General features: G+C 69.5%; 79 protein-coding genes, 1 other RNA gene and 2 pseudogenes. 35 read left to right on the top strand and 47 right to left on the bottom strand.

What is annotated here, in order from left to right:
• Positions 1–322 precede the first annotated feature (322 nt).
• Positions 323–1501 carry a hypothetical protein gene (locus tag ABT254_RS35980; protein WP_351479841.1) on the bottom strand — a complete coding sequence of 393 codons (1179 nt, stop codon included), beginning with the start codon at positions 1499–1501 and terminating at the stop codon, positions 323–325.
• A 276-nt stretch (positions 1502–1777) separates the two neighbouring features.
• Here ABT254_RS35980 and ABT254_RS35975 point away from each other — a divergent pair, with 276 nt between their 5' ends.
• Genes ABT254_RS35975 through ABT254_RS35965 form a run of 3 tightly spaced genes read left to right on the top strand, consistent with a single transcriptional unit; the run spans position 1778 to position 4572 of the window.
• Entirely contained in the window at positions 1778–2629 is an 852-nt protein-coding gene (locus tag ABT254_RS35975; protein WP_351479838.1) for a Nif3-like dinuclear metal center hexameric protein, read from the top strand.
• Positions 2626–3369 (top strand): zinc ribbon domain-containing protein, encoded by a 744-nt coding sequence (locus ABT254_RS35970; RefSeq protein WP_351480012.1) that lies wholly within the window; start codon positions 2626–2628, stop codon positions 3367–3369. Before ABT254_RS35975 ends, ABT254_RS35970 begins: the two co-directional genes overlap by 4 nt.
• A gap of 12 nt (positions 3370–3381) precedes the next feature.
• A complete protein-coding gene (locus ABT254_RS35965; protein ID WP_351479835.1) occupies positions 3382–4572 on the top strand; it encodes a bifunctional RNase H/acid phosphatase in 1191 nt (396 codons plus the stop codon).
• Here ABT254_RS35965 and eda read toward each other — a convergent pair.
• Together eda and yaaA are read right to left on the bottom strand one after the other, a co-directional pair.
• Positions 4547–5185: a bifunctional 4-hydroxy-2-oxoglutarate aldolase/2-dehydro-3-deoxy-phosphogluconate aldolase gene (gene eda / locus ABT254_RS35960; RefSeq protein ID WP_351479832.1), complete on the bottom strand. Its 639-nt coding sequence runs from the start codon at positions 5183–5185 to the stop codon at positions 4547–4549. The two genes, ABT254_RS35965 and eda, sit on opposite strands and share 26 nt — an antisense overlap.
• A gap of 69 nt (positions 5186–5254) precedes the next feature.
• Complete coding sequence (gene yaaA / locus ABT254_RS35955) at positions 5255–6037, bottom strand: peroxide stress protein YaaA (protein ID WP_351479830.1); 783 nt, start codon at positions 6035–6037, stop codon at positions 5255–5257.
• Positions 6038–6103: 66 nt separating this feature from the next.
• Here yaaA and ABT254_RS35950 point away from each other — a divergent pair, with 66 nt between their 5' ends.
• The gene (locus tag ABT254_RS35950) at positions 6104–7537 is read left to right on the top strand and encodes an RNB domain-containing ribonuclease (protein WP_351479827.1); all 1434 of its coding nucleotides are present in this window, start codon (positions 6104–6106) and stop codon (positions 7535–7537) included.
• Here the strand turns inward: ABT254_RS35950 and ABT254_RS35945 are convergent.
• Positions 7488–8045, bottom strand: coding sequence for a hypothetical protein (locus ABT254_RS35945; protein ID WP_351480009.1), 558 nt, complete (start codon positions 8043–8045; stop codon positions 7488–7490). The genes ABT254_RS35950 and ABT254_RS35945 overlap by 50 nt on opposite strands.
• Positions 8046–8101: 56 nt before the next feature.
• Positions 8102–8857 (bottom strand): MerR family transcriptional regulator, encoded by a 756-nt coding sequence (locus tag ABT254_RS35940; protein ID WP_351479824.1) that lies wholly within the window; start codon positions 8855–8857, stop codon positions 8102–8104.
• Positions 8858–9020: 163 nt separating this feature from the next.
• On the opposite strand from ABT254_RS35940, the gene ABT254_RS35935 reads away from it, so the two are divergent.
• On the top strand, positions 9021–9599 hold the full coding sequence (locus ABT254_RS35935; protein ID WP_351479821.1) for a Uma2 family endonuclease: 579 nt from the start codon (positions 9021–9023) through the stop codon (positions 9597–9599).
• 82 nt (positions 9600–9681) lie between these two features.
• Here the strand turns inward: ABT254_RS35935 and ABT254_RS35930 are convergent, their stop codons facing one another.
• The gene (locus ABT254_RS35930; protein ID WP_351479819.1) at positions 9682–11286 is read right to left on the bottom strand and encodes an FAD-dependent monooxygenase; all 1605 of its coding nucleotides are present in this window, start codon (positions 11284–11286) and stop codon (positions 9682–9684) included.
• A 47-nt stretch (positions 11287–11333) separates the two neighbouring features.
• Here ABT254_RS35930 and ABT254_RS35925 point away from each other — a divergent pair, with 47 nt between their 5' ends.
• The 4 genes and pseudogenes from ABT254_RS35925 (at position 11334) to rnpB (ending at position 14236) form a co-directional block, all read left to right on the top strand.
• Entirely contained in the window at positions 11334–11993 is a 660-nt protein-coding gene (locus ABT254_RS35925) for a TetR/AcrR family transcriptional regulator (RefSeq protein ID WP_351479816.1), read from the top strand.
• A gap of 93 nt (positions 11994–12086) precedes the next feature.
• Entirely contained in the window at positions 12087–12908 is an 822-nt protein-coding gene (locus ABT254_RS35920; protein WP_351479813.1) for an AraC family transcriptional regulator, read from the top strand.
• Between the two features lie 22 nt (positions 12909–12930).
• Positions 12931–13713: pseudogene (locus tag ABT254_RS35915) on the top strand (DMT family transporter); the annotation flags it as partial.
• A gap of 118 nt (positions 13714–13831) precedes the next feature.
• Positions 13832–14236: RNase P RNA component class A (gene rnpB / locus ABT254_RS35910), an RNA gene on the top strand.
• 50 nt (positions 14237–14286) lie between these two features.
• Here rnpB and ABT254_RS46600 read toward each other — a convergent pair.
• Positions 14287–14816: pseudogene (locus tag ABT254_RS46600) on the bottom strand (winged helix-turn-helix domain-containing protein); the annotation flags it as partial.
• A gap of 858 nt (positions 14817–15674) precedes the next feature.
• On the opposite strand from ABT254_RS46600, the gene ABT254_RS35895 reads away from it, so the two are divergent.
• Positions 15675–17951, top strand: coding sequence for a GmrSD restriction endonuclease domain-containing protein (locus tag ABT254_RS35895; protein ID WP_351480004.1), 2277 nt, complete (start codon positions 15675–15677; stop codon positions 17949–17951).
• Between the two features lie 431 nt (positions 17952–18382).
• Complete coding sequence (locus ABT254_RS35890; RefSeq protein ID WP_351479807.1) at positions 18383–18544, top strand: hypothetical protein; 162 nt, start codon at positions 18383–18385, stop codon at positions 18542–18544.
• A gap of 103 nt (positions 18545–18647) precedes the next feature.
• Here ABT254_RS35890 and ABT254_RS35885 read toward each other — a convergent pair whose 3' ends face one another.
• The 3 genes from ABT254_RS35885 to ABT254_RS35875 form a co-directional block, all read right to left on the bottom strand.
• Positions 18648–19568, bottom strand: coding sequence for a hypothetical protein (locus tag ABT254_RS35885; RefSeq protein ID WP_351479804.1), 921 nt, complete (start codon positions 19566–19568; stop codon positions 18648–18650).
• A 380-nt stretch (positions 19569–19948) separates the two neighbouring features.
• The gene (locus ABT254_RS35880; RefSeq protein WP_351479801.1) at positions 19949–20149 is read right to left on the bottom strand and encodes a hypothetical protein; all 201 of its coding nucleotides are present in this window, start codon (positions 20147–20149) and stop codon (positions 19949–19951) included.
• A 124-nt stretch (positions 20150–20273) separates the two neighbouring features.
• Positions 20274–20588: a hypothetical protein gene (locus tag ABT254_RS35875; protein WP_351479798.1), complete on the bottom strand. Its 315-nt coding sequence runs from the start codon at positions 20586–20588 to the stop codon at positions 20274–20276.
• Positions 20589–21224: 636 nt separating this feature from the next.
• Here ABT254_RS35875 and ABT254_RS35870 point away from each other — a divergent pair.
• From ABT254_RS35870 to ABT254_RS35860, 3 genes are all read left to right on the top strand, one after another.
• Positions 21225–21683 (top strand): peptidoglycan-binding domain-containing protein, encoded by a 459-nt coding sequence (locus tag ABT254_RS35870; RefSeq protein ID WP_351479795.1) that lies wholly within the window; start codon positions 21225–21227, stop codon positions 21681–21683.
• 1551 nt (positions 21684–23234) lie between these two features.
• The gene (locus ABT254_RS35865; protein WP_351479792.1) at positions 23235–24917 is read left to right on the top strand and encodes an SWIM zinc finger family protein; all 1683 of its coding nucleotides are present in this window, start codon (positions 23235–23237) and stop codon (positions 24915–24917) included.
• Positions 24918–25387: 470 nt separating this feature from the next.
• On the top strand, positions 25388–27274 hold the full coding sequence (locus tag ABT254_RS35860) for a DNA/RNA helicase domain-containing protein (RefSeq protein ID WP_351479790.1): 1887 nt from the start codon (positions 25388–25390) through the stop codon (positions 27272–27274).
• 378 nt (positions 27275–27652) lie between these two features.
• On the opposite strand, the gene ABT254_RS35855 is transcribed toward ABT254_RS35860, so the two are convergent.
• Entirely contained in the window at positions 27653–32080 is a 4428-nt protein-coding gene (locus tag ABT254_RS35855; RefSeq protein ID WP_351479787.1) for a LamG-like jellyroll fold domain-containing protein, read from the bottom strand.
• A 299-nt stretch (positions 32081–32379) separates the two neighbouring features.
• On the opposite strand from ABT254_RS35855, the gene ABT254_RS35850 reads away from it, so the two are divergent.
• The 7 genes from ABT254_RS35850 to ABT254_RS35820 all read left to right on the top strand — a co-directional run bounded on the left by ABT254_RS35850 (position 32380) and on the right by ABT254_RS35820 (position 44153).
• Positions 32380–40653 carry a polymorphic toxin-type HINT domain-containing protein gene (locus tag ABT254_RS35850; RefSeq protein ID WP_351479784.1) on the top strand — a complete coding sequence of 2758 codons (8274 nt, stop codon included), beginning with the start codon at positions 32380–32382 and terminating at the stop codon, positions 40651–40653.
• 122 nt (positions 40654–40775) lie between these two features.
• The gene (locus tag ABT254_RS35845; protein ID WP_351479781.1) at positions 40776–41612 is read left to right on the top strand and encodes a hypothetical protein; all 837 of its coding nucleotides are present in this window, start codon (positions 40776–40778) and stop codon (positions 41610–41612) included.
• 161 nt (positions 41613–41773) lie between these two features.
• On the top strand, positions 41774–42262 hold the full coding sequence (locus ABT254_RS35840; protein ID WP_351479778.1) for a hypothetical protein: 489 nt from the start codon (positions 41774–41776) through the stop codon (positions 42260–42262).
• 14 nt (positions 42263–42276) lie between these two features.
• Positions 42277–42744: a hypothetical protein gene (locus ABT254_RS35835; protein WP_351479776.1), complete on the top strand. Its 468-nt coding sequence runs from the start codon at positions 42277–42279 to the stop codon at positions 42742–42744.
• Entirely contained in the window at positions 42741–43244 is a 504-nt protein-coding gene (locus ABT254_RS35830) for a hypothetical protein (protein ID WP_351479773.1), read from the top strand. Before ABT254_RS35835 ends, ABT254_RS35830 begins: the two co-directional genes overlap by 4 nt.
• The gene (locus tag ABT254_RS35825) at positions 43234–43758 is read left to right on the top strand and encodes a hypothetical protein (RefSeq protein ID WP_351479771.1); all 525 of its coding nucleotides are present in this window, start codon (positions 43234–43236) and stop codon (positions 43756–43758) included. The genes ABT254_RS35830 and ABT254_RS35825 overlap by 11 nt, the downstream gene beginning before the upstream one ends.
• On the top strand, positions 43740–44153 hold the full coding sequence (locus ABT254_RS35820; protein ID WP_351479768.1) for a toxin-antitoxin system YwqK family antitoxin: 414 nt from the start codon (positions 43740–43742) through the stop codon (positions 44151–44153). Before ABT254_RS35825 ends, ABT254_RS35820 begins: the two co-directional genes overlap by 19 nt.
• Here ABT254_RS35820 and ABT254_RS35815 read toward each other — a convergent pair.
• Complete coding sequence (locus ABT254_RS35815; protein WP_351479765.1) at positions 44143–44544, bottom strand: hypothetical protein; 402 nt, start codon at positions 44542–44544, stop codon at positions 44143–44145. The genes ABT254_RS35820 and ABT254_RS35815 overlap by 11 nt on opposite strands.
• On the bottom strand, positions 44522–44779 hold the full coding sequence (locus tag ABT254_RS35810) for a hypothetical protein (protein WP_351479762.1): 258 nt from the start codon (positions 44777–44779) through the stop codon (positions 44522–44524). Before ABT254_RS35810 ends, ABT254_RS35815 begins: the two co-directional genes overlap by 23 nt.
• Positions 44780–45979: 1200 nt before the next feature.
• On the opposite strand from ABT254_RS35810, the gene ABT254_RS35805 reads away from it, so the two are divergent.
• Together ABT254_RS35805 and ABT254_RS35800 are read left to right on the top strand one after the other, a co-directional pair.
• Positions 45980–46459, top strand: coding sequence for a hypothetical protein (locus tag ABT254_RS35805; RefSeq protein WP_351479760.1), 480 nt, complete (start codon positions 45980–45982; stop codon positions 46457–46459).
• Entirely contained in the window at positions 46459–49002 is a 2544-nt protein-coding gene (locus ABT254_RS35800; RefSeq protein ID WP_351479757.1) for an NACHT domain-containing protein, read from the top strand. The genes ABT254_RS35805 and ABT254_RS35800 overlap by 1 nt, the downstream gene beginning before the upstream one ends.
• 576 nt (positions 49003–49578) lie before the next feature.
• Here the strand turns inward: ABT254_RS35800 and ABT254_RS35795 are convergent.
• The 5 genes from ABT254_RS35795 to ABT254_RS35775 all read right to left on the bottom strand — a co-directional run bounded on the left by ABT254_RS35795 (position 49579) and on the right by ABT254_RS35775 (position 59394).
• Positions 49579–50478 (bottom strand): replication-relaxation family protein, encoded by a 900-nt coding sequence (locus ABT254_RS35795; RefSeq protein ID WP_351479754.1) that lies wholly within the window; start codon positions 50476–50478, stop codon positions 49579–49581.
• 541 nt (positions 50479–51019) lie between these two features.
• Positions 51020–52300, bottom strand: a complete 1281-nt coding sequence (locus tag ABT254_RS35790) for a TIGR02679 family protein (protein ID WP_351479751.1) — start codon at positions 52298–52300, stop codon at positions 51020–51022.
• 67 nt (positions 52301–52367) lie between these two features.
• Positions 52368–56576, bottom strand: coding sequence for a TIGR02680 family protein (locus ABT254_RS35785; protein ID WP_351479748.1), 4209 nt, complete (start codon positions 56574–56576; stop codon positions 52368–52370).
• Positions 56577–56581: 5 nt separating this feature from the next.
• The gene (locus tag ABT254_RS35780; protein ID WP_351479745.1) at positions 56582–57811 is read right to left on the bottom strand and encodes a TIGR02678 family protein; all 1230 of its coding nucleotides are present in this window, start codon (positions 57809–57811) and stop codon (positions 56582–56584) included.
• Positions 57808–59394: a TIGR02677 family protein gene (locus ABT254_RS35775; protein WP_450752229.1), complete on the bottom strand. Its 1587-nt coding sequence runs from the start codon at positions 59392–59394 to the stop codon at positions 57808–57810. The genes ABT254_RS35780 and ABT254_RS35775 overlap by 4 nt, the downstream gene beginning before the upstream one ends.
• Before the next feature lie 383 nt (positions 59395–59777).
• Between ABT254_RS35775 and ABT254_RS35770 the strand changes: the two genes are divergently transcribed.
• Both ABT254_RS35770 and ABT254_RS35765 read left to right on the top strand, forming a co-directional pair.
• The gene (locus ABT254_RS35770) at positions 59778–59981 is read left to right on the top strand and encodes a hypothetical protein (protein WP_351479739.1); all 204 of its coding nucleotides are present in this window, start codon (positions 59778–59780) and stop codon (positions 59979–59981) included.
• Positions 59982–60361: 380 nt separating this feature from the next.
• Positions 60362–60874: a hypothetical protein gene (locus ABT254_RS35765; protein ID WP_351479737.1), complete on the top strand. Its 513-nt coding sequence runs from the start codon at positions 60362–60364 to the stop codon at positions 60872–60874.
• Between the two features lie 209 nt (positions 60875–61083).
• Here ABT254_RS35765 and ABT254_RS35760 read toward each other — a convergent pair whose 3' ends face one another.
• The 16 genes from ABT254_RS35760 to ABT254_RS35685 all read right to left on the bottom strand — a co-directional run bounded on the left by ABT254_RS35760 (position 61084) and on the right by ABT254_RS35685 (position 79797).
• Positions 61084–61602, bottom strand: a complete 519-nt coding sequence (locus ABT254_RS35760; protein ID WP_351479734.1) for a hypothetical protein — start codon at positions 61600–61602, stop codon at positions 61084–61086.
• Between the two features lie 195 nt (positions 61603–61797).
• The gene (locus ABT254_RS35755; RefSeq protein ID WP_351479731.1) at positions 61798–63219 is read right to left on the bottom strand and encodes a DUF6177 family protein; all 1422 of its coding nucleotides are present in this window, start codon (positions 63217–63219) and stop codon (positions 61798–61800) included.
• Positions 63216–67223: a type VII secretion protein EccCa gene (eccCa, locus tag ABT254_RS35750; RefSeq protein WP_351479728.1), complete on the bottom strand. Its 4008-nt coding sequence runs from the start codon at positions 67221–67223 to the stop codon at positions 63216–63218. The genes ABT254_RS35755 and eccCa overlap by 4 nt, the downstream gene beginning before the upstream one ends.
• Positions 67220–68065, bottom strand: a complete 846-nt coding sequence (locus ABT254_RS35745) for a MinD/ParA family ATP-binding protein (protein ID WP_351479725.1) — start codon at positions 68063–68065, stop codon at positions 67220–67222. The genes eccCa and ABT254_RS35745 overlap by 4 nt, the downstream gene beginning before the upstream one ends.
• 748 nt (positions 68066–68813) lie before the next feature.
• Complete coding sequence (locus ABT254_RS35740) at positions 68814–70163, bottom strand: EsaB/YukD family protein (RefSeq protein WP_351479722.1); 1350 nt, start codon at positions 70161–70163, stop codon at positions 68814–68816.
• A 13-nt stretch (positions 70164–70176) separates the two neighbouring features.
• Positions 70177–70470 carry a hypothetical protein gene (locus tag ABT254_RS35735; protein WP_351479719.1) on the bottom strand — a complete coding sequence of 98 codons (294 nt, stop codon included), beginning with the start codon at positions 70468–70470 and terminating at the stop codon, positions 70177–70179.
• 122 nt (positions 70471–70592) lie between these two features.
• Complete coding sequence (locus ABT254_RS35730; protein ID WP_351479716.1) at positions 70593–71459, bottom strand: immunity 49 family protein; 867 nt, start codon at positions 71457–71459, stop codon at positions 70593–70595.
• Positions 71460–71474: 15 nt separating this feature from the next.
• Positions 71475–74069: a hypothetical protein gene (locus tag ABT254_RS35725; protein WP_351479713.1), complete on the bottom strand. Its 2595-nt coding sequence runs from the start codon at positions 74067–74069 to the stop codon at positions 71475–71477.
• Between the two features lie 2 nt (positions 74070–74071).
• Positions 74072–74470 carry a DUF6507 family protein gene (locus ABT254_RS35720; protein WP_351479710.1) on the bottom strand — a complete coding sequence of 133 codons (399 nt, stop codon included), beginning with the start codon at positions 74468–74470 and terminating at the stop codon, positions 74072–74074.
• A gap of 60 nt (positions 74471–74530) precedes the next feature.
• The gene (locus ABT254_RS35715) at positions 74531–74842 is read right to left on the bottom strand and encodes a pore-forming ESAT-6 family protein (RefSeq protein ID WP_351479707.1); all 312 of its coding nucleotides are present in this window, start codon (positions 74840–74842) and stop codon (positions 74531–74533) included.
• Positions 74843–74906: 64 nt separating this feature from the next.
• Complete coding sequence (locus ABT254_RS35710; RefSeq protein WP_351479704.1) at positions 74907–75239, bottom strand: hypothetical protein; 333 nt, start codon at positions 75237–75239, stop codon at positions 74907–74909.
• 515 nt (positions 75240–75754) lie between these two features.
• Positions 75755–76288 (bottom strand): CbrC family protein, encoded by a 534-nt coding sequence (locus ABT254_RS35705; protein ID WP_351479701.1) that lies wholly within the window; start codon positions 76286–76288, stop codon positions 75755–75757.
• 556 nt (positions 76289–76844) lie between these two features.
• On the bottom strand, positions 76845–77333 hold the full coding sequence (locus tag ABT254_RS35700; protein ID WP_351479698.1) for a hypothetical protein: 489 nt from the start codon (positions 77331–77333) through the stop codon (positions 76845–76847).
• Positions 77334–77340: 7 nt separating this feature from the next.
• On the bottom strand, positions 77341–77505 hold the full coding sequence (locus ABT254_RS35695) for a hypothetical protein (protein ID WP_351479695.1): 165 nt from the start codon (positions 77503–77505) through the stop codon (positions 77341–77343).
• A 142-nt stretch (positions 77506–77647) separates the two neighbouring features.
• Entirely contained in the window at positions 77648–79093 is a 1446-nt protein-coding gene (locus tag ABT254_RS35690) for an ATP-binding protein (protein ID WP_351479692.1), read from the bottom strand.
• 119 nt (positions 79094–79212) lie between these two features.
• On the bottom strand, positions 79213–79797 hold the full coding sequence (locus tag ABT254_RS35685) for a TetR/AcrR family transcriptional regulator (RefSeq protein ID WP_351479689.1): 585 nt from the start codon (positions 79795–79797) through the stop codon (positions 79213–79215).
• Positions 79798–79847: 50 nt separating this feature from the next.
• Between ABT254_RS35685 and ABT254_RS35680 the strand changes: the two genes are divergently transcribed.
• Positions 79848–80252, top strand: a complete 405-nt coding sequence (locus tag ABT254_RS35680) for a hypothetical protein (protein WP_351479686.1) — start codon at positions 79848–79850, stop codon at positions 80250–80252.
• A 16-nt stretch (positions 80253–80268) separates the two neighbouring features.
• Here ABT254_RS35680 and ABT254_RS35675 read toward each other — a convergent pair whose 3' ends face one another.
• The 3 genes from ABT254_RS35675 to ABT254_RS35665 form a co-directional block, all read right to left on the bottom strand.
• Complete coding sequence (locus ABT254_RS35675; RefSeq protein WP_351479683.1) at positions 80269–81903, bottom strand: AMP-binding protein; 1635 nt, start codon at positions 81901–81903, stop codon at positions 80269–80271.
• Positions 81904–82028: 125 nt separating this feature from the next.
• Entirely contained in the window at positions 82029–82403 is a 375-nt protein-coding gene (locus ABT254_RS35670; RefSeq protein WP_351479680.1) for a MazG-like family protein, read from the bottom strand.
• A gap of 21 nt (positions 82404–82424) precedes the next feature.
• Positions 82425–82994: a DoxX family membrane protein gene (locus tag ABT254_RS35665; RefSeq protein WP_351479678.1), complete on the bottom strand. Its 570-nt coding sequence runs from the start codon at positions 82992–82994 to the stop codon at positions 82425–82427.
• 157 nt (positions 82995–83151) lie between these two features.
• On the opposite strand from ABT254_RS35665, the gene ABT254_RS35660 reads away from it, so the two are divergent.
• Positions 83152–83478 carry a nuclear transport factor 2-like protein gene (locus ABT254_RS35660; protein WP_123964741.1) on the top strand — a complete coding sequence of 109 codons (327 nt, stop codon included), beginning with the start codon at positions 83152–83154 and terminating at the stop codon, positions 83476–83478.
• Positions 83479–83687: 209 nt separating this feature from the next.
• Here the strand turns inward: ABT254_RS35660 and ABT254_RS35655 are convergent, their stop codons facing one another.
• Positions 83688–84374 (bottom strand): ABC transporter ATP-binding protein, encoded by a 687-nt coding sequence (locus ABT254_RS35655; protein WP_351479675.1) that lies wholly within the window; start codon positions 84372–84374, stop codon positions 83688–83690.
• Positions 84375–84445: 71 nt separating this feature from the next.
• On the bottom strand, positions 84446–85921 hold the full coding sequence (locus ABT254_RS35650) for an ABC transporter permease (protein ID WP_351479672.1): 1476 nt from the start codon (positions 85919–85921) through the stop codon (positions 84446–84448).
• Positions 85922–86097: 176 nt separating this feature from the next.
• Here ABT254_RS35650 and ABT254_RS35645 point away from each other — a divergent pair, with 176 nt between their 5' ends.
• Complete coding sequence (locus tag ABT254_RS35645; RefSeq protein ID WP_351479669.1) at positions 86098–87270, top strand: D-alanyl-D-alanine carboxypeptidase family protein; 1173 nt, start codon at positions 86098–86100, stop codon at positions 87268–87270.
• 281 nt (positions 87271–87551) lie between these two features.
• Here ABT254_RS35645 and ABT254_RS35640 read toward each other — a convergent pair whose 3' ends face one another.
• Positions 87552–88337 (bottom strand): SDR family oxidoreductase, encoded by a 786-nt coding sequence (locus ABT254_RS35640; RefSeq protein ID WP_351479666.1) that lies wholly within the window; start codon positions 88335–88337, stop codon positions 87552–87554.
• A gap of 143 nt (positions 88338–88480) precedes the next feature.
• On the opposite strand from ABT254_RS35640, the gene ABT254_RS35635 reads away from it, so the two are divergent.
• The 5 genes from ABT254_RS35635 (at position 88481) to ABT254_RS35615 (ending at position 93620) form a co-directional block, all read left to right on the top strand.
• Positions 88481–89809: a multidrug effflux MFS transporter gene (locus tag ABT254_RS35635; protein WP_351479663.1), complete on the top strand. Its 1329-nt coding sequence runs from the start codon at positions 88481–88483 to the stop codon at positions 89807–89809.
• Positions 89746–90948: a serine hydrolase domain-containing protein gene (locus ABT254_RS35630; RefSeq protein ID WP_351479660.1), complete on the top strand. Its 1203-nt coding sequence runs from the start codon at positions 89746–89748 to the stop codon at positions 90946–90948. The genes ABT254_RS35635 and ABT254_RS35630 overlap by 64 nt, the downstream gene beginning before the upstream one ends.
• A gap of 214 nt (positions 90949–91162) precedes the next feature.
• Positions 91163–92158, top strand: a complete 996-nt coding sequence (locus ABT254_RS35625; protein ID WP_351479657.1) for a small ribosomal subunit Rsm22 family protein — start codon at positions 91163–91165, stop codon at positions 92156–92158.
• A gap of 25 nt (positions 92159–92183) precedes the next feature.
• Complete coding sequence (locus tag ABT254_RS35620; RefSeq protein ID WP_351479654.1) at positions 92184–92846, top strand: TetR/AcrR family transcriptional regulator; 663 nt, start codon at positions 92184–92186, stop codon at positions 92844–92846.
• Between the two features lie 39 nt (positions 92847–92885).
• The gene (locus ABT254_RS35615; protein WP_351479651.1) at positions 92886–93620 is read left to right on the top strand and encodes a bifunctional DNA primase/polymerase; all 735 of its coding nucleotides are present in this window, start codon (positions 92886–92888) and stop codon (positions 93618–93620) included.
• Positions 93621–93645: 25 nt separating this feature from the next.
• Here the strand turns inward: ABT254_RS35615 and ABT254_RS35610 are convergent, their stop codons facing one another.
• The 4 genes from ABT254_RS35610 to efeO are packed head-to-tail and all read right to left on the bottom strand — an operon-like array spanning position 93646 to position 97923.
• Positions 93646–94647: an SCO2278 family lipoprotein gene (locus ABT254_RS35610; protein WP_351479648.1), complete on the bottom strand. Its 1002-nt coding sequence runs from the start codon at positions 94645–94647 to the stop codon at positions 93646–93648.
• Positions 94607–95479, bottom strand: a complete 873-nt coding sequence (gene efeU, locus ABT254_RS35605) for an iron uptake transporter permease EfeU (protein ID WP_351479646.1) — start codon at positions 95477–95479, stop codon at positions 94607–94609. Before efeU ends, ABT254_RS35610 begins: the two co-directional genes overlap by 41 nt.
• A 3-nt stretch (positions 95480–95482) precedes the next feature.
• Positions 95483–96763, bottom strand: a complete 1281-nt coding sequence (gene efeB, locus ABT254_RS35600) for an iron uptake transporter deferrochelatase/peroxidase subunit (protein WP_351479643.1) — start codon at positions 96761–96763, stop codon at positions 95483–95485.
• A gap of 20 nt (positions 96764–96783) precedes the next feature.
• Positions 96784–97923: an iron uptake system protein EfeO gene (gene efeO / locus ABT254_RS35595; protein WP_351479640.1), complete on the bottom strand. Its 1140-nt coding sequence runs from the start codon at positions 97921–97923 to the stop codon at positions 96784–96786.
• A gap of 365 nt (positions 97924–98288) precedes the next feature.
• On the opposite strand from efeO, the gene ABT254_RS35590 reads away from it, so the two are divergent.
• The gene (locus ABT254_RS35590; protein ID WP_351479637.1) at positions 98289–98945 is read left to right on the top strand and encodes a PhzF family phenazine biosynthesis protein; all 657 of its coding nucleotides are present in this window, start codon (positions 98289–98291) and stop codon (positions 98943–98945) included.
• Positions 98946–98955: 10 nt separating this feature from the next.
• Here the strand turns inward: ABT254_RS35590 and ABT254_RS35585 are convergent, their stop codons facing one another.
• Both ABT254_RS35585 and map read right to left on the bottom strand, forming a co-directional pair.
• Positions 98956–99603: a biliverdin-producing heme oxygenase gene (locus ABT254_RS35585; RefSeq protein WP_351479634.1), complete on the bottom strand. Its 648-nt coding sequence runs from the start codon at positions 99601–99603 to the stop codon at positions 98956–98958.
• A gap of 102 nt (positions 99604–99705) precedes the next feature.
• A complete protein-coding gene (gene map, locus ABT254_RS35580; RefSeq protein ID WP_351479631.1) occupies positions 99706–100563 on the bottom strand; it encodes a type I methionyl aminopeptidase in 858 nt (285 codons plus the stop codon).
• A 58-nt stretch (positions 100564–100621) separates the two neighbouring features.
• On the opposite strand from map, the gene ABT254_RS35575 reads away from it, so the two are divergent.
• Positions 100622–100852, top strand: a complete 231-nt coding sequence (locus tag ABT254_RS35575; protein WP_266954613.1) for a hypothetical protein — start codon at positions 100622–100624, stop codon at positions 100850–100852.
• Here ABT254_RS35575 and ABT254_RS35570 read toward each other — a convergent pair whose 3' ends face one another.
• Positions 100853–102151 carry an MFS transporter gene (locus ABT254_RS35570; RefSeq protein ID WP_351480001.1) on the bottom strand — a complete coding sequence of 433 codons (1299 nt, stop codon included), beginning with the start codon at positions 102149–102151 and terminating at the stop codon, positions 100853–100855.
• Between the last annotated feature and the right edge of the window lie 197 nt (positions 102152–102348).

Below are 102348 nucleotides of genomic sequence, written 5' to 3'. Positions count from 1 at the left end.
GTAGAGGCCCGTAGACTTACGGAGGGGGCCCGCCCCCGGGCCGGTGTGCGAGCCCCTTCCCTGCGTACCCTCAGGCAGCCGCTTCGCTGTCCTCGGCCGGCTTGCGGTGGCGGCCGTGAGGGGCCGTGTCACCGTCCTGGGCCGAACTCGGACCCCGGTGCCGACCGTGACCGGCGTCTTCCCGGGACTCGGCGGACAGCGGCTGCATGGTGCTTGTGTCGCTCATCGGAAGGATTCACCCCGTCAACATGATCTTTCAAACAGCCGGGCGAGTTTAACCGGCCACCCTCCTCGCGACTCCAGACGGGCACGCCCATCGGCACTATTTCGTTACAAGACGTCCCAAGGGCGCTTGCTGCAAGGGCACGGGACGCGGTGCGACGGGCTCCGGAGGATCCGGCTGTGCCGGCTCACCCCGTGCCGGATCCTCCGGGCCCGCGCCCCCCGATCCCCCTGCATCCCCCGATTCCCCCGTCTCCCCCGTGGGCGCCGCCACCCGCGCCACGCCGCACGGCACCTCGGCCGTGGCGTAGGGCAGTTGGAGCACCCCGTCCCTGGTCCACATCCCCGCGCCCGCCAACCACCCGTACGGCGCGGCGAGATGGTCCACCTGGCGCCGGTCGGGCCGCCACAGGCCCACCCAGCTGCCGACCGGCCCGTCGATGCGCAGCGCCACCCCGCAGCTCTCCGGCAGCAGCACCTGCCCCGGCTGGATGGCGAAGGGCGTCACGACACACTCGGGCAGCCGCAGGCACTCCGGGAAACGCACCGGCAGGGTGCTGCCCAGCACGCCCCAGCCGAGCCGCTCCTCGCCCGGCGAGGGCGCGTCGGAGCGGATCAGGAGCAGACCGCTGTCCGGGTCGGCGAGCAGCAGCCGGTCGTCGCTGCCCTCGGCGATCTGCAACAGCGGCGAGACCTCACCGGCCCGCTCCAGGTCGACCGCGACCGCCTTGGTCCGGCCGCCGGTCTCCCGGTCGAGCGCCAGCAGCCGCCCCGCCCGGTCCAGCCACACCCCGCCCGAGCAGCGGCCCGGGACCTCCGCCACCTGCTCAGGACCGAAGACGCCGCCCGCGACCAGCCACACCGTGCTGGAGCGCCGGCCCACGGCGAGGGCGTACGCCTTCTCCCCGCCCGGTACGGGCGGCAGCAGCCGCAGCCGGGCGCCCTCCTCCGGGCACTGCACCGCGCCGATCAGCAACTCGCCCGTGCCCGGTCCGGTCGGGTACAGCAGCGAGAACAGGTGCCGCCCCTGAGCCCGCCGGCGGATGAGGACCCGCCCGTCGCCCATCGGCTGCACCTCGGTGCCGGGCTCCTCGGGCTGGTTGCCGGGCAGCGGCACGGCGTACGGCTCGGGGCCGTCCAGCGTCCAGCGCTCCGGGAACCAGGAGTCGCCGGCCGGCGCGAGGCGGGCGGCGTAGGCACCGTCCACGGTGATGGTGCACCCGGATTGCGGGGCGCCTTCCTCGGGAGCAGCCTCGGGCTCGATAGCACACGCCGTCATGGTCTGGTCACCTCCGGCGACGAAGCTAGTTTTCGCACGCACACACGTGGGACCACGAGGCTCCTGCTTCACACATAAGGGTGGCGGGGGAACGATTCGCCTGAGGAAACGGGGGCGTATGTGCTGGGGGAGGTCCAGGTGTGGACCGGCTGCGGTGGAGCAAATTTCTGCGAAGACGGCCGCAACCAACAATTGAGGAACCACGACGGCGAGCAACCAGGTCCGCGAGAGCGGCGCCGGTTTAGGCGCACAGAAGGGCCAGGTAGCCTTTTGGTCGTGCCCCGTCTGTCTGAAGTCATCGCCGCGCTGGAGAACCTGTGGCCCGCCGAGCGGGCCGAGTCCTGGGACGCGGTCGGCACCGTCGTGGGCGACCCCGACCAGGAGGTCACGCGGGTCCTGTTCGCGGTCGACCCCGTGCAGGAGATCGTCGACGAGGCGGTGAAGCTGGGCGCCGACCTGCTGGTCACCCACCATCCGCTCTACCTCCGCGGTACGACGACGGTCGCGGCGAGCCACTTCAAGGGCCGCGTCGTGCACACGCTGATCAAGAACGACATCGCGCTGCACGTCGCCCACACCAACGCGGACACGGCCGACCCCGGTGTCAGCGACGCGCTGGCCGGCGCGCTGGACCTGCGTGTCGTACGACCCCTGGTGCCGGACCCGGCCGATCCGTCCGGCCGCCGCGGTCTCGGCCGCATCTGCGAGCTGGACCACCCGCTGCCGTTGCGCGAGTTCGCCGAGAGGGCCGCCGCCCGGCTGCCCGCCACCGCGCAGGGCATCCGCGTCGCCGGCGACCCAGAGGCCATCGTCCGCACGGTCGCCGTCAGCGGCGGCTCCGGCGACAGCCTCTTCGACCAAGTACGCGCGGCCGGAGTCGACGCCTTCCTCACCGCCGACCTGCGCCACCACCCGGCCTCCGAAGCCGTCGCCCAAAGCCCCCTCGCGCTGCTCGACGCGGCGCACTGGGCCACCGAATGGCCCTGGTGCGAGCTGGCCGCCACCCAGCTCGACGAGATCTCCGACCGCCACGGATGGGACCTCAGGGTCCATGTCTCCAAGACGGTCACCGACCCCTGGACGGCCCACGCGGCCTCCCCCGATCCGACTGCAGGAGCCCCCAACTGAACGCCGCGCCCGCCGACCAGATCCGACTCCTCGACGTCCAGGCCCTCGACGTACGCCTGCAGCAGCTCGCGCACCGGCGCAGGTCGCTGCCCGAGCACGCCGAGATCGAGTCGCTCACCAAGGACCTCACCCAGCTGCGCGACCTCCTGGTGGCCGCGCAGACCGAGGAGAGCGACACCGCCCGCGAGCAGACCAAGGCCGAGCAGGACGTGGACCAGGTGCGCCAGCGCGCCGCCCGCGACCAGAAGCGCCTGGACTCCGGGGCCGTCACCTCCCCCAAGGACCTGGAGAACCTCCAGCGCGAGATCGCCTCCCTCGCCAAGCGGCAGAGCGACCTCGAGGACGTCGTCCTGGAGGTCATGGAGCGCATCGAGTCCGTGCAGGAGCGGGTCGCCGAGCTCACCGAGCGGGTCTCCTCCGTCCAGTCGAAGATCGACGACGCGACCGCGCGCCGTGACGCCGCCTTCGAGGAGATCGACGGCGAGGTGGCGACGGTGACCAAGGAGCGCGAGGTCATCGCCGGCGCCATCCCCGCCGACCTGCTCAAGCTCTACGACAAGCTGCGTGAGCAGCAGGGCGGCATCGGCGCGGCCAAGCTGTACCAGCGCACCTGCCAGGGCTGCCGCCAGGAGCTGTCCATCACCGACATCAACGACATCCGCGCGGCCGCCCCCGACACGGTGGTGCGCTGCGAGAACTGCCGTCGCATCCTGGTGCGCACGGCCGAGTCCGGTCTGTAAGGGGCGGGTGGCGTGCGGGAGTTCATCGTCGAGGCCGACGGCGGTTCGCGGGGCAACCCGGGACCCGCGGGCTACGGATCCGTCGTGCTCGACGCGGCGACAGGTCAGACCCTCGTCGAGGCCGCGGAGTACATCGGCGTCGCGACCAACAACGTCGCCGAGTACCGGGGCCTGCTGGCGGGCCTGCGCGCCGCCCACGAACTGGACCCCTCGGCCAAGGTCCACGTCCGTATGGACTCCAAGCTGGTCATCGAGCAGATGTCGGGCCGCTGGAAGATCAAGCACCCGGACATGAAGCCGCTGGCGACGGTGGCGTCCCGCGTGTTCCCGCCGGAGCAGGTGACCTACGAGTGGATCCCGCGGGAGCAGAACAAGCACGCGGACCGGCTGGCCAACGAGGCGATGGACGCGGGCAAGCGCGGCGAACAGTGGTCGCCGGCGACCTCGACGGCGGAGCTGGACACGGCCGCCGCGAGGACCACGGTCGCCGAGCCGGCCCCCGCCGACGTCCCGAAGGCCGAAGCCGTTGTGCGGGCCGCGACAGCCGTCGCCAGCCCCGGCTGGGCCCCCGCCGACCTGGGCGCGCCCGCGACCTTCGTGCTGCTGCGGCACGGTGAGACCCCGCTGACCCCGCAGAAGCGTTTCTCGGGCAGCGGCGGCACCAACCCCTCCCTCTCCGACGTCGGCCGGGAGCAGGCCGAGCGCGCCGGGGCCGCGCTGGCCCGGCGCGGCACGATCCAGGCGATCGTCGCGTCACCCCTCGCCCGCACCCGCGAGACGGCCGCCATCGTCGCCTCTCACCTCGGCCTCGAGGTGAGCATCGACGACGGACTCATCGAGACCGACTTCGGCGCCTGGGAGGGCCTCACCTTCGCCGAGGTCCGCGAGCGCTACCCCGACGACCTGAACGCCTGGCTCGCCGACCCGCATGCCCAGCCCTCGGGCGGCGGCGAGAGCTTCGCGGCGACCGCGACCCGTATCGAGGCCACCCGGGACAAGCTGGTGGCGGCGTACGCGGGCCGCACGGTCCTGCTGGTCTCCCACGTCACGCCGATCAAGACGTTCGTACGCCTGGCTCTGGGCGCCCCGCCCGAGTCCCTGTTCCGCATGGAGCTGTCGGCGGCCGCACTGTCCGCGGTGGCCTACTACGCGGACGGCAACGCGAGCGTACGGCTCTTCAACGACACGTCCCACCTGCGCTGAGTCCCGCTGCCTGGCGGGCAAGGCCTTCGATCCGCCCCCAGTCGCGGGCCACGAGGGCGTCCGCCGGGAGCATCCAAGTGCCGCCCACGCAGCCGACGTTGGGCAGCGCCAGATAGTCGGGGGCATTGGTCGGCCCGATGCCCCCGGTCGGACAGAACCGCGCCTGCGGCAACGGCCCCGCCAGCGACTTCAGATACGCCGTACCACCCGCAGCCTGCGCCGGGAAGAACTTCATCTCCCGCACCCCGCGCTCCAGCAGCGCCACCACCTCCGAGGTGGTGGACACCCCCGGCAGGAACGGCACCCCGGACGCCTTCATGGCCTCCAGCAGTACGTCCGTCCAGCCCGGGCTGACCAGGAAGCGCGCCCCGGCCGCCACCGAGTCCTTCACCTGCTCCGGCGTGATCACGGTCCCGGCCCCGATCACCGCGTCCGGTACCGCTTCGGCGATCGCCCGGATGGCATCCAGCGCGGCCGGCGTCCGCAGCGTCACCTCGATGACGGGCAGCCCGCCCGCCACCAGCGCCCGCGCCAGCGGAACGGCGTCGGCGGCGTCCTCGAGGACGACGACGGGCACGACGGGGGCAAGGTCGAGGAGCGATGAGGCAGCCATGGCGTCATCGTGCCCGTGCCATGCAGCATGCGCAAAGCTGATTGCACATGCTGCAACAGCTGCTATCGCTTAGTGGATCTCGTCCACCAGCACGTCGAGCATCCAGGCCTTCCCGGCCCCCCTCGGAGGCTCCACCTCCACCACGTAACCGAGCTCGCGCAGCGTCTCCACCAGCTCCGCCGGGCCCTTGGGTGCCGCGCCCGACGCCAGCAGGCTCCGTACGATCCGCCCCTTGGTCGCCTTGTTGAAGTGGCTGACCACCTTGCGGGTGGGCGCATGCAGCACCCGTACGCTCGCCGTCCGCCCGGCGACCTCGCCCTTAGGCTTCCAGGCGGCCGCGTACGCGGAGGACCGCAGATCCAGCACCAGTCCGTCCCCGGCGGCCTCGGGCATCACCTCGGCCATCGGCGCGCGCCAGTACGCGCCCAGCGCCCCGATCCCCGGCAGCTTCACACCCATCGAGCAGCGGTAGGAGGGGATGCGGTCGTTGACGCGCACCGCACCCCACAGACCGGAGAAGACGAGCAGGGAGCGGGTGGCGCGCTTCTTGGCGGCGGCGTCCAGGGAGGCCAGGTCGAGGGCGTCGTACAGCACACCCGTGTAGATCTCCCCGGCGGGCCGCGCCCCGGCGGTGCGCAACGCGGCGTTCTTCGCGACCTCGCTCCGCAGCCCCTCGCTCAGCCCGAGCACCTCCCGCGCCTTCTCCTCGTCCCCGGCACACAGCTCGACCAGTTCGCCGAGCACGGCCTCACGGGCGGGCGTGAGCCCCGGCAGCGACAGCGACTCCGTCTTCAGCGGGGCGCCACGGCCTGAGGACGCCTTGCCTTCGGAGGGAGGCAGCAGGACCAGCACGGAAGATCTCCTTCTGTTTGAGCTCCCGGACAGCGTACGGGGCCCGCTGTGCTTACCCTCGGCTGTATGCCCCGCCGCCACATCCGAGTGACCGGCGCCCCCGAAGCCCCCCTCCGGGCCGCCCTCACCGCGCTGCGCACCGAACTCGGCGTCTCCGAGAGCTACCCGCCCGAGGCGCTGGCGGAGGCCGAGCGATCGGCGAAGGCCCCCGCGGTCCCTTCGTACGACGCCACGGACATCCCCCTGTTCACCATCGACCCGCCCGCCTCCACCGACCTCGACCAGGCGATGCACCTGTCCCGGCAGGGCACCGGCTACCGGGTGTGGTACGCCATCGCGGACGTCGCGGCCTTCGTCGTACCCGGCGGGGCGCTGGACGCGGAGACCCACCGGCGGGTGACCACCCTGTACTTCCCGGACGAGCGGATCCCGCTGCACCCGGCGCTGCTCAGCGAGGGCGCCGCGAGCCTGCTGCCCGGCCAGGTCCGCCCGGCCGCTCTCTGGACGATCGACCTCGACGCGGGCGCCCGTACGCTCGCCGTCGACGTCCGCCGCGCCCTCGTCCGCAGCAGGGCCAGGCTGGACTACGCGGCCGTACAGAAGCAGATCGACGACAAGACGGCCGAGGAGCCGCTGGCGCTGCTCAAGGAGATCGGGGAGGCGCGGGAGCGGCTGGAGGTGGAGCGGGGCGGCATCTCGCTGAACGTCCCTGAACAGGAGATAGTCGAGCGCGACCACGCCTATGAGCTCAGCTACCGCGCCCCACTCCCGGCCGACGGCTGGAACGCTCAGGTCTCCCTGCTGACGGGGATGGCGGCCGCCGATCTCATGCTGTCGGCGGGCACGGGCATCCTGCGCACTCTGCCCGCCGCCCCGGATAGCGCCGTGGGCCGTCTGCGCCGCACCGCGCACGCCCTGCACATCGACTGGCCGCACCACGTCTCGTACGCCCAGCTCATCCGCTCCATCGACCCGCACCGCCCGCGCCACGCGGCCTTCCTCCAGGAGTGCACGACACTGCTGCGCGGCGCCGGCTACACCGTCTTCCGGGACGGCGCCCTCCCGCCCATCACCACACACGCCGCCGTGGCCGCCCCGTACGCCCACTGCACGGCACCGCTGCGGCGACTGGCCGACCGGTACGCCTCCGAGCTCTGCCTGGCGGCCGCCGCGGGCGAGCCCCCGCCCGACTGGGTACTGGCCGCCCTGGACGCGCTGCCGCACCAGATGGCCGACGGCAGCCGCCGCGCGGGCACGGTGGAGCGCGAGTGCGTCGACATCGTGGAGGCGGCGCTGCTGGCGGGCCGGGTGGGCGAGGTGTTCGACGGTTGCGTGGTGGACGTGGAGGAGCGTCAACCAGGCATTGGAACCGTCCAGTTGGAGTCCCCGGCGGTCATCGGCCGCATCGAGGGCGAACACCTGCCGCTGGGGGAGCGGCTGCGGGTGCGCCTCACGCAGGCGGATCCGGCCTCGGCGAAGGTGCGCTTCGCGCCTGCGTGAGAGTACGTCCGAGGGCTTGTACGAGGGTGTCGGCGTCGTCGGCGTGGAAGCGGACGAGGTGGATGTCACGCCGTCGGCCGAGGAAGGTGAAGTGGGCGACGGGCGCGGTGAGTTCGAGGGTGATGGTGGTCTGTGCGCCCACGGGGATGTCGAGTTCACCGTCGGCGCGTTGGTGGGTGGTGCGCAGCTCGCGGCGCACGGTCGCGATGCGGTCGAGCGGTATGCGCAGATCGACATGCACGGCGCGGCGGATGCGCAGCACGTCGGGGCCGAGCACGTGCGGCCGTACGACGGAGGCCGCGTGCACCCCGACGACGAACACGGTGGTGTAGATGTCGAGCACGAGGACCCCTCGATGCACGGCGGGGTAGTCACGCAGCAGCACGGACATCGTCAGCGTCTCGACGAGACACACGAAGGCGAACCCGAACATCACCGCGCCCTGCCCCCGCGCATACCCGAACACCCGCCCGCCGTCGGCCCCGTGCGTGCGCCGGGCCACCCACATCGCCAGGCTGGCGAGCAGCCGCAGCTCATGCCGGACGAGGACGTACGCCGCCGTCCTCACGACTGCTCCTCGGTGAGTATCCGCAGCGCGAGGCGGAGGGCTTCTGCCTGGGCGGGGGCGAAGTCCGCGTAGAAGGCGCGCATGAAGCTGTTGTCCCCATCGATCCTCACCTGGGGGACCAGTTCGCGGGGCGTGCAGTCGGCGAGGGTGCGGGCGGCCTCCGCCACGCGCGGGTCGGCCGGGTCGGCGTCGGCGAGGTCGTCGAGCAGGGCGTACGCCTTGAGTGCCCGGGCGATCCCCTCGGGGGAGCCGAGGGCGCCGCGCAGCAGATCCACCAGCCGCTCCCGGTCCTCCACGGCCGCCATGGTGTCGATCAGCGCGAGCATCTCGCGGTCCTTGACGGCCATGGGGGAGTCGGCCGCCACATGCGCCAAGTCCCCGAAGAGCGAGGCCAGTTCCGGCGAGACGGGCCCCTCGACGGTCAGCCCGCCCTCCGCCTCCAGCAGCGCCCGCAGCCGCGCCCGCCGCTCCCGGATCGCCGTCTCCTGCCGGGCCAGGTCCTCGTCGAGTTCGGTGAGCACCTCGACGAGGTCCTTCCCGGCGTCCTCCGCCAGCACGTCCCGCACCTCCGCGAGCCCCATCCCCAACTCGGTCAGCCGCCGAATCCGCGCCAGCACCACGGCATGCCGCAACGTGTAGTCCCGATACCCGTTGCCCAGCCGCTCGGGTTCCGGCAACAGTCCCTGATGGTGGTAATGCCGCACGGTCCGCGTGGTGACGCCGACGGCCGCGGCGAGTTCTCCGATCCGCATGGGATCAGTACAGAGGCTGACGTCGCGGCAGGGTCAAGCGGGCGGGTCGGCTCCTGACGACCATGGTGATCGTGTGCCACGATCGAGGGAACGGTTCCCGATCTCTTGGACAGGTGATCTTCCGATGTCCCAGTCTGGCGAGCGACCGAAGGAGGGGCGTGACATGACTGCCATGGCCCACGAGCCGCTCACGCAGGAAGAGGTCCTGCTGGAGGGCTTTCTCGCCCTGGACACACCGGAGGGTTTCCGGGCCGAGTTGATCGAGGGGGAGATCGTTGTGACGCCGCCGCCGGACGGGGAGCACGAGGACTACATCGAACTGATCGTGAACCAGGTGTACAGGCGGTCCCGGACCGACATGCAATTCTCCGGGAACAAGGGGCTGAAGCTGCAGAGCGGGGGTGGCTGCCCGAAGGACCGCGTGATCCCAGACGGTACGTTCGCTCCCAGGAAACTACGGCTCTACCGGCCGGCCGACTCCTGGATGCCCTGCGAGGGCGTCGCCCTGGTTCTGGAGGTAACCTCCACCAAGCCCAAGGCCGACCGTGAAGCCAAGCGGCGCTGCTACGCCCGCGGCGGAATCCCCCTCTACCTGCTCGTCGACCGAGAGGCATCCTCGATCACGCTGTTCAGCGACCCCGAGAAGGACGACTACCGCGAGCAGTGCACCCGTCCGCTCGGCAAACAGCTCACCCTCCCCGAACCCTTCGCCTTCGATCTGGAGACCACGGACTTTCTCTGAGCCGCCGACGCCTCTGCCCCTGCGAGCCGCCCTCGGCCTGGTGACCGCCCGCTTCAGCAGCCCGTCCAAGCCCGGGGAGGGGTCAACCCCCGACCGAAGCACCGAACCAGAGTTTCAGCGCTCGGTCGAGCGCCTTCCCGCCCTCGTCGTCCTCGTCCGCCGCCCAGGCGACGAAACCGTCCGGGCGCACCAGCAGCCCGGTGAGCCCCGCCCGGTCGGCGCAGGTGGCGGTGCGGATGTCCACCCGGTCGTCGTATCCCTCGGCGCGGGCGCGGAGTTTGGGGTCGTCGGTGAGGTCCAGAAGGAGGCCGTGCCCGGTGTGCAGGTGGTCGGCGAGGCGGGTGCCGTCGGAGAGTTCCAGGTCGGGGGCGCTGCGGCCGACGAGCGGGTGGTCGCCGGGCAGGTCGTAGCGCTGCCAGACGCCGGAGATCTTCTTGGCGAAGAACGTGGTGCCGGTGACCGTCCGCGACAGCTCGGTGATCACCTCGCGCAGGGCGCGCGCATGCGACTCGGGCCGCATCAGGGCGATCTGGGCCCGTGTCCAGTCGAGCACCCAGGCGCCGATCGGATGCCGTTCGGCGGTGTACGAGTCGAGCAGCCCCTCGGGCGCCCGTCCCCGCACCACGGCCGCGAGCTTCCAGCCCAGGTTCATCGCGTCCCCGATGCCGAGGTTCAGCCCCTGCCCGCCGAACGGCGAGTGCACATGCGCCGCATCGCCCGCAAGCAGCACCCGGCCCTTGCGATAGCTGCTCGCCTGACGGCAGTTGTCGGTGAACCGGGTCGCCGAGTGCACCGCGGTCACCGTGACCTCCACCCCGGTCACCCGGCGCAGGCTGCCCTCCAACTCCCGGGCGGTGATGGGCACTTCACGGTCGGCCGGCGGCCCGTCGAACTCGACGGTGAGGATCCGCCCCGGCATCGGCCCGTGCACGTACGTCCCCACGTCCGTCGTGTTCCACCCGGTCTTCAGCCCCTCCGCGCCGGTCATCTCCACCAGCGCCTGATATCCGGTGATCTCCGGGTCCGTCCCGGGAAAGTCGAACCCGGCGATCTTGCGCACCGTGCTGCGCCCGCCGTCGCAGCCGGCGAGCCAGCCGGCGCGGATCTTCTCCGTCGCGCCTGTCGCTCCCGTCGCTCCCGTCGCGGCATCGGCTACGTCGACGACCACGTGGTCGTCGTACATCTCGAACCCGGTCAGCTCGACGCCCCGGCGCACCTCCACCCCGAGCTCCTCCGCTCGCCCGGCGAGGATCCGCTCCAGCGTGGCCTGCGGGACGAAACCGACCCGCTCGGCGGGACCCGATCCGCCGAAGTCGGGGTCGGTCTCGTCCAGCAGCTCCCCGTGCAGCCAGATCCCGGCGAAGTGCCCGGCGAACCTGGGCGGCGGGGGTGCGTCCTCGTCCTCACCCCGCGCCCGCCGGAACTTCCGGAAGCCCTTCATCGCCTCCTCCTGCACCGCGGCCAGCGCGGGCAGTAACCCGCGGCGGTACAGCGCCTCTGCGGAGGGCAGGTTGATCGACCCCGCCTTGATCGTCTCGTCCACCTCCGCCAGCCGCTCCACGACCAGCACCCGCGCCCCGCCCAGCCGCAGCTCACAGCCGAGCAGCAGGCCTACGGGCCCGGCGCCGGCCACCACCACGTCGTACGTCGTCTTCGTGCTCATGGGGTTGTTCATGAGGTTGTCCATGAGTATGAGTGTAGTCACTAAAACTTTTTGTTCGCTATAGTTTTCTCATGTCAGGCGAACGTTCAGGTGAACACGCAGGTGAACGTGAAGACGAGCGCACGGATGCTGAACTGCCGCTGCGCGAGCGCAAGAAGAGGGAGACCCGGCAGCGGATCTCCGACATCGCGACGGGACTGTTCCAGGAGCGCGGCTTCGACGCGGTGACTGTGGCAGAGGTCGCCCGGGCCGCGGACGTGTCCGCCATGACCGTCTTCAACTACTTTCCGCGCAAGGAGGACCTCTACCTCGACCGCATCCCCGAGGCCGCCGCGACCTTCGCCGGCGCCGTCCGCGACCGCCGCCCCGACGAGACCCCGCTGGCCGCCCTGCGCCGCCTGGCACTCGAACTCCTCGACCAGGGCCACCCGTTGGCCGGGGTCAACGACCGCTTCCCGACCTTCTGGCGGGTCGTCATGGAGTCGCCCAGCCTGCGGGCCCGCGCCCGTGAGGGCCTGGAGGAGGTGGAGACGGCCCTGACGGAGGCGCTGGCGGAAGCATCCGTCGCCGACCCGCACCTGCTCGCGGCCCTGACCGTCGCCGCCTACCGTTCGGTCTACGTCACCACCGCCCGCCGCCTGCTCGCCGGAGAGCCGGCGGCCGAGCTGCTCGCGGACCACCGGGCACGCATCGAGGCGGTCTTCGACGTACTGGAGCGAATGGATCTATAGCGCCCCGTGCGGACCGGGGGGCATGGAAACGGGCCGGACTTTGTTGCACCCCGTACGACGAAGGAGACGTAGACCGACTGATGGGGGCGCCCGGTGAGCGAGCAGGCACTGTGGACCCGCGCGCGCCTGGGCCGCTGCGGACCGCCCCTCGACCTGCTCACCGCCCGCTTCCAGCGGCACGTCTACGCCCCGCACGCGCACGCCGAGTACACCATCGGCGTCTGCGTCGGGGGCTCCGAGGTCATCGACTACCGCGGCGGCCACATCCGCACCGGCCCCGGCTCGATCATCGTCCTCGACCCCGGCGAGATGCACACCGGCGGCCCCGACACCACCACCGACGGCTACGCCTACCGCGCCCTCTACGCCGACCCCGGCCTCCTCACCGACGGCACCCTCGGCGGCCTCCCGCACTTCCGCGAACCCGTGATCGACGACCCCGAGCTGGTCACCGCCCTCCGCCTCGCCCACACCGAACTCAGCGTCTGCCCGGACCCGCTGGAGGCGGAGTCCCGCCTCCCGTGGCTGCTGACGGCCCTGGCCCGCCGCCACTCCACGGCCCGCTCGGCCCCGGACGCGGTGCCGGGCGCCGACCGCATCGCTCTCGTGGTCCGCGACCGCCTGGCCGACGAACTCCTGGACCCCCCGTCCCTGGCCGACCTCGCGGCTGATTTGGATTTGTCCCGCTACCAACTCCTCCGAGCCTTCCGTACGACGATGGGGATACCGCCGTACGCCTGGCTGGCCCAGCACCGGGTGAGCCGGGCGCGCCCGCTGCTGGAGTCGGGCCTGCGCCCGGCCGAGGTGGCCACCCTGGTCGGCTTCGCGGACCAGGCCCACCTCACGCGCTGGTTCCGCCGCGTGCTGGGGGTGACCCCGGCGGCGTACCGCAACAGCGTTCAAGACGCCAGGTAGCCGGTGAGCCGATGCTGTCCGCATGACTGCACGCGGCTGGTTCCTGTTCTCCCTGATGGGAGTGATCTGGGGCATTCCTTACCTGATGATCAAGGTAGCGGTGGACGCCCCCCTGTCCCCATCGATGGTGGTCTTCACGCGCTGCGCCCTGGGCGCGCTCCTCCTGCTCCCCTTCGCGATACGACAGGGCGGCCTGATCCGCACGGTCCGCACCCACTGGCTGCCGATGCTGGCCTTCGCGTGCATAGAGATCATCGGCCCGTGGTTCACGCTCACCGACGCGGAACGGCACCTGTCGAGCTCCACGGCGGGCCTGCTGATCGCGGGCGTGCCGATCGTGGGCGTGGTGCTGGCCCGCTTCTTCGGCGACACGGAGCGCCTGGGCGTACGGCGGATGACGGGCCTCGGACTGGGCCTGGCGGGCGTAGCCGTACTGACCGTCCCGCACCTGACCGGCGGCGACGCCCGCTCCCTCGGGGAAGTCATGCTGACGGTGCTGGGCTACGCGACGGCACCACTGATCGCGGCACGCCGCCTGAAGGACGTCCCGACCCTGCAACTGACGGCCCCGTGCCTGGCACTGGCGGCGCTGGTCTACGCAACCCCGGCGGCGGCGACCTGGCCGTCATCCGTCCCCTCCGCCTCGGTCCTGACGGCCCTGATCGCCCTGGGAGCGATCTGCACGGCACTCGCATTCGTGGCCTTCCTGGAACTGATCAAGGAGGTCGGCCCGACCCGCGCGACGGTGTTCACGTACGTCAACCCGGCGGTAGCGGTAGCAGCGGGAGCGCTGTTCCTCGACGAGCCCTTCACCGCCGGCATAGCGATCGCCTTCACCCTCATCCTGGCGGGCTCGGTCCTGGCGACGGCGGCCTCCGGTCCGGCGAAGGGCGGACGCCCGGTAGCATGGTCGACACGGCAGACGAGCCGGGCGGACGGCCGCGTGGAGTCCCCTTGAGGGGCTTCCCGAGGAACGTCCGGGCTCCACAGGGCAGGGTGGTGGCTAACGGCCACCCGGGGTGACCCGCGGGACAGTGCCACAGAAAACAAACCGCCCAGCACTCAGGTGCTGGGTAAGGGTGAAACGGCGGTGTAAGAGACCACCAGTGCCCAGGGTGACCTGGGCAGCTAGGTAAACCCCACCCGGAGCAAGGTCAAAAGGAGCGCGGTAACACGCGCTCTGCGCGGACGTTCGAGGGCTGCCCGCCCGAGTCCGCGGGTAGACCGCACGAGGCCGGTGGCAACACCGGTCCTAGATGGATGGCCGTCTCCCCGGCCGCCGCGAGGCGGCCGGGTGACAGAACCCGGCGTATAGCCCGACTCGTCTGCCGCTTCGCGTTTCTGTAGGTCAGATGCCATGTTTAGCGCTTGAACAAACCCGGCCTCGGGTGCGAGCGCACGGCGGGGTCACTGAGAATCCTGCCTCGTCCTCGAACGCGATGTAGGCCCCCAGCGCCGCCGCGGTCATTCCGCCCGCGGCCACACGTCCTTCTTCCGCAAACCCACCGTCTGCTCGTCGCGTTCCAGTGCGCGGTGGGCCGGAGACTGCCAGGACCAGCCATGCCGGTGCAGCAGCCGCAAGACGGCCGCTGAGGAGCAGTTGATGCCGAGCTTCCAGGCGATCGGCGCTCTGACCCGTGCCAGGGGCCACCGCTGGTCCTCCCAGCCGTGCTCGGCCGGCCAGTGGGCCGACTCCTTCTCCAACTCGGCGAACTGGCCGTCGGACACCTTGGGAAGTTTCGCCGTCCCGGTGGAGGCGAGGGCGTCCATCCCGCCCTCCTGTCAGGCATGACGCCAGTGTTCCACCGACCGCTCACTCACCCGTAGATCCTTCGCGATCACCGCGGTCCTCTCACCGCGCGCGAACCGCTCGTCGGCCTGGTACCGGATCCGCCGCTCGACGGTCAGCCCGCCACCCTGCGCGTACCGCGTGCCACCGACCTACCGCAGGGACCAGCATCCGACAACAGTCCGACGAGATCAGTAACTGTCGCAGGCGCACCTTCGGGAAAAGTGTCTACCCGGTCGTGAAAGAGCTGGCCGCCGACGGGGTGCCTGTTTCTCGTGCCGGGGTCCTCAAGCTCCTACTATCGCTGGCTTGATCAGCCGAGGTCCCCTGCCGCATTCGAAGAGGCGTGCCGCGCGAACGTCCTGTTCGATGCCCACCGTGACGACCCGGAGTGCAGCTACCGGTTCCTGGCGGACGAAGTCCGCGCCGCAGGGGTCGGCATGACGGACCGGACCGTGTGGCGGATCTGCCGGGACAGTCGCTGGTGGAGCGTGTTCCGAAAGAGGCGAGGCCGGATCAAGAAGGCCGACCCGCCGGTGCCAGATGACCTCGTCCATCGTGACTCCAATGCGGCCGGACCGAACCGTCTGCGGCTCGCGGACATTACCGATATTCCGCAGCATAAGGGAAGTTGCATCTAAGTGCGCTCCAGTCCTCATCTCGCATGATTGTTAACCGATGTCGACATGAGGGGCCTGTTGCTGAGTTCGTCGTTTCGGTACCGCCGTCCGAGCGAGACGTGCCGTGCGAGGGTCTCTCGACGGAACTGCGTTACGTACGACGACCCTCCGGCGAGGCTCATCGCCATGGCACCTGAAAAGAGCCCTAGTTGGGTCCCGCCGCCGTGCATTCCTCCTTGTGGCGAGCGCCGTTGGCCCTGCGTTGTAGCGTGTCCGCGTGGTAGAAATCTGATGCTGTTCCTACGCTCTGACCGCCTTCGCCGACCAGTTGCCCTCGAACGTTAGGAGCCCTTGGCCGTGCCACCTACTTTGTATCGAGACACTGGTTACACGCTCCGGCACCTGATCGAGAACATCGAAGGCGGCAGTATCGGACTCCCAGACATCCAGCGCCCGTTCGTTTGGTCCGCGGCGAAGACCCGCGATCTCTTCGACTCGATGTATCGGGGTTACCCAATCGGCACCCTGATGTTTTGGGAGACCGGCGCTGAGGTGGGGACGCGGCAGATCGGAACGGAAGCCGGCGATCGAACACCCCAGCTGCTGGTCGTTGACGGGCAGCAGCGGCTCACCGCCCTGTTCGCTGTCCTCACCGGGCGTAAGATCGTCACTAAGTCTTTCGACGAGATCAACGTTCGAATCGCGTTCCACCCGGAGGACCAGACGTTCGAGGTCACGGACGCAGCGATCGAGCGTGACGCTCACTTCATTCCGGACATCACCGCGCTGTGGGCCCAAGGCGGTTACAAGTCCACCGTCCGGCAATTCTTCCAACGGCTCGAACAGGCCAGCAGACAGCCTTTGTCGGACGCTGCCAAGGATGAGCTCGAAGAACGCATAGACAGGGTCCGGGACCTGCATGAGTTTCGCTTCCAGGTTGTGGAGCTGGGGGCTTCGGCCGACGAGGAGCAGGTCGCCGACATCTTCGTGCGCATCAACTCCGAAGGCGTGAAGCTCAACCAGTCCGACTTCATCCTCACCCTGATGTCAGTGCACTGGGAGAAGGGGCGCCGCCAGCTCGAAGACTTCAGTCGGCGCGCGGTGATCGCAGGACTCCCCGGTCCGAGCCCTCGGAACGCCTTTCTGGATCCCAGCCCGGACCAACTGCTGCGCGTAGCCGTAGCTGTTGCTTTCCGGCGCGCCCGGCTGCAGCACGTCTATAGCGTCCTACGAGGAAAGGACCTCGAAACCGGCAAGGTCACCGCCGCTCGACGGCAGGAGCAGTTCGACCGGCTCGCCCAAGCACACACGAAGGTTCTGGACCTGACGAGCTGGCACGAGTTCTTCCAGTGCGTCACGGCGGCTGGGTTCCGCAGTCGCAAGATGATCACCTCCGACAACGCCCTGCTGTACAGCTACACGATCTGGCTGATCGGACGCCACGATTTCGGGCTGACGGCCGATGAACTCCGTCCCGTGATCGGCCGGTGGTTCTTCATGGCGCACACCACCGGCCGGTACTCCAACTCGCCGGAATCACAGATGGAGTTCGACCTGGGACGCATTGGCAGTCTGCCGCCAGGTGACGGCCGAGCCTTCACCGCAGAACTCGACCGGATCATCGCAGCGAACTTCACCGGCGACTACTGGGACATCTCCCTGCCGAACCGGTTGGACACATCCTCGTCGCGTTCACCGGTGCTGTTTGCCTATCAGGCGGCGCTCAACATCCTTGACGCCGAAATGCTCTTCGGTGACCAACGAATCCGTGATCTGCTGGACCCCTCAGTCAAACCGGCCAAGGCTGTCGACCGGGACAACCTGTTCCACCGCAAGACACTCGCCAGACTGGGTATCACCGACCGGCGCCAGGTCAATGCCATCGCCAACATGGCCTACGTGACGTGGCCGGCAGGCGAGCAGTCCAACGCCGACGCACCACATGACTACTGGCCGAGAATCACGGACGCGATGGGCCCAGAGGCGCTCAAGCGGCAGGTACGGTGGCACGCGCTCCCAGTCGGCTGGGAGCAGCTCGACTATTTCACCTTCCTGGAACGGCGGCGCCAGCTGATCGCCAAGGTCGTGCGGGAAGCGTTCGAAACCCTCACGGGGGAACGCCCTGCGTACGTCCCGACCACCCCGGCCGACATGATCGCCGCCGGCGAGTCCCAGGGTACCGAGTTCAAGGCAAGCGCCCGCTGGAACGTGCACACCCAGCAGGCCGACAAGTCCCTCCGGCACAACATCGTCAAGGCCGTCTGCGGCTTCCTGAACGGCGAGGGCGGAAACCTGTATATCGGCGTTGCCGACGATGGGACCGTCCTCGGCATCGAGAACGACCTCGCCACTCTGGAGTCGCAGGCCAGCGCTGACGGGTACGAGCTCTTCGTACGCCAACTCCTCGACAGCAGCCTGTCGACCCCGACAGCGACCACCGTCCGCGTACGCTTCCCCGAAATTTCCGGCAACGTCGTCTGTCAGATCAGCGTTGCCGCGGCAGGTAGGCCGGTGTTCGCCAAGCCCGCCAAGGGCGGCAACGACGCCACCGACTTCTGGGTCCGGGTCGGCAACGCCACCAAGCAACTCCACGGCGATGACCTCCTGCGCTACCAGGAGGAACACTGGGGATAAGCAGGGCGGTTCAATGCCCCGCGAGCGTTGGTCGTGCGCATGGTTGGAAGTCCGTTCAGAGGACCTGGCGAGACTCAACAGCCGGCACCTCGATCTTGTTCCACTTCGAGGTGCCGGGCAAGCCGACGTCGCCCAAGGAGGATCCTCAAGGCGCGGCCGAGGAGGCACGGAGCAAGGAGCGCGCGTCGCAGTGTCCGGCCCTTGAAATCGCTTAGACGTCGCGGAACTTGTCCGAGCCGCGGCGCTGCGGGTTCGCGCCGGAGGTAAGCAGCCCCGACTGGCCGTCCAGCTCGGCGACCGGGCGCCCCTCGGTGTAGCTGTCCGCGGAGGGTCGACGATCCAGCCGTCCGCGTCTACGGGGTCCGGATCCATCACGCGATTCCCGTATTCGGGACGATATCCCATATGTGAACGAAACCCCGGGTGTGGACGTGGCCGAGCGCGATCGCCCGTCGCTGAAGTTGTGGTCGGCCGGGGCCTGGCGGCACGCGCGGGTCATGGCGCGGCAGAACTGGGCGGACGGCAGCGTGCGCTACCAGGTCGAAGTGGACCTGCGCGGCGACACGAGGGTCACGATCCGCACATACCAGTAGCCACAGCCCGGGTTTAGGAAGGGGCGCGCGAGCAGCTCGGAGCCGTCCAGGAAGGCCGGCAAGGGGTACCAGGGGGAGATCCCGTCGGACGTAGGAGAGACTGTCAGCGCGCCAGTCTGAGGCGCGCCGTCTCTGCAGCATGGGACGCGGCTTCGATCAGCCCGAGTTCGCCGGCGAGCGTCGACACGAACGCATCGACCGCCTCGATGGCGCGGCCCTCCATGGTGTCGGGCTCAGCGAAGTACGCCGCGAACTCTCCGGCACCGATGGTCGCCAGCGCGAGCCGACGCGCCTGGTAGTCGACCCACATCTGCCGATAGACGCCGCGCACCCGGTCGAGCTCCGGTTCGTCGATCTCCTCGTGCCGAAGGCGGCGGATCGTCTGCTGTTTGGCCTTCCACATCGCGATGTGGTGCTGGACGGGGACGGGCCCGAACGGGCCGGGCATGGCTCGTTCGATCCTCGGCATGCCGGGCTGGATTGGCCAGGGCGAGTACAACTCCGTGAGGACCGCCGCCAGCCTATCCACGTCGATCCGCCCGGTCCGCTCGCCCTCCTCGAGGATGAGCTGAGCGGTGCGCCGTTGCTTGACCGTGGCTGAGGGGTGGGCGAGTTGCTCGACGATGGCGCGGACGTTCTCGCGTCGCCTCACGGCGGTCGTCTGGCCAGTGGCCCGCGCATGGGTCCGCAAGGCCCGGCGCGCCTGCGGGGTGAGGACCACAGTGTCGTCGATCAGCCACAGGTACAGCACGACGCGGACCAGCGAGCGTTGCGGGATTCGCCCAAGCGGGGAGCGCTCGCGAGCCTCCAGAAGTCTGGCGAACAACTCGCGTTGCTCGCGGGAAAAGACCCGCGGGTCGCTGCCGTGCGCGCTGGTCTTGCGCGGCTCAGGGTTAGCGAGCAGCCCGTCCTCGACCCAGGAAGTCACCATCCTGGGACTGGCCTTCACCCCCAGAGCGAGAGCGTCGGCGACCAGATCCGCCGCAGTCCCCTCGACCCACGGGGCGACCCGATTCTCGTTCATGGCGCCGAACTTACATCGAGATTCGAGCTCCGTGAGCTGCATTCAGCGGACGTCAGCCACAAGGCTTGGGGCCAGCAGATACTGCGCCCCGCACCGGATCCCTGGCAGGAACAAGCGGTGCGGGGGCAGCCGACTCATCCCCTGAACGGAGACCGTCGTGTCCCACCGTACGCACCGCCCCGACCTGAAGCGGCGACGCGGCCGCCATCATCTTGTCCAGGGCCTCGGGCAAGCAGCGTTCTATGCCGCTTCCGCCACGTTGGCCGGCGGGCTGGCCCGTGAGCTGCTCCACCTGGTCCATCTGTCTGTCTCCTCGTGCTGACCTGAGCCGGGGAACTGCCGCGCCCGGATCCCACCGGGCGCGGCAGAGACGGCGCGCGCTACAGGTAGACGTTCTGCAACTCCGCGGCCAGGACGTCGCCGGCGAGCGGCGTGTCCGTGAGGAACGCACGGACAGGGCGGCCGTCGACCTCGAGCGGGACGACGGAACCAGCCGGGGCGGAGCTGCGGAAGCGGATGACGCGGGCGCCGAACAGAGCGCGGGAGTTCGTCACCACGTAGGTGCGGACGACGTCAGCCATGGGGTGGCCTCTCGAGCGGGGCGGGCGAGCCCCGTGTGGGCCGCCCTGTAACCCTTCCCGCGTTCTCAAGGCCGGTCGGACAGCAGCTTGGGGGGCATCCGCCCCAAGCGGGGACCGGCGGAGCTCAGGCAGCGGTGTCGACGTCCTCGCGGGCCAGGGGGACGGCGCCCTTCGCGGACTTGAGGGCCTGCCGGGCGGCGACGATATCCGCGCCCTTGATTCCGTGCCACGCGCAGCGCTCCAACCACGAATGCCCCTGCACGGCCGCTGCGGCGCTTCGCAGCGCCTCGTACAGCCGGTCCCCGTACTCAGCGGCCTTGCGCTGGGCGTCGCGCAGGTCGCTGGGGAAGTCGTGCGGGTCGAACGGGGCCGGTTCGGTCGCGGTCGACTCGGAGGCGCTGGGGTCCTTCGCGGCGGGGGCAGGGGTGGGTGTGCTCACCCTTCGGAGCCTAGTTCGAGTCGCTAACAGTGCTCCGGCTCCGGCTCGTTCCGCATCGCCTCGGCGCGCGCCAGGGCGGCGGACACGGCTTCGCCCGGCGGATGGGCGTCAATGCGCTTTCAGACGGCACTGGAGTCTCGCCGGTGAGTAATAGGGCTCCCAATCAACTGCTGGCCGGCTGACCGAGACGCTCCAACAGGCCCTGAGCAGAGACGATTTCGTCTTCCTCCTGACCGGCACGTGTCGACTAGCAGTAGCGAGATCTGTTGTCCGGATCCCGAAACCCCCGTACGGCCTTGCAGCAGCAGATCCCAGCGGGTCGGATCGAGGTGTGGGCGGCGACGAGCTCGGCAAGTTCTTCCATGAAGCATGTTGCCGGGTTCGGAACGTCGATCCGTCCTCGGTTCGGCTGTGGTACAACGCACCGTAATCACCGCGCTGTTCAGGTACCAGGTCAGGCTCAACGGGGACATCACGAGCCCATCACCCATCGGCACACCGCACCGCTTCAGTAGGCTCGTGCAACTAACACCGGATTGCGACGGACACGAATCGGGCCGCATCCGAATTCGGTGGGCATGAGCGGCGGCCTCGACGGCACTCCTCGAGATGCAGCCCGGGTGAGGGAAGCGCACGATGATAGTTAGGGCACCCTCCCCGGAGGTGATCAGAATGCGACGTGTGCTCACCGCCGCAGCGGCACTGGCCCTTCCAATTTCCCTTGCAGGAGCACCGCCTGTAGCGGCATCGCACAGCATCCCTGCGACCGCAGTGACCAGCATCCAGGCCGCACACAAGTTGAAGAACCCAACAAACCTTGTGACCCAAGGACCGGACGACGTATGCAACTACACCGATAGTCGACCGAGCCTTCGCCTAGGGGCATCCGGGCCGGCAGTCCAACAAGCCCAGTGCTACCTGAATCAGGCCATAGGCGCAGGCCTGGACGAGGACGGAGACTTCGGCCAAGTCACAAAATCCGCAACAGTGGACTTCCAAAGATGTGCCGACATCATCGTCGATGGGCGCATCGGAGCCCAGACCTGGTCGTTCCTTTCCTTCTGGGCCAACGCGCCAGATGCTCCCTTCTGTTGACGTCCCCGGCCGAAGCGGGCGCCTTCTTCAGCGCCAGGACAGCGCGACCGCAGCCGGGGGAGACGGTCGGCCGCACTGGGGCGCCCCACCCGAAGTCAGAGGTGGATGACGGTAATAGCCGTCGCTCAAGTGACGAGCTTTTGACGGCGGGGGTATTTCTCGTGGTTCGGGGAGTCGGCCTGGTTAGAGCCTTGGTAAAGCTATCCGCGCTCTTCGCAAGGAAGGTGGGTCCAGTGACTGTCCGTCTTCGAAGGCTGGCATCTTGCCTTGCGGTGGCAATGACCACGGCTCTTTTGGTTCCTGTTGATTCAGTAGGCGCTGCACCGAGTCAGCGCCCGATCGCGACCTTCCGGGTTTCCGCGACCAAGGGGTGGCAGGATACGGGGTTCAAGCTAGAGGAAGGCGATACCTACACTATCTCCTACCTGGGTGGTGGCTGGACGGTAGACTACCGATCTTTCCAAAGAGTTGGGGCCAGTGGCTACGTGCCGTCGGTAGACAGTCAGATCTACCAAGGATGCAAACTAAACGATCACGTCCCCTATGGGGCGTTGTACGCAGGGGAAGCAGCGGGTGGCGACACTGCTATACCGGTGGCTCAAGGGAAGATCCTTCATGCATCGCAGTCCGGTTCAGTGTATCTGCGCATCAATGACGATGATCGATGCTTGGCGGACAATGCAGGGTCGATAAGGGTCAAACTGTTCAGAGGGATTCCCGCAACAGTGCTGACCGATCCATTCCGCCGCGACTCTGGTGAAGATCAAGCGCCGTATCATGTCGTTCAGGGATACCACAATACGGAAGGAGGGTGCGTGATTGGGAGAGGTCCTGATCACTGCCAGAACCAGCTATTTGCCGTCGACCTAGAGCCGACTGAGGGTACGGCAGTTTCATCGAATATGTATTCTCCGGCACCCGGAACCGTCAGGTGGCAAGATGCGGGAACTGGATGCCTTGGGATGGACCTGGCCGACGGTGGGAATCTCACCGTCTGCCACATGTCCTCATTCGATGTTGACATCGGCGCCTCAGTACAACGAAACGAGTTGCTGGGCCTGCGGCGCACACCTTGGGTGCACCTCAGTGTCGACGACCGCAGATCCGGCAAGCCGTATCGGCCCGTGCCTCTGACGGCCGCTGCGAGCGGATGGGACCACACCTTGGACGGTGCATCTCTGACTCCTGGGCATGAGGACGGGACTAGCGGCGTGGAAACCGTTCAGTGGGGTGGGCATTCCTACCGCGTGAGGTACGAGGAGTGGGTGGGTCTGGAAGGACCTTGATCTCCTGGTAGCGAATTGCGGTCCGGTCGGCAATTCCCACACCCCGTCAGGCGCTGAGCCGTAATAGCGCACGGTCATAGAAGCCCACCTAATCGGTATCGGTCAGCAGCCCGTGGGATGGCGGCAAGGAAACGTGTTGGCACTGATATCTGGGGCCGTTCTGCTGCTGGGTGATCTCGCGCAGCCTGAGAGTTCGTGACCTCGCACCCTCCGCCTACGGCAATCTTGTGACAGCACATCAATCGCACCATGGGAGCTGGGCGGAATGATCACGGGCGGCCTTACCGAGGCGAGTCTCAGAGCACTGGCCGGAGTTCGTTCCTACGAGCGCGGACTCGGCTACCTCGACGCCGTCTCCGGAGTCGAGGTCGGCGACGGCTGGGTCACCGCGACCGTGCACGGCACGGAGCGCTACGAGGTGGAGCTGACGCTCGACGATCCCGACGGGCTCTCCGGCGAGTGCGACTGCCCCTACGGCCTGGAGGGCAACTTCTGCAAGCACTTGGTTGCGCTCGGGCTGACGGTTCTGGCTCAGCGGGAGAGCCTGCCGCAGCAGCGCAAGGCGGCCCGGACCCGCATGCAGGACCTCGACGCGTGGCTGTCCACCCTGTCCAAGGACGAGTTGCTCGCCCTGGTGCGCGAACTGGTCGGTGAGGACCGGCAGTTGCGGCACCGCCTGGAGCTGCGGGCGGCAAGCGCCCGCGGGGACCTTGCCGGGATCCGGGCCCGCATCCGTGAACTCCTCGACATCGGCCCGTTCGCCCGCTACGGATACGTCGAGTACGCCGACGCCCGCGCCTACGCCGACCAGGCCGGGCAGGTGGTGTCCGCGATCGGCGCGCTCACCCGCTCCGGCCGGGCAGCCGACGCGATCACCGTGGCGCGTGAGGCGATGAGGCTGCTGGCCGACGCCACGGACAGCGTCGACGACTCCGACGGCTGGCTCGGCCAGGTCGGTGACGGTCTCGCCGACGCCCATCTCGAAGCGTGCCGCGCGGCACGCCCGGACCCGGAGGAACTCGCGCGCTGGCTGGTCGGTCACGCGCTCGGCGAATTCGACGACGGCCTCATCGACATCGATCCGCTCGACTACGAGGACGTCCTAGGCGGATGGGGGATGTCCGCCCTGCGTGAGCTGGCGGTCGAGGCATGGCGGGGCAACCGCAAGGGCTGGGCCGAGAAGTCCCTGATGGAACGACTGGCCAAGGAGGGCGGTGACGTCGACACGGTGATCGCCGTGCACGCGGCCGACCTCGCGGCGAACGGCCACACGCACCTGGTCATCGCCGGCGAACTGGACGGCGCCGGGCGTGCCGAGGAGTCGCTGCGCTGGGCGGAACGCGGCATCCAGGAGTCGCGCGACCTCGCCGCCGTGGACACCGCCCTCGTCGACTACCTCTACGACCGCTACACGCGGACGTCGCGACTTTCCGACGCCGTCGCCCTGCGCCGCGACCACTTCCGCGCCCGCCGCACCCTGCTCACGTACCGGCAACTACGCGTCGCAGCGCGGGCGACCGACTCCTGGCCGGCCGAGCGCGAAGGCGCCCTCACCCTGCTGCGGACCGACGCCGAGCAGCAGCGTCAGGGATGGTACGGCGGTCCGGTCCTCGTCGACGCCCTGCTCGACGACGAGGACGTCGACGCAGCCTGGCAGGCCGCCACCGACACCGGCGCCGACGATCGACAGTGGCTCACCCTCGCCGACCAGGCACGCGCCCACCGTCCCGCCGACGCACTCGACATCTACCTGCGCCTGGCCGAACCACTCACCAAACAGACCGGCAACCCGGTCTACGAGCGGCTCGTCAGTCTGCTCTTGAGCATCCGCGACTGCCACCGACGCTTGGGGACACCGGACGAGTTCGCCGTGTACGTCACTGCGCTGCGCGCAGCCCACAAGCGCAAGCGGAATCTGATGCGGCTGATGGAGAAGGAGGGGTTGTGAGTCGGAGCGGTGCCGTGACCCGCTCGCCTCGCGCTCCATCTCCTCGTGCACGCGATGCGTACGGCGTTCGGTCACATTGCGCGAGCGCGCCAACAATGGCGAGGAGTGCAGTCGGGTCGTCTTGCCCTGAACCGAGCCCGTTCCGCCGGCAAGCGGACCTCGCTCGACCGACGAGTTGGAGCCGAAGCTGGACGAGATCGGGGCAACGGAGCCCATCATCTGTCGTGAGGCCGGCACAGGTTCGGCACAAGCGCACCGCTGACAGCTGAAGACGGGCGGTTCGGAGGCGGAGGAGACCGGGCACGGCGTCTGCTACCGCCACTGCGACCACCGGTACGACTGTCAGTACCGCCAGGTACCCTCGAACACATCGTCAACGCGGCCCGACGGGCTTCCGCTCCACCCCGGTGGAGTCTCGAAGGACATGCCCCCACCCGCACGAGTCTTTTCGTGCTGCCTGGGGGAAGTCCTTGCTGTTCCGCGCGTCCGCGAAAACGGTCGCCGTCATGGCACTCGACGGTTCGCTGTTCCTGCACCTCACCGACAATTTCGTCCACATGCATGGCTATCGGCCCGGCGCCTCGGAGGCGCGTTCATGGGAGCGCAGCATCCCCATCCTGGCCGCCGCACTCAACGACGCCGGCCTGGGCGACGTGGAGGTCATGCTGGAGTACTCGCTCCCGTTGAACAGCAAGCGTGCAGACGTCGTGCTCGCCGGAGTGCACCCGGTCACGGGCGAACCGTCGTACGTTGTCGTGGAACTGAAGCAGTGGAGCCAGGCGCTGCCCCACGAGGACGACCCCACCCTCTGCCATGTCGACGCCTATGCCCATCCGGTCCTCAACCCCATCGAGCAGGTCCGCCGCTACTGCGAATACCTCGTCAATTTCAACGGGGCCGTGTCCGAACACGAGCACCGGGTGGCCGGAGTGGCATATCTGCACAACGCCACCGAGTTCGGTGTGACCGGGCTGCGGGAGATCGAGCGCGACGGCAACGGCCTGCTCTTCACCGCGGAACGCCGCGGCGCCTTCCTCGACCACCTTCGTACGAGGCTGAGCGGCAAGCACCCGGGGGCCCGGGCGGCGGATGAACTCCACGCAGGTGCCACAGTGCCCTCGAAGCAGCTCATGTCCGTGGCGGCTGAGGAGGTGCGCGAGCGCACACAGTTCGTCCTCCTCGACGAGCAGCAGGTGGCGTACCGCATGGTGCTCAACGCGGTGGAGAAGGCGAAGCGCGCCGATCGCAAGGAGGTCGTCATCGTCACGGGCGGCCCCGGCACCGGCAAGAGCGTGATCGCTCTCCAACTGCTCGGCGAGCTCTACCGGCGCGGGGTTCCGGCACTGCATGCCACCGGCTCGCAGTCGTTCACGAAGACGATGAGGAAGGTCGCCGGAGCCCGCAAGCGGGAAGTCCAGGACCTGTTCAAGTACTTCAACAGTTTCATGACGGCCGAGAAGAACAGCCTGGGTGCCCTGATCTGCGACGAGGCACACCGCATTCGGGAGACCTCGGCCAACCGCTACACGCGCGCCGCGCACCGTACCGGCAGGGCACAGATCGACGAACTCATCGACGTCGCCTACGTGCCCGTCTTCTTCCTCGACGAGCACCAGGTCGTCCGCCCCGGCGAGATGGGCACCGTGGCCGAGATCAAGGCGGCAGCAGCGAAGCGGGGCATCCCTTGCACTGTCGTCCCGCTGGACAGCCAGTTCCGCTGCGGCGGCAGTGACGCTTACCTGCGCTGGGTGGTCCACCTCCTCGGCCTGGAGCCGGGCGGCCCGGTCGAGTGGGAACCCGACGACCGAATGCAGTTGTTGGTCGCCGACAGCCCGCAGGAGATGGAAGCCTTCCTCGAAGCTCGCCGGGCCCAGGGCTACGGCGCCCGTATGTCTGCGGGCTACTGCTGGCGCTGGTCCCCGGAACCCAAGCCTGGCGACCCGCTCCCGCCCGACGTCGTTATCGGCGACTGGGCCCGCCCCTGGAACCTGCGCGGTGACCGCTCCGTCTCCGGCGCACCCCCGTCTGCGCTGTGGGCCACCGACCCGGCGGGCTTCGGACAGGTCGGCTGCGTCTACACCGCCCAGGGCTTCGAGTACGACTGGTCCGGCGTCATCATCGGCCCTGACCTGGTGTGGCGTGGCGACCGCTGGGTGACGGACCGTACGGCGTCCAAGGATCCGGTGTTCAAGCGCTCGACGCCAGATGCAGACGTGGACCGCCTGATCCGCAACACATACAAGGTGCTCCTGACCCGTGGAATGGTCGGCACGGTCGTCTACTCCACGGACCGGGAGACCCAGGAGAAGCTACGAGAACTGGTGGGTGCCGGGCGGCGCGTGGCTGTCACGGCGTGAACGACCAGTCTGAACCCGCAGTCTTTCGCCAACTTGCCGCTGACATGCCATGAGTTGGCGGGAGGAACTCGCGTGAGCTGCCGCGCTCCCTAAGATCACCCGTACCAATTGCGGCCCGACGGGCTTCCTCTACGCGAGGACACGCCCCCACCCGCACGAGTCACTCGTGCCCTGGGGGAACCACCTCGTGTCCATGCTCCTGCTGAGGCTGTCTGCGCAGGACCTGCTCACTCTGAATTCGAGGCGGCGGATGGTGCCGCATCTCGCCGCCAGATACCGGTACTTCCGAGGGCGCGATGTGTCCGATACAGACATGGGCGCGATCGAAGGACCCGGCCACCCCGCGCCCCCGTTGCCAGGGACACGGGATGCGTTCCCTCAACCAAGCTGAGTGAGGACCGGGTTAACCCCAGGCGCCGCCGCATCCGCCGGTGGCAAGGCCGTCGGGTAGACGCGGACGTCACTCAGGCGGCCGTTGGCGTACTCGCCGTAGGTGCCCTGGAAGAGGCGGCGGCCGAGTTGGACCGGGCCGGCGGCGTTCCAGGTTGTGCCGGCGTAGGTCTTGGTGGCGGACAGGCGGCCGTTGACGTAGAGGAGCAGTTGGTCCGCGTCGGCGTCGTAGACCCCGACGAGATGCGTCCACTTGCCTGCCACGGCCTTGGCGCCGTAGGCCGCGGTGAAGGCCGTGCTGGTGGTGTCGTCGTCGTGGCGGCCGAAGGCCCAGACACCGGCGCCGGAGGAGTAGTAGAGCTGGAAGCCGTTGGCCGCGCCGACGGACGGGTCGTCGGACTGGGATACGAAGGTCGAGTTGGTACTCGAGAGGGAGTTCAGCTTGACCCAGGCCGAGACGGTGAAGCTGCCGCTGGTGTCGACGCCGGGGCCGGTTGTGGCGGCGTAGGCGGTGCTGCCGTTCAGGTTCAGGACCGTGCCGCGGTCGGCGTCCGTGGTCCAGGAGGCGCCGCCTGTCAGCGTGGCGGGGGCGTTGCCGGTCGGGTCGGACGCTGTGGTGCCGGTGCCGTCGGCCAGGTTCCATCGGTGGGTCGTCGTGTCCGTCACCGTGCCCAGGGAGACGGCGTCCGCGAAGGTGGCGGTCGTACCGGAGGGAGCGGTCCCCGGATACTCGGTCAGCTGGCCGGCGGTGTCCGTGGCGTACAGGTCGGGCTTGCCGTCCGGGCCGCCGGTGGCGCTGTTGACGTCGCCGGGGGAGGCGACGGTCGGGTAGTCGCGCTTGCGCAGGACCATCGACAGGGCCGTGGCGGGGTGCGTGTTCCAGCCCGCTGTGGCACTGCTCGTCCAGTTCTGGGCGGCGGAGTTGTTGCAGGTGTAGAGGCGGACCTGGGTGCCGTTGGTCGTGCTCGCGCCCGGGTTGTCCACGCACTTGCCGGACTGCGGGTTGACCAGGCTGCCGGAGGCGCCGGTGGTCCACTTCTGTGAGCCGCTGCCGTTGCACTTGTAGAGCTGGAGCAGGGTGCCGTTGTCCGTGCCGCCGTCGGTGGCGTCGAGGCACTTGCCGAGGACGCGCAGGGAGCCGTCGTCGTGCAGGACCCACTGCTGGGCCGCGCTGCCGTTGCACGTATAGATCTGGATCTTGGTGTGGTCGGCGGTGTGGGAGCCCGCGTCGTCCAGGCAGAGCGTGCCGCCCGAGGAGGTCTTCACCGCGGAGGCCAGCGCGGTGTGGACCGGGGCGTGCAGCAGCTTGGGCAGGGTGGTGGAAGCGTCGATGTCGATCGGGAAGGTGTAGACGGTGCCGGACGTGTCGTCGCGGGCCCACAGGGTGGGCGTCCCGCCGGTGACCTTGCCGTTGCCGTTGTCGTCCACGGTGAAGGTGCCGCCGACGCGGCCGGGGGCGATCAGGGTCAGGCCGGACCAGTCGCCGTCGCCCAGCAGGCGGGGGTGGCCCAGGTGGTTGACGCCGTACGTCTGGTAGAGCCAGAGCTTGTTGTTCTCCACGGTGATGACGGCGGGGTGGTCGGCGTTGCCGTACACGTCTCCGTCGACGACCAGTTGGGAGATGTTCCAGGGCTTGGACGGGTCGTAGCCCGCGTTCGCGCAGCGGTCGGCGGGTACGACGTCGGTTGCCTCGCAGTCGTCCTTGGTGACGATGTCGTAGCGGCGGCCGACGAAGCCGGGGTAGGTGGACCAGGGTGTGCGCGGGAAGCCGGCGTCGTCCTTGGGGTCGAGGTCGTTCTTCACGACGTACAGCTGCTGGGTCTTGCGGTTGTAGGCGAGCAGGTCGTCGTGGGTGTCGCCGTGCAGGTTGCCGCGGTGGGCGATCAGGTAGTCGTTCCAGGCGCCGGTGGGGGCGCCGGCGGCCGTCGAGACGATGACCGGGCCTTTGACGGCGGGCGGCGTGCCGTCCACCGCGCCGCCCTGTGCGGGTGCGGGGGCCTGGGCGGGGTCGCTGTTGCCGGGGACGAGTTCCAGGTCGCCGGTGCTGGTGGTGGCGAGCAGGTCGGGGCTGCCGTCGCCGGTGATGTCTCCGGGGGCGATCTTCGTCTTGGGGTTCCAGGGGGCGGTGAAGGTGTAACTCACCGGGTTCTGGGAGAGGTTGCCGGCCCGGTCGACGGCGGCGACGTAGAGGGTGTGCACGCCCCAGTCGGTGACCGGGATGGTGACCGTGCCGGAGGCGGTGGCCCCGCTGGTGGACGTCACCTTGGCGGTGTGGCCGGTGGCGGCGGTGGGCTGGCTGTCGAGCTGCCAGAGGAAGTGGTCGATGCCGCTGGCCTTGCAGCCCGCCGGGTCGCAGGTGTCGGCCGGGGTGTTGTCGGCGGCGGAGACGGCGAAGTCTGCGGTGACGTCGCTGCCGGCGTAGGTGTCGCCGGTGCCGCTGCCGACCGGCGGGAAGTGCGGGTTGTCGGCGACCGTCGGGGTCTGCGGCGGGGTGAAGTCGGTGTCGAACCAGCAGTGGTCGCTGACATCCGACTTCATCTTGATGGAGGAGTTGTCCTGGGCGTAGACGTCCCAGCCGTACTCGTGGCCGTCCTTGAGGGTGAAGCCGATCGGCGCGTCGGCGTCCTGGCCGGAAGCGACCATGCCGCTGTCCGGTGTGCTCTTGGCCACGGGGTTGCCGGCGGAGTCCAGGTCGGTGCGGTCCCAGACGTTGTAGTGCGCCTCGGCGTGCTCGCCGGAGATGTGGGTGGTGACGGTGGAGTGCAGTTGGATGTTGCTGCCCGCGTTGCTGTAGGTCGTCGCTCCGATCCAGCCGATCGCCCCGCTGCCGGTGACGCAGTCGCCGTCCGCGCCCAGCGGCTTGGGCGTGGTGCGTAGCTTGGTGGGGGTGTCCGGCGGGATGTCGAAGTTCGTCGTGAGCGTGAGGACCTGCGACATGCGCAGGTAGTCGAGGTTGGAGCTGGTCTTGGACTCGTTGCCGAACAGGCCGATGGTCCAAGTGCCTTTGTTGCCGTCGGCGATCTTCTGGATCTGGTCGTCGACGCGGAAGGAGGCCGTGCTGTTGGAGCAGTTGCTGTTGCCGTTCGCCCCGCTCGGGACGGTGGTCTTCACGGTCGGGTAGCCGTTGTCGTCGAGGGTGTCGGGCTGGTGCTTCCAGTCCGTGTTCTCGTTGATGCCGCCGGTGGTGTGCAGGGTGATCGGCTGGTCGTGGGAGCAGTCGACGCTGGCCGCGAAGGTGGTGCTGACCTTGACTTCGGCCTTGATGATCTTCATGGACGGGTCGAGGCCGGCCGTGTTGACCGCGTAGTACGACCGCTCAAGGCCGACCCCGCAGGCCCCGCCCCATTGCTGGTAGCCGACACCTTCGCCGTTGGTCTGCGGCTTGTTGTACTGGGGGGCGTCGGAGCAGGCCGGACTGGAGTAGACCTCGTCGAAGGCGCCGGACTTGCTGGTCACCGGGTTCTCGAACGGGTCGATGTAGACGGGGTAGTGGGTGTCCGGGCCGGCGAGCACCGACGTGTCCGGGGCCAGGGTGAGGCGGTCCGCGGTGGTGGTCATCGGTACCTGGCCGACCTGGGCGCCGGGGCCGGGGCCGGCAGCGGAGGAGCCGGAGGCGGGCGCTGGATCGTCGGCGCCCGCTCGGACGAAGGCCGCGGGCTTGACGGCCGCTGCCGTGTTCGTCGCGGCCGTCGTGGCCGCCGTGCTGGAGTCCCACATCAGTGGTGGCGGGCTGGTGTACGACACCGAGCCGTCCGGCGCCTTCGCGGTCATGCCGCCTGCCGAAGTGGGGGCAAGATCAAGTCCGTTGGTGTCTGTCGCCACCGCCAGTTTGCGTACACGGGGGTCGGCCGCGGCTTTGGCGTCGTGCACGATCAGCACATCGCTGAAGCCGCCCTGGTCCGTGACCGTCACCGACAGGTCGACGCCGGGCAGCACCGCCGGGTACAGCGCCGTGCCGGCGCTGACCTGCGGTGCGGGCAGCCCGAACGGCATGGTCAGGCTCATGCTGTGCCCGGCGGGGTCGGTGAGTGTGGCGAGCGGCCCGCTGCCGCCGCCGGACAGGCGTACGCCGCTGGGCGTGGCCCTGGGGGAGTAGGTCCCGTCGGAGTTGGCGGTGAGCGTGGCGTCCACCGGTACCCATGCGCCGTCCTGCCGCACCCGCGTCGGCAGCACGGACGAGGTCTGGGTGAAGGAACCGTCCGCCTCGGCGGTCACCGTGTCGGTCTCACTGGTCAGCGCGTCGACCGGCACGGACGTGCCACCGGCGACCGCTTTCGCCTGGGCGGCGAGCAACGGGTCCGCGGTGTCGGCGGGATCATCGGCGGCGACCGCAGAGGCCGGGACGGCGAGCGCGGTCAGCAGCAGCGCGGCGAGCGCGGAAAACACCGCCGGTCTGCGGGCGGAAGACGGCAGCACGGAACAACTCCTTCGCGCGATGGACAGGGCAGACGCGAGATCTGCGACCATCCGCGCCCGAAGAGCCTGCTGGACGGCGGTCAGTGCGTCAGCGACGGCGTGCGGCGGTGATGTTCGCTCCCCCGGCACAAAACGTACACAGGAAAAGCCAAAGGCAATCACAAGGTTGTCATGGCATTGGCAAAGAGTGTTGAGGTTCGTTCAACCTCGTTCCTAACCTCCCATGCTGGATCACGCCGACCACGTGACCTTTCAGTCAACGGACCGCGAAGTCCGTTCCATACGGGGGTACTTCTCACGTGGGTGTGCGAAGAACGCTGACGCTTGTCTCCGCCCTGCTCGCGACGATGGCGCTGCTGGTGACGGGCGCCGTCGCGCAGGCCGGCGTCGGGCCGTACGTCTTCCACGGCGACATCTGGAAGCCGAAGCCGCTGCCGGAGACGCCCGCGGTGGGCGACCACGATCTGAACCGCCCGAAGACCCTGCGCCCCCGCGGCTACCGTCCGCTGACCCGCTATACGGCGGCGAAACCCGCCTGGCCGCATGCCGGTTCACACACGGTCGCCCTCGACGGCAAGCCGGCCAGGGCGGGCGCGCTGCCGGTGTGGGTGGCGTCGTCCGGCAAGGCGAAGCCGCAGCGGGTCCGGGTCCAACTCGCCTCGCGGACTCAGGCGTTGCGGGCGGGTGCCGACACGGGCCTGCTGGTCGGGCTCGGTCGCGCCAAGTCTCCTGCCGCCAAGGTCAGCGTGGTCGTCGACTACTCCTCCGTCGCCAAGGCCTACGGCGGCGGCTACGGCTCCCGCCTCACCCTCACCCGCCTTCCCGCCTGCGCCCTGACGACACCCGAGCGCGCCGACTGCCGTACACGCACACCCCTGAAGTCCGTCAACCGGGCCACCGCGAACCAGCTCACCGCGACCACCACCGCGGACTCGGCGATCGCCGTCACCTCCGGCAGCAAGGGCTCGCAGGGTGATTACTCCGCCACTTCGCTTACTCCGGAGGGGAGTTGGCAGGCCACGGGTACCGGCGCGTACACGTACTCGTACCCGATCGACATGCCGGCGGGCGTCGGGGACACCGGCCCCTCGGTGGCACTGTCGTACGACTCGCAGTCCGTGGACGGCGAGACCTCGGCCCGCAACTCGCAGGCGTCCTGGATCGGTGACGGCTGGAGCTACCAGCCGGGCTTCGTGGAGCGTCGGTATCGCTCCTGCGGCTCGCTCCTCGACTCCGACGGCAAGAAGATCCTCAAGGGCTCCGGCGACGAATGCTGGGGCGGCGGCAACGCGACCGTCTCCTTCGGCTCCCACTCCGGTGTCCTCGTCCCGACCACCAACTCCGGAACCCCGGGCGAAAAACGGGAGTTCAGGCTCCAGGGCGATGACGGGACGGTCGTACAGGAGCTGTCCGGAGCCGCCAACGGCCTGCACGACGGCACCTACTTCCGCGTCCTGACCACGGACGGCACCGCCGCCTACTTCGGCGCCGACCACTCGCCCAGCGGCCCGGGCACCAAGGGCTCGGTCTCCGGCGGCTCCGACGACTCCACGCACTCCGCGTGGGGTGTGCCGGTGCTGCACCCGCGCTCCTCCGACCCCTGCCACAGCGACGCGGACGGCAAGAAGTCCCGCTGCGACAAGCCCGAGGGCTGGCGCTGGAACCTCGACTTCGTCGTCTCACCGAGCGGCTTCGTCCAGCGCTACGACTACACGACCGAGACCGGCTACTACGACCTCGGCGGCGGCCAGGCGGCGGCGACCGACGACAAGGACGACACCGGCACCCTCACCCCGTACACCCGAGGCGGCACGCTCACCTCCATCTCGTACGGCTACACCCTCGACGACGAGCAGGCAGGCCGCACCCCGTCCGCCCAGGTGGCCTTCGCCTCCAAACAGCGCTGCCAGACGACGTCCTCCTTCACCGACTGCTCGGCGGGCAACCTCGACGACAACACCGCCCCGCACTGGCCGGACGTCCCCTGGGACCTGCACTGCGACTCGACCGACAAGACCAAGCTGCCGGACGACGCCACCAAGGTGCCCACGGACGTGTGCATCGTGTCGTCCCCGACCTTCTGGTCCACCACAAGGCTGGACAGCATCACCACCAAGGTGCACGTCAAGGACGGCGACACCGACAAACTTGTCCCGGTCGACTCCTACGACCTCGGACAGGTGTACTCCGACGCGGGCGGCACGGTCGACCCGGTCACCGGCACCACCGTCGACCCCAAGGACGCCGGCTCGCTCCAGGCCGTGATGTGGCTCCAGTCCATCCGGCACACCGGCCAGGACACCTACGGCAACGGCAACAAGGCCCTCGCCCTCAACCAGGTCTCCTTCACCGGCACCGAGATCGACAACCGGGTCAACGACGACTCCCCGTCCGCGCCCCCGCTCTACCGTCCGCGCATCTCCAACGTGCAGACGGAGACCGGTGAGTCGATCACCGTCGAGTACGACCAGAACCCATGCGCGGGCAAGTCCCTCGACATCAAGCAGGCCGACTCCAACACCAATTCCTGCTACCCGGTCTACTGGACGGTGCCCGGCGCCTCCAAGCCGATCGCCGACTGGTTCAACAAGACGACGGTGCACAGCGTCACGGTGGCCGACCTGACCGTCGCCGCCCAGTACAACCCGGATTCCTCCAAGATCCCGGCGGGTTCCGAGGCGCAGGTCTCCACCTACGCCTACTCCGGCGCCGCCTGGCACCGCGACGACTCCGACCTGACCGACGACCAGTACCGCACCTGGGACCAGTTCCGAGGCTTCCGCAACGTCACCGTGCGCACCGGCAAGGCGCCCGAGCCGGTCACCCAGCAGACCACCACCTACCTCCAGGGCATGAACGGCGACTACAAGGCCGACGGCTCCCGGCGCTTGATCAGCGTGGACGCCACGGTCGGCGGCAAGTCCGTCGAGAAGGTCAATGACGACGACCAACTCGCCGGAACAGCACTCCAGTCGGACACCTATACCGCCTCCGGCGGCACGGTGAACGCCACCACCGTCAACGGCCCGTTCGACTTCACCACCACCGCGCACGCCGACCGCACCTCATGGACGGCCTGGACCCAGGAGGACCACCCCGGCGAGACCAAGCCGGACAAGGCCACCCTGCCCGACCTCACCGCCCGCCGTATCAAGTCCACCCAGACGCACGGCTATTCCCTGCTGGCGGACGGCAGTTGGCGGCACACCCGCACCGACACCGGCTATGACGACCAGGGTCGCGTGCAGTCGGTGGACGCGCACGGCGATGTCTCCGTGGCCGCGCAGGAGAAGTGCACCACGACCGACTACGCGGCACCGGCCTTGCTGGGCGCCAACACCATGCTGCTCGGCTACCCGGACCGCATCACCACGGTCTCCGGTCCCTGTGGCACCAAGCCCGGCACCGACACCCTGCTCTCCGACAAGAAGATCTACTACGACGGCGACGGCTCCGTCACCGACCTCGGTTCCTACGGCACGCTCAGCCTCCCGCGCGTCACCGGCACCCAGGTCGCCACCGGGTTCGCCGACGACGGCACCGAGAACTGGCGCACCACCAGCGGTATCGCCTACGACGGCGCGGGCCGCGTCACCGACGCCCTCGACGCCACCGGCAAGGGCACCCACACCGACTACCTGCCCAAGTGGAGCGGCACGGGCGGCAACACCAACCCGACCAGCATCGTCTCCACCAACCAGAAGCAGTGGAAGGTCACCTCCACCCTCGACCGGCTGCGCGGCCTGCCGCTGGAGAACGTCGACGCCAACAACCGCGTCACCGACATCACCTACGACGCGCTCGGCCGCCGTACCGCCGTCTGGCTGCCCGGACGCGACAAGGCGACGCAGAGCGCGGACATGACGTTCGCGTACTCCGTCAACCCCGGCGCGGTACCCGCCCCCGGCGGAACGATCACCCAGCCGGGCGACCCGACGTCCGTCACCACACGCAGCCTCCGTGAGGACGGCACGTACTCGACGTCGGTCAGCATCTACGACGGGATGCTCCAGCTCCGCCAGGTCCAGACGACCGCCGACGGAGACTCCGACTCCGGCCGGATCATCTCCGACACGTTCTACGACTCCCACGGCTGGCCCAGCGCCTCCTACGCCCCCTACTCGGAGCCGGACCACGCCCCGTCGGCCACCCTCTACGCGGCCAACGAGAACGAGATCCCCGCCGAGACCACGACCACGTACGACGGCCAGGGCCGCGCCACCGCGAGCACTCTGTGGCACCAGGCTGTCAAGCAGTGGAGCACCAGCACCGCCTATCCAGGCGCCGACGAGACCGACTCCACCCCGCCCGCCGGTGGCTCGTCGACTGCCGTCTTCACCAATGCCCTCGGTCAGACGGTGAAGTCGGTGGTGAAGAACACCGCGGCCACGGTCACTCTCAAGGGCGGCAGCATCATCCCGTCCGGCACCTCGCTGACCTCCAACAGCGTGCGCCTGACGATGCAGGCCGACGGCGACCTGGTCCTCAGCGCACTCGCCAGCGGCAAGACGATCTGGTCGAGCGGAACGGGCGGAAATCCGGGCGCCTACGCCCAGTTCGGCACCGATGGCAACCTCTCCGTCTCCACCGCCTCCGGCACCTCCAAGTGGAGCACCGGCCTGACTGCGACCACCGGCGCCACCCTGCAGATCCGCAACGACTCCACGCTCGACGTGGTCGCGAGCGACGGCAGCACGGCGCTGTGGAAGCAGGGCACGGCGGGCACGGTCCCGGCGGCCGACTCCACCACCCGCTACACCTACACGCCCGCAGGACAGGTCGACTCGGTCCGCGACAGCGCGGGCAACACCTGGTCCTACCACTACGACCTGCTGGGCGAGAAGACCTCCCAGACCGACCCCGACACGGGCACGACGACCTTCGACAAGTACGACGTGCTCGGCAACCTGCTGCAGACCACCGACCCGCGCGGCCAGGCGTTGTCGTACACATACGACTGGGACAACCGGGTCACGGCGGAATACGCGGCCCCCTGGTCGGCCACCCCCGATCCGGCCAAGCAGCTGACGTCCCGGGTCTACGACACCCTCGCCAAGGGCTACCCGACGTCCTCGACCCGTTACGTCGGCGGTACGAGCGGCAGCGCGTACACCGAGGCGGTCACCGGCTACAACACCGCTTACCAGCCGCTGGGTTCAACCCTGACGATCCCTGCCGCCGACGGTTTCCCCGGCAAGTCCGGTACGGACAGCGGCACCATCACCTACACCCTGACGTCGACGTACACGCCGAACGTCGGCTTGCTGGCGACGACCCAGTACCAGGCGGATGGCGGTCTGCCGGCCGAGCGCATCGGCTTCGGCTACACGTTGCAGGGTGAACTGGACGGTTTCGGCGGGGACATCAGCCCCGCCAACACACCGTCCTACCTCGACGGCACGGTCCACGATCCCTTCGGCCGGGTCCTGCAGGCCAACTACGGTCCGGTCGGCAAGGAGTTGGCGACCTTCGCCCAGTACGACGCGACGACGGGCCGCACCACGCAGACCAGCAGCATGGCGCAGACGTCGACCACAGCCCTGGACGTCGTCAACTACCGCTACAACCAGGCCGGTGAGCTCACCGCCACGGACGACCTCCAGGACAACACCACCCACGACACCCAGTGCTTCACCTACGACTCCTTCCAGCGGCTGACCGCCGCCTGGACGGACACCGCCGGGATCACCGACTCCGGCAGCGCACCGGTGGGCGCGGTGGGCGGCTGCACCACGGCCTCCGTGCAGACCAGCGCGGCACCGGTGAAGACGAAGACGGTGGGCGGCCCGGCGCCGTACTGGCAGACGTACTCCTATGACCTGCTCGGCGACCGCACCGGCATGGTCGACCACGACCCGACCGGCAACGCGGCGGCCGACACCACCCAGTCGACGTCGTACCCGGGCGTCGACGGCACGGCTTCCATCACGCACCCGAACCAGGCGGGCGCCACGACGACCAGCAACCCGGACACGGGTACGGCGACACAGACGCCGTCGTACACGGACACCGCGGGCAAGAACGCGGGGAACACGGTCAGCCGGGCCACGAGAACGACGGGCCCGTTGACCACCGGCTTCACCCTCTCCGGCGGCGGCAAGCTGTGCGTCGAGGAGACCGGGTCGGGAGCCAAGGTCGAGGTGAACGCCTGCAGTTCGTCCTCCGCCGCCCAGAAATGGTCGATCGGCACCGACGGCACGGTGAAGGCCGGCGGATTCTGCCTGGACACCGCGGGCAACGCGACCACGTCCGGCACCGGCGTGGTGGCCGACACCTGTTCCTCGGACGCCACGCAGAAGTGGCGGGTCTCATCGACCGGCACGCTGGTCAACGCGGCCAAGAGCACCCTCTGCCTGACCGACCCGAGCGCCAGCGCCACGAAGGGCACCCAGCTGACGCTGGCCACCTGCGGCGGCAAGGGCCAGACCTGGTCGACGATCACGGCGGGTGCGCTGCCGGCGGGCCAGACGCAGACGTTCACGTACGACCAAGAGGGCCGCACGGCCACGGTCTCCACGCCGTCCGGCACGACGGCCCGCACCAGCAAGTACATCTACGACGCCGACGGCAACCTGCTGGAGCAGACGGCGTCGGTGGGCGGCACCGACAAGACACGTGTCCTGTACCTCTTCGGCGGCGCCGAGCAGTTGACGCTGGACGTGGCGGCGAAGACGTGCACGGGTCTGCGGTACTACGCGGGCCCGGACGGCACGCGGGTGACCCGCTCCAGCTCGGGTTCCGTCACCTACCAGGTGGCCACGTCCCAGGGCACGGCGACGACCGCCGTCGACGCCTCCACCCTGGCGGTCACCCGCCGCTTCTACGACCCGTACGGCAACCCGCGCGGCACGACGCCGTCGTCGTGGGTGTCGGCGGACGAGAACCACGGGTACCTGGGTAAGCCGACTGACTCGGTGACCGGGCTGGACCTGCTGGGGGCACGGAATTACGACCCGACGCTGGGGCGGTTCCTGACAGCCGACCCGGTGTTCGAGTCCGGCGATCCGAACCAGATGGGCGGCTACACCTACGCCGGCGACAATCCGGCGAGCAGTTCCGACCCGTCTGGCCTGTGCCCCAAGGAAATCTGCGACGGCTACGGGCAGAACACCGGGACCCCGCCCAAGCAGTCCACCACCCCCACCAGCACCACGGTCACCACCGTCACCGTCACCGACACCTCGAGCGGCAGTGGCGGCGGAGGGGGCTGCCACGGCTTTGTGGGCTGCCTTGGGCACTACGTGGAGAAGGCCGCCCCGTATGTCGCCGCCGGCGCCGTGGTCACGGTCGTCGTGATCGGAGCGGGCGCCTGCACGGTCGAATCGGGCGGTCTGCTCGGGCCGGCGTGCATCGAAGGCGGTACGGCCGCCGCGGTCGCCGCCTGCGGCGCCCTCGTGGGTGACTGTGGTCCCGGTCCCGGCGGCGAGTCGGTCAGTGAGGACACGGCCGAGGACACGCCCCGTACGGGCGAGGCGAACGCCGCCGCCAAGGCGGGTGCTGCCCCCGAGGCGATCGACGAAGCGGCGGCCGACGCACGCGACCTGGTCGCGATGAAGCGGGCGAACGCCCAGGCACGGGCGGAGGAGGCGGATGCTGCAACCGCCAAGCCCAGCAGCCCGAAGACCGGTTCGTCCGGCACCAAGGCCGCCAGGCCGAGTTCTCCTGGCAGGTGCAGTTTCTCGCCCGACACACCTGTCCTCATGGCAGGGGGGAAGACGAAGGCCATCGGAGAAATCAAGAAGGGCGACGAGGTCGAGGCCGCAGACCCTGGCACCGGTCTCCATGAGGGTGCGCATCGGGTAACTGCCACCTGGGTCCATCGTGACCACGATCTGGTCGACGTGACTGTCCGGACGGCCAAGGGCCACACCGCGGTGCTGCACACCACGTCCAGGCACCCCTTCTGGGACCGGACGACGCACAGCTGGGTTCCGGCAGGCAGGTTCCGAGTCGGCCACGCCCTGATCACGAAGGACGGCCAGGAAGCCCATGTCACGGCAGTCCGCGGAACTCCTGGCAGTGCCGAGCGCTACAACCTCACTGTCGACCGCCTGCACACGTACTACGTGCTGGCGGACACGACTCCGGTGCTGGTGCACAACACGTGCGGTGACGAGCCGACCCAGCCCATACACGTCTGGCGGCCCGGTCGCCATCCGAACATCGACGCGAGTCCCCAGGGCCCACTTGCCGAGCACCAGATCGTCCGGTCTGGGGAGGGCATCGAGGCTGGAACCTACATCTTCGTGCAGAAGCTGGATGGTTCGACGCGGGCGATGAACGAGTCGCTGTACGAGGAGGGCGCCTTCGATCCCGAGGCCGACTGGCCGGGACACACGACACTGGCCGACCATGAACCGGTGCTCTTCGCCGGCGGATTCACCGTGAACGAGCAAGGAAGGGTGCTGGAGATGACGAACGGCTCAGGCCACTATCAGCCCGGCAGTTATGCTCCCGCGTACAACGAGGCGGATTACATGCCGCTGCGGGACGTAGCCGCACGAGCACTACAGGACTTCGGCCTGACAGTCGACGAAGGCACCGTATGGAGTCCCTGGCCCGTGCGAAAGTAGCGTTACGGCGGTTTGACCTGAAAGCGCGGCTCCTAGCAGTGGCGGTGTCCAGTCATCAACTCCAAGGAGCCGCGCTCTCCCCCCGTCGATCCCTTTTTGGACGTAAGACGTAAGGTGACACCGTGGCGAATCAGCCAGGCTTCGGCGTGATCTTGACCCGGCTCATGAACTACCGCCGGATGGATGTCTCGTGGCTGTCCTCGGCGTCCGGCATCCCGGAGGCTGAACTCCGCACAGTGCTGTCGGGCACGCCGCCGCTGGCTTCGCAGCTCGACGGCCTTGCCTCCCCTCTCGGTTTCCACGCCACCGACCTCCATGTGATCGCCGACGTCCCGGTGCCGGAAGCGCTCACACCCCGGGACCCCGCCGCTGGGGCCGCAATCGCGGAGCTCGTCCAGATCACGCAGGCACTGCCGTCGGACCAGAGAGTCCACGTCCATCGGCGTGTCGATCAGCTGCCGCTGGAACCGGTAGAGCGTCCGTCCGCTCCGCCGTTCATCTATGAACAGCACGCGACGGGCTTCGGCGCGATGCTCGCCAACCTGTTGTGCGGCAACCGGAACCTGCGCTCCCTGACCGCTGCGGCCAAGACCCTGGCCGTGGTGACCGAAGGACGCGTGTACCTGGCCGCCTCCACGATCAGCGGTATTGGAAGGGGCCGCGTTCCGTTGACCCCGGACCTTGTGGCGGGCTTCGCGACCGCTCTCGGCATCCCGGCGGGTGATCTCGCCGCCGTCACAGGCGTAGAAGTCCGCGAGGCGTCGGGGCTCGACGACGCGCTGGCGGCCGAAATGGCGGGGCTTCTGTGGAACTGCCGACGTCTGACCACGGCTCAGGTCGTGGGCGTACGCGACGAAGCGGAATTGATGCTCGTAGCCGTGCCCGAGGATGCTCCTGGCGAAGACTGGAATCGCGTCCGTCACCGCCACGGGAGATGGTGGGGTGCGCCGAGGCGGTGAAAGCCCGACTGATCACGCCGGACGCACCACCACCCCCTACCCGTACGCGCTTGCTCGACACCGCCTCGACGACTTCCCCGAACCTGCTGGGAGACAGGGTGGGGCTCAGTGCGTTCCCGACAGGGACGCGGATACATTTGACGAGCAGACTGAATTCACGCATGCGATTGATCGATGTGGAGATCGGCCGGCACGACTGGGCGGCACTCGAATGCGGGTGCACGAAGTCGGCCGCGCACCTCGCCGACGACCTGCGGCTGCTGGTCGAGGCGCAGTCCGTGGAGGAGGCGCGGGCACTGTGCATCAACGACCATGCCATGATCCAGTCGATCCCGCAGCCGCCGGCGGAGGCCGTCGCCTCGGTGTTGATGGCGGCGCTCGCGGGCGAACTCTCCCCGGAGGCGAGGTTCGTGTGCCTGGATCTGCTCGGCGGGCTGGTGTTCAACGACGGTGAGTACTCGGAGGAGAGGTGCCAGCAGATCGCCAGGCAGGGGCTGTGGATGCTGTACCGGGATCTGTGGTCCGGTGCCCTGCCCGGCATCGTCGCCAATGCCTTCTACGTGCTGAGGGCGATCGAGACGGACGAGTCCCGGCTCCGCGCGTATCGGGACTCGGGCCGGATCAAACTGCCCGACTGTCTGCTCGATTGACGATCCGGACGTCAATGGGTCTCGCGCGTGCGGAGTTGGAGCGGCATGACTGGGATGCGATCCAGTGCGGGTGCGGGCGGTCTGCCCGGCATCTGCTGGACACCCTGGAGACCATCCTCGCCGGGGGCGCCTTCGGCGCCGTGCGGAGCCTGGACGACCATGTGCTCATCCAGTCCGTTCTGATGCCCCCGGCGCCGGCTGTCTGCGCAGTTGTCATGGCGCATCTGGCGGATGGTATGGCGGTGGCGCAGGAGCAGGAGATCCTTTGGTTGCTGTTGGCACTGGTCGCGGGCGAGGTGGACGGTGACTCGGTCGAGGACAGTCTCCAGATGCGCTGCGTGGAGACGGTCCGCGACGGGCTGTGGCTCGTCTACCGGGCATACCTCGACGCCAGCGGCCCCGTGGCCAAGGGATACGCCGACGATGTGCTGGACATCGTGGAGTGGGACCCCGTGCGGCTGGAGCACTACCGAGCCCGGTGAAGAAGCCGGACATGGGATTGATCAATGCGGAGATCGGTCGCCACGACTGGTCGGCGTTCGAGTGTGGGTGTGGAAAAACGGCCGCGCACTTGGCCGACGACCTGAAAATGCTCGCTGAGGCACAGTCCCGCGAGGAGGCGCGAGCTCTTCGCATCGACGACAACGCGCTGATCCAGTCGTTTCCACAGGAGCCCGCTGCGCCCGTTGCCGCCGTCCTGATGGCAGCACTGGCCGGTGATCTGAATCTCGGTGCGCGGGTCGTGTGTCTGGACCTGCTCCTCCCGCTCGTCGACAACGACGACGAGGACTCGGCGGAGATGTGCCAGTCCATCGCACGGCAGGGGCTCTGGGGGCTGTATCGGGACCTGTGGTCCAATGCCCACCCCGACCTCGTGATCTATGCGTACCTTGTCCCCAGGGTGGTCGAGACCGACGAGCAACGGCTGCGCACCTATCGGGACTCGGGCTGGATCCAATTGCCCGAGCACCTTGCCGACTGACACTCCGGCCCGGACGTCGCCGTTCAGCTACGACCGGCATGAGGCCGGCGCCGGCGCAATGCTCGTCGGGTGGCGAGTGAGCGTGAGAAGGGAACTGTCGGCGTTGAGACGGGTGGGATTCTACGAAACGGCCGAGGAGGTCCTCGCTCTGAAAAGGCCGATCGCAGTGTCTAATGAGGACGCGATCGTGCGTTACCTGGCGGCCGGTGAGCCCCTCGTCGCAACGGGGTCCTGGATCGATGATCTGCTCGATCCGGGTATCACACGGATATGCCAGTACTCGATCGACACCGATGGGGTGTGGGTATGGCCGAGTAGTCTGGCCTTCTACGTTGCCAAGTACCACACCGAACTTCCTGGCGACTTCCTGCGGCACATGGAAGCCATGGGTTGGACGCCACCGTCGCTGGACACCGACGCCCTGGATGCCGTTGTCGAGCAGTTCATGCTCGAAGAGTCGGGCGAGTTGCGGAAGGCACAGATGAATGGGAAGGGTTGGTCCTCGAAGAATTGAATGAGGTTCCCGATGACGACCTCGATTTCGACGAGGATCTGATCTACACGTACCGAGGCGAGCTGTTCACCGGGATTGGGTACGAAGAGTCCAATGGCCGGCGGATCTCGGAGATCCAATACGTGAACGGCAGGCAGGAGGGTGTCTCCCGCGGTTGGCGTGAGGACGGAAGCCTGTGCGACGAGACCTCGTACCGGCAGAACGTCCTGCACGGGGCGCGTGTCTGCTACGACACCGAGGGACGTGTGCGACTGGAGGAGAAGTACGAGTACGGAATCCTGCTGTCCAAGGTCGAGCGCAATACCCAAGGGGAAGTGACGGACGCCTTCGAACTGTCGCCGGCAGATCCGCTATGGAAAACCCTGATCGGATTCCGAAGCCGTTTTAAACGGTGAGCGTCCGCGACTGAGCAATGTCAACCAGACACTCCCGTCGTCCGTGCCGGCGTTGACGTCCGTGTCGGAAACCTGTGTCATCGGAGTCGGGCCGCCCCGTATCGGCCTTGTCGGATGACAACAGCCACGTGCCGTCGGTGCCTTGGGTGTACTTCACCGTGTGCGGGAGCGACAGCTCCTCGTACTTCGGCGCTCCTTGCTTGACTTCCTGCGCCGTGAACGGCAGGTAGAGGCGTGTGTGCTCGGTAAGTTGGAGCGTCGCTGCCTGACCGGAGACGGTGGTGTCGGTGACGTTCACGTCGACCTGCGCCTTCGTGTAGCCGCCGATTTCCTTATGCCGCTTGCCCTTCTCCGCGAGGGCGGCGAGATCATCCTGCGTGCGAACGGCCATGGCGCGCGTGGACGACGGTGGGCCTCACTCCCGGGCGGGACGTCGTCAGCATGTCGGCGCGCTGCTGCAGATAGTCCTCAGCGAGCTGAGCGAGTGCCGTGGTGTCGGTGTTCGCCGCCGTCGGAGCGGCCAGGTCGGCGGGCTGGGCGCTCGCAGGTATGTCGATGAGTGCGAGCATCGCCGCGGCCGTGGTCACGGCTGCGGCGAATACCCGTCTGTACCGCGCAATGCGCATGAATCCCCCTTGATCACGGCTGACTGGTCGGGGCAACCAGAAGATCTGGAGGGCCAATTCGAACATTGCGTTTCCGTGTGGCGCATTCTCGATCCTGGAATGTCTGATTCCTGATCAAGGAAGAGGGGCGCAGCGGGATGGACAGGCGGGCCGCTCGGCCATTCGTAAACGGTGTGGCCGGAGCCGAGATTGAGTTGATCATCTCCTCACGTGCGTTGACCTTCGGTCGGTCTGCGGCACACCCATCGGAGGAAGTGCGCGATGGAGTCGTCGAGCGGGCCTGTTCGATGGCACCGTCGTTGTGGTCGGCGATCTGAAGGGCGAGCGTTACTAGGCGTATTTCCCGGATGCCACCCCCAGTCGGTTGACCAGGCCACCCGGCTGCGCGGGTTCTCCAGGACGCTCGGCGTTGTCGGCGGACTCACCACAGTCGCCCGGGCTCTCCTACGTACACGAGTACGGCTGGAAGAGGGGAGCGTGGCAGGTGTTCGCGGACATTCTGAACCCATTCGGGTTCCACAAGGCCCCGGAGCCCCCCGCATCGAGCGGAGGCGTCTGCCCTCCCGAGAGCTGCGCCTGACGATGAGGACGGGGCTCGTCATGCACCTCGCACGACGGGCCTCGCGCCCGCGACCACCGCACGCAAGGCAGGAAAGGATGAGCGACGTCCCGCAGAGGGGATCCCCACTCTGCTGCTGCACATGATTCCGCAATCCGCCGGGTTCATTGCTGAGAAGTTCCACCGGTCGGCACAGGCTGCTGTCCTGGCCCAGGACGCGGTGGTCAACTGTACGAGCTGCTGGCCGAGTGCTTTACGACGCCTGTGGTGAGGCCGCAGTTGGAGAGCGAGAGCCCGGACACGGAGCTGCTGGAGCGGTGCTGGGGACCTCGTGGACCGCATCGTGGACCATCCCACAGAAGATGTCAGCGGCGCCGTCTACTTCGAGGTACTCCACAGCTCCTGAACGCTGGAGTCCTGGTAGAGGCCGCCTGGCCCTACATGAACGACAGGACACGGGCGCGCACCCTCAAGGTGCTGGACTTCTACGACGTCCGCTTGCCCGGGATCAACCGGCGGGCACGCACGGGAGGTACTCACCCTGACCTGCTGAGTCCGGCACGAGCTGACACTCGCCGACCAGCCGGTGGAGATCTCGGAAAGCCCTCACGAGGCGAGGGATTCTTCGATATCAGTGGTGCATGCCTGAACCTCTTACGCTGGCCGCTCTCTCGCTTGCGGCGATACCGTCCGCTGCAACGTTTCTCCTCGATCGCGTCGGATCTGTGCTGGATCGTCGGCGTGAGGACAGGAACTTTCCGGTTGTGCGGGAGCCGTCACCGGAGCAGCGGGATGAACTCGAGGAGCTACAGGGGACCCTGAGTGGGGTGGTTGCGCGGTCGGCCGATGAGGTGAGGAACGACGCGGACGCACTGGCGGCGATGGACCGGGCACGGACGTTGCTCGAGCATCTCCATGATCGCCAGATCGACTTCGAGGGCGAGAGACGGGCGCCGTCGAAGTATCGGATCAGGGCCCTCATCGACGTCGAGACGCTCAGGGACGGCGGCGTGGCGGTCCAACTGGGTGAGGTGAGGGCCTCGGCGAACGTCGAAGGGGTGGTCAAGGGCAAGTCGGCGAGCGGGCCGGTTGTCGGCGTTCGGATCGACTCACTCGAGTGATGCACCGCGACGAGCTGCTCTTCGAGGATCTTCTGGACGAGCACCTCGCCAGCGATCTCGTCCGGCGGCGGGACTGGCTCCTGGATCAGGTCAAGGCCCTCCTCAACACGCCGCATATCCGGTTCATCGTGCTCGAAGGGGTCGCGGGGACAGGGAAGAGCACGTTCCTCGCGTCACTGGCCCGGGAGCCGGGGATCAATCCCCGCTATTTCATCCGGCGCGACAGTATTGCGCCGTTGTCGTCCGGAGACGGGCGGGCGTTCCTGGTCCGCGTCGGGCATCAGATCGCCGTGCTGCGTCCCGAGCTGATGGATCTGGACTTGGCCGTGAGCGTGACGATGGAGGTCGAACAGGCCGATGACCTGATCGGCGTCGAGATCGGCAGGCTGGTTGTGTCGTCCTTTCGCAGGACGGCCTTCGAGATCAGGCAGTCGGCGGCGAAGGCCGGCCAGGTGATCGCGGTCAGGATCGGAGAGCTGATCGACGATCTGTCCCGGACCAGTCTGGCTGATCTGACCAGGCAGGCGCTGATCGAGCCGGCGGCACGGCTGGCGGCGGCCGATCGGTCGGCCTCGATCGTGCTGCTGATCGATGGACTGGACGAGATCGGTGCGGCCACCGGCTGGATCGGTGGCGAGGACTCGATAGTCGACTGGCTCACCGATTGCGCGGAGCTGCCGACGAACCTGCGGGTGGTGGTGACGACCCGCCCACTGCCGTTGAAGCAGTTCTACCTGCGCCAACAGAACCGGTCCGAGCGGATCAGTCTGGACGGGCACCGCCGGCAGATCGAGGAGGAGATCGCCGAGTACGCCGCGTCCGTACTCGCCCAGGCAGGCATCACCGGACGCCCCGGGCTCGCCCGTGAGGTGGCGCGCAAGGCCGACAACGTCTTCCTCTACGCCGCGCTTTGGGCCAAGACCGTCCCCGACCTGCTCGACCCGCTGAGCCTCCCCGACGGCCTCGACGATCTCTACGAGTATCTGGTCGGCCAGGCTCGCCGGGCCTCGGACCGCCGTGTCCCCGGCAAGAGGGCGGGAGACAGCCGTTGGACAGCTTATTACCAGCCCTTGCTGGCCACCCTCGCGATCGCTTTCACCCCGCTGCCGCCGCAGAGCCTGGCGCGGTATCTGGGGTTCCCCGAGAGTTCTTCGGACTTGCTCGCGGCCATCCTGGAGGATCTCGGGCCGATCCTGCGCGTCGACCACGACCGGGTCAGGTTCTGCCACGGGAGCCTGGCGGACTTCCTCACCACCGCGGCCAGGCATGAGTATTGGAGCGTGCAGCCCTCAACGAACCACCTCCAACTGGCACGGAACCTTCTCGGCCTGTACGGCCACGACTGGGCGTCCTGCGAGGACGTCTACGCGTTGACCTACACGGCCAGACATCTGGTCACCGCGCTCGAGGCGGACATCGTCGAGGCCCTTGATCCCCTCATGGGCCTGCTGGGAGACCTGCCGTTCGGCCGGGCGAAGGCACAGCACGCCGAGGTCGGTTTCGGGAGCCTGGTCACCGACTACATCGCCGCCTGGACGGTCGCGCCGGACATGCGGGGCGAACTGGCCCGCGGGCTCGCGCGCATCGTCATCAGCCTCGAGGCGCACGACCAGCTCGGCGACACACTCGGCTACCGCGCCGACGGCAAAGAGCTGCACGAACAGGTTCTGACCTTGCTGGGCGACGAGGGAATGCTGCGGGAACACGCAGCCCCGGACCGCCAGCAGGCGCTCGCCCTGGTTGCGGCACACCGCGAGTCGGCCCGGATCCGCCGCCTGGGCGGCGCGGCCAACCTGGAGCGAGCGGGCGAAATCCTGCGCTGCCTTGTCTCGGCGGACGTCTCCGGCGACGAGGAGCCGGGCAACCTCTCGGCGATCTTCTACGACTTCGCCTACCTCGAGTTCCTCCTCGGCAACACCGAAGCGGCACGCTCGTGGTTCCACCGCTCCATCGAGGTGGACGAGCGCCGAGGCAACACCAAGGGCCGCTACATCACGACGTCCGCACTGCGCCGCCTGGAGTATCACCTCGGCGAGCTGACACCTGACGCATACCGGGCCTTCCTGGACGAGGCCGAGGCCTACTTCAGCGGTCTGGGAGCTGACGCCCAGGGCGAGCGCTGGATCATGACCCTGACCTTCCACCGCCTGGAACTCGCCATCGCAACAGACGACTCGGCCCTGGCCGATGCCCAACTGGCCGCACTCGAGGACAACGCCTGGCTGCGTGACTACAGCCGCACCGACGACCGCACCAAGAACGACCTGATCACCATCGCCCGAGCCAGAACGGAGCTGGCCCGGCGGAACTGGACACAGGCCATCCCCCTGTTCGAGCAGCGCCTGGGCGAAGACCTCGACGGCGACCCGGACCACCGCGAGGAGATGGCCCGCGACCTGTACGAATACGCCAGGGCCCTGGCTGGCGCGGACCGTCCCCACGACGCCCAGCGCGTACTGGCCCTGGCGTCCGACCTCCCGGACAGCACCGGAGCCTGGCTCTGGAAGCCCCACATCCACTCCCTCCAGGCCACCTTGGAGTAGCCATGTCACCGCCGACCTACCGCGGTCATTCCGGCGAAGAGTCCGGTGTGACGGAAGGCGGCGGTGGTGGCGGAGGCGGGTAAGGCGGCCGAGGCGGGACCCCGAGCCCAGGCGGGCTTACACGAGGCGGTCCTTCGCAGGGCGGTCGGCTCTCCCCAGGTGATGCCATCCAACTGCGCAGGCATGCGCGATGGTGCGCAAACCCCGTCCCCGACGCCGACCGCGCAGAGCCCTGGCCGGTCGGGTAGCCGGGTGCGCATCGTGTTGCCAACGATGCGCACCCGGCTGCGCACTTGCTGAAACGGCCGCTGTGCAGACACGTGGTGCGCGCCTTGGTTGGGGCGACCATGAGCCCGACCACGGCAGGTGGGTGGGCGTTTGCGCAGACTCCGATTCGCCCGCGTGCTATGCCTGCGCACCGTCCTTGCGCGCTGCGCATCCGGCTGCGCCTCAGTGATCAGTCGGCTGCGCATCACCGTGGTCGGGGGCGTTTGGTCGGGGTGTCGGCGGTGTGGTCGGGCTGTGGGCAGCCGCCGCGACGGGGTGGTGCGTGGTGCGCAGCGGCTGCGCAGGCCTCTATTCATGGGGCGACCAACTCCAGGCGACCGTGCGGTCGGGGTCCTGGACGGGATGCCACACGGGCTCGGAGGGGCCGTGGGTGTGCAGGTCTGCCAGCGCCGCGGCCATAACGGGGACGTCGCGCAGGAACAGGGTCAGCGCCAGGTCCCCCGGGACCGAATGCAGGGCGCGGATGCGGGTGGTGACGCCGGCGGGGCCGGTGCCGTCCAGGACGAACAACAGGCGGGGGAAGAGCGGATAGTGCAGACGCCATGCCTCCTGTACCGGCTCTTGCGTGAACGCCGGCCGACGCCGGCCCGGAGAGGTGGGCACGTATGCGTGGAGGCGGGCGTAGGCAGTGAGTTTCGCGGCCAGGCGTTCCGGGCCCATGGTGGCCCGGTCGACCTCGACGAACGCCCGCATCATCGACCCGTCCCCGCCCTCACGGCCGCTTCGGTAGTACATGAGGGCGTCGGGGATGACGGCCTCGCCGCCACCGAGGGAGTGATAGACCTCGGGTATCCAGTCCAGCGGCCGGCACAACTCGCCGCGACGGCGCGCGTCCTCGAGGAAGACGAGCGCGGTCTCGGTCACAGTCAGCGTGTGTCCCACCCGCAGTCGTGCGGCAGTGGGATCGGACACCGTCTTCGGGGGCCGCCGCCCGCGCAACTCGGGCCACTCGGAGGCGATTTGCACACCGTAGGAGGTGGGAAACCACGCCCGCAGTCGTCCGGCCTGAGGCAGGGTGATGCGGTCGATGAGCCCCTCAGCGCGGAGTTTGGCCAGTCGCCGCCGCGTCTGCTCGCTGCGCACGCCGGGGGCGATCACTCGGTGCATCTGTTCGGTGGTGGCCATCCGGTACTGCGTCAGCACCGCCAGCGCCAACCGGTCACCACCGCCGGTATCCACGTCGGTCATCGTCGGGCCGCCTTTCAGGTAGGGGCGGCGCCGTCTTGCCCGGCGCCGCGCATACTCGCCACCGCAGCAGCCGACCCCGACCAGGCCTGCGGCCATGAAGGCCCGACCACGGTCACGAAGCGACAACAACGCCGCCCCCCACCGGGCCGACATCCCCGCCGACAACTGTCCGTCTGCTGCCGCGCCCAGCACGACATATCCGCAGGTCACCACGCCCTTTTCGGCTTGGTCGTCAGCCCGACATCCCCCTCTGCACACCCCCACGCTCGCCCCGAAACAAAAGGAAAGGCAGGGGACGGCGGGCGAACGGGCGGGCGCGTCCGCCGGGGGATCGGGGCCGCCGTTGCTCATGTTGCGCGTCGGCCGCCGCCTCCGCGCTCGAGTGCCGGCAAAAGCGGGTGTACAGCAACAACACGACCCGGGTGAGGGCATGGGCGTCGGAGGCGTTCACCTCCGCCAGGACGGCCGTCGTGGGCGCGGTGCGCTGTGTGCAGCGGCCGACGGTTCCGGTTGCTGTCCACGTTCCGGCGACGCGACGGTCTCACGGCGCGAGGTCGGCGAGGAGGATGTCGAGGACGGTCTCTTCCTCGATGCGCACCCCGAGTTCGGTCAGGGCCGAGGGCAGGGCGGGGTCCCACGCGGCGGTAGTTGGCGTGCCGGTCAGGGGTGGAGCCAGGGGCGTTGCCGCGGCCGCGGTGCGGTAGTCGACGGCGGTGTAGCGCCAGGGCCGCCAGGGCACGCGGCGCAGCAGCGCGTCGGCGATACGCAAACCTCCCCAGTCGAAATCGCCGTGGTATCGGAGCCCGGCTCCCTGGGTGTGCAGGTGGCGCAGCAGAGTGAGGGCGGCGGCCGACGGCTGGCCCTGGAGGCAGACCAGGGGTGCGCAGGTAGGGCCGTGGGTGTCGGCGGCGGTGGCCAGGACGGTCGGATTCTCGCAGACGTATACCACCGTAGGCGCCGTACTCGGCGGGCTGTGGGTGAGCTGGCGCAGCGTCAGGACGGCAGGTTCGCCCGCGTCGGTCATCCAGTCCAGAGCGGGGATGCCGCGCAAGCCCAGGGTGAGGACAGTCGAGGAGAGGGCGTCCCTGAGGAGCCCGGCCGAGGACCAAGCCTCGCGGCGCCATTCGGCACCGTTGCCGTCCGGGAAATCGGTCAGGGCGCGCACGCCGGACAGGACGATCGCGCCAAGCGGGGTGCCGTCGTCGAGGGCGTGGGCGTTGCCAAGGGTCCGGTTCGCGAAGGTGGGCAGGGATACGGCCGCGTCGGCGGGAAGCTGGCGTAGGGCCGCTGCTGCGTCGGTGAGCAGGGTTTTTGCCGCGTGTGGGGTACGGGCGAGGCGGCGTACCAGGCCGTCCTGGCGCAACCGGTCCACCCACGCGGACAGTTCGGGTCGCAGCGTGGTGAGCGTGGTCAGTGGGGCGTACGCGTCCTGCCAGGCGTTCGCCTCCTGTTCGCGTACGTCGGCGAGGCGGGCGACGGGGCCGGTGAGGGCCGTGATGGCCGGGGCGAGGCCGTCGGGGCTGATGCCGGAGCGGCGCAGCACGGCGTCCACCGCGTCCAGGCGCACGCTGAGGGAGCGCCCGGCGCGTGGGGCGCGACCCAGCAGGCGTTCGCCGGCGGCGCGTTCGGCGGTGGTCGGGTCGGCCAGCGTGACCGGGCCGGTGAGGGGCTCGTCCCGTTCCATACGGCGCCGGACGCGCTCGACCAGCCAGGCGAGACCGGGGTCGCCGAGCAGGCGGCCCAGGCGGTCGAGGTCGATGCGGTCGAGATCGATGCGCGGCGGCGGCCCGGATTCTCCGGGGGTGTGAGGCTGCCCGGTCATGGTGTGCCGTCCAGGCCTGTTGAGCTGTTCAAGCATGCCGGGTTGTCCGGGGGCAGCGGTTGGTTACTCATGACCACAGTGCGTCCTGTCCCGGATCGCTGTCATCGGCCGATCCGGGTGCCGTCGCGCTCCCCACGCCGATTTCACCCTCCGCGCCGATCCCGCTGCCCGCGCCCCCCGCGCCGACCGCGACGACCGCAGGCTCCGCCTGACCGGGCATCGTCGCCAGCTGATGCTCCGGTTCGCTACCCCGCACCCGCTCCCTCCCGTCCCACTCCCAGCGCGTCACCAACACCGCCGCGATCTCGTCGACGCGCGAGAGCTGCGCGATGGAGATGCCCGGCACCTGCGGGTAACAGGCCCACTCCCGCTCGCTGGTCATCACCACGTCCAGGTCGAAGGCGTGCAGCAGGCCCAGGCACTTGGCGCGTGAGTCGTCGTCCACGCCTGCGAACGCCTCGTCCAGGGTGACCAGGCGCGGGGCGTCGGGGGCGGCCGTGGCGTAGTGCGAGGAGGCGGCGGCGAACAGGGGTACGGACACGGCCAGGACGCGTTCGCCGCCGGAGGCGGGGCCGGTGGCCGGGACCCAGCTGCCGTGCTGGTGGCGTTCGATGCCGAACTCGTGCCAGGCGCGGTAGTCCAGCGCCGCGGTGAGCACCTCCAGCCAACTGCCCACCGCGTCGTCGGACTGCCGGCGGGCGATCTCGGCCTGCAGGAACTCGCCGACCGCCGTCCGGTCCTCGGGTGCCCAGGCATCGGCGGACTGGCGCAGGCGTTCGCGGGCCTGGGCCAGGCCGGTCGGTGCCTTGCGCGAGGGCCGCCACACCAGGCGCAGCTTCATGCCGGTGGAGGTGGGCCGCTCCTGGAGTTCGGCGTTCATGGCCCCTACCTGGCGTTCGGCAGCCGCGATCAGTTCCTGCAGGGTGCCGGCGACCTCGGTGAGCAGGTGGGTTTCGAGGATCTCGCGTTCGTGCGCGGACAGGATGCGCGCCAGCTCGCTCACCTCGAGGCCGAGGGCTGCGGCCAGTTCGGGCACGGTCCGGCGGCGGCCCTGGTAGACGATGTCGACGACCATGCCGTCCTCGACCATGCGGGCGGTGGCGGTGTGACCGCCGCGGGAGAGGGCGTCCTGGAGTTTCTTGTACTCCTCGCTGAGCCGTTTCTGTACGCGTTCCCAGGCGCCCTCGGAGTCGTCGATGCCGGACGGACCCGACAGCTGTGCCTCGATGGCGCGGGCGAGTGCGACGGCCGGGGTGGCCGCCCACGGTCCGTCGTCCAACGGGGGTACGGCCGTATCGGGCAGCGCGACGGTCAGCAGGCCGGTGGCCGCGAACCGCTGCAGCGCGGCGATGGCCTCGGCGCGGGAGGCGGCGGCCTCGGTCACGTCCTTCTCCAACTGCTCGATGCGGCCCTCCGCATGTCCCACGCGGCGGCCGGCATCGGTGTACTCCTCGCGCAGGCGCCGCTGGTCGCGCTCGGCCGTGGCCAAGGCTTCCGCGGTAGCGGCAAGGCGCCGCTCCAACTCCGCGACTGCGGTGCCGACGGTGGAACGCAAGGTGGTGTGGCGTTCGTCCGCGGCGGCCGCCAGGCGCGCCGACTCCTCGGCGCGCAGGGCGAATTCGGCCACCCGGGTGGCGGCTTGTTCGGCTTCCGTGCGTTCGTCGGCGACCGTGCGTACGGCTTCGGCCCGCTCGCGCAGGGCTGGCCACAAAGCGGCCAGGACAGCCGTGTACTCGGCCAGTGCCTGGCGGACGGCGGCCAGCTGTGGCCGGTCGGCGGGCAGGTTCACGGCGGCGGCCGTGTCGGTGAGTTCGGTGGTGGCCTCGGCCTCCTGCCCGGCCGCTGCGGCCAGTTCCGCGGCACGTTCGTCCTGGCGGGCGCGGGCCCGGTGGGCGGCGTCGGCCGCGGCCGCGGCCAGCGCGTGCGCATGGCGCAGGGCGGCGTCGTCGGGGACGGCGGCCAGTTCGGCGTCCAGGGTGCGGCGGCGCCGGGCCACCGTGGCCCGTTCGGCCTCCAGTTGCCCGGACTGCCGCGCCAGGGCGTCGAGTTCGTCGCGCAGGACGGCGATCCGGGTCCGGCGCGCCTCCTCGCGGGCGCCCTCGCCCACATACACCGCGGCCTGCTTCGACCAGCTGCCGGTCAGGGCCCCGACCCGGAAGCGGCCGTCCACCGCCACCCAGGTGTCGCCGGAACCGCCCGAGCCGAGGCCCACCGCCGCCAACAGACGGGCCACCGTCTGCTCACCGACGCTCATGGCCCGCGCGTCACCGTGGTCCACGGCCGGGCGCAGCGCATCACCGAGGACTGGCCTGTCGAGCGGGGCACCCGGCGACAGCAGGACGTCGTGGCCGTCGGCGTGCAGGACGGTGCCGTCCGGGCACACCCAGGCGTCCAGCAGACCGGAGGCCTCCAACGCCGCCTCCAGGCCCGCGCGTTCACCGGCACTGACGTGGTCGTGGAAGTCGACCAGACGCCACAGCGGCGCCCCGGGAGCCTGCTCGCGCACCCCGGGCGTACGAGTGTGCGGCGCCGTGGGGGCGCGCTGGCCGCCCGCCTCCAGCTCCGTCAACTCCCGCTCAGTCGAGGCGCGTTGGACCTCCAGGTCGGCCAGCTTCTGGCCCAGGAGCGCCGTCCGGTCTGCGAGGTCGGAGGCCCGGGCGCGGTGGGCGTCGGCGGTGTGCACGCGCGTGGGTGAGGGGCCCTGCAGGTGGGTGACCCAGTCCTGCAGGCCGTCCAGCAGGCCCACCGGGTCGCCGGGCGTCAACTCCTCGCACACGTCGAGGTGTTCGCGTACGGCGGCGACCAGATCCCGGCCCGCCTCGGCCGCGACGGCCTCCGCCTGGGCCTGCAGTTCGGCGGTGTGTCCGGCCTCGGTCTGTGCCTCGTCCAGGCGGCGGGCGGCGGCGCGCCGCTCGCCGGCGGCCTCCTCGGCGCGCGTCGCCAGCTCCTCCACGTGGTCGACGGTGCGCCGCCTGCGCGCCACCGACTCCTCGGTTACGCGGCGCAGTTCGGACTCCGCCGCGCCCTCGGTACGCAGCTCACCGTCGAGGCGGGCGGACGAGGCCGCCTCCCGCTCGCGGGCGAGCGTGTCGGCGACCTGCTGCTCGGCTGCCGCGAGGCGTCCTTCGGCACTCGCCAGGCGGCCCAGGGCGCGGGTGTGGAGCTGGGCTGCCTGCTCCCGGTCCGCCTCGGCGCGGGAAAGCTCCGAAGCGGTCCGGCGGGCATCGGCCGCCGCCTGCTCCAGCTCCCGGGCGCTGCGCATCTCCGGGCCCTCGCGCAGGGCGGCGTCCTGCGCTTTCAGCCGAGCGGCGCTCTCCTCCAGTTCCGCGATGCGCCCGGCGATGTCCTCCCGCTCCTCCTCGGCCTGCGAGCGCTCGCTCTGGGCCTGCGCCAGGTCGCGGCCCATCTGTTCGTAGCGGGCGTGTTCGTGGCGGGGGAGTCGGGCGCGGCGGCGGGTGGCGACACGGGCGTAGCGGCGGTAGTGCTCAAGGAAGGCGGTGGCGGCCCGCTCGGCCTCGGTGGCCGCCCGCAGTTCCTCCTTCTCCTCGTCCAGGGACCGGAACGCCTCGGCCACGTCGGCGATCACCGCCTGGTCCATGGGCGGCAGCGCCTCGGTCAGCGCACGCGACAGCGCCGTCTCGTTGGGCCGTTTCGACAGCTGCGGCTGGCGCAGCTGGATCAGCAGGTCCACCAGGGCCGCGTACCGCCGCTCACCCAGCCCGAACAGTGCCTCGTCGACCGCCCGGCGGTAGGCGGTGGCCGTGTCGTACACCATGCCCCGCCCGGCGACCGCTTCCGCGAGCCGATCCCGCGACAGCGCGGTGCCGGTGGCGTCCAGCAGACTGAGTTCCACCCCGATGCGCTGGTCGGTCACGGCGTACCAGTGACGGGCGATGCCCCGCCCCGCCACCGCCTTCAGCCCACAGGCCAGGGTGAGGAAGCGGTCCTGTCCGGCGGCCTCGTCCTGCCGGCCGAACTCGATCCAGGTGTAGCCCAGCCGCTCGGGGTGCGGGTGCTGCCCGCCCAGCAGCAGGTTCCACTCCATGCGCTTGCCCGGATCGGCGTCGGGTTCCACGCGGCGCGCGGACAGGTCGCCGTCCAGGAGGAAGGGCAGGGTCAGCGCGAGGACCTTGGACTTGCCGGTGCCGTTGTTGCCGCGCAGCAGCAGCCGCCCGTCGCGGAACCAGAACTCCTCGGTGTCGTAGTAGAAGAGATCCACCAGGCCGATACGCAGCGGCCGCCACCGGCCGGGTGCGGGAGTGGGCAGGGCGGTCACGGCTCTCACGCCTTTCGCTGCGGGGTACGGGGGCTGGGAACGCCCGGTTCTCGTACGACGGTCTCGCCCACCGCATACCGGGCCAGCGCCGGCAGCGGTACGACGCCGCCGGGCACGGCGGTCACCAGGCCCAGCGCGGTCAGCTTGGCCAGCGCCTGCTCCACCAACTCACCTTCCGCGCCGGGCTGTTTGGCGCTCTTGGACCAGAACCCGCCGTGCTCGGCGGCCAGTTCCCGCACTCGCCGCTCCAGCTCGCCGCGGCTGACGACGTCGGTGGCGGTCGCGAGGTGCTCGGCGAGCAGCAGGGTGATGTGCCCGTGGGTGCCCTGCTCGGGCATCCGCACGTCGGTCAGGTCGTCCACCGGGTCGACCATGGCGATGCCTTCGGCGCGCACCTCCGCGACCAGCCCGGTCAGTTCGGTGATCCGTGCGGTGATGAAGGCGCGCTGGCGGGTCAGGTAGACGAGTTCCTCGTCGGTCAGCTCGGCGTAATACAGCACCGGGTCGTCCAACAGGCGCCGGGTCAGCCGTTGGCGGATGGCGCGGAAGCGCAGTTCGTCGCTGTCCAGGGCACTTTCGACGGTCAGCTCGGCCAGCCGGTCCTCGAAGCCGGCCGCGGTGATCACCGACGGGCCGCGGCGGGCGGCCAGCAGCCCGGCCAGGACGCGGCGCTGGACGTCGTAGAGCACATCGCCCGCGCCGCTGACGTAGGCCTCCTCGTCCCCGGCCACCCGCCGCAGCACCCCGTAGCGCATGAGCAGCCGTACCACCGCCGCCAGATCCAGCCGCTCCTCGCGCCGCTCCAGCGTGAACTCGATGCCGGCGGCGGCCAGATGGGGATCGGCGGCGTCCAGAACCACCTGCTCGGCCAGCCGGCCGAGGGCGATCTGCGCCTCGCCCCGCTCCAACGCGGCCAGCGCCAGGCACAGCAGGACATAGCGGCGGCGGGTGAAGGGTGCGCGGGCGCGGGAGGCCTCGCGGGCCGGATGGGTGGCATCGGCCAGGGTGCCGGGGGTCCGCCCCAGCCGCGCCGCCTCCGCGTCCACCCGCAGCGGCCAGCCGGTGTTGCGGTCGAACCAGTCGCGCAGCTCGGCGGTGTGCCGGCGCACCAGGCGGAACTCGTCGGCGTGGGGGCCGTGTGCGAGCAGCAGCGGCTCCTTGAGCAGAGCGCGGGCGGCCTTGTGGAACTCGGCGGCGCGCCGGTTGTCCAGCACCTCGCCCAGGGGCGTGGTCATCGCTCCCCTTCCGTGGACGTGTCGTCGGCGCGCACCTGGCCGGTCCGGGTGAGATCGGTGATCTCGACCAGGTGGTCGGGGCCGCGGAAGGTGCCGCCGGGGGTGGGGATCTCGGCCGTCGTGCCGTCCGTCAGGGCGGTGAGCCGGATCTCCATTGTGCCGTCGTTGCTGGTTGCGAGGGTGGCCGTCATGCCGGGCCGCCAGGTGGCCAGTGCGTCGCCGAGCAACTGCAGGAACAGGCCGAAGGCGAGCGGGTCGAGCGCGCCGAGCGCGGACAGCCGCGTGGTGCCGTCCGTGGCGAGGCGGGTGCGGGCGGCCGCGATCTCCTGCGCCTGTCGGGCCGCGATCTCGGCCAGGTGCCGCCGCTGCTCCGACCGGTCCTGCACCCGACGGGTCCTGCCGCGCCGCTCGTAGCTGCCGGTGCGGCGCAGCTGCGGGCTGATCCGCAGCGGCTCGGCCTCGGCCCACGGGGTGGAGGGGGCCACCGGGCGGGCGGTGCGGCGATCGAGGGTGTCGGCATCCACAGTGAGGTGACGTGCCGGGTACAGCCCAAAGGCCGCACGCCACAGCCGGTGACGCGCCGCATCGTCGGGGGCCTCGGCGAACCAGCGGGCCAGGGTGCGAAAGTCCGCCGAGCGGTCCGAGCGGCCCGCCCGCCGCTCGTTCAACTGCCGTACGACCGCCAGCAGCTGCGGAATCGCCCCCAGAGCCCGGCCACGCAACAGACGGGCCTGCGACTCACGGCCGTCCGCCGACACGAACCAGGCGGCCAGGCCCGACCACCGGGCCACCCACCGCTCATACGCCCGCGCCTCGGCGCTCTCGGCCTCGTCCGGGGCCGCGTCGGCCGCCTCCCGGGCCGCCGCCAGCCGCAGCAGCACACCCACCCGGCCCCGCTCCTCCAACTCGCCGATGAGCAGGGCGATCCGCCCGCCCAGGGTGATCAGATCCTGGATGAACCGTTCCAGGTACTGGATCAGCCGGTCCTTGTAGGCGAGGAAGACCTCGACCTCGACATCGTGCAGGTCGATGGTGCGCTGCAGGGAGCCCATGAATGCCCGCGCGTTCTCCGCCAGCGCCTCGAACCGGCCGGTCAGCGCGGACAGCGCCAGGTGCGCCTTGGCCGCGTCCGGCTCGCCCTGCTCCTGCTCGGCGGCGATCACCACCAGAGCCCGCAGCTGGGTGACGATGTCGTGCAGGGCAACCGCTTGCAGCGCACCACGCCGTCCCAGCGCCTCGTCGTACGCCGACAGCGCCAGCTCGGCGGCCTCGCCGGCCTGGGTGAGCTGGTAGATGAAGCGTTTGCGGTAGAAGTCCTCCACCGCGGTGACCCGGGACGTGTCCGGGTCCGCCCGCAGATTGCCCCACTCGACCAGGCTGTCCAGCGCCTTGACCACCGCGTCCAGGTCGGTGGGCCGCTGCTCCGGCGGCAGCGCCGCGTGCACGTCCTCGGGCCGCAGATGAACCGCGAAGCGCTCCTTGGCGGCCAGGAACGCGCCCATCACCCGGCGGTAAAGGACAGCGTTGGGCACGGTGAGGTGAGCGAAGGGCGCGTACCCGGCCCGTGCCGGTCCAGTGGGCATCGACGTCATCGTCTGGCATTTTCCCTGACGGACACCCCGCTGCGGCAACCGTGGCCTGACCTTCACGCACGGTCATGTGCGCGTGTTTCTGTCCTTTCGCGTAGTCGGCTGTGCGTCGGTGGTGTCGCGGCGCATCACGCAGGACGTACCGGCGGCTCGCCCGGGACAAACCCGCTGCCTACGAACCTGATGGAAGCAGGCTTCGGCCGCCGCCCCAGACCAATTGGCGTGGTGCGCGCTCTCGGCGGCGACCCGGAACTCGCGGCATGACTGGGATGCGACCCGATGCGGGTGTGGACGGTCTGCCAGGCATCTGTTCGCCCCACTGGAGACCGTCCTCGCCGGGGGGCGCCTCCGGCGCCGTTCGGAGCCTGGACGACCATGTGCTCATCCAGTCCGTTCTGATGCCCCCGGCGCCGGCTGTCTGCGCAGTTGTCATGGCGCATGTGGCGGATCGTATGGCGGTGGCGCAGGAGCAGGAGATCCTGTGGTTGCTGTTGGCACTGGTTGCGGGCGAGGTGGACGGTGACTCGGTCGAGGACAGTCTCCAGATGCGCTGCGTGGAAACAGTCCGCGATGGGTTGTGACTGTCCGTCCGCTGCCGTGCCCAGCACGGCATATCCGCAGGTCACCACGCACTTTTCGGCTTGGTCGTCAGCCCGACATCCCCCTCTGCACACCCCCACGCTCGACCCGAAACAAAAAGAAAGGCAGGGGACGGCGGGCGAACGGGCGGGCGCGTGCCGCCGGGGGATCGGGGCCGCCGTTGCTCATGTTGCGCGTCGGCGCCGCCTCCGCGCTCGAGCGTCGGCAAAAGCCGGCGCACAGCAACAACACGGACCGGGCGAGGGCATGGGCGTCGGGAGACGTTCACCTCGGCTAGGACGACCTGCGTGAGTGGGAGACAACAGATGACGCGTCAGTACGGTGTCCCTGAGAGTGAACAGACGGCGCGAGAGGTGCAGGCATGACCGTCAGGCCGTCGTTGATCCAGGCCGAACGTGTGGACTGGGCTTCCTTGCGCTGTGGATGCGGCAAGACGGGCGCGCACATTCCCGAGACCTTCGCCAGTTTGCTCGTGGCCGTCACACCGCAGGAGATGGCAGACGCATCCCTGGAGGGACACGTCTACATCCAGTCGCTCCTTTTTGAAGTGGCGGTGCCGGTGACGTCCATGATCGTGTCGGCGCTTAGCGAGGAGACGTCGGAGGAGGTGCACATCCGGCTGCTCGATGAGCTCATTTCTTGTGTTGGTGGAGAGTCTCACTCGACCGAGATCGAGGCGGGTGCTCCGGAACTCGAAGTCGACTGCCAGATCGTGGCGCGCGAAGGGACCTGGATGCTCTATCAGGAGTATGCGACCGGCCGTGCGTCGATGGCTCGAATGATCCTTGACGCGGTGGACAACGACCGCGATCGGTTCGAGTACTTCGACTCCAAGTTGATCGACCGCGTCAGGAAGCGGACCAAGAGGCGCTGAATTCGGAGTACACGCCGCGGCGGGACGTGGCCGCGCGAGCACTGCGCCGGCTCCGCGCCTACCGGGCTTGCGTGGGCGCCCGCCAGGCTCGGGGAACTCCGGCCCGGGGGTGTGACGTCCCAGGCGGTGCTCGACCGGTGACCACTCCGTGCTTCCAGCCCGAGCGGGCGGCGTAGGTCAGGCCAGCGTGGGGCCGGCGGCCGTGTTCCTCAGGAGAGGTGTGCGGCCGCGGTCTTGTACGAGGTGGCCTGTGCGGGCGTCAGGTAGTGCGAGACGCGGATGAGGACCGTGTCGTGGACGTAGTCGTACTCGGTGAGTGCGGGCATCGACTTGGTGACTGTCTGAATGTATTTGGCGCGGGCTGCCGCATCGGCCGGGCTGCCGAACACCTCGATGGCGCCGCCGCGTTCGACGTCGCCCTTTTCCGTACCGGTCACGTCGGCCGCCTTGATCCTGGTGTCCGTGAAGGTGACCTTCGACGTGTACTGGTTCGGCCGGCCGAGGAGGTGGTTCGGGTCGTTCTCGGCCGTGACCGTGCCGGACAGCTTCGCGGAACTGACCTTGCCCGAGATGGAAGCAAACGCAGTGCTGGCGGTGAGCGGCTTACTCGCGGGGGCACCGGGATTCTGCGACGAGCTCGAGCCGCTGTTGGACGTGCCGTTGCTGCATGCGGTGAGTCCCGTGAGGAGGGCGGTGGCGAGCGCGGCGGTGGCGAGGGTTCTGTTCATGGGGGCGATCATGGACGCCCGCCGCGTGATGGGTGGGCGGCGTGGCGCAATTTTGACGGACTGTTCGGATTGAACGAGCGCCACCTCCCAGGCGCGGGTGAGCAGCACGTCCCGTGTCTACGGGGATGGCAAGCTCGTGCCCGGCGGGTTGTTCACGGCCAGTCTGAAGCCATCCAAAACCCAGTGGTTCGGCTGCTACGCCGAACTGGCGACCCCCGGGCCGTTCTTGAGGTGGCCGGTCAGGTCCTGAAGTGCCCTCCAGGCCTCGGCGTCGGTTCCGTCCCCGAGCGAGTAGTAGAGCGCCGGATAGCTGGGAGAGCCGAGCTGCCGCGGTTTCGTGGCGAGAGGTGGGCGGCGCGCATGAGTGAGGCCGATGGCGCGCACGTCCCGCGGGCCCAGGGTGAAGGACACCGGAAGAGGTGGGGCTTCCAGGTGGGCGGGCAGGGTGAGGTCGGTGCGGCCGTTGCGGAGAGTGGTGAGCATCGTCGTCAGGCCGTGTGAGCTGACGAGCGTGGCGGCGAGGGATTCCAAGGCGGATAGGGGGACTTCGGTGGGTGTGGAGTAGCCGAGTGTGAGGGTTGTGTCCTCGGCGACGCCTGCCGTGGTGCGGGTGATGCGGTGGGTGGCGATGGCGGGGTGGTCGGAGTTGCCGATCGCGATGAGGTGCGTCGGGGACGGAGCTCGGTCGCGGGCCAGGTCGGTCAGCTGGCGTGGGGACCAGGGGAGGTTGACGGGTTCCGCCGTGCCCCAGCCGGTGGGCGCCGTGCCGGTGAGGTGGCGCCAGGCTGTTTCGAGGGCGCGGCCGAGTACGAGGTCTGTGTCGGGTGCGTGCACCGTGCGGAACGAAACCGTGAGTTGCCGTTGCTCGGCCGGTGTCCTCGCTGCCGTAAAGGCGTCGGCGACCGTGGTGTCGCTCGGCGCGAACGTGCCGTCCCGCCAAGCGAGTCGTACGCCCGAGAGACCGTCGTAGTAGCCGCCTGACGGGTCCTGGATCACCCAGCGGTTGGGTGCGCCACCCAGTGCGGTGCGCAGCGGCAGGGTGAGGCGGACGTGGGGTGGTGTGACGAGGTGGAAGGCACGGTTCGTCTGTGCGGTGGTGCGGAGGAGGTCCGACAGCCAGGCGGTGAGCGGGGCGAGTGGGCGGTCGGCCAGGACGACCGCGGTCGAGTCGGTCAGGACGTCGACGATGGGGAGGGGCGAGGGGGGTGTCTGCGGCTGCTCGTTCGGCGAGTCGTCCGGGATCGGGACGTGCGCCGTGTGTGCGGCGCCGGGCGGCCAGCTGGTTCCGCCGAGCAGCATCGTCAGGCGTCCGCAGACGGATCCGGCCAGGGGTTCCGCCTCAGGTATGGCCGTGGAGGCACGGGTCTCCGTCCACCAGAACGGCAGTTCGGGCGCTGTTACTTGGGGGCCTAGGAGGCGTTCGGCCTCGCCGGGGACATGGACAAGGACCGGTGCCTCGACCGAGACCAGCGGACGCCCGCCCGCCGTGCACAGTTGCAGGACCGCGCCGTCGTCCGTGGCGGTCAGGCTCAGCTCGGGGCCGCCGGCGTGCAGGCCGGCCAGGAGTGAGCGGGTGTCCGGCATCTTCGGGGTGAGCGCGATGACGTCCTTGGTCACGCCGGGTGCTCCACGGGGTCGGTGTCGGCCGCGAGGGCCGTTTGGATCAGCTGGTGACGGCGGCCGCGGCGGACCAGGGTGCCCCGTCCGGGCGGCTGCGCAGAGGCGTACAGGCCGGGGAAGAGTTGGCCTTCCGTGCGGTCGCCCGCCATCACGAGGGCCGTCGCGCCGGTCTCGCGCAGCGTCGTCAGGAACGGCTCGTACAGCGCGCGCGAGGCGCCCGCGACGCGGCGTGCCACGACGAAGTGCAGGCCGATGTCCTGGGCGGAGGAGATGTAGGGCAGGAACGGGTCGAGGGGCTGCTGGCCGGCGGTGGTGAGGATGTCGTAGTCGTCGACAAGGATCACGATCCGGGGCCCGGTGAAGGCCGGTTCGTCGCTCAGCGCGTCGGGATCGGCGGCTTCCGGGAGTCGTTTCTCCAGTTCCGTCGCGATGCCGGTGGCGAGGGCGGCGGAGAGTTTCGCGTTGTGCGCGTAGCCGCCGCGGTACGGCTCCGGGATCACTCCGCGCAGGCCGCGCCGCGGGTCGAAGATGCCGAAGACGAGCTCGTCGTCGCGGTATCGGTCCACGAGCGCGCGGGAGATGAGCTTGAGGAGGTTGGTCTTGCCGCATTCGTTGTCGCCCAGGACGAGCAGGTGCTGATCGGTGCCGAACAGGTCGAGGACGGCCGGGGACAGGGCCTCCTGGTCGACGCCGATCGGTATCGCGTGCGGTACCTCGGCGATGGAGGGCAGGCGCTGCGCGGGCAGCCGGGTGGGCAACACCCGTACGGGTGCCGCCTGTTCGCCGTGCCAGGTGGCGCGCACGGTGCGTACGGCGTCCTCCAGGGCCGGCCCCAGGTCCGTGGTCTGGGCGAGCGCGTCGAGGCGGGGCAGGGCGACGTGCGCGAACAGCTTGCCGTCGGTCAGGGCGCGGCCCGGGGTGTCGGTCGACAGGGTCTCGGAGAGTTTGCGGTCGACGGAGGAGTCTGCGGGGTCGTTGAGGCGCAGTTCGATACGGCTGCCGAACATCGACTGCGTGGCGATGCGGACGTCGTTCCAGCGCAGCATGCCCGCGACGACGTGGATGCCGTAGCCGCTGCCGCGTTTGAGGAGGTCGGCCACGGCGTCGTCCAGGTCGGCGAACTCGTCGCGCAGCGCGCCGAATCCGTCGATGAGCAGGACGACATCCGTGGAGCCGAGTTCGGGCAGCTCGCCCTTCGCGCGCAGCGTGCGCAGCTGGTCGACGGAGTCGATGCCGTGCTCGCGGAACACTTGCTCGCGCTCGGCGAGCATGGTGCGCACCTCGGCGACCGTGCGGGCGGCGCGCTCGTGGTCGGCGCGCCCGGCGATCCCACCGACGTGCGGCAGGCCGGACAGCGCGCTCAGACCGCCGCCGACCAGGTCGAGGCCGTAGAGCGCGACGTCGTGCGGTGTGTGGGTCACGGCGAGGGACAGGGCCAGGGTGCGCAGCAGGGTGGTCTTGCCGGACTGTGGGCCGCCGATGACGGCCGTGTGTCCGCCGGCGGTGTTCAGGTCGTGCACCCAGCGGCCCTGCCACTGCCGTGCCGGGTCGTCGAGGACCCCGAGCGGAATCCGCAACGGGCCTTCCGTGCGGGCGAGTTGTAGACCGTCCCCCGATGCCTGCACCGGTCCGGCCGCTCCCGTCAGCGTCACCGCGGCGGGCAGCGGCGGCAGCCAGATCCGCCGCACCGGCCCGGCCGCGCCCGCGAGCTGGTCCACCACGGTGGACAGCACGGTCGGTCCGCTGTCGCGCTCGCGCGGCGTGCTCACGGTCTCGTCACCCGCCGTCCCGGTCGCCGTCTCCAGTGTGTTGTACGGCGGATACGGCCAGGCCAGCGGCTCGTCGTCGGCGACGGCATCGCGTTGCACCGGTCCGCGGTAGGCGCCGGAGACGTAGCCGGCCTTGAACCGTGTGTACGTGGATGTGTCGACCTTCAGATAGCCGAAGCCCGGCAGCGGGGGCAGGTTGAAGGCGTCGGTGGTCTCCAGGACCGTACGCGACTCGTCCGCCGAGAAGGTGCGCAGTCCGAGCCGGTACGACAGATAGGTCTCCAGGCCCTTGAGCTTGCCGCCCTCGATGCGCTGGCTGGACAGCAGCAGATGTACCCCGATGGAGCGGCCGATGCGGCCGATGGAGAGGAACAGGTCGATGAAGTCCGGTTTGGCGGTGATCAGTTCGCCGAACTCGTCGATCACGACGAAGAGGTGTGGGAGTGGTTCGAGGTCCGGGCGGGCGGTGGCGCGCAGTGCCCGGTAGTGGCCGATGTCGGCGATGTTCCCCGCGTCCTTGAGGACCTGCTGGCGGCGTTTGATCTCACCGGCCAGCGAGGTGTGCACGCGCTCGACGAGACCGGCCTGGTTCTCCAGGTTGGTGATGACGCCCGCCACGTGCGGCAGGCCCGTGAACGGGGCGAAGGTGGCGCCGCCCTTGTAGTCGACGAGCACCATCGCCAGATCCTCGGGCGGATGTGTCGTCACCAGCGCGAGCACCAGACTGCGCAGCAGCTCGCTCTTGCCGGAACCGGTGGCGCCCACGCACAACCCGTGGGGTCCCATGCCCAGTTCGGACGACTCCTTCAGGTCGAGCAGCACCGGCTCGTGGTGGTCGTCCAGCCCGATCGGCACCCGCAGGAAGTCACGCTCACCACGCGGCGCCCACTGCCGGACCAGGTCCAGGGCGGCCGGATCGTCGATGCCGAGCAGCTGAGGGAAGTCGACCGGGCCGGACACCGGCGTGCCGTCGGCGGCCGACTCGGGGGACAGGCGCAGGGGCGCCAGCATCCGGGCCAGCCCTTCGCCGCCGGCGGCGCTCACCGGATCCAGGACGCCCGAGACTCGTACGACGTGCTCGCCCCGCAGGTCATCGACCGTGACCCGGTCCCCGTCGACGGTGATCCGCACGGCGACCTGATCGGGCTCGTGCACCTGCTCGGCGAGCAAGTGCACCACGGTCACGCCCATGTCGCCGAGGGCGACGGCCGCGTCCGGGCGGGGTAGTTCGGACGCGTTGTGGCCGTAGTCGTCGCTTACGACGAGCAACCGGCTGCCGAGACTCAGCGCGGTGCGGTCGGACAGGCCGCGGCGCACCTCGGCGGCGTAAGAGGAACGCTTCTTCAGGTCGCCGGCGACGACCCGAGCCAACTGGGCGAGATCGGGCGCGATGCGCCGGGCGGCCACCGGCCCGTCCAGCTCGTCCGGGTGCAGGACGTGCGGCAGCCACTTCGCCCACTCCCACTCCGCCATGTGCTCCCCGGGCACGCCCAGCGCGAGCGCGACGTCGTCGGGCGCGTGCGTGACGGCGGCCTGTACGAGCAGTGCCCGGGCGACGCGCAGGACGCCCTCGCGGTCGCCGATGATGCTCACGTTGCCCGCGCGGTCCAGCGGTACCGTCAGCGGATGGTCGGTCGTGGTCGCGAACCGGGCCTGTAGCGCCCGCGCCTCGTTGAGCATGAACGGGTCCGGCGGCGTGAGCACCCCACTCGCCGAGTTCTGCCCGACCACCACGTCCTGCACCGGTACGTCGCCCACGCCGATGCGTACTTGAAGGAAGTCGGCGTCCGTACGCCGCCGTTCCCACAGCCGTGCCGGATCGCGCACCAGGTCGTACAGGGCCGAGGGAGGAGGGTTCAACTCCCTCGCAGCCTGCCGCCGTATCCGCTCGGCCGTGCCCAACTCCTCGCGCAGTTCCTCCAGATACTCCAGATACCGTTCGCGCTGCACCCGCCGCTGGCGCTGTGCCTTGCCGCGCTGCGACAAGAACAGCACCACGGCCCCGAGCAGCGCGATGACGAGCACGACCGCGCCGAGGCCCGCGAACTGGCTGGACCGGATGACGGTCATCATCACCACGGACGACATGACACCGGCCATCGGCAGCAGGGCCGTGGCCGCGGTGCCCATCTTTCCTTCGGGCAGGTTCGGCGGTGGCTCGATGGTGCGTGCCTCGGCCGCGGGCAGCGGGCGGGTGGCGCGGGCCGGGCGGTGGATCAAGTGTTGCGTCATCGGACCCGCACCGCCCGCTGCAGTGCCTGGGCCGCGAGTTGCGTGGCCGCGCGCCGTGCGCCCGAGCCGAGCAGCTCCGTACGGATGGGTCCGCCGGCCGCGAGATGCCGGTCGTAAGGCAGGTGCACGATGGTGACCCCTGTTTCGCGCAGATGCGCTGTGGCCGTCTTCAGGTCGAGGTTCATGTCGGGTGTGCCCGAGGTGAGGGCGACGACGGTGGACGCGAGGGCCTCGTGCGGCAGCTGGGCGAGCCAGTCGAGGACGATGCGTGTCCCGCCGACGCCCTCGGCGGTGAGGGGGGCGACGACCACGCGGGCGTGCGCGGTGTCCATCGCGGTGCGGGCCACCTCGCCGGGCAGCGTCTCGCAGTCCACGATCGTGACGGAGAAGTAGCGGCGCAGCGCCAGCGTCACCGTGCGGTAGGTGCGGATGTCCAGCGGGGGGCCGAGGCGTCCCTGGCCGGCGGGCAGCAGCCAGCCGCCGTCCGTGATCGGCACCAAGTACCCCGTGATGTCGGTGAGTTGCATCTGGGGAGTGAGGATGTGGGCCAGTTCGGTGCACGACCAGCGCACCGACTCGGCGCCGAGCCGCACCGGCAGCGTGCCGAGCGCGGCGTCCGCCTCCAGGGCGAGCACCGGGTCGTGCCGGTAGTGGTTGAACGCGCGGGCGAGCAGCGCGGCGGTCGTCGTCTTGCCGACGCCGCCCCGGATCGACGTCACGGCGATCACCCGGCCCGTGGTGACCGGCTGCTGCAACTCCCGCCCGATCCGGGTCTCCTCGGCGACGTCCTGGGAGGCCGATGAGGTCAGCCGCCGGATGGTCTGTCCGGTCCGGCGGGCCATGGAGTCGCCGTGGGGAGGCTTCCCCAGCGCGAGCGCGAGGCGGGGGTCGATGGTGGGGACGGATTCGGGGGTGGGGAAGGGGAGGGCGGGGGTGTTGGGGCGGTGACGGACGGCCGGTCTGGCGCTTGGCGCTGGTGGGGCTGCGGGGGGATGGGCGGGGCGGGGGGCGTACATACCCGGAGCGGTGGTGGTGGGCTCGGGGAGCTGGGGTTGGGGGTCGGTAGGGGAGGGGCTCGGCCGTGCAGGTGCGGGCCGTGCGGTGGCCTCGCGGTTCGGCGTGGTGTGGGGGGTGAGGGGACGAGGCTGGGGGAGCTGGGGTTGGGGGTCGGTAGGGGAGGAGCCCGACCGCGCAGGCGCGGGCGGCGTAGTGGCCCCGCGGTTCGGCGTGGTGTGGGGAGTGAGGGGACGAGGCTGGGGGAGCTGCTCAGCCGGCCGGGTCGGGTTCGCGGGCTGCTGCTGCGGTATGTCACCGGCGCGGGCAGGCGAGTCGGTGTACGGGGGAGACGGTTGCCCCGGGTTGGGGCGCGGTTCGTCGGGGTGACGGACCGGGAGGGGTGCCTGGGAGCCTTCCGCTTCCTTGTGGTCCGCCGTAGTTCCGCGCCCAAAGCCATCGGGCGCAGAGGCGTCGTTCGTGTCGGCCGCAGTTTCCGAGGCGGCCGACGTCGGTGCGCTGCCCCGCAGTTCGCGCAGCACCTCGTCCTGCCAACCGCCGCCGCCCTGAGCACTGGTCATCGCTGCCGCCTCACGCTCAAGCGAAGGTGCCGAGCAGCCGCCCGTACACGCCGAAGGCGCCGATCACCAGCGGGAACAGCGCGATCACTCCGACCGACTCGAGCATGTCGCCGAACCGGCGCAGCCGCACCCGCACATGCTCGGGCGGCTGCACCACGAGCACGGCCAGCGGGACGACCGCCAGCACCACCAGCGCCGCGAGCGGCCCGACCGCACCGGAGTGCTCCAGCCACACCCAGGCAAGGCGAACCGCCACCATCGCGGACGCCACGAGCAGCGCGACGACCTCAGGGACCAGCGGATACGCCCGCGCCCGCAACGCGAGCACCAGCGTGACGGCGAGCGCGAGCAGCACCGTCCACACCGTCGTCGTACGCAGTACGAGCGTTCCGGCGACGGCGGCGGACACCGCCGTCACGATCGTCGCGAGCGCGAGCCCGCGGTGCGTGGCCGCGAGCGCCGTCGACACCTGATAGCGGCTCACCGACGCACCGCCCGAGCGCCGGTCATCCAGCCCCGAAAGCCCGGACGCCATCAACGCGAACCGAGGCAGGAGCCCCAGTACGACCACCGACACGACGGCGAGCAGCGCACCGGCTCGCCCCGCCGACTGGAACGCGAGCGCCACCTCCCAGCACAGCCCGCCCCCGACAAGCGCGGCAGCCCCGAAGACCCCGCCGCGACCGAGTGGCGAGCACCAGCCGAGCAGCAGCAGCGAGACGGCCACCGCTCCGGCGACACCGGCAAGCCGCACCGCGCCCGACCAGCCCTGGGCGTCGGCCAGGCTCCACACCCCGAAGACACCCAGGGCGCCTCCGGCGACGACGAGTGTGCCGGCGAGCCCGCGCAGTCCGGCCCGGCCGAACGCCGCACCCGCGGCTGCGGCGAGCGCGGCGATGACGAGCAGCACGGCCCCCACGGTCTGTGCGGCGAACGCCTGCCGTGCGAGGAGGGAGGCGGCCAGCGCCCACCCGACCGTCGCGCTCCCGGCGACGACGCGTCGCGCGGCGGGCCGCCATCGCCAGGCCCGTACGTCGAGATCGTCGGCGGCCTCATCGGTCACGTCGTGGACGACTGGAGCGGACGGGGCGTCCTCGACGCGCACGAGCCGCAAGACCGCACCGTCCGCCACGGCAGCCGACTCCAAGGTGGCGTCCGGGTCGAGGACACTGCCGTCGCCGGCCACCAGATGACGTGTTTGCGGCCGCGTACCCACCCGATCGTCCAGCAGCCGCATCACCTCGGGAAGCAGCCGCCCGATCGGCTCCTGCGACGGCAGTACGAGATCGACCCGTCGTCGCTCACCCACCAGAGTGACCCGGCTCAACGCCAGCCCCGCACGGCTCGATGCCCCCGTAGATATCACGCGTTCGAACTTATCACCGGGCGGAAGGCGCACCGGTGGGTGTTTCGGCGGACGGCGAGGACGGTGCCGTAGTCGAAGTCCCATACGGGCTCGAAGCCTTGCCCAGAACCCGATGCGAAACGAACGACCACCCCACACACCCGGCACACAACACCGCAGCGATCACCACACCCGCAAACACCTTGCCCATCCGCTCGTCCACGGTCCGGCGCTGGCGCTGGCCGCCGAAGAGCACGGCATCGCGGAGCCGACGCCGCCGGACGGAGACCGACTCGAGGAGTTGGCTGTCGTAGTCCTGGGCTGGCATGGCTCAATTCCGAATCGTGGGTGGCGTGACGGCCTGGATGGAGATCACCGCTTCCCCCCCATCGGCTACCACGTCCTCCATGGGGATGTGCCAGCCTCCGAAGGGGGGAGATCTCCGGCGTATCAGGTGGGGAATGCGCCGACCCACGTCCGCTCCAAAAGATGCTTGGGCAGGTACTCGGACTCGACTTCGACAGGGATGTCTGCGTCGAAGGCCATGCAGGCGATGGCCAGTGGGCCCAAAGCCACTAGTCCCTCGCTGCTCTTGGGCCGTGCGGCATCGCCAGTCCAGTACTCGCGGTGCCAGGTGACCGCGTCTGCCAGGGCGGCGTTGAACGACTCCGGCTCTTGCCGCTGATAGCGATGGAAGATCTCCAGCGGCGGGTAGAGGATTTTGAGCATGAGTTCGGCACTGGCGATGTGGGGCGCCGCTGGGTCCGTGCCGTTGATGGCGGTGACCAGCGTGTCCCAGGTCTCCTGGCGGCCGAACCAGGCGTTCTGCAGCGTCTCCACCCACGCATAGATGTACTCGTCGAACTCCACCCCGGAAGCGCGGAGGAACGAGGTGGGAATACGCGCCAGTTGGTCGAGGCGCTCGTTGTCGCGGCAGATCACGGCCAGGTAGTACGAGGTGAGCCAATTGCCCGCGTGCAGGTACTCCTGGGGGCCGGTCGCGGGGAGGTTCTTGATCTCACCTTTGCTCCCGATACGGCACGGAACGGGGCCTTCCGCAGCAGCTCCTGAGATGAACAGACCCGAGCCCACCTGCATCGCGGTCACCCACGCTTCCCACGTCGGGAATTCCCCTGCCGCAGGATCCGTCAGACAGGTCCACTTCGCGACGGTCAGCGCGTAATCCAGAGCGTCGAAACGGTCGAACTCTGAGGTCTCGAGTTCCGAGAGCGCCTCTATGGTGCTCTGGATGATCGGCGCCATGGCTTCGTCCACGTTGTCCACCAGGAAGTCATGGCGGGGAATGCGGATGACCACGTACCCCCCTTCCTCTCAGTAGATCTTCAGTTCTTCCACTATGGCACCATCATAAAGGGAGCCGTTGGGCTCCTGGGCCTTGACCAGCACGTATCTCAACTTCCCTGCCTTCAGTGCGTTCCGGAACTCACGCGCAAGCTCGGCGTCACGACCGCCACGTTTCGTCATCTCGGCCATGATGGTTCGCAGGTACAGAAGCGTTCCTTGCTTCACCCTCATGCCCGCTGCGCCGCCATCGTCGCCGAGATGCGGATTCGTGGGGTCCTCAGGATCGGCGCGCCCCTGTCGCCAGTCGAGGTCGTTCCCTGGAGCCTTGTCCTCGGCTATCAGGATTCCGTCGTCCTTGATCCTGTATGCCCCGTCGAACATGTGGGCGCCGTTGGCTGTCTTGGGAAGCTCGATGGGCTCGGCACCCGGAAACTCGTGCGGTATCGCATGGAGCCTGGAGGCGTCCTCACCCAGGTTCTCGGAAATCTTACTGTTGGGGGGCACGTCACCAAGCTGTTTGGCGTACGCCTCTTGAGCAGCGGTAAGGGCCTCGTGGTTCGCTGCGGAGGGCGTCCCGTCAAACGCTCTCTGCGCATTCATGAGGGCCCGATAGGCCTGACGTTCCGCAGCCCGCCTGTCGAGAGTCGGCAGGACCTTGTCGGGCGCAGTACCTCGCGGGAGCGGCTTCGAGCCGAACCGGACTTCGGACGGACCGCTCGGCAAGTTGTGCTTGGCGACCCAATGCCCGTGAGAATCCTTCGCGAGCTGAGGGAGTTCGACTCCGTCCACCAGCCCGATGTTGGGCTTCCTTCGTCCGAGGATGTCGTAGTGGTCCTTGCGCCACTCGGGATCTTCGTTGGCCTTCCGGACATGCTCGTCCTGGATGGCTCTACGCTCAGCAGGAGTCAGCTCCCGCTGTCGCTCGCCTTGGGCGCCGTCACCATGCGTACGGTCCGTGTTGTGCTCATCGGGTCCTGTTGAGTGCGTGGCGCCGTCATGCGACTGGTCATGCTCTGGGCCGGTGCCGGACGCGCCGCGGCCCGCTACGGGGCCGTTTCCCGAGCCGTGTGAAGCGCCGCTGGCGCCTGTAGCCGGGCGCTCCCCGGTAGATGCACCGTTCCCGAGATCTCGTGCGCTGCCGCCGACGGTGTGGTCGCCACCCCTACCTGCGTCACCGACGGAATCCGTCGCCGCGTGTGCGCCGACAAGTTCAGGCTCTCGGGTGCCAGCAGCCGCTGAGCGCGGTGTGGACTCTTCGGTGGTGCGATCGGCGGTCGACGCCTCGACCTTGGCATCCGTGGCGTGTTGCCGCAGGCTGCCGTCGGCATTGAGGACGTGGCCGTCGCTGGTGAGGTAGACCTGGTTGCCCTTGGCATCGACGTACTCGATGGCGTTGTCGGGCACGGAAGCCGGGCGTTCCGCGGGCGGCAGCGGGTGTTCGGCGGGTGTGTACCTGTCGCCGAGGTTCGCCATGTCCAGGTACGTGCCGGTGCGGAGGTTCTTCAGGGTGCTGAAGGTGTCGCCGACCTTGACGAAAGCGAACTTGCCCACCTTGCCGACGTAGGTCATCGGGTCGACGGCCCGGCCGACCTTGCCGACCACCGAGAGGGTGCGGGCCGCAGCGCCGGCTTTGCCCGCTCCGCTTGCCGCGCTGCCGACGCCCTCGGTGCCGGCCACGGTCAGGACGTTGAAGCCGAACGCGCCGGCCGCGCGGGCCGGGTTCGTCTTCCACTGGTCGTACGCGACGAAGCCTTTCACCACCTGGGTGTGGACCTTGCGCGACTCACGCAGCCAGGAGGGCAGTTGGTCGTCCGGGATCAGCCACCAGGTGCCCAGCGTCGCACTGGTGAGGGAGGTGGCCGTGCCCAGCTTGGCGAGGTTCTTCCAGGCCTCGCCGGCCGCGCCCCAGCCGTCCGAGCCGAACAGGGTGCCCAGGCCGTGGACGGTGCCGATGACACCGTCGTGCCAGACGCCGTCCCACACCTGCTTGCCCTGGTGGACCAGCCAGGACCAGCCCTCGTACTCCCTCTCGACCGGCGCTCCCCAGGGGGTTTCCTTGGCGTGGTCGAGGTCGTCGGCGTTGTAGCCGTACGTGTTCTTGCCGTGGGAGCCGTCGTCGGCGCTCAGCCCGGCTCCGCCGATCAGCGCCATGATCTTGTTGTAGGCGGTGCGTTCGGCGGCCTGGAAGGCGGCGACCGTGTGGTTGACGTCGTGCCACAGGTCGTTGTTGTGGTCGACCTTGTCCTGGTCCTTGCGCCAGTCGTCGTCCCCGGTCACCGAGTTCACGAACGCGGTCGCGTCGGCCTTGAGCGCGTCCAACTTCTGTACCAGCGGCTGGACTTCGAAACTGTAGTCCGACAGGGCCGTGGCGACCTTCTCCAGGTCGTCGGCGAACGCGTCCGACTTCTGCTTCACCGGCAGCGTGGTGGCGAACAGCTGCTCCGCCTCCGGTGCCGAATAAAACGCGGACAGGCCCTGGAACTCGGTGTGCACGTCCGAGCCGGACGCCCGGAACTGACCCGCGTCCGCGGTCAGCAGCATTACATCGGTATCGAGCGTGGCCAGGTCGCCGATGAAGTGCGGGATCCCTGACGGGTCTATGAGCTTCGCCTCGTCACCCACCGCTACTGGCCCTCCGTGCGACTGCCCGTCTCACCCTTGCCGGGCATGTCCACCTTGGATTCCTTGGCCGCCGCCTGTTGGGCGTTCGCCGCCTGCTCCAGGGAGCCGGCCATGTAGTGGCGGGTGGCCTGGTCCGCTCCGTTCAGGGACTTCGACGTTCGCTTGGCGATGTAGAGGAGATCCCGGCTCCAGTGCTCCGCGAACTGGGCCAGTGCCGAACCGACCAGCCCGACCGTGCTGGTGTACGGCCCGTATTGGCTGCTCAGCGTTCCCGCCGCGGAGGCAGCTTCCTCGAGGCTGCCCTGCATCGCCGAGCCCGCGTCCGACATGTCCTTCGCCGCGGTCGCCGTCTTGGACAGCACGCCGTATACGCCTGCCGGATGGATTTCCCACCCCGTCACGACATTCCCCCTCGTCCCCGTACCTGCCGGGCCTCCGCCCGCCGTGCGCCTGCCGCTGCGTCAGCCGATGTTGTCGACGGCCGCCTTGGCCTTGGCCAGGGTCGACTGGGCGGTGCCGTCGTTCTGCTCCATCGTCGAGCGGACCAGCCGGATGATCTCGCGGACCTCGCTGGCCGCGCGGTGCCAGCGGACTTCCTTGCCGTGGTACTCGTCGGCGACGCCGTCCGCGGTGAAGTCGGCCATCGCGGCCTTCACCGCACGGTCGCGGTCGGCCAGTACGCGCTCCAGCCGGCCGATGACGCCGGCGAGGCTGCCCTGGACCTCGGCGGAGGCGCCGGTGTCGTAGGAGAGCCGGTCCTGGTTCTGAGCCATGATCGAGTGTCCCCCTTGAAGTTGGTGATGGATAAGGCGACTTGACTCGTGTCGGATAGGACGCTCAGCGTGCGCCGAAGCGGGCCGCGTCGAAATTGGCGGCGCTCATGTTCTGGTGCGCGTTGTCGCCCAGCTCCACATCACCGCTGCCGAACGCGGTGTCCATGCCGGACTGGCCGCCCAGGATCGCGCCGAGCGAGCTGTTCAGCTCGTTGGTGATCTCGTCGGCATGCGCCTTGAACGCGTCGAACGCGGCCTTGCCCGCTCCGTTGAACTTCCCTTCGAGCGGTTCCGCCGCCTGGATCAGCAGTCGGATCAGCGCGCCCAGGTCCTCGCTGGAACCGACGGTGCTCTTGCCGAGCTCCGACAGGGTCGTCGACCCCATGTCGAACTTCATCAACCCACCCCCGTAAGTGTGTTGTGTGCTACTGCCGCATGACCGACGCGACGTGATCGCGTGTCACGCGCGCCTCACAGCTCGTCGAACATCCTCTCGTACCACACGTTGCAGGCGCAACGCAGAAACGCAGAAGGTGCCGAAGTGGCGTGATCTAGTGCATCAGGGGCCGTGAATGACGTGTGGGGTGCGGCGCGGCCCGTTCCCCGCACGGGGACTGCGCCACTAGGGGTTCCCCTGCTAGAGAGGAAGGCCCTTCACCACCCATTGTTACTGGTCGGCGGGTGCGCAGCCCCCTCCTGCGTATCGCGCAACTTTAATATCCCGCTGAATCATGAATTGACGCGTACGGGCGAGCGCTCCGAAGGTTTGCCGGTTTTGGTTTACGGCGGCAACCGCTGGTGACCATCAGCGCGGTCAGTCGACGGCTTGCGCCGGCTTTGTGTGGTGGTTCGCGGTGAACCTCTTGCCGGGGTGACCGAATTGATCGCGCCGCTGCCGATCTGGGTGGTCGGTCAAGAAGCGTCGACGTAGGCGAGATGGGTGCCGCAGACGGTGCAGCGGAAGAGCATGGCGCTTGCGCCTTCGCCGAGGTGGGTCAGGAAGTGCTCGAGCTGGGAAGCATCGTGCCAGCCGCCCATACGCAGGTCGAGACGGAGCTGGTCGAGGGCGTCCGGGTGGGCCGCGAGTTCCGTGTATCCCACCTCGCCGATGAAGGCGGCCGCGTCCTGGCAGTGGACGAGCCAGTGCGGATCCTGCCAGGCATGGAAGCCGGGAGTGCGGCGGGTGACCTCTCGCAGGGTCTCCTCGCTGACGCCGTCAATCCCGTAGGAGTCGGTGAATTCACCTGCGAATCGTTCAGCGGCGCTGCCGTCGGCGATGCACCAGGGGCAGAAGTTCCCGTTGACCTCTTGAGCGGTATAGAAGCTCGCGGTGTAGATCCACCCCGTGCTGCGGTTGCAGCAGACGCATTCCTCGGCGCTTGCACGGATCGATCCGCTCGCGAGGGGGTCAGGGTGGTGGCGGAAGAAGGGGAGGTAGGTACTCAATGCTGCTGCCCCGGAAGGGAGATGGCGACTTCGTCGCCGGTGCTGTTTGGGCCCACGGCCAGTCCTGTGAACCCCATGGACGTGCAGTCTGTCCCCGAAGGGGCTCTTGATCAAGCTGGTGAGGTCGAGGGGGGCGCCGCCGTATGAAGCGGATGTCGCCTTCGACGGCACCGCGAGAGCTCCTACGACCAGTTGCGACGTCCCGGTCGGCTCGGCATGCCCCCACCTATAAAAGACCGCTTCGTGAGGCGCTTTTGGACAGCCCCGATGAGCTGCGTGGCACTACAGCTTGATCTGCCCTGTCAGCCGCCATGCAAGGTACTTGGCCAGGCTCGGTGCCACCCAGGTGCGGCTGGCGCGAGGCCGTGTAGGCCTTGCGGCCTGCAGTCGGCCTCCTCCCGGACTGACGGAGTCAGTCAGCCGCGGCTCCTTGCCGGGAGTTCCACTGGGGCGACGCCAGAACTCCCTCCCGCGTGCACTGTGAGGGTTCGATTCTTTCGAAGGGGTAGGGCTGGTCTTCGGTGCTCGACGAGGGCGTAGCTCCGCTGCCGATACGTCAGGCGCGGTCGCGTCGGATCAAAGTGTCGTAGGCGCCGAAACTGGGCACGGGCTCCCAGTTGCCGGTGACGTCAATGCCGTGGCGGCTTTCCGTGGATTCCTCGCCGTCGACCTCTACAGTGCGCCGAATGACGCCTTCGGTCGTGAACTCGTAGGACTCCGTGTGCTCCGCGTCCGCATGTCCGCCTCGCTCCTCCGAATCGCCGTAGTCGTACGCGGTTGCTGTTTCCAGGAAAAGGGAACCGCTGGTGAGGGTGAAGGTGTAGTCGAGAGAGTCGTGTCCGTGTTCGTCCATGAAGATGACTGAGGCGTAACCGGTCTCCAGTCGCATTTCTACGCGCAGCGCCGGGGTGGAGTGCTCATCGGGGCATGCGACAGCGGTGTACAGCTCGCCGGACGCATGCCTGGCCTGAGCTTGCTCGGGCGTCAGTGAGTTCATAGGCGTGTCGGTGAGGGTGTTCCACTGCTCGCAGTAAGTCCAGATCATGGCCGGTTCAGCCCGTGCCCTTCGGCAGCCGGTAGACGAAGCCCTGCACGTCCCGGATTATCACGCCGGCGTCCGCCGCGTCCCTGAGCACCGCCAACGAAAGCCGCCGCCGCGCCGCCGCGCCGCCGCGCCGCCGGGGGACCGGGGCCGCCAACTTGCCTGCGATGTGCATGACTTCTGGACGCCGGTAGCGCCCGTGCAGCTCAGAGGCCGTCTTCGCGCACCATGCACCAGTCCCCGGCATACAGTCCGACTCGTCTGTCGCTGAAGAAGAGCGAACGCGGATGCAGCCCGCCACCCCCGGGCGTTGAAGCTCACGCCGCCGGATCCCAGGCCTCGATCAGGCGCTCGGGGCCGTACGTCGCCGCAAGACCGTCCACCGCGAACCCGGAGCGGGAGACCGCGACCAGTGGTGTGTCCTCGTCGGCGCCGGGGACGGCCAGGGCGTCGCGGGCCAGGGCTGCCAGGGCGCGGTGGTCGAAGGGGGCCCGCTCGTGCCATTTGATGGAGCCGACGAAGTCGATCCGGCGTGCGGGGGAGCGGTCCGCGCCCACCAGGTCCACCTCGGGGTTGTTCGTGCGGGGCCACCAGCCGCCGACCTCCCGCACCTGCGGCCACGTGTCGTCGGGCAGCAACCGGGCCAGCGACTCCCGTACGACGGGTTCGATCGCCCGGCCGCGCCACGAGGTCCATCCGCGTTCGACCGCGTCGACCACGATCCGGCTACGGCCGCGCTCGATCTCCGGGATGCCCTGCTCCAGGAAGGCAAGCCAGAAACGGAGATAGGGATCGGCGATGCGGTAGCGGCGATCCCGGTCGCCGGGGCGGGCCGACAGGGGGGTGTCGACGGCGACGAGTCGCTTGTCCGCGAGGGTGCGCAGGGCCGGGTTGAGCGAACCGGGCGGGAGCGGCCGGTCGGCGGCCCCGGCGTTCGCGGCGATCGTCCCGAAGGTCCGCTCGCCGCTTCCGATCACGGAGAGCACATGCCTGGCCTGTAGGGCGGTCGGGAACTCCGCGGCCAGGATGCGTTCGCCGGAGACGAGGAGGGGGGAGGTGGGGTCGGCGAGCGTGCGGGTGAGGAAATCGGTGCGGTTTTCGCCGTCCTGCCATTCCTGGCAGATGAGGGGCAGGCCGCCAGTGATCAGGTGTGCGTCGAAGGCGTCCGCGGCCGGGAGCCCGGTCATCGCCATGACTTCGGCAGGGGAGAGAGGCGGCAGAACCATCTCGACCCCTCGCTGATGGAAGGGGCGGCCGTAGGCGGACAGCTGCTCCATCATCGCCAGGTCGCTGCCGATGAGGATCAGCAGTACGGGTTTGCGGCTCAGCACCCGGTCCCACACGGTTTGCAGGGTGCCTTCCAGCACCGGGTCGCCTTCGAGCATCCACGGCAGTTCGTCCAGGACGACGATGCTGGGCGTCCCATCCGGGAGCACCGCGGCGAGCTGGCGCAGGGCGGTGTCCCAGTCGGCGACAGTGGTGACGCCGGCGAGGAGGGCGGTGTCCGGCAGTGAGGAGTGCCGGACCTCGGTGAGGAAGCGCGCCCGCTCCCGGTGCGCGTCCTCGCCTCGGGTGGCCTGGTGGACGACGTATGGCACCTGGGCACGCTCGCAGAAGAGGTCCACGAGACGCGACTTGCCGACCCGGCGCCGACCGCGGAGCAGCAGGGCCCTGCCGCGCTGGTCGCCCCGGCCGTCACGCACCCAGGACAGGTGGCCCTCCAGGGCGGCCAGTTCGGATGTGCGGCCGACGAAGCCTGGCATGGCTCAACCCCCACTACCGGGTTTGCTCACATCGAACATACTCAAGTGAACCATAGTATGGGGAATCGGAGTAACCATCCAGTAGCTTTATGTGACAGGTGCGGTTCTGTCGTGCAGCCCTAGTCCCGCCGCAAAAGCGTCCCCACCGCCCCCTCCAGATACGCCGGAAACTCCCGCGTCGACGGCAGCACACCCGGCACCGCATGCCCCAACTGGCTGTGCCCCAAATAGAAGCTGTACGCCATCAACCCCCGCTCCCGTGCCTCCTCCTCCCCAAAGCCCAGCTCGGCGAAGAGTCCCGTCAGGTACCCGATCCGGCGCTCCGTCACCTGCCGCAGTGCGGCCGCCACCTGTGGGTGGTCCGTGCTGGCCAGGAGCGAGAGCTCCAAGGGGTCGGCTGCGCCCGGCTTGGTGACCCGGTGGAACAGGGCGCGCAGTCGCCGGCCCGCATCCGGTTCCGTCTCCACCGTCGCGATGATCTCGTCCGTGTTCGACTCGACCCAGCGGGCGAGGGCCGCCTCGATCAGGGCCTCGCGGTTGGTGAAGTGCCAGTAGAAGCTGCCCTTTGTGGTGCCCAGGCGGGTGGCGAGGGGTTCGACCGCTACTGCCGCGAGGCCGCCCTCCCGGATGGCGGTCAGGGCCGCGTCCGCCCAGTCGCGCGCGGTGAGCCTGGGCTTCCTGGTCTGCTGCTGCCGTTGTGCCATCTCCGTACGCTACCGTATGGTTTCCATACGCCGGCGTATGGAGGTGCGCGATGCGCAAGGACAGGCCCGTGGCGGTGGGGTTTCCCGAGGGGGCTCGGCTGATCAGGGCGGCTCTGGCCGCGCCCGACTATCAGGACGCGTACGCCATGGCACTGCGGCCCGGGATGCCGCGTGATCCCGCCGCCTGGACCGGCATCCTGCGTGACGCCTTTCCGGTCGTCGGGCGGGAAGGTGACGAGGTGCTCATGGAGGTCAGCGCGGGCGGGCTCGATGCCTGGGCGTCCATCGTCGTCGATGCCGAGTACGTCGTGCTGTGCAGCTCCGTGAAGACCAACGGCGCGCGGTCCAGGCTGTATTGGGGTGTGGTGAAGTGGGTGCATCCCTTCATGGCCCGGCTCATGATGGTCCGCACCCATCGGCGGCTTGCCCTCGCCACCCGGAACGACGTCACCTAGGCAGCCGCGCAGAACATCACTTCGGCAGCCGGCCCGCCACGTACTCCTCCCGGAGTGTGTTCTTGCGGATCTTGCCCGAGCCGGTCAGGGGGAAGTCCTCGACGAAGACCCACGTGCGGGGTGTCTTGTGCGGGGCCAGGTGGGCGCGTACGTGGTCGAAGAGTTCCTTCTCCATCACCGTTTCACCCGTCGTCTCACTCACCGTCTCGGCCGTCGTGTGGTCCGGGGTGAGGCGGATGAAGGCCGCGACCCGTTCGCCCCAGACCGGGTCGGGGACGCCCACCACCGCGGCCTCGGCGACCGCGGGGTGTTCGGCCAGGATCTGTTCGATCTCGCGCGGGTAGATGTTCTCGCCGCCGCGGATGATCATGTCCTTCAGGCGGCCTTCGATACGGCAGTAGCCGCGCTCGTCCATCGAGGCGAGGTCGCCGGTGTGGAGCCAGCCGTCGGAGTCGATGGCGGCGGCCGTCGCGTCCGCGGCGTCGAGGTAGCCCGTCATGACGTGGTAGCCGCGGGTGCAGAGTTCGCCGGTGGTCCCGGGTGGTACGACCGTTCCTGACGCGTCCACGATCTTCACCTCGGACAGGGGGAGGGGCTTGCCCACCGTGTGGGCGCGGTCGTCGGGGGTGTCGTCGAGGCGGGTGATCGTGATGCCCGGGGACGCCTCGGTCTGGGCGTAGATGATGGCCATCGGGACGCCGAAGACCTCCTCGATCCGGCGGACCAGTTCGGGTGGGACCGAGGCGCCGCCGGACAGCATGAACCGTAGGGACGAGAGGTCGGTGCGGGGGAGTGCCGGGTGTTCGAGCATGGCGATCAGCATCGTCGGCACGCCTCCCAGCATCACGCAGCGTTCGGACTTGGCGAGTTCGAGCATCAGGCCCGGCTCGAAGTGCGGGGGCAGGACGTGGGTGCCGAGGCTGATGATCGAGGCCAGGGTGGCCAGTACGCAGCCCGCCGTGTGGAACAGCGGCATCGGGTTGAGTGCCGCCTCGCCCGGCTGCAACCCGAAGGTGCGGACGTAGGCCAGCCGGGCGTTGTTGGTGATGCCGCGGTGGTGCAGGAGCACGCCCTTCGGGATGCCGGTGGTGCCCGAGGTGTACTGGATCTGCGCCGGTGACGAGGCGTCGACCTCGGGTAGCGCGCGGTCGGTCGAGCCTTCGGCGCAGAATTCCGCCCAGTCCTCGAACAGCACGCTCGTGTGCAGGTCGGGGAGGTCCGCGCGGATGTCGGCCAGGGTGCGGGCCATCGGGTTGCCGCGGTACTCGCGGAGGAGGAAGACGCCGGCCGCGCGGGAATGGCCGAGTACATGGCGCAACTCGGCTTCCCGCAAGGCCGGGTTGACCGTGACGAGCGTGATGTCCGCGAGGGCGGCGGCGAGTTCGAGGATCACCCACTCCGGGATGTTGTTCGCCCACACCGCCACACGATCGCCCGGCGAGAAACGGCCGAGCAGGGCCCTCGCCGCGCGCTCGGACTCGTCGAGCAGTTCGGTGTACGTCCATCGGCGGCGCTCGGCGGGATCCGGTACACCCTCGACCAGGGCGACCGTCTCCGGTGCCAGCCGGGCGGCGCGGCGCAGCAGTGATCCGACGGTCTCGTCCAGGAGTTCCTCGCCGGACTCGCCCGCCCAGTACGACGTTGCCACCATGTCAGCCCCCGGGATGTGGTTTGCCCTGCGCGTCGGATACGGCGTCAGTATCCGGACCGGGAGCCGTGGTACGCCACCCCGCCCGCCCAATTCCCGTGCAGCACAACCCAGTTGTCGCCCCCCGCCTACGCGGACGGCCCGAGGGAGCGTTCGGTCACCTTCGCCAGATGCCGGGTGAACACCTCCCGGGTGTCCGGCGTCAGCGTGCGCAGGGCCACCAGAGCGGTGATGACGACATCGCAGAGCTCGTCCTGGACGTCCTCCCAGGTGTGGGTGATCCCCTTGCGCGGGTTCTGGCCGGTCGCGCCGATCACCGCCTCCGCGACCTCGCCGACCTCCTCCGACAGCTTGAGCATGCGCAGGAGCATGCCCTCCTGGCCGCCGTGCGGACGGTTCGCGTCGAGCCAGGTCCACAGGTCGTCGATGGCCGCCCAGACGTCGGGGGAGGTCGGGGAGGTGGGGGAAATCGGGGTCTCGGGAAGCGGAGGCTGATCAGTCATGGGCCCAGCCTGCCCCCCGCATCACTCCCTGAACAGCGCCTCTTCCTCAGCGAACAGCGCCTCCTGCTCGTCCGGCTCCTTCTTGTCCTGCAGCCGCTTGTTGCGCGCCCCCACCACCAGCGCCGTGGCCGCCGCCGTCACGCCGAGTGCCGTCGGGACCATCCAGCCGCGGTCGAAGACATGGCCGAGCGCGTGGTCGAGGGAGAGACGGCCGGGGCCGGCGACCGCGAGGCCGGTGGCGGCCAGAGCGAGGGTGGCCGCGTACTCGTAGCCGCCCTCCGCGTTGAAGAAGCCGTTCGGGGCGTGCACCGCGGACGCCCCGGCCATCGCGCCGGCCGCCGCCGCACCCGCCGCCGGGGTCGCCAGGCCCAACGCCAGCAGGGTGCCGCCGCCCGCCTCCGCGAGGCCCGCCGCCGTCGCGCTCGCCTTGCCCGGCGCGTAGCCGACCGACTCCATGAACTGGCCGGTCCCCTCGATGCCGTGTCCGCCGAACCAGCCGAACAGCTTCTGCGCGCCGTGCGCCGCCAACACACCACCGGCACCCAGCCGGAGCAGCAGCAGGCCCAGATCACGCCGGTCGTAAGAGCTCATGGTTTCTCCCGGGACAGACAACGGGGACATATGACGCGTTCGAACAAACAGGAACACTCTCCTCCGCGTGTCCACCGTCCCACTCCTCACACCTTCCGGACCCGTCCGCGCAGCCGTTCGGGTGGCGGGTCCCGGTGGGCGGTGTGACTCTGCTGGCATGACGATTCAGCCAGCCAAACTCAGCGACCCGGCCGTCCGCGCCTTCGTCACCGCCGTCAACGCCCACGACCGGGACGCCTTCCTGGCCCTCCTCACGGAGGACGCGACCATGGCGGACGACGGCTCCGACCGGGACCTCAACGAGTGGATCGACCGGGAGATCTTCTCCTCCAACGGTCACCTGGACGTCGACAACGAGTCCCAGGGCGGCCGCGCCCTCCTCGCCCACTACCGCAACGACGCCTGGGGCGAGATGCGCACCCGCTGGAACTTCACCATCGAGGACGACGGCAGGATCTCCCGTTTCGAGACCGGCCAGGCGTAAGTCACACTCACACGCCCGTGCACGCATACGACCCTGCGGTCAACGTGCTGCCGGACGCGCCCAAGATGTGGGTGGCCCGTTACGACGCGGTCCGGGAGATCCTCACCAGCGGCGGCCCTACGTTGGCCCAGCGCGCCCACGCCTGGCTGTGGGCGCGCATGTTCGGACGCCGAGCGGCAGCCTGTTCATGCTCGGAGCGGGCAGACCCGTCAGGAGTGCACGCCCTGTTCCGTCAGTGTGATCTGTCCCGCCTTGATGGTCGCCAGGCGCGGAGCCCGACGGGCGATCGACGAGTCGTGAGTGACCATGACGAAGGTCAGTCCGTGCTCGCGCCACAGCCCCTCCAGCAGGGCCATGATGTCGTCGCGGGTGCCCTCGTCGAGGTTGCCGGTGGGCTCGTCGGCGAGCAGTACCTTCGGCCTTTTCACCAGGGCGCGGGCGATCGCGACGCGCTGCTGCTGGCCGCCGGACAGCTCGGCGGGGGCGTGGCTGAGGCGCTCGCCCAGGCCCACCGAGTTCAGGGCCTCGGCCGCGCGCTCGCGCCGCTCGGCGGGCTTGACGCCGAGCGGGACCAGGGCCGTCTCCACGTTCTCCTGGGCGGTCAGGGTCGGGATGAGGTTGAACGACTGGAAGATGATGCCGATCTTTTCCGCCCGCACCCGGGTCAGCTTGGCCTCGCTGATGCGCGCGAGGTCGACGCCGTCCAGCTCGACGCTGCCCTCGGTGGGGCGGTCCAGGCCGCCGATCATCTGCAGCAGCGTGGACTTGCCGCCGCCGGTGGGGCCCTGGATGACGAGCTGGTCGCCGTCCTCGATGGCGAGGTCGATGCCGCGCAGCGCCTCCACCGTCTCCTTGCCCCGCGTGTAGCGCTTGGTGACGCCGGTCAGTCTGTACATGGGATCTCCGTGGATGAAGCAGTAGAAGAGACAGCGGAAGAGACCGCAGAAGAAGCTCAGGGGAAGTGGGCTTACGAGACGCTGCGCAGGGCGTCCGCCGGGCGCATCCGGGAGGCGCGCCAGCCGCCCATCGCGCCGGCGATCAGACCGCCGGTGACCGCCAGGCCCACCGCGAGCGCGATGGTGGTCAGGGAGACGGGGGCGGACAGCGCGATCTCCATGGTGTTCGACGCCGACTGCCCGCCGGGACCGCCGCCGCCCGGGCCACCGCCCCCGGGGCCGCCCATGCCGCCCCCCGTGGAGCCCAGCTGCGCGGTCAGCTTCGGGGCGATGGCGGTCACCGCGTAGGCCGCCGCCAGGCCGAGACCGATACCGAGGGCACCGCCCAGCAGACCGTTGACCATGGACTCGCCGACGACCTGCCGGGTCACGTTGCGGCTCGGCCAGCCGAGCGCCTTGAGGGTGCCGAACTCGCGCACCCGGCGGGAGACGGCCGAGGACGTCAGCAGCGCGGCCACCAGGAAGGCCGCGGCAAGCACCGCGATCGACAGCCACTTGCCCACGCTGGTCGCCAGGTTGGAGGCCGTGGACAGGGAGCCGGAGACGGTGGACGCGAGATCGGCGGAGGTGGTGACCGTCGTACCGGAGATGTTCGACTGGATCTCCTTCTTCACGGCGGCGATCTTCTTGGAGTCGGTCGCCTTGACGTAGATCGTGGTGACCTTGTTCTTCGCGTCGCCGAGCGTCTGCGCCTGCTTCAGCGGCACGAACACGTCCGTGGACGACTCGCTGCTGTCGGGCGTCGCGATGCCGATGACCGTGAAACTGGTGCCGTTGATCTTGAAGGTCGAACCGACCTTGTACTTCTTCGACTTGGCGTACGACTTGCTGATCACGGCGACCTTGGCGCCCGTCTGCGCCGCCGTGAAGGTCTTCCCCGAGGTGATCTTCGAGGTGGCCAGTGGGCCGAGGTCCTGGTGGGTGACGTCGATGCCGGCCACCGAGTAGGAGTTGACGTTGAAGGAGGCGCCGCCGCCCTGGACCTGCGGCTGACCGCCGCTGTTGCCGGTGCCGCCGGGCCCGCCCTGCTGCTGCGAGCCGGAGCTCGAGGAGGACGTCGAGGACTTCGCCTTGCCCTGGGTGAAGGAGCCGTCGACCTTGGTGACGTTCAGGGTGATCGCGCCGACCGCGGCGGACACGCCCTGCTGGGCGGCGACCTTGGTGACCAGCGAGGACGACAGGGCCTGACCGCCCTGTGTCATCACCCGGTCGGAGCTCTGCTTGGTGCTGCTGCTCTGCTTGGCGTCGAACTTGAAGTTCGGGCCCTGTGAGCTGCCCGCCTTGGGAGCCGACTGCGCCTTGGTCACCGTCATGTCGGTGCCGAGGCCGTAGAGCGACTTGAGGACCTTGTCCTGAGCCTGTGTCATTCCGGCCGACACCGAGTTGACGGTGATGACCAGCGCGATTCCGAGCGCCAGACCCAGTGCGACGACCAGGGCCGCCTTCTTTCTGCGGCCCAGTTCGCGCTTGAGATAGATGCCAAACATCCCGTTCCTCGCAGGTTCTTGGCGCCCGGTGTGGGCGCTGCCACAAGCTAGGGAGAAACCTTTGCGCCGGACTGAGTAAAAGATGTGTCAGGGCTGAGAAAGTCGGATGCCGGGTCAGAATTCCGTAAGACAGGCAATTCCTATGCCGTAGACGGCGTACTGCCAGGAAACTGCTGTTGGGTGGGTGTTACGGTCCCCGGGTGCATGGTTCTTCTCCCCTCTCCCGGCGTGCCGCTCTCGGCCTTGCCGCAGCCGCTATTCCGCTTGCCTCGGCGACTCCCGCATCCGCTACCGGCACCGTCGTCGGCGGTGAGCGACTCGCCCGTAAGGGAATTCAGGTGAGCGGCGCCACAGGGCTGCCCGGGAAACTCACCGCAAGTGCCTGGATCGTCGCCGACTGCGAGAGCGGAGAGGTGCTCGCCTCGTTCGCCGCGCACCGGCGCCTGCCGCCCGCGTCCACGCTGAAGATGCTGTTCGCCGACACCGTCCTGAAGAAGTTCCACCGGAGCGAGCGGTACAAGGTGACCGACGCCGATCTGGCCGACATCCCGGCCGGCTCCAGCCTGGTCGGGGTCAAGCCCGGGATCACGTACACCGTCGAGCAGCTGTGGCAGGGCGTCTTCCTGCGCTCCGGCAACGACGCGGTGCATGTGCTCGCCCATATGAACGGGGGAGTGGCGAAGACGGTCGCCGAGATGCAGGCCAAGGCCGCGGACCTGCAGGCCCTGGACACCCATGTGGTCAGCCCCGACGGCTTCGACCACAAGGGCCAGGTCTCCTCCGCCTACGACCTCACGCTCTTCGCCCGGCACGGACTGAAGAACGCCGACTTCCGCGAGTACTGCCACACCAAGATCGCGGACTTCCCGGCAGGGGGCAAAAAGACCTTCCAGATCCAGAACACCGACCGTCTGCTCACCGGCGCGTGGGGCCTGAAGACGTACGACGGGCTGATCGGCGTCAAGAACGGTTACACCAGCCATGCCGGCAACACCTTCACCGGTGCCGCCACCCGCGGCGGCCGCACCCTCCTGGCCACCGTGATGCACCCCAAGAGCGGCTACAACGCCGTCTACGAGGAGACGGCCGCCCTGCTCGACTGGGGCTTCACGCACGGCGGTTCGGCCGAACCGGTGGGCACGCTGGTCGAGCCGCTCAGCGAGGGCGGGGCGAGGGCGACGCCCACCCGGAAGACGGCCCAGGCGGCGGCCGGCGCCCCGGGCGCGGGATCCGGGGACCCCTCGGCCTGGCGGCTGCTGGAGGGCGCGGGCGGCACGATCGCCCTGCTGGGCGGCGGCATCTGGGCGCTGCGCAGGCGCGGCAAGGGCGGCGGCAGACACGCCAACTGACGGACGCGGCAGCCGACTCGTCTACGAGGCGGCCGACCGACGTTCGCGGCAGCCGTTCCACGCACCGGTGCGTACCTCGCGGTCCCACGCGAGATCCACCCCCACCCGATGCGATGGAACGGCTGCCGCCTCCCCCCTCGGTTTGGCCTACGGAACTGCACTCCCCCAAATGTGAAGCTCTTATGGAGGAGATTTGAGCATAAGTCCACGACCGGCTGCAATGGTCCGGACGTACTAATTCCGCTTGTGCAAGTTGACGATTCGAGCATCCGCGGATGCGGTCAGCCGCGGCCCACGTACGGCATCGCGGTCGCCAGAACCGTCGCGAACTGCACGTTCGCCTCCAGCGGCAGCTCGGCCATGTGCCGCACCGTGCGCGCCACATCGGCGACGTCCATCACCGGCTCGGGCGCGATCTCGCCGTTGGCCTGCAGCGCGCCGGTCTGCATCCGCGCGGTCATGTCGGTGGCCGCGTTGCCGATGTCGATCTGACCGACCGCGATGTTGTACGCCCGTCCGTCCAGCGAGAGCGACTTGGTGAGGCCGGTCAGCGCGTGCTTGGTCGCCGTGTAGGCGACCGAGTGCGGCCGGGGCGTATGGGCGGAGATCGAACCGTTGTTGATGATCCGTCCGCCCTGCGGGTCCTGCGCCTTCATCTGCCGGTACGCCGCCTGCGCGCACAGGAACGCCCCGTTGAGGTTGGTGTCCACCACATGCCGCCAGGCCTCGTACTCCAGTTCCTCGACCGGCACCCCGCCGGGACCGAACGTCCCCGCGTTGTTGAACAGCAGGTCCACCCGCCCGAACCGCTCGACGGTGGCGGCGAACAGCGCGGCCACCTCGTCCGGCTGCGAGACGTCGGTCCGTACGGTGAGACATGTGCCGCCGGGTACCAGCGCCGCCGTCTCCTCCAGCGTCCCGGGGCGCCGCCCCGCCAGCGCCACCGACCAGCCCGCACGCAGCAGCTCCACGGCGACCGCCCGCCCGATGCCGGAGCCGGCACCGGTCACCACCGCGATCCTCGACTGCCCGCCGGTCCCCTGCTTCTCAGTCTCCATGGCATTCATGGGCCCGCAGCGTAGGCGAGGGTCCGGCATACGGGACGAGACCGTCCGCCATCCGGGTCCGGGCGGCCCGACGCGCAGGTGACAATCGGCACTGTGTGCGAGCTGAGACCATAGGGGCGTAGCACTCGGAGAGGGAGGGGCACATGTCCGAGCAGGGGGCGTCGACGCCGCACGCGTCGACACCGCACATACAGCAGACGGCCGGACCGGAAGCGGAACCGGCCGTCGCCCGCACCGTTCCCCGTACCGGCCTGCTCGTCACCCTGATCCTCGGCGGCCTCACCGCGACGCCTCCGCTGGCGATGGACATGTACCTCCCCTCGCTCCCGGAGGTCACGAACTCCCTGCACGCTCCCGCGGCCACCGTTCAGCTCACGCTCACCGCCTGCCTGCTCGGCATGGCCCTCGGGCAGCTGGTGGCCGGCCCCATGAGCGACCGGTGGGGCCGCCGGCGCCCGCTGCTGATCGGCATGGTCGCCTACGTCGTCTCGACCGTCCTGTGCGCGTTCGCGCCGACCGTCGAACTGCTGGTCGCGTTCCGGCTCGCGCAGGGGCTGGCGGGCGCGGCGGGGATCGTCATCGCGCGCGCCGTGGTCCGCGACCTGTACGACGGCGTGGCCATGGCCCGCTTCTTCTCCACCCTCATGCTGATCGGCGGGGTCGCCCCGATCGTCGCGCCACTGATCGGCGGCCAGATCCTGCGGGTGACCGACTGGCGTGGCGTGTTCGTGGTCCTCACGGTGGTCGGGACGGTACTGACCGCGGCCGTGTGGGCGAAGCTGCCCGAGACCCTGCCGTCCGGTGAACGGCACGGCGGGGGAGTCGGCGAGGCCCTGCACTCGATGCGCCGTCTCCTCGCCGACCTGCCCTTCACCGGTTTCATGCTCGCGGGCGGATTCGCGTTCGCGGCACTCTTCGCCTACATATCGGCCTCCCCGTACGTGATCCAGGAGATCTACGGCGCCTCCCCGCAGACGTTCAGCCTGCTGTTCGGGCTGAACTCGGTCGGGCTGGTGGCCGTGGGCCAGATCAACGGAAAGCTGCTGGTCGGAAGGGTCCGACTGGACCGGGCGCTGGGCGCGGGCCTGCTCGTCGTCATCGCCGCCGCGACCGCCCTCCTGCTGATGTCCACCGGAGCCTTCGGCAAGGTCGGCCTGGCGCCCGTCGCCGCGGCCCTCTTCGTCCTGATGTCCGCGATGGGGGTGACCCTGCCCAACGCCCAGGCCCTCGCCCTGATGCGCACCAAGCACGCGGCCGGCTCGGCGTCCGCGCTGCTCGGCACCTCCTCGTTCCTCATCGGCGCGGTCGCCTCCCCGCTGGTCGGGATCGCCGGAGAGCACACCGCCGTCCCGATGGCCGTCGTCCAACTGGCCGCGGCGCTGGTGGCACTGGGCTGCTTCGTGGGAATGTGCCGACCCCACAGCGGATCTCACGACTCAGGTCGTACCAGCGTGGAAGGAGCGGGGAGCTGAGCGCACCGAGACTGCGCAGGGACAGTCCCGAGCGGGCCGGACTCGACCCCGGCGAACTCCACCACCTCGTCCAGGGGGTCCACGACCTCACCACCGGGGACCACCCCTGGGCCGCCGGCACCGTCGTCGTCGCCGGGCGCGGCCCGGTGATCGCCGTCGAGGCGGCGGCGGGGTGGGCCGTCAGATACTCGGCCTACGACCCCGACACGGACCGCGGTGTCGAACTTCCGCCCTCGGACCGGGTCCCGATGACCGTCGACACACCCGTCGACCTGGCCTCCCTCACCAAGCTGTTCACCGCGGTCGCCGCCGTGCAGCAGATCGAGCGGGGCACGCTCGGGATCGACGCGCGGGTCGGGGCGTACCTGCCCGAGTTCAGGGCGGCCGTGCGGCACGGGATCACCGTGCGGGAGCTGCTCACCCACACCTCCGGGCTGCGGCCCGAACTTCCGCTGTACGACTGCGCCGACGACACGGAGCGGCTGGAGCGGCTGCGGGCGGAGGTGCCGATCGGGGTGCGCGGCACGTACACGTACTCCGACCTCAACTTTCTGCTGCTCCAGTTCGTTCTGGAACGGGTTTCCGGGCGGACCCTGGACGTCCTGATCCATGACGGGATCACCCGTCCGCTGGGGATGCTGTCGACGGACTTCGGGCCCTGTCCGGGGGCGGCGGCGACGGAGGATCAGCGGCGGCCGTGGGCCAAGGTGGACCGGGGGATGGTGCGGGGCGTTGTCCACGACGAGAACGCCTGGGCGCTGGGGGGTATCGCGGGCCATGCGGGGTTGTTCTCGACGGCGCGTGACCTGGCGGTGTTCTGCCGGACGCTCCTCGCGGGCGGCTCCTACGGGCCCGCCCGCATCCTGGGCGCGGACTTCGTGGAGCTGCTGCTGACCCCGCCGGGGCTCGGCTTCGCCGTCGACCAGGCGTGGTTCATGGGGGAGCTGGCGGGGCGGGGGGCGGCTGGGCATACCGGGTTCACGGGGACGTCGGTGGTGCTGGATCCGGCGACGGACACGTTCTTGGTACTGCTGGCGAATGCGGTGCATCCGCGGCGGCGGGGGCCCGACAGCCGCCCGCGAGCGGCAGCGGCGACCCGCCTGGCACGGGCGGTCTACCGCAGCCCGTCCGGACCCTGATTTTCGCCCCCGCCGCCCCTTCCCGTCCCGACCCGGGGGCCAGCCCCCGGACCCCCGCTCCTCAAACGCCGGAGGGGCTGGATTTGGCTCAGCCATCTCAGCCCGTCCGGCGTTTGAGGACGAGGCCGTTCGGGCCGAAAGCGGGGGTCTGGGGGCGGCAGCCCCCAGGGGACGGGAATGGGTAGGGGCGGCGGGGGCGAAATAGAATCGGTGGGTGAATGACCCCGTAGCCCCGGCCGAAGTGCTGCGCCGCAGTCTGGCGGCCCTCCTCGACGGGCTCCCGCCCAAGCAGGCCGCCCAGGCCGTCGACCGCCTCATCGACAACTACCGCGGAGCCACCCCCACCGACGCCCCCATCCTCCGCGACCGCGCAGACGTGGCCGCCTACGCCGCCTACCGCATGCCGGCCACCTTCGAGGCGGTGCACCAGGCGCTGGAGGCCTTCGCCGACGCCGTCCCGGACTTCACCCCCGCCAGCCACACCGACCTCGGCGGCGGCACCGGCGCAGCCACCTGGGCCGTCACCGCCACCTGGGACGGCACCCGCCCCGTCACCGTCCTCGACTGGGCCGAACCCGCCCTCACCCTCGGCAAGGAGATCGCCGCAGCCAACCCCGCCCTGCACCAGGCCAGTTGGCGCCGCGCCCGTATCGGCGCCGACCTCACCCTCGACGCCACGGACCTCCTCACCGTCTCCTACGTCCTCAACGAACTCACCGCACCCGACCGCACCGCCCTCGTCGACGCCGCCGCGGCCGCCGCCCGGGCCGTCGTGATCGTCGAGGCCGGCACCCCCGCCGGGTACGCCCGCGTCATCGAGGCCCGCGACCGCCTGATCGCCGCCGGATTCCACATCGCCGCCCCCTGCCCGCACAGTGCCGGCTGCCCGATCGTCCCCGGCTCGGACTGGTGCCACTTCGCGGCAAGGGTCAGCCGTTCCTCCCTGCACCGCCAGGTCAAGGGCGGCTCCCTGCCGTACGAGGACGAGAAGTTCAGCTACGTCGCCGCCGCCCGCTTCCCGGTGGCCCCGGCGCCCAACCGTGTCGTACGCAAGCCCCAGATCCGCAAGGGCCAGGTGCTCCTGGACCTGTGCGAGACCGAACCGGCCCTCGGCCGCACCACGGTCACCAAACGCCACGGCGACCTCTACAAGGCGGCCCGGGACGCGGACTGGGGCGACCCCTGGCCGCCGTACACCGAGGAGTCGTAGCACCACGAGCCGGTACCGTCGGTCCATGGTCAAGAAGCCCGCCCCGGACGCCACCCGCCGCAGCGAGAGGTCCCGTCGCGCGATCTACGACGCCGCCCTCGCCCTGGTCGGTGAGGTCGGCTACCCGAGGACGACCGTCGAGGGCATCGCCGCCCGGGCCGGCGTCGGCAAGCAGACGATCTACCGGTGGTGGGGATCGAAGGCGGACGTGCTGCTGGAGGCGTTCCTCGACCTCAGCGCGCGGGCGGCGCGGGACGCGGGCCAGGAGCCGTACGTCATCCCGGACACCGGCGATGTCGCCGCCGACCTCAAGGCCGTACTGCGGGTCACCGTCGACCAGCTGAAGGACCCCCGGTTCGAGGTGCCGTCCCGGGCGCTGGCCGCCGAGGGCCTCGTCAACGAGCAGCTCGGCCGGGAGTTCGTGGCCAAGCTCCTCGAACCCTCGCTCCAGCTGTACGTCGACCGGCTGCGTTCCGCGCAGGAAGCCGGTCAGGTCCGGGCCGATGTCGACCCGCGCATCGCCCTGGAGCTGTTCGTCTCGCCCCTCGCCCAGCGCTGGCTCCAGCACACGGGACCGATCTCGTACGACTACACGGACACCCTCGTCGAGTACGCCCTGCACGGTCTTGCCCCTCGTACCCCGGATGTCCCTTCTGGTACCCCGGAGCGCGGCGCGGTGGGACCATAGGGCATGCTGTTGCGCACGACAGCGAGGCGAGGGTGATAGATGAGCGCGGAGTTGGGCGGCCGGAACGGCCGGCAGGGCAAACTCTCCCAGTGGCTGCGTGGCCGCCGCCCGAAGGAGACCGGCGCCGACGACGGCGGCCGTGAAGCCCTGCTGCTCGCCGCCGCCGGAGCGGGGCTGCCCCTCGCACCCGCCGCGCACCCCGCCCCCGGCTACCGCTGTTCCTGCGACCGCGTGGGCTGTCCCACCCCGGCCCGGCACCCGGTGTCCTTCGCCTGGCAGACGCAGTCCACCACCGACCGCGCCCAGATCGAGCGCTGGGCCCGCCACCAGCCGCAGGCCAACTTCATCACCGCGACCGGCATGGTGCACGACGTCCTCGACATGCCCCTGGAGGCGGGCCGGGAGGCCCTGGAGCGGCTGCTCGCGTCAGGCATCGAGGTGGGCCCCGTCGCCGAGAGCGACGACGGACGCCTGCTGTTCTTCACCCTCACCCGCGGCACCCCCGAGGACGAGGACGAGTGGTGGCCGTGCGAGCTGGACTGCCACCCCGAGACGATGGACGAGCATCCGGGGCTGCGGTGGCACTGCCGCGGCTCCTACGTCCTCGTACCGCCCGCCCGGCTGCCCGGCGACCAGAGCGTGCACTGGGTACGGGGCCTTGAGCACCCGCTGCCGGATCCGCTGAGCCTGCTCGAGATCCTCACGGACGCGGGTGCCCGGTATGCCGGCGAGGAGCCCGACCACGCGGGTGCGGCCTGGCCCCTGCGCCACTGAGAGCGCCTCAGGTTCAGTACCGGCTCTAGGACCCCTGGGCTGACGTCAGGCCTTCCAGCCGGGACAGGACCGACACCTGGTCGCCGCCGGTGCCCCGCTTCGGGTCCAAAGCCACCCCGTTGGACATGTACTCCAGCGTCAGTGACTGCTTGATCTCGCCGGTCGTCAGTGCCTTCACGCTCGCGGTCTGCGCGGGGATCGAGGTGCCCGTGGCGGCGGTCTGCTTCTCGTAGCGGCGGTTGGTGAAGAACACCAGCGCGCCGCCGTCCTCCGTGCGCAGCGCCAGCGGGGCGTAGCTTCCGCTGATCAGGGGCTCGTCGATGAACTGCGTGACCAGGCCCGGCTTCTTCTCCTGCTTCTTGCGCTTCGCGCGCCACTGGTCGGTGTGCGCACCCGGAGCGAAGACCTTCCCGCCGTTCTTGAGGTAGGCCGCGTAGTCCTTGCTCAAGTCCTCGGGCGGGACGGCGAGTTCGGTGGAGTTCGCCGGTACGGCCTCGGCCCAGCCGGCCGCGTCCTTCTTCACCTTCGGGAGCGTGCCCGGGCGGATCAGCGTCAGATACGCCACCTTCCACGGGCGGCCCAGACCGTCGCGGTGGAACACCAGCAGCCAGTGCAGGTTGCCGCCCTTGTTGCCCTGCGCCTCCGCGAGGAACCAGCGGGGCCAGCCCGCCTTCTTGGGGATCGTGTACGTCACGTCGGTCAGCTTCAGCGGGGTGTGCGCCGGATTGCCGGCCGGGCTGAGCGTGTGACCGGCCTTGAGGCGGGCCGCGTCGATGTCGCCCAGGGCGCCGGTGACATGGTCGGCGTCGAGCGAACTGTCGTACGCCTTGTCCGCCTTGTTGTACGCGGACGTGAACTGTTCGAGCGCCTTGGCCGCCTCGGCGCGGGTGGAGGAGGGGAGCACCTCGCGCTCCCCGTGCACCACCACACAACCGCTCGCCGTCAACGACAAAGCGGTCACCGAGGCCGCAATCAGTGCGAGTCGCTCAAGCCTGCGGAGCCTTCGAGGGCCGCGATCCCTGCTCATCAGGTGTCTTCACCTTCCCCTTCCCGGAGGCGAACCCTACCGGGGCGAAGAACAGCGCGAGCGTCGGGATCAGGTACAGCAGCCACACCGTGACCTGAAGGACGGTCGGGTCCGGCTGGAAGTTGAAGACGCCCTTGAGGAGGGTGCCGTACCAACTGTCCGGCGGGATGGTGTCGCTGATGTCGAACGCGAGGTGCGTCAGGCCGGGGATCCAGTCGGCCTCCTGAAGGTCGTGGAAGCCGTACGCGAGCACGCCCGCGGCCACCACGACCAGCATGCCGCCGGTCCACGTGAAGAACTTCGCGAGGTTGATCCTCAGGGCGCCGCGGTAGAACAGCCAGCCCAGGAGGACCGCCGTCGCCAGGCCCAGCGCCACGCCGATCAGGGGGCGCGGGGTGCCGTCGCTGGCCGCGTGGACCGAGGCCCACACGAACAGGGCGGTCTCCAGGCCCTCACGGCCGACGGCGAGGAACGCGGTGGCGACCAGCGCGCCCGTGCCCATGGCGAGGGCCGCGTCCAGCTTGCCGTGCAGCTCCGACTTCAGATGCCGGGCGGTGCGCCGCATCCAGAAGACCATCCAGGTCACCAGGCCGACGGCGACGACGGAGAGCGAGCCGCCGAGGGCCTCCTGCGCCTGGAACGTCAGCTCCTGGGAGCCGAATTCGAGGATGCAGCCGAACCCCATCGCGATCAGCACGGCGATGGAGATGCCGATCCAGATGGGCCGGATGGCGTCCCGGCGGCCCGTCTTGACCAGGTAGGCGATCAGGATGCAGACGACCAGGCTGGCTTCGAGTCCCTCGCGCAGACCGATCAGGTAGTTCGAGAACACGGCTCACGCCTCCTTGGAGAACAGCGTGCTGCCCCACCAGTCGTCCTTGTCGCGGACACCGGGCGGAACCGCGAACACCGCCGAACCCACGTGCTGGATGTACTCGTTGAGGGCGTCCTTCGCCGACAGGTTGCGCTGCAACGGGATGAACCCCTTGCGCACGTCGCGCTGGTAGGCGAGGAAGAACAGGCCCGCGTCCAGCCGGCCGAGACCGTCGGTGCCGTCGGTGAAGGAGTAGCCGCGGCGCAGGATCGTGATCCCGTTGTTGGAGTCGGGGTGCGCGAGCCGGACGTGCGCGTCGGGCTTCATGGCCTTCAGGAACGGCTTGTCGTGCTCCTTGGCCTTGCCGACCGGAGCGCCCTCGCCCTTGTCGCGGCCGAAGACGTCCTCCTGCTCCTGGAGCGAGGTACGGTCCCAGGTCTCGATGTGCATGCGGATGCGCCGGGCGACGAGATACGAGCCGCCGGTCATCCAGTCGGGACCGTCCTTCTCGCCGACCCACACGAACTTCTTCAGACGGTCCGTCTCGGTGCCCGCGATGTTGCGGGTGCCGTCCTTGAAGCCCATCAGGTTGCGCGGGGTCTGCGCGTCCGGGGTCGTCGAGGAGGTCTTGCCGAAGCCGAGCTGCGACCAGCGGATGTTGACCTTGCCGAAGCCGATCCGGGCCAGGTTGCGGATCGCGTGCACGGCGACCTGCGGGTCGTCCGCGCAGGCCTGGATGCACAGGTCGCCGCCGGTGCGGTTCCTGTCGAGGTTCTCGCCCGGGAACTGCGGCAGGTCCACCAGCGCCTGAGGCCGGTGGTCCTTCAGCCCGAACTTGTCGAACAGCGAAGGCCCGAAGCCGATCGTCAGCGTCAGCCGCGAGGGCTTGAGGCCCAGCGCCTCACCGGTGTCGTCCGGCGGGGCCTCGGCGAGACCGCCGTAGGCGCCCTCGCCGACCGCCTTGCCCGCCGTCATCCGGCGCGCCGCCTCGGTCCAGTCCTTCAGCATCTGCACGAACTCGGCGCGGTCGTCCGTCTGTACGTCGAACGCGGCGAAGTGCAGCCTGTCCTGCACGGGTGTGGCGATGCCGGCCTGGTTCACGCCGTGGAAGGCGACCGCGGCTCCGGCCTCGGCGGCGGTGGGATCCACGTCGTTGCCGACGCGGGTCATCGCGACCGCACCGCCGGCCGCGGCGGCACCGAGCGCGAGCCCCGCCCCGCCCCAGCCGATCAGCGAACGGCGGGAGGGGGCCTTGGAGTTGGCGTCTTCCGCGGTGGTGGCGGCTTTCTGGGTGTCCGTCATGGTGTTGTCCGTCCCCTGCTTCACTTCACGACGGCGGCGGCGAGCTTGGACAGCGGCTCGGCGAGCGCGTTGACCGCGTCCGAGAGCTCCTTGCGCTGCTCCTCGGTGACCTTGTCGTACGACACGAAGCCGTCGGAGGTCTTGTCGGTGCGGTACTTGTCGAGCAGCGTGTTCAGCGCGGCGAACTGCTTGTCGAGCTCGGCGGTCAGCGTCTTGTCATTGGCCTGGGCAACCGGCTTGAGCAGCTCGTACGCCTTCTGCGCGCCCTCCACGTTGGCCTTGAAGTCGCTCAGGTCGGTGTGCGAGTAGCGGTCCTCCTCGCCGGTGACCTTGCCGGTGGCGACCTCGTCCAGCAGCTCCTTGGCGCCGTTGGCCATGGAGGTCGGGGTGATCACGGCCTTGCCGACCCGCTGCTGCCAGTCCTTCAGGTCCTTGACCAGCTGGTCGGCGAGGGTCTTCTGTTCGGCGCCGATCTTCTTGTCCTGCCACAGCGCCTTCTCCAGCGCGTGCCAGCCCGTCCACTTCTGGCCCTTCTCCAGGCCGTCGGCGCGGGTGTCGGTCTTCGGGTCGATGTCACCGAAGGACTCGGCGATCGGCTCGGTGCGCTCCCAGCCGACGCGGGAGGGGGCGTAGGCGTCCTGGGCGGCCTTCAGGTCACCGGCCTTGATCGCCTTGGCGAAGACCTCCACCTTCGGGAGCGTCGCGTCGGCCTGCTCCTGCGCGTACTCGCGGTAGTCGGCAACGGCCTTGTCCAGCTTGGGGTTGCGCTTGGCGGCGGCGCCGGAGCCGGTGGCCTGGACGGTCTGTCGGATGCCCTTGCCCTTCATACCGGGCTTGCAGGCGATCGTGTACTCGCCGGCCTTCACCTCGGCGGTGACCGTCTGCTTGGTGCCGGTGCCGATGTTCTCGCGCTCGGTGACGATGCGGTCGTCGGGGAAGAGGACGTAGACCTCGGTGACCTTGGAGCCCTTGTTCTCGACGGTGAGCTCGATGTGCCCGGCCGGGAACTCCTTCTTCGACACCTCGCACTTGCTGTCCGTCGCGGTCACCTTGATGGCGCCCTTGGCGTCCCCGCTGCCTTTCTCGGCGCAGCCGGTGACTGCGGTCAGGGCGGCCGCGGTGGCGACGGCGGTGACGACGGAGAGTCTGGCGGCTCGCATGCAGGCTCCTGAGGCTGGCGAAAAATCGCGTGTCGAGCCTCACGCAGGAATGGTGAGGCTCGCCTAACTTATCTAAGGCTTGCCTGTGTGATGCCCGCCCATGCGGTGATTCAGCTCTCATGGACGCTGTATGGGCACGGCACGATCACGGTGGCTCAAAACACACCCCAAGGGATGGTCAAGGAAGCGTCAAGGAATCTGCCTCAAAGCCTGCTCAGCGGAGCCCCCGTCAGGCGCCCGCCGGTAGCCGCGACAACGCCGGCGCACGGAATCGTGCCCGGTGCGCACAGGCGGCGCCGAGCCCCGGCCCGTGCAACGCGACCGCGAGCGCATCCCCTTGACGCGCCCAGTGTTTCAATTTCCCCGTGACCGACTACGACGTGCTGCGTGTCTTCTGCGCCCCGAACGGCGGCTACGGCAACGAACTCGGTGTCGTCCGCGAGGGATCCGTCATGCCCGACCGGGCGGAGCGACAGGCGTTCGCCGCGAAGCTGGGGTTCAGCGAGACCGTGTTCGTCGACGACCCCGAGCGCGGAGTCATCGACATCTACACCCCGACCCTGCGCCTGCCCTTCGCCGGCCACCCCTGCGTCGGCGCGGCCTGGCTCCTCGACGTGGACGAACTGGTCACCCCGGCAGGGCTGGTCGGGGCGCGCCAGGACGGGGAGTTCAGCTGGATCGAGGCCCGCGCGGAGTGGGCCCCGCCGCGCACCCTGCGCCAGTACGCCACGGCCGCCGAGGTCGACGCCCTGCCGGTCCCGCCGAAGGGGGAGTGGATCTACGCCTGGGCGTGGGAGGACGAGTCCGCGGGGCGGGTCCGTGCGCGTGGGTTTCCCGGCCGGGACGACGGCATCGACGAGGACGAGGCCACCGGGGCGGCCGCCCTGTTGCTCACGGATCGGCTGGGGCGGGCGCTCAACATCACTCAGGGGGCGGGGTCGCAGATCCTCACGGCTCCCCAGCCGTACGGGTGGGTGGAGATCGGCGGGCGGGTGTATCTGGAGCGCCAGCCCGAACGCTAGGGACCGGCCCCTATGCGCTCAGCGGGAACTCCTCGCCCAGCGCCCGGAACACCGCAGTGTTCAAGGCGAACGCCCGCTTGCACTCGGCGACGATCCGCTGCTTCTCCAGGTCGTCCGCCCGGATCCCGTCCAGCAGTACCCGGTAACCCCTCTTGAACGCGGCCGGGTTGGCGATTCCCTCGAACACGTAGAACCGCACCCCGTCGCCCTTCCGCGCGAACCCCCAGGTCTTCTCCGCCTTGTCCCGGATGATCTGTCCGCCGGAGAGGTCCCCCAGGTAGCGGGTGTAGTGGTGGGCGATGTAACCGCCGGGCCACTGCTCGGCGCACGCCCTCACCCGCGCCGCGTACGCCTTCGTCGCCGGCAGGGCGGACAGGGCCGTACGCCAGCCGGGACCCCGCAGATGTGCCAGGTCCCGCTCCAGCGCCGCCAGCCGGAACAGCTCCGGGCGGATGAAGGGGCCGGCCACCGGGTCGGCTGCCAGGCGCTCGGCTTCGCTCTCCAGGGCCTCGTAGACGAACCAGAGCTGCTCGGTGTAGCGCGCGTACGCCTCCACGCCCAGCCGTCCGCCCAGCAGGTCGCTCATGAACGTCGAGGTCTCCGCCTCCATGTGCTGCTCGTGGGACGCGGTGCGGATGACGGTCGAGAAGGAGTCCATGGGCCCCGTCTTTCAAGGTTGCCGACAGCCTGTCGGTAAAAGTGTACGAGAAAAGACCCGCCCCGGCAGCAGGGCGGGCCTTCGAAGATCGCAACGGGCTCGCTACGGCAGGGTGAGGATCTCCGCCCCCGACTCCGTCACCACCAGCGTGTGCTCGAACTGGGCCGTCCGCTTGCGGTCCTTGGTGACGACCGTCCAGCCGTCGTCCCACATGTCGTACTCGTGCGTCCCGAGCGTCAGCATCGGCTCGATCGTGAACGTCATCCCGGGCTGCATGACCGTCGTCGCGTGCGGGCTGTCGTAGTGCGGGATGATCAGGCCCGAGTGGAAGGACGAGTTGATGCCGTGGCCGGTGAAGTCGCGGACCACCCCGTAACCGAAGCGCTTGGCGTACGACTCGATCACCCGGCCGATGATGTTGATCTGGCGGCCCGGCTTGACGGCCTTGATCGCGCGGTTCAGGGACTCGCGCGTCCGCTCCACCAGCAGCCGCGACTCCTCGTCGACGTCACCCACCAGGTAGGTCGCGTTGTTGTCGCCGTGCACCCCACCGATGTACGCCGTCACGTCGAGGTTGACGATGTCGCCGTCGCGCAGCACCGTCGAGTCCGGAATGCCGTGGCAGATCACCTCGTTGACCGAGGTGCACAGGGACTTGGGGAAGCCGCGGTAGCCGAGCGTCGACGGGTAGGCGCCGTGGTCGCACATGTACTCGTGCGCCACCTTGTCCAGTTCGTCGGTGGTGACCCCCGGCGCGATGAGCTTCGCCGCTTCCTCCATCGCCCGCGCGGCGATCCGGCCGGCGACCCGCATCGCCTCGATCGTCTCGGGGGTCTGCACCTCCGGCCCGGTGTACGGCGTCGGAGCGGGCTTGCCGACGTACTCGGGACGGCGGATGTTTCCGGGTACGGAACGGGTGGGGGACAGCTCCCCTGGTACGAGCAGCGACTGGCCAGACATGCCAGTGAGTCTAACGAGCGGGCGTGGGGGAACATGTTCCTGGCGAGAGGAGCAGGTCATGCCCTTGTTCAAGAAGCGCACGGTCGGCAAGCCGGGCGAGTGGTACTACTGCCTGGAGCACAAGAAGGTCGAGGAGGGGCCGGAGTGCCCCGCCAAGGACCGTTTCGGGCCGTACGCCTCCCGTCAGGAGGCCGAGCACGCGATGCAGACGGCGCGCGAGCGCAACCTGGAGTGGGAGAACGACCCCAAGTGGCACGACGCCCCTGCCGGAACCCCTGACGACGACTGATCAGGCCTGCGCCGTGGCCTGCGCCGGTGCGGCTGCCGTCCGCTGGTCGCGCAGCCGCAGCGCGTGCTCGTTCGTGCGGACGTCGTACGTCATCAGCTTCGGCAGGCACAGGGCGAGCAGACCCACCGCGCCCGCGCACAGCAGGCCTCCGGACCAGACGGACGTCCGTACGCCCCACCAGGCGGCGAAACCGCCGGAGCGGACCTGGCCGACGGTCGGCCCGACCGAGTACGACAGCAGTTCGATCCCGGCGAGCCGGCCGCGCAGCTCGTCCGGGATCGTCTGGTTCCACATGGCCCCGCGGAAGATCCCGCTGACCATGTCGCAGCCGCCGGCCACGGTCAGGAACAGCAGCACCAGCCATACGTCGCCGACCACGCCGGCGCCCGCGATCGCGAGGCCCCACAGCGCGGCCGACAGCACCACCATCCGCCCGTGCCGGTGCACCCGTGAGGTCCAGCCGCCGGTCAGCCCCACCAGCATCGACCCGAACGGGACCGCCGCGTACATCAGGCCCAGCGCCCAGTTCGCGTCCAACTCGTCGGCGAGGAAGGGCAGTACCGCGAGCGGCATCGCGAGGAACATCGCGGCGAGGTCGACGGCGTAGGTGCCGAGGAGTTCCTTGCGGCTCCAGGCGTAACGGGCGCCCTCCGCGATGGCCCTCAGCGACGGCTTCGCGGCCTCGTGGGCGGCGGGGGAGGCGGCGATGCGCACGATGAGGAGCACGGAGACGGCGAAGGTCGCGAGGTCCGCGCCGTACGCCCAGCCGAGGCCCGCGTACGCCACGACCACGCCCGCGAGCGCCGGGCCCGCGACGCCGCCGACCGTCCAGCGCAGGGAGTTCAGGGCGGAGGCGGCGGGCATGTGCTCGTGGGCCACGATGCGTGGCCAGAGCGAGTCGATGGCCGGGCGCTGTACGGAGACGAGGGCGGAGGAGAGGGCGGCGACGACGTAGAGCGGCCATACGGCGGGGTGCGGGAGCAGGGCGTTGGCCAGCAGGGCCGCGCTGAGCAGGCCCTGGCCGGCCTCCGTCCACACGATCAGCTTCCGCTTGTCGAGTGCGTCGGCGAGGGCGCCGCCGTACAGGCCGAACACGAGGAGCGGCAGGAGTTCTACGGCGCCGATCGCGCCGACCGCGGCTGCGGAGCCGGTGAGCTCCTTGAGCTGCACCGGCAGGGCGACGAACGTCAGGAAGCTCCCGAAGTTCGAGACCGTTCCCGAGACCCACAGCCGTCGGAAGTCGGCGGAGGCCCGCCAGGGGGTGAGGTCGGGGAGTAGCGCGCGCAGCCAGGTCACGATGGGCCATGGTCGGCGGGAGCGGCCACCGCGAGCAACCGGTTTTCGCCCCCGCCGCCCCTACCCCTTCCCGTCCCCTGGGGGCTGCCGCCCCCAGACCCCCGCTTCGGCCTGAACGGCCTCGTCCTCAAACGCCGGACGGGCTGAAAGATCAAGCCCGCCCGGCAAAATCCAGCCCCTCCGGCGTTTGAGGAGCGGGG

Origin of the sequence: Streptomyces sp. NPDC001137, from assembly GCF_040298885.1 — a bacterium.
In the GTDB taxonomy this organism is placed as follows: domain Bacteria; phylum Actinomycetota; class Actinomycetes; order Streptomycetales; family Streptomycetaceae; genus Streptomyces.
Note: the sequence above shows the minus strand (reverse complement) of the source record. Positions and strands in the feature narration are given on the sequence as shown.

What these genes read in the sequence shown, in the direction of transcription:
- ABT254_RS35980 (WP_351479841.1), bottom strand. Translation starts at nt 1,501, where the DNA reads ATGACGGCGTGTGCTATCGAGCCCGAGGCTGCTCCCGAGGAAGGCGCC.
- eda (WP_351479832.1), bottom strand. Translation starts at nt 5,185, where the DNA reads ATGGCTGCCTCATCGCTCCTCGACCTTGCCCCCGTCGTGCCCGTCGTC.
- ABT254_RS35950 (WP_351479827.1), top strand. Translation starts at nt 6,104, where the DNA reads ATGCCCCGCCGCCACATCCGAGTGACCGGCGCCCCCGAAGCCCCCCTC.
- ABT254_RS35945 (WP_351480009.1), bottom strand. Translation starts at nt 8,045, where the DNA reads ATGTGGGTGGCCCGGCGCACGCACGGGGCCGACGGCGGGCGGGTGTTC.
- ABT254_RS35940 (WP_351479824.1), bottom strand. Translation starts at nt 8,857, where the DNA reads ATGCGGATCGGAGAACTCGCCGCGGCCGTCGGCGTCACCACGCGGACC.
- ABT254_RS35935 (WP_351479821.1), top strand. Translation starts at nt 9,021, where the DNA reads ATGACTGCCATGGCCCACGAGCCGCTCACGCAGGAAGAGGTCCTGCTG.
- ABT254_RS35930 (WP_351479819.1), bottom strand. Translation starts at nt 11,286, where the DNA reads ATGGACAACCTCATGAACAACCCCATGAGCACGAAGACGACGTACGAC.
- ABT254_RS35925 (WP_351479816.1), top strand. Translation starts at nt 11,334, where the DNA reads ATGTCAGGCGAACGTTCAGGTGAACACGCAGGTGAACGTGAAGACGAG.
- ABT254_RS35885 (WP_351479804.1), bottom strand. Translation starts at nt 19,568, where the DNA reads ATGAACGAGAATCGGGTCGCCCCGTGGGTCGAGGGGACTGCGGCGGAT.
- ABT254_RS35880 (WP_351479801.1), bottom strand. Translation starts at nt 20,149, where the DNA reads ATGGCTGACGTCGTCCGCACCTACGTGGTGACGAACTCCCGCGCTCTG.
- ABT254_RS35870 (WP_351479795.1), top strand. Translation starts at nt 21,225, where the DNA reads ATGATAGTTAGGGCACCCTCCCCGGAGGTGATCAGAATGCGACGTGTG.
- ABT254_RS35865 (WP_351479792.1), top strand. Translation starts at nt 23,235, where the DNA reads ATGATCACGGGCGGCCTTACCGAGGCGAGTCTCAGAGCACTGGCCGGA.
- ABT254_RS35840 (WP_351479778.1), top strand. Translation starts at nt 41,774, where the DNA reads ATGCGATTGATCGATGTGGAGATCGGCCGGCACGACTGGGCGGCACTC.
- ABT254_RS35835 (WP_351479776.1), top strand. Translation starts at nt 42,277, where the DNA reads ATGGGTCTCGCGCGTGCGGAGTTGGAGCGGCATGACTGGGATGCGATC.
- ABT254_RS35815 (WP_351479765.1), bottom strand. Translation starts at nt 44,544, where the DNA reads ATGGCCGTTCGCACGCAGGATGATCTCGCCGCCCTCGCGGAGAAGGGC.
- ABT254_RS35810 (WP_351479762.1), bottom strand. Translation starts at nt 44,779, where the DNA reads ATGCGCATTGCGCGGTACAGACGGGTATTCGCCGCAGCCGTGACCACG.
- ABT254_RS35805 (WP_351479760.1), top strand. Translation starts at nt 45,980, where the DNA reads ATGCCTGAACCTCTTACGCTGGCCGCTCTCTCGCTTGCGGCGATACCG.
- ABT254_RS35800 (WP_351479757.1), top strand. Translation starts at nt 46,459, where the DNA reads ATGCACCGCGACGAGCTGCTCTTCGAGGATCTTCTGGACGAGCACCTC.
- ABT254_RS35795 (WP_351479754.1), bottom strand. Translation starts at nt 50,478, where the DNA reads ATGACCGACGTGGATACCGGCGGTGGTGACCGGTTGGCGCTGGCGGTG.
- ABT254_RS35790 (WP_351479751.1), bottom strand. Translation starts at nt 52,300, where the DNA reads ATGACCGGGCAGCCTCACACCCCCGGAGAATCCGGGCCGCCGCCGCGC.
- ABT254_RS35780 (WP_351479745.1), bottom strand. Translation starts at nt 57,811, where the DNA reads ATGACCACGCCCCTGGGCGAGGTGCTGGACAACCGGCGCGCCGCCGAG.
- ABT254_RS35775 (WP_450752229.1), bottom strand. Translation starts at nt 59,394, where the DNA reads ATGCCCACTGGACCGGCACGGGCCGGGTACGCGCCCTTCGCTCACCTC.
- ABT254_RS35765 (WP_351479737.1), top strand. Translation starts at nt 60,362, where the DNA reads ATGACCGTCAGGCCGTCGTTGATCCAGGCCGAACGTGTGGACTGGGCT.
- ABT254_RS35760 (WP_351479734.1), bottom strand. Translation starts at nt 61,602, where the DNA reads ATGAACAGAACCCTCGCCACCGCCGCGCTCGCCACCGCCCTCCTCACG.
- eccCa (WP_351479728.1), bottom strand. Translation starts at nt 67,223, where the DNA reads ATGACGCAACACTTGATCCACCGCCCGGCCCGCGCCACCCGCCCGCTG.
- ABT254_RS35745 (WP_351479725.1), bottom strand. Translation starts at nt 68,065, where the DNA reads ATGGCCCGCCGGACCGGACAGACCATCCGGCGGCTGACCTCATCGGCC.
- ABT254_RS35735 (WP_351479719.1), bottom strand. Translation starts at nt 70,470, where the DNA reads ATGCCAGCCCAGGACTACGACAGCCAACTCCTCGAGTCGGTCTCCGTC.
- ABT254_RS35715 (WP_351479707.1), bottom strand. Translation starts at nt 74,842, where the DNA reads ATGGCTCAGAACCAGGACCGGCTCTCCTACGACACCGGCGCCTCCGCC.
- ABT254_RS35710 (WP_351479704.1), bottom strand. Translation starts at nt 75,239, where the DNA reads ATGAAGTTCGACATGGGGTCGACGACCCTGTCGGAGCTCGGCAAGAGC.
- ABT254_RS35700 (WP_351479698.1), bottom strand. Translation starts at nt 77,333, where the DNA reads ATGATCTGGACTTACTGCGAGCAGTGGAACACCCTCACCGACACGCCT.
- ABT254_RS35695 (WP_351479695.1), bottom strand. Translation starts at nt 77,505, where the DNA reads ATGCACATCGCAGGCAAGTTGGCGGCCCCGGTCCCCCGGCGGCGCGGC.
- ABT254_RS35690 (WP_351479692.1), bottom strand. Translation starts at nt 79,093, where the DNA reads ATGCCAGGCTTCGTCGGCCGCACATCCGAACTGGCCGCCCTGGAGGGC.
- ABT254_RS35685 (WP_351479689.1), bottom strand. Translation starts at nt 79,797, where the DNA reads ATGGCACAACGGCAGCAGCAGACCAGGAAGCCCAGGCTCACCGCGCGC.
- ABT254_RS35680 (WP_351479686.1), top strand. Translation starts at nt 79,848, where the DNA reads ATGCGCAAGGACAGGCCCGTGGCGGTGGGGTTTCCCGAGGGGGCTCGG.
- ABT254_RS35675 (WP_351479683.1), bottom strand. Translation starts at nt 81,903, where the DNA reads ATGGTGGCAACGTCGTACTGGGCGGGCGAGTCCGGCGAGGAACTCCTG.
- ABT254_RS35670 (WP_351479680.1), bottom strand. Translation starts at nt 82,403, where the DNA reads ATGACTGATCAGCCTCCGCTTCCCGAGACCCCGATTTCCCCCACCTCC.
- ABT254_RS35665 (WP_351479678.1), bottom strand. Translation starts at nt 82,994, where the DNA reads ATGAGCTCTTACGACCGGCGTGATCTGGGCCTGCTGCTGCTCCGGCTG.
- ABT254_RS35660 (WP_123964741.1), top strand. Translation starts at nt 83,152, where the DNA reads ATGACGATTCAGCCAGCCAAACTCAGCGACCCGGCCGTCCGCGCCTTC.
- ABT254_RS35655 (WP_351479675.1), bottom strand. Translation starts at nt 84,374, where the DNA reads ATGTACAGACTGACCGGCGTCACCAAGCGCTACACGCGGGGCAAGGAG.
- ABT254_RS35650 (WP_351479672.1), bottom strand. Translation starts at nt 85,921, where the DNA reads ATGTTTGGCATCTATCTCAAGCGCGAACTGGGCCGCAGAAAGAAGGCG.
- ABT254_RS35640 (WP_351479666.1), bottom strand. Translation starts at nt 88,337, where the DNA reads ATGAATGCCATGGAGACTGAGAAGCAGGGGACCGGCGGGCAGTCGAGG.
- ABT254_RS35635 (WP_351479663.1), top strand. Translation starts at nt 88,481, where the DNA reads ATGTCCGAGCAGGGGGCGTCGACGCCGCACGCGTCGACACCGCACATA.
- ABT254_RS35620 (WP_351479654.1), top strand. Translation starts at nt 92,184, where the DNA reads ATGGTCAAGAAGCCCGCCCCGGACGCCACCCGCCGCAGCGAGAGGTCC.
- ABT254_RS35615 (WP_351479651.1), top strand. Translation starts at nt 92,886, where the DNA reads ATGAGCGCGGAGTTGGGCGGCCGGAACGGCCGGCAGGGCAAACTCTCC.
- ABT254_RS35610 (WP_351479648.1), bottom strand. Translation starts at nt 94,647, where the DNA reads ATGAGCAGGGATCGCGGCCCTCGAAGGCTCCGCAGGCTTGAGCGACTC.
- efeB (WP_351479643.1), bottom strand. Translation starts at nt 96,763, where the DNA reads ATGACGGACACCCAGAAAGCCGCCACCACCGCGGAAGACGCCAACTCC.
- efeO (WP_351479640.1), bottom strand. Translation starts at nt 97,923, where the DNA reads ATGCGAGCCGCCAGACTCTCCGTCGTCACCGCCGTCGCCACCGCGGCC.
- ABT254_RS35585 (WP_351479634.1), bottom strand. Translation starts at nt 99,603, where the DNA reads ATGGACTCCTTCTCGACCGTCATCCGCACCGCGTCCCACGAGCAGCAC.
- map (WP_351479631.1), bottom strand. Translation starts at nt 100,563, where the DNA reads ATGTCTGGCCAGTCGCTGCTCGTACCAGGGGAGCTGTCCCCCACCCGT.
- ABT254_RS35575 (WP_266954613.1), top strand. Translation starts at nt 100,622, where the DNA reads ATGCCCTTGTTCAAGAAGCGCACGGTCGGCAAGCCGGGCGAGTGGTAC.